Below are 93,135 nucleotides of genomic sequence, written 5' to 3' on the forward strand. Positions count from 1 at the left end.
CGAGTGTTCGGGCCATGGCCCGAACACTCGAACCCTGCTGCTTCATGCTTGCAATCGTCATGCGTTCTTCAGGCTGCAGTTGTTGGTAACTTCTTTTTTGCATTGGCACACCTTACACGAGCAAGGTGTTGCACTTCAAATTTGATCGCGCCCAGGTTCCGTGTTGCGGGATTATATAAAAAGCATACGTAATTAAACTGCCAAGGTGAAACGCATGACCAGCAAATTAACCAGCCGTCAGCCTTATGCCAGCCCGTTGGAGCGAATACAGAAGCGCGTGAGGAACAAGCGCGCTTCTATTCCGCGGCGAAGCGCAACCTGTCTTGCGGCCCTTGCATATATCGCGGCCATTCCTTCATTGTCTTTCGCGAATTGCACGACATCGAATAACTCGACGACGTGCGACACGAGCGCCCCGTCGCCATGGTCAAGCACGATCGGAACCGGCCCGACCACCGCTTCAGGCTCTACTGTGACAGTAGGAGCAAACGCACAGATCGTGGTGGGCGATGCGACAGCGATCGCGCTTGCCGACAACGCCATCATCGTCGTTCAGTCAGGCGCGCAAGTAAAAAACAGCGCGCTGACGGGTAACGGCACGTACGGCACCGGGGCCGATACGATCGCCTTCCGGAACAACAGCACGCTGACAGTGGAACAGGGCGCGGCCGTCATCTCTGGCGGGACGGAAGGCAACGCCGAAGCCGTCAATCCGGAGGGTACAGGCAATACCATCATCAACAACGGAACGATCCAGGGCGTCCATAGCGCTGCGATCTGGTTCCAGAATACGTCCGGCTCGAATACCGTCATCAACAACGCGACCGGCGTGATCGAGGCGCCGGGAAACGTGATGGGCGCGTCCGGCAACGGCGCGGTCGACTTCACCAACCGCGGACAGGTGATCGGTAATCTGGTCTTTGCCGGTGGCAACGATACGTTGCGCCTTTACACCGGTTCGTCGGTGAGCGGAACCATCAACGGAGGCGGCGGCAACAACCTGTTGACGCTGAACGGCACCGGAACGGACACGCTGCCGACCGGCATCACGAACTTCCAGACGCTGCAGAAGCAGGACACCGGTACCTGGACAGTCGCGAGCTCGATGGGCGCGATGGGGGTCACGTCGGCCGAGGTGCAGCAGGGAACGCTCGCGCTGACCGGCAACAACACGCAGTACACTGGCGCGATGCTGGTCGATCAGGCGGGCATCCTTCAGGGATCGTCGCAGAGCCTGCCAGGCGCGATCACCGATAACGGTCTGGTGCAGTTCGCGCAGGCCGCCAACGGCACTTATGCGGGGCTCATCAGCGGTACCGGCTCGGCGGAGAAAGACGGTGCCGGCACGCTTACGCTTGCGCCCACCGCTGCGGGCGGCAATACGTATACCGGGGGTACCGTACTGAAGCAGGGCGTACTCTCGGTGTCCGCAGATAACGCACTCGGCGGCACGGCAGGCGGCGTGACGTTCGACGGGGGAACGCTGCAGCTCGGCAGCAGTTTCGACCTCGCCAGTACGCGCGCGTTATCGGTTGCCGCGGGCGGCGGCACCATCGATACACAGGGCTTCCAGTCGACGATCGCGCAAAACGTGACGGGTACGGGCTCGTTCTTCAAGACCGGCTCGGGCACGTTGACGATCGACGGCTCGCTCGTCGGCCCGATCGCCGCGGAGGTGCAAGAGGGCACGCTCGTGCTCAACGGCAGCGGCGCACAGCATACGGGCAGCGTGACGGTTGATCTGCCCGGCACGTTGCAGGCGAGCGCCCAAAGCCTGCCGTCGACCGTTACCAACAACGGTCTCGTGCAATTCGAACAGAACGTCGACGGGACATATGCCGGGTTGATCAGCGGGACCGGCGTCGTGGAGAAAGACGGACTTGGCACGTTGACGCTCGCGCCGGGCGCGGTGGGCGGCAATACGTATACCGGCGGCACGGTGCTGAAACAGGGTGCGCTGTCGGTGAGCGCCGACAGCGCGCTGGGCGGCGCGACCGGTGGCGTGGCCTTCGATGGCGGCACGCTGCAGTTCGGCAGCAGCTTCGACCCGGCCAGCACGCGTGCAATCTCGATTGCGGCAGGCGGCGGCACGATCGATACGCAGGCGTTTCAGTCGACCCTCACACAGAACATCACCGGCACCGGTGCCTTGACAAAGGTCGGTGCGGGGACGCTGGTGCTCGATGGGGCGAATACGTGGTCGGGCGGCACGACGGTAAGCGCCGGCACGCTCGCGGTCGGCGATGCGTCGACGTCCGCCGCGTCGATGACCGGCGCGACGAGCGTCGCTGCGGGAGCGACTCTCGGCGGCTACGGCACTGTCAACGGCGACGTGACCAACAACGGCACCGTCGCGGTGGCCAATGCGTTGGCGCAGTTTGCCGGCGGCGCACAGGGCAATTTCACGATCAACGGCAAGTTGACGAACGCGAATCTCGTGCAGATTGGCGGCGGCAAGAGCGCCGGCAATTCACTCGTCGTCAATAGCTACGTCGGAAACAATGGGGCCATTGCATTGAATACCGTTCTCGCGGGTGACAACGCGTCTTCGGACAAGCTCGTTGTGAACGGCGGAACGGCAACCGGTGCGACCACGCTGAAGGTGACGAACGTGGGCGGCCAGGGCGCGGCGATCACGTCGAACGGCATCCAGGTCGTCGCCGCGACGAACGGCGCCACGACTGATGCCGGTGCATTTTCGCTCGCAGGCGGAACGACGAAAGCCGGCGCATACGAGTACTACCTCGTCAAAGGCGGCGTGATGGCCGGCACGTCGCAGAGCTGGTACCTGCGCAACACCGTGCCCGCTGCGCAGAGTGCGCCGGCCGACACGAGCGGCAGCGGCACGACAGCCGTGACCAGCACCCCCGCGCCGGGCACACCCGCACTTCCCGCCGCGAGTGCTGATCCGATTACGCTTTACCGCCCTGAAGCGGCCCTTTACGCGGAGCTTCCAGCCGTTGCCCGGCAGCTCGGCATGATGCAGATCGACAACTTCCATCTGCGCCAGGGCGAGCAGTCGTTGCTGAGCGAGAACGGCAGCCTGCCAGCGGCGTGGGCACGTGTGTGGGGCGGACACAGCACGCTGTCGCAAAGCGGCGACGTCGCGCCCGGGTTTTCCGGCTCGATGACGGGAGCGCAGGTCGGTCAGGACCTGTACGCGAGTACGACGGCGAGCGGTCACCGCGACCACTACGGGCTCTTCCTCGGCTTTGGACGGGCCACGGGTGATGTCAGCGGCTTTGCAGTCGGCGTGCCGGATGCCGCGGCCGGCCATCTTGGAATTAGCGCATACAGCATCGGCGGCTACTGGACCCACATCGGACCGAGCGGGTGGTACACAGATGCGGTGGTTTCGGGCAGCTCACTGGTGATCGATTCGTCGTCGCGCGACGGGGTTAGCGCCACGACGCACGGAAATGCGGTGACCGGTTCGCTTGAAGGCGGTTTGCCGTTCGCGATCGGACACTCGCTCACGCTCGAACCGCAAGCCCAGCTGATCTGGCAACACCAGACGATCAAGGATCTGAACGACGGAATCTCGAACGTCACGTTCAGCAACGGTAATACGATGGTCGGCCGTCTTGGCGTGCGGCTCGCCGGCGTCTACGAGGCGGCACGCGTGACCTGGCAGCCTTATCTGCGGCTCAACCTGTTGCGTTCGTTCGGCAGCACGGACAAAGCGACGTTTGGCGGCGTGACGCCGATCAGCACGTCGGTTGGCCAGACCACCGGGCAGATCGACGCGGGGATGGTGGCGAAGCTGACGAAGCATGGAAGCGCGTTTGCGACTGTCAGCCTCGGCACGAACCTTGGGGGCGAACACCAACGCGTTGTCACTGGAAACGTCGGCGCGCGCTGGACCTGGTAGCACAATTTACCAGGTTCGCAGGAAGACATTGAACTGTCAAGCTTCGGACGGATCTTCCCCACGGTAAATTTGTTCTAGCCCGACACGGGCTCGGAAGGTCGGGTGGAGTTCTGCGTCATTCGCAGATAGTCGAAGACCTGTCGTGTGTTGCGGTTCAGGCTGCGCATTTTCTCTCAACTGGTTGCGGGTTTCTCAAGGCTGCTAAATTTGCCTGAAGGCCTTTGTGGGTATGACTTTCGCCGATTTCCGCCGGATCCGCTAGAATTCCCGATCTTTGGCGGTCGATAATGGCGCAAAGCCAGCAATGGCAACGGATTCCAACGGAATTAAGCCTCGAACAGTTCGAGCAATTTGTCTTGCCGCACCTTACGGCAGGAAGCCGGGGACCGGCATCCAAACTGACCGCGCACGCGATCTTCAACTACATCCTGAAACTGCTTTACCTCGGTTGCCAATGGAAGGCGCTGCCGATTGCAATGGATCGGCACGGCAAGCCGGAGATTCACTACACGAGCATCTATCGGGCCTTTCGGCGCTGGCAGGCATGCGAATGTTTCGACGCTGTCTTCCTCGCGTCAGTGGTGCGGCTTAGCCACGACCAGTTGTTGGACACCAGCGTCATCCATGGCGACGGCACCACGACGGCGGCGAAAAAAGGCGGCGACAATATTGGCTTCAGCGGCCACAAGCACATGAAGGGTGACAAGGTAGTGGCCTTCTGTGACCGGAACTGCAATGTGATCGCCCCGTTCGTGTCGGCGCCAGGCAATCGCAACGAATCGCCACTGCTGCGAGACGCGTTGCCGCAGGTGATGCGGATTGCCCGTGAAGCCAGGCTGGACCTGCGTGACACCGTGGTCAGCCTGGACGGCGTCTACGATTGTCGCGCCAACCGCAAGGCGATCTTCAACCGCGGGATGGTGCCCAACATCAATCCGAACCCGCGCGGCAGGAAACGCACAAAGGGAGGTCGCAAGGCGCTGTTCGATCTGGCCATTTTTAAAGAGCGATTCCGAACGATCGAGCGCGTGTTCGCATGGGAAGATAAGTTTCGTCGCCTGCTACTTCGCTTCGATCGTATCAGTCAGTTGCACTACGCATTCAAGATCATGGCCTACACGATGATCAATCTACGACACCATTGCGGTAGTTGATCTGACAGTTGAGGTCCATGCTTCATGTCCGGCGCAGCGCGCCGTGATCCCGTTCGTCCTCATCCTGCGGAAATACATCCATGACAACACAAAACGGCCTCGTCCCCCTCCTCGACGCGGCTGGTCTCGCCCGCTTGCCCATTCCGTTGACCGCCGCCAGATCGCTTCAACCGAAACTCGCAACCAGTTGTCGGAGACGCCAAAGTGGTTCCCACCACTTGAGTAGCGGGAGCCATTTTGGGATCAGAAGAGAAACCAGCGTCGGGAACGCGTAAAGTCAGTCCGAACCATAGCCCAGAGTTTCGGCGGTGCCTTGCTGCGGCCGCATGTGAACCGGGCGTATCTGTTTCGAAGCTCGCCCGAGAACATGGCATCAACGCGAACATGTTGTTCAGGTGGCGGCGACGGTATCGAGCGGACCAACATGCTGGGACAACCGAGCTTGTTCCGGTGACGGTCGTAAGCGAAGCGCCGGTCACCGTCACGCCGACATCGTCGGTCGAACAGGAGATCGTGAAGCCCACCGCGACCGTCGGCACAATTGAAGTTCGGATCGGCCGGGCGGTAGTGAAGGTCGATGGCGCGGTTGACGCCGAAACGCTGCGTACGGTGCTCAGGAGTGTGCGATCGTGATCGCCCTGCCAACGGGTACGCGCGTGTGGATCGCGGCGGGCGTAACCGACATGCGCAGTGGTTTCCCGGCTCTTGCCACGAAGGTGCAAACGGCACTCGAAGAGAATCCGCTCGGCGGCGACGTGTTCATTTTTCGGGGACGTCGCGGCGATCTGGTAAAGATTTTCTGGGCAACTGATGACGGACCATGGCTTCTGGCGAAGCGGATTACCCGCGGGCGTTTTGTCTGGCCCCAGGCTGATGGTGGCAAGATCTATCTCACGTCGGCACAGCTGTCGATGTTGCTGGAAGGCATCGATTGGCGACAACCCCGTCGTACGGCCGCATTGTCGATGTTGTAAACCGGATAGAAGGCTCGTAAACTGCAGCGCATGCCCGATCATGCGCCACTTTCGGACACCGTTGCCGAGCTCCAAACCCTGGTGCTCGAGCCGCAGGCGTCGATGGCAAAGATGCTGCAGCAAATCGCGGAGCGCGACCGGGAGATTGTCGAACGGGACCAGGAGATTGAGCGCCTGACGGCCCAGATTGACAAGCTCAGGCGTATGCACTTCGGTCGCAAATCCCAGCAACTTGAGCGACAGATCGATCGGCTCGAAACCCAACTCGAAGATCTGGCAGCGGGCAGCGGCGTCGCCGATGTCCGCCGTGCGCGCGCTCGTGCATCAAGTTCAGGCGTGTCTGCGGCATCCCCGCAGGAAGCCTTGCCGCACCACCTGCCACTCGAGAAGCGCGTGCTCGAGCCCGCCTCGAACTGCCCGAAGTGCGACAACGTCATGGAGTTACTCGGCGAAGACGTGTCCGAGCAGCTCGCACGCGTCATGGCGATGTTCAAGGTCATCCGCACGATCCGTCGCAAGAGGATCTGCACCGGTTGCGGCCATATCGCGCAACCTCCCATGCCGGGACTGCCGATCGAGCGCAGCATCGCGCATCCGAGCTTGCTGGCCGAGATCATCGTTTCGAAGTATGCAAACCACACGCCGCTGTATCGGCAATCCGAGATCGCGGCGCGCGACGGCGTGCGTCTCGATCGGGCCACCATGGCACGCTGGGTCGGGCAATGCGAAGAGCTCTGGCGGCTGCTGACTGAAGCACTGCGTCGCTACACGATGGCGACTGCCAGGCTCCACGCGGACGACACGCCGATCCCGGTGCTCCCGCCCGGCAACAGGAAGACCAGGAGCGGTCGGTTGTGGGTCTACGTGCGCGATGACCGCCGCTCAGGTTCGCGCGAACCCGCTGCTGTCTGGTTCGCGTACTCGTCGGACCGCAAAGGCATCCACCCTCAGACCCATCTCGCCGGATTCGAAGGCGTCCTCCAGGCGGACGGCTATGCCGGCTTCAACGAGTTGACCGAAAGCGGCAAAGTTCGTCTGGCATCTTGCTGGGATCACGCGCGCCGATATGTGTTCAACGTCCATGAGACAGCCCCGTCGGAAACCACGAAGCGATGGCTCGACATGATCGGCGATCTCTACGAAATCGAGGCTGCTAGGTAAGGTCGCACGCTTATGTCCGGCCTGTTTGCGCAGGTCGTGATGCCTGCCCGCCTCTATGGAATGCGCTGGCGGGGTCCTCATCTGATCATCGAACACGAAGGTTCATATGCCTTATCGGGTTATCCCTGCCCCGGTCCAACCTGTTAGCCAATGTGGGTCTATCGCTTGCGCACCTCGATGAAGTAGTGCCGCGCGTCAATCAAGATGAGAGGACTGGCCACGCCGCGCCGGGAAGGATTCTCCTCAGTGGGGAGCTTTATCGGTGGTCGCGGTAAATCGGGTATCAACGAGCCTTCCATGACATGGGAGGCCTCGGTGCCCGGACGACACGTCAACGACCACCAGATGAGGCTTTACATGAAGCACAGACTCCACGAAGGGGCGCCCAGGGCGGCTGCTCGCGCCGGGTTCAGCGTCGCCACTGCCTACCGCATCGAAGAGGATCCGCGTTTACCATCGCAGAAGAAGGCGCCGCGCGAGCGCCGACGCGTGGATCCGCTTGCCGAGATATCCGACGCTGAGATTGTTCCGCTGCTTAAGTCCGCTCCTGGCATTCGGCCGGTTGGGGTGCTGGAAGAGATGCTTCGGCGCCATCCTTATCTGTCGCGCGGGGTGCGCCGGACACTGGAGCGACGCATCCGCGTGTGGCGTGCACTCCATGGCGAGGAACGTGAGGTTATGTTCCGTCAGGTGCACGAGCCCGGTCGTCTTGGGCTATCCGACTTCACCGAGATGCAATCTCCCGGCGTCACCGTGGCCGGTATCGTACTGGATCACCGCCTGTACCACTTCCGCCTGGCCTGCTCGGGCTTTGAGCACGCTCACGTCATTCTCGGCGGCGAGAGCTACGTCGCACTTGCCGAAGGGCTGCAGAACGCGTTGTGGGCTCTGGGTGGCGCGCCGCACGAGCATCAGAGCGACAGCCTTTCCGCGGCATTTCGCAACCTCGATCGCGAAGCGCTGTGTGCTCACTACGGTATGCAGCCCACGCGCAACAACCGCGGCATCGCCCACGAGAACGGCGCCATCGAGAGTCCCCACGGCCACCTCAAGAGCGTGATCCGTGACGCGCTGTTGCTACGTGGCAGCGTCGACTTTACCGACCTCGCAGCCTATCGCTGCTTCATCGACGAGATCGTCAGTCGCGTCAACGCGCGCAATGCCAAGCGAATCGAGGCCGAACATCCCTTCCTGCAGTTCTTCCCCTTTTCCTTATCTCCGAGTCAACGCAGGCATTCTCTCGTTGCCCTGGCAAGGGCTTGCATAGCGACTTCCGTAGAACGTTGACGAAGTCCGTCGCTCCGCCCACGCGTAAGCGACTATCAAAGGGAACTTTGACCGGGCATTGTCAATGCCGCCCGCATTTTCCCCAAAGGGGGCGGAGACCTGCAACTGGGAAGACCGCCTTCGTGACTTTGAGCATGATTGATTAGAATTGTTCTTGAACGGCCCCCAAGCGGCCGAGCTGGTCAATCGGCGTGGGTAGAATCGAGACCCGTCAATACACGAAAAAAAGCGATCCTCCGTGATAACACGAAGGACCGAAGCAAGCCGGCCACGGACGGGGGTTGTGGCAGCAAGGGCCGTGAAGGACGTCTGGACCAAGAGAATCCGACCTTCGACGCCGGGCGCCACTCTACTGGGTATCAGCCGCGCATTGTCTACCGTCCGTCTGACAGGTCTCTCATTCTGTCGGAATCGGGCATGGATTCAGTCATCACCTGTCGCTTGAAACGTGCGGCTTAGTAAACTTCGACAGCGGGAAGGCCTGCGCCGTTTGCGGACGGTCCTGTCACGATAGGTTCGGATTTCATGCCCCACGCGATATTGATCTCGGGATCGTTCCAGCAAACAGTGCGCTCAAAGGTTGCGATCCGCTTCGACGTCGCTCTCACAAGTATCTCTGCAACGTCCGAGCGCACATGAAATCCATAGGCGAATCCCGGTGGAATCCACATCTGCCAGTTGTTTGCCGAAGAGATCCGCTCCCCAACCCAGCGCCCAAATGTGACTGACCACCGTCGGAGATCGAGCGCAACGGCGAATACCTCGCCGGTAACTACTCGCAACAACAGACCTCGAGGCTGCTGAATCTGATAGTGGAGTCCGGTCAATACGTTACGGGAAAAGACCATATGCTGATCCTGAACGAAGGTGTACCCGCGCGCCACATTCTCTTCAAACCACTCCTGGTCGAAGCTATCAAAAAACAGCCCGCGCGCATCGTTAGCGATGTGCGGTTCGACGATCTTCACATCGCGGATGTTGGTATGGCGTATACGACAAGGCATGGATTGGGCGGAAAAAAAGGGTGGATGTGCTCATTCAAGGTCTCAAGACCCAATGCGTGAATCGATAGCTTGATTCCGAATGCCTTGGCTGCTCAAGCTACGTTGCAGACAAACTATTATATGAATACGCCATCATGTGCTGCCGGAACAGATGCGCACGTTTCTTCCTGACGCGACGTCCAAAGCGAAGCCGCAATTGAGAGTACGCGCGTGACGTCGTGCGCCATGCGATACGCATACCCGTCTTCGACTTTCGACCCCCTTTACGACCCTTCAAGTCGATGGCGAGCATCCCTCCTGTTCTCCTCAATAGCATGAGCGAGTTTGGGCGGCAAGAGCAATGCTGGCCATTATCTTCAGGAGTCTTGATCGGGGTCATTCTTAACTATGAAACTCGAATATCGACATCAATTTTCGTTCTAACGATTTGCACTTCGCCGCCATTCTGTTGTTTGTTTATGCCAGGCATCTTTCGTCGAGCCGCGATCAAGATATGATGCGCCGCAACGCAAGGAAACGTAATACGGAACATAGTAGAAACAAGCGACGGATCGCGCGGTCGGGGAAAAGATGAAGCGTAGCGTTCGGGGATGTGATGACGAAGTGCAAGAGAAGAAGGGGCGATCCGTCGCTCGTCATATCGGCATTCTGTTGTTTGATGGATTCTCTCTACTAAGCACAAGCGCTATTGCTGAGATATTCCAGCTCGCCAATGAGATCTATAGAAGCCGCAATCATAATCACAGGCCGTACAACGTCAATTTTTACTCAGCGAAAGGTGCAAAAATTCGATGTTCATCGTCAATTGACATATGGACACGCGCATGCGATTTCGGCGACGTTGCCGAGTTAGACGCAGTGTTCATAGCAGATGGACCGGGTGTCGGGAATGCGCTCCTGGACAGCCGGGTCGTCAATTGGCTATCGGACCTAGTCGGGCGCGGTGTGGAGATTGCACCAATCGGTGAAGGGTGGCGACTATTGGAAGTTGCGGTGCGAAACCGGCCTACACGCCCGTTAAATGAAGGAATGGTTACGGGATTGAACGGCATAGGCGTGGGCGCCTCGCTTTACGATCTAGCTGACAGTGTTGAGCCCGCGCAAAATGCGCTGAAGATGGTTGCGAAAGACATTGGTGAGGAGGCCGCCCGCGAAATTGCGGTTCGTATCCGCCCGGTCGGAGGAGGCGGCCTCTCGTTGATCTTTCCGCCAACGCGTGAGGACACCGCAACTGAAAAGATCAGGGCTGCGGCGCAGTGGATAAGGCAGAACTGCGACCATGTCACCTCTGTTCGCGATGCAGTGGGGATTGCGGCCATGAGTGAGCGAAACTTCCTGCGCCGCTTCAAGCAGGAGATCGGCGTTACGCCTTCAGAGTATCTGACTCAAGCGCGACTCGACCTAACTTCAAGACTGCTCGTCGAAACCAGATTGCCAATCGACAGTATCGCAAAGCAGTGTGGGTGGACAAACGGAGCGCGCCTGTCTCGTGTCTTCAAACGGCGCTTTGCGGCGACTCCTACTGAGTTCCGCGCACGCTTAGGCTGTCGGCAGTCGCCGGCGTAGTAGGCAGCAGGCAATTCTCAGTTCTCCCGCGTCCTGCGTTGATGGATCGCGTAGATCGGTCGGTCATCAGGGACCGGCTTGCAGTACCGCTCCGCTAGGAGTCCAGAAAGGCTATAAATCTTTACTTGGGCGTGTCCTCTTTGGTTTTCGCATAGGTAACTTAAGAAAAGACACGATTTGGACACCTAGATGCGCAGGCCGGCCTAAATCGGTTTGACGCGACGTGACGCAAGGTTCGACGCTTATTGAAGGAGAAAGAAATGCAAAGCGCACAAGGACTCGGGGCCCGCTCATTGGACGGCATCTGCGTGGTTGCAGGCGCGCTGCTGGCAACGAACATACGCTTTGGCGAGTACCTTCAGGGGCGACCAGATGGCACTCACGTCACGCTCGCACTGGCGATCGCGCTTGTTCTCTTCCCCGCCTTCGGTTTATATGAGTCATGGAGAGGTCGTCCGGTGTGGCGCCTACTTCGGCAGGTGTTTATTGCTTGGCTGGCGGTGCAGGCGTGTGGACTGGTCGTGATGTTTTCACTGCATCGTGCAGAGTTGATATCTCGTCTTTGGTTCGCTTACTGGACGGTGATGTCTGGCGGCGCGCTCATTCTCGTGCGACTCGTTGTATATAGCACCCTGCGTAAGATTCGCCATGCCGGACTTAACTTGCGGAATGTTGCGATAGTCGGCGACGGTGAGCATTGCCGTGAACTTGTGGAGAACGTCGATGGAACTCCGGACAACGGGTTCCGGGTCGCTGTTGTCTTCAATGTGCGTGACGGCGGAAAATCTCTTGGTGTACTGGTACCGATACACAACAACTTCCCGGAGTTTGTTGCTCATGTTCGGCGCGACGGGGTCCAAGAGATCTGGCTTGCACTGCCGCTTTCGGAAGAGGAAACGATCCAGCGCGTCGTAGACGAGTTCCGCTATGACCTGGTTAATGTGCGCTTTATCCCAGATGTGCAGAGTGTTGCGCTCTTTGCCGGAGGCGTTATCGACCTGATTGGTGCACCTGCCATCAATCTGATTGCTTCACCGGTGCCGACCCGTTCGCTTGTGCCGAAAGAAGTTTTTGATCGTCTGTTCGCATTCGCCGCGCTGGTTGCACTACTGCCGGCATTCATTGCCATTTCGATTGCTGTAAAGCTTTCTTCGAAAGGGCCAGTGTTCTTCCGGCAGTATCGGAAGGGGGCAGATGGCCGCGTGTTCCGAATCTACAAGTTTCGGTCAATGCGCCAACATGGGGAACAAACCGGCGTCGTCACTCAAGCGACTCGCCGTGACCCCCGCATCACCCAAGTTGGATCGTTTCTTAGGCGAACGAGTCTCGATGAGCTTCCCCAGTTTATCAATGTATTGCGCGGTGAAATGTCGGTTGTAGGTCCGCGTCCCCATGCGATAGAACATGATGAACTCTATCGAAAGGTAATTGATAACTACATCCATCGATACCGAATCAAGCCGGGAATTACCGGTTGGGCGCAGGTCAACGGATTTCGTGGCGAGACGGACCGCGTCGAGAAAATGGAAAAGCGTGTGGAGCACGACTTGTATTACATAAAGAATTGGTCGTTTATGCTGGATTTGAGGATCGTCCTTGCGACGATCGTAAAAGGATTTGTGAGCCGCAACGCTTACTAACGTTTTCCGAGCGCCCGGCAGTGGACCCCCTCGGGCGAATCCCGGCTGATACGTGAGTGCGACGCTCGCTCGAGTGACAGGAACATTAAAACAGATGGATGTTATGGCTTCATCAAATGTGTTTATCGAAAAGGTACGTCGCCTTTTTTTCTGCGGCGTTCTAGCGGGTGGTGGTCTTGTGGGCCTTATCGCACTTCTTAGCGGGTGCTCCGTTGCGCCGGGGATGCGGATGGTGCGGCCACCCGAGTTGCCGGTTTCGGCCGACTCTTTCGGCAAGAAGACCGGGAAGCGCGTCGAAATCCAGGAAATTACTGTTGGTTTGTTGCAGATGCTCAAAGAGAAGGAGCAAGGCAATGACAGAGGAGCGGTTCGTGAGCTGACCGTCCCGTCTAGTCCCTACACCATCGGCGTAGGAGATGTTCTGCAGATTACCGTCTGGGGCCACCCCGAGCTGATTGCCGCACAGGGACCACAAACACAGACGGTTACCCGCCAGGCCGACCCGGTGCCCGGCTTTGTAGTTGATCAGCGCGGAAATGTCGAGTTTCCATACGCCGGTAGCGTACAAATGGCCGGCCTGACAACCGAGGAAGCGCAGAAAACGTTGACCGTCGTCCTCAGTAGGGTTGCGTACAAGAATCCGCAGATAACTCTGCGCGTCGCGTCATATCGAGCGCGCCAGGTGTACATCGATGGTGAGGTGCACACGCCTGGAGAACTGTCTCTCAATGACATTCCGATGTCGCTCTATGAGGCAATAAGCCGTGCAGGTGGTTTTACCGCGGCAGCAGATCAGAGCCGTATGTCGCTGTCACGGGGTAAGCAGGTATACAACTTAAACCTGCCGCATCTTAGCGCTAGCGGCAGTGACCCGCGGCTTATCCAACTTCGTAGCGGTGATGCCCTTCGCGTGCCATCGCGAGACGAAAACGGCGTGTACGTAATGGGCGAAGTGAACAAGCCGGTTACAGCACTGCCCATGAAGGATGGGTCCCTTTCGCTAAGCGATGCAATTTCGCAAGCTGGCAGTGTCAATAGCAATACGGCAGATGCAGCGCAAATGTTTGTCATACGCGGGATGGGCGGTAACTCTCCGAAGATATATCACCTTGATGCGAGATCACCAGTGTCAATGGTGCTCGCAAACCAGTTTGCATTAGAGCCGAAAGATGTTGTGTACGTAGATGGCAGCGGCCTTGTCAGGTTCAGTCGTGTCCTGAGCCTTCTGTTGCCGGGAATTACCGCCGGGCTAACCGCAGCAATTCTGACGAAATAGTCAAGGGGAAACGTAGGAGGCTTTTGGCGCTACGTTTCGCCGTTGCCCAAAAGCTCGTGACCCGTTATATCGGCAGCTAGAACTCGAAAAATACACTGATTAAAGCGCTTGGGAAGACTGGTCCAATCGATGATTCAAAGCATTCTCATTGTCTGTGTCGGGAACATATGCCGCAGTCCGATGGCTGCCGCGTTGCTCAACGAGCGTTTGCCAAGGACGAATATTGTGTCTGCGGGTCTTGGTGCCCTGGTCGGTCGGCCTGCCGAACCGGAGGCCGCGGCATTGCTCGCTGCGCGCGGGCTGGATGTGTCAACACATCGCTCACAGCAACTGACCGAGTTATTGTGCAAGCAGGCCAACCTTATTCTGGTGATGGAGCGCGGTCACAAGGATCAACTCGAGAGGCATTATCCCTTCACTCGCGGCAAGGTGTTTCGGTTGGGGGATCATGGCGGTTATGACATTTTCGACCCATTTCGACAAGGCAGAGAACGATTCGAAGCGTGCTACGAGTTGATCGATGCAAGTGTCCAAAGGTGGGCCCAGAGCGTGATGCGGTTGGCGTAGAAGATCCCCAACAAGGGCGTTTTGCACATGATGCTTTCGGTCAGGCAATTTGAAATGCGAATTCTCAATTCATGAACACAAATACTGGGCGCGGAGCGCTGAATCAAGATGAAGGTGGGGATATTGACTTCTCGTCCCTCATAGACACGCTGGTTAACGACTGGCGACGCATTGCCGTATCGGCGCTCGTCGTGTTCGTTGTCGCCTGCGCGTACATCGTGGTTGCGAAACCTGTCTTTCAATCTTCGATTCTGATCGAAGTCGAGGACAACCCAGACGCCTCCGCAAAAAACCTGCTGGGTGACATTTCGTCACTATTTAACGTTAAAGCTTCGTCAGATGCCGAGATTCAAATTCTCGGTTCGATGATGATCGTCGGTGGGACCGTCGATAACCTTGCACTCTTTGTAGATGCGAAACCTAAGTATTTTCCGTTACTTGGACGCTTTATTGCGAGACACAACTCGGGTCTCTCAACCCCCGGACTCTTGGGATGGGGTGGCTATGCCTGGGGTACGGAGTCGATCGAGGTTCCAAAGTTCGACGTGCCTCGAACATTTGAGGACGACAAATTCACGCTACTGAACCTGGGTGAGGGGCGGTATCGCATCGACGGTTCGGATCTTGACCATGCTGTGGAAGACCAAGTAGGGCGCAGCTTGGTGATCCAGACGGCCAAGGGTCCAATCACACTCGAAGTGAAGAATATTTACGCAAAGCCGGGTGCAGCGTTTTCGCTAACTCGCCACGCGCGACTTGAGACCATATCCAACCTGCAGGATGCGTTGAATATCGCGGAGCAAGGCAAGGATTCTGGCGTGATAAGTGCTGAGTTGAAGGACAACGACCCAATTCGCGTCGCCAGCATCGTCAACGAAATCGGGCGTTTGTACGTCAAGCAGAACGTGGAGCGTCGAGCTGAGGAAGCGGAAAAGTCCCTTCAGTTCCTTGAATCGCAGGTGCCGATTTTTAGAAATCAACTAGACGATGCGGAGAGGAGGTACAACGAGGCCCGTATGCAGACTGGCACGCTCGATCTCGATGCCGAGGCAAAGATCATCCTTCAGCAGGCGACAGATGTTGAGAGCCGACGTTTGCAATTGGTCCAGCAAAGAAGGGCTCTTTCTGTCGATTTCGTAAAGGGACATCCGGAAGTGGCAATGCTTGATGCACAGATTGCTGCCTTGACCGATCAAGAGAAGCAAATCCAGCAACGCATCCGAAGCCTGCCTCGGACGGAGCAGGTTGTTGTGCGTTTGATGCGCGACGTACAGGTCGATACAACCCTGTACACAGCGTTACTCGATAACGTCCAGCAGCTAAGGCTTCTTAAAGCAGGTAAGGTTGGAAATGTCCGTTTGATTGACAACGGTGTCGTGCCTGACGACCCTGTGCGCCCCAAGCCGAAGCTCATCCTCCCATTGGCGGTTGTCTTGGGCGTTCTGCTAGGCGCGATCGTCGCTTTAGTTCGTGAGGCCCTTTTCAGGGGTATTAGCGACGCACATGAAATTGAATCTCACGCCGGTCTGAGTGTCTATGCGGCGGTTCCTTACAGCGTGCACGAGGAGCGAGCAAGCGCGATCGCGCGCCGAAAGGGGACATCGGTGCCTTTGCTCGCCAAGGCTCACCCGCACGAGCCAGCGATTGAGAGTCTACGTAGTTTCCGCACCGCACTGCAATTTGCACTAGTCGAGGCGAGAAACAACGTAGTGTTGATTTCAGGGCCAGCACCAGGTGTAGGTAAGTCGTTTATCTCCGCGAATTTCGGGGCGGTGATGGCAGCGGCGGGGAAAAGCGTCGTTGTAGTGGACTGCGACTTGCGAAAAGGTCGCTTGCACGAGTATTTTGGCACTGAGCGCAAAAGGGGCGTCTCTGACCTGATCGCTGGCACAGCATCGTTGGAAGAGGCGATCCGTCCAGGCTCGAACGGGATGCCGGATTTCCTTCCGACGGGGACATTGCCGCCGAATCCAGCTGAGCTTTTGCTGAACGAGCGCTTAAGTGCTCTCATCAAAGATCTTTCCGCGAAATACGATCTCGTCGTTATCGATTCGCCTCCAGTGCTGGTGGCAACTGATACGGCGGTTGTCGCCCCACAGGCTGGCGTCGTGTTTCTGATCGCGATGGCAGGACAGTCAAAGATTGGTGAAATCGTTGAATCGCGGAAAAGACTTGCGCAAAGTGGCGTCTCAATCAATGGCGTGTTGTTGAACGCAGTGCGCCCGCGATCAGGCCGATATGGCTATGGATCAAAGTATGGTGCGTACCGCTACGTAGCGTACGCATACCGGTCCGATCGGAAGGAAGTTAGCGGTCTTTGAGTCGCGTTCGGTTGGCCGGGCGAGCACGGAATCGGGCCGCTTTGTCTGTACGCCTCATTCCGATAATAGCCAAAGTGAAAGTCATTGAAACCTACGACGGGATTTGCATGAGCAAGCGTATATTGCTGACGTTCGGAACACGCCCTGAGGCCATAAAAATGGCTCCATTGGTCAAGCGATTCCAGAGCGAGTCGGGGATTGAGTGTCTGGTATGTGTAACCGGACAGCACCGCCAAATGCTCGATCAGGTATTAGATTTGTTCGCGATTGAACCTGATTTCGACCTAAACGTCATGAAGCGAGGTCAAGACCTATACGATGTAACTACTTCGATATTGACCGGCATGCGTGACGTAATTTCGCGAAGTAAGCCTGATATGGTTTTCGTACATGGCGATACGACGACGACCATGGCATCAACCCTGGCGGCCTTTTACCAACAAGTTCCGATTGCCCACGTTGAAGCTGGCTTGCGCACCGGGAACCTGCTCGCGCCTTGGCCGGAAGAAGCGAACCGCAAGGTAACCGGTAGTCTCGCAAATCTGCATTTTGCGCCAACGGTCCGAGCGCGGGAGAACTTGCTTGCCGAAAACGTTCCGGACGATGAAATCTTTGTGACGGGCAACACGGTAATCGACGCGCTTCTAGAAGTGAGGGGCGTTCTATCCAGTGACAGCGTGCACAAGGCAAACGCGCTGCGGGCGCTCCCAAAGGTTGAGGAAGGGCGTCGATTGATCTTGGTGACCGGCCATCGGCGCGAAAGTTTCGGCGGTGGATTTGAACGTATCTGTAGTGCTCTGGCGCAAATCGCTAGCGAGCGCGGTGACGTCGAAATCGTTTATCCGGTGCACCTTAATCCGAGCGTGCGTGAGCCAGCGAGTCGCCTCCTTACAGGTATATCGAATATCAAGCTGATCGAACCGTTGGACTATCTGCCGTTTGTGAGTCTGATGGATCAAGCCTACTTGATCATCACTGACTCTGGCGGGATTCAAGAAGAGGCGCCCTCGCTGGGTAAGCCTGTATTGGTAATGAGGGAGACGACCGAGCGTCAGGAAGCCGTGGATGCCGGCGTTGTTCTCCTGGTTGGTACTGACACGGCCGCGATTGTTGAAGGCGTATCGAGATTGCTGGACGACAAAGAACTTTACACGAGGATGAGTCACGCCACGAATCCGTATGGCGACGGCCGAGCTTGCGATCGTATTGTCAATGCGACAAACGCATATTTTTCTGACTCCGCATGTGCGCTTTGAGCACTTCAGGGAACATTTGGACCAATACCATGGAAGAATTCAACACCATCTCGGTAGTCGGGCTCGGGTATATCGGCCTGCCGACGGCAGCTGCATTCGCTGCGCGAAAGAAGAGCGTTATTGGCGTGGATGTCAATGCACACGCGGTCGACACGATCAATCGGGGTGAAATTCACATTGTCGAGCCGGAACTTGACATGCTCGTACATGCCGCAGTTTCGCAGGGCAACCTTCGAGCCACGACGACACCGGAGCCCGCAGATGCCTTTCTCATTGCGGTTCCTACACCGTTTTCAGAGGGACACAAACCCGACTTGGCGTATGTCGAAGCAGCAAGTCGTGCGATAGCGCCGGTTTTAAAGAAAGGAGACCTTGTTGTACTCGAGTCCACATCTCCAGTCGGCGCAACGGCTAAGATGTCAGAGTGGATGGCGGAGATGCGTCCTGACCTGTCCTTTCCGCAGCAACTTGGTGAAGCATCGGACATCCGTGTCGCGCATTGCCCAGAGCGAGTTCTCCCAGGACACGTCATCCGCGAGCTCGTCGAGAACGACCGGGTGATCGGCGGAATGACGCAACGATGTGGGGAAACGGCAAGGGATCTCTATCGAGTGTTCGTTCAAGGGGACTGCATCCTTACGGATGCTCGGACTGCTGAGATGTGCAAGCTCACCGAGAATTCGTTTCGGGACGTGAACATCGCTTTCGCCAACGAGCTTTCGCTTATTTGTGACCGACTGGATATCAACGTATGGGAACTCATTAAACTTTCAAATCGCCATCCCCGGGTCGACATACTTCAGCCGGGCCCTGGAGTTGGGGGGCATTGTATCGCGGTTGACCCGTGGTTCATCGTCGATTCCGCTCCGGAGCAGGCGCGCCTAATCCGGACCGCGCGGACGGTGAACGATGGCAAGCCCCATTGGGTGATTGAGAGAGTCGAGCGTGCGGCGAAGCGCTTTAAGGAACCAATCATCGCCTGCCTAGGCTTGGCGTTCAAGGCAAACATCGACGATCTGCGTGAGAGCCCTGCAGTCGAGATCGCCACCAAGTTAGGAGAAAGCTTCCCCGGTCAAGTTGTTGCAGTCGAGCCGAATATACGTACATTGCCGACCGGTCAGCACTCTAGCGTCCGTCTTTGCGACTTGCAAACCGCCCTTGCAGAGGCGGACGTCGTTGTGGTCTTGGTTGATCACAAACAATTCAAGCAGATTGACCCAGTTCGCCTCCAGGCGAAGGTGGTCATCGACACCCGAGGCTTGTTCGCCCGCAGCTAAGATCATTACCAAATGGGTCGCCTCAAGTTGCGGCTAAGTTTGAGGCATTTCAACCTCAGGACAAAAATCGCCTCATGGCGAACGAGTTGACATGGATTACGCGCGGTTGATAGGAAAAGCCGAGGCAATTGTCGCGACAGGAATGCCTGGACTGTATCGCGTCGTGGCCTTCATCGGCATCCAGAGGATTTATTCGCTTAGTGACCTTGGTAAGACTGCTTCCGCGTTTTCTGTTGCTCAGATTCTCGCGTTCTTCACCGCGATCGGCTGGGCAAGTTTGATACTCGTCCGCATACCGGCAGTTGAGGATCAGACGAAACGAATCTCTTGCTTCTATGACCTGCTCGGCAAGGGTCTCGGATGGCTCTTTTTGTTTTGCATCGGAATCGGAACTTGGGCCGGGATATTCCATCCGCAGGCGTCCATCAGTGAAATCGTCATGATCATGGCGGGTTGGACACTCTATCAATTGACGCGACACTATTTTCTCGCGCTTCGAGCTTACCGAAAGGTCATTGTTTACGATCTCCTCTTGTTGGTGCTAACCGCGGTTTATGTGGTTGTTTGCCACAGACTTGGAGCGGTCGCTGGATTGGCGCTAGGTGCGGCGCTAGCAACCATTGGCCTGTTCCTGTTGTTCGATATCGGGTTTCCGCGCTCTGCTCCGAAATTTCCAACTTTCGAGTTGAAGGGGCTTGAGTTCGGATTCACGAATTTCCTGTCAGGCGGCGTTGCACTGAGCCTCGTCCCAATTGCGAATTTTACAGATGGCCCCAAGTTCGCCGGAGTTATGTCCTTAGTTGCATCGTTTAGTGCTATCAGCGCTTTGATTCCAAGGGCTATTTCAATGTACAGGCTACCGGAAATAAGCACGCTCGTTGGCCGTGGAGAATCATTAGCTCGTCTCACTGCACAAACGAGACGCGAAATCATGCTGGCCACAGGTGGTGCGTTTGTGATCAACACGTCGATCGCACTTGCAATCTCGCTTTACGCCGATAGCTCGGTTGGTTTCTGGTACGCCTTAGCGTGCGGAATCGCGCTCTGCGCACAAGGTTGCATCAGTATGTTAGGGCTGGCACATAGCAGCGTGTTGATGGTTCGGGAGGAAAGCCGGCTGTCGTTAACGATCAATTTGATCACATGCGGTCTTTTTGTTGCCTTGCTGGCGCTTGAGTACGGAATGACCAAAAGACTTACATTCGGGTTTGTATTGAGCGTGTGTGCCGCGGTAACAATCATTCGAAATGCGATCCTGACCCGGCGTAGCGCGCCGTTTCTTGCACCGTTATGTCGCTGAAATGATTCGTGTCGTCTTCGCTCTATTGGCCGCGCGCCACGACCGACGTCAATAAATTGCTGAGTAGGAGGAGTGCTGAATTGCGCGGATCTCTGTGGGGGTGCTTGGTCTATGCGGTTGGCGTCTCAGACTGCATACGACGTGGACCGGAGGGTAAAGAATGTGCGTTAAATCAATAAAGCAGCAATTGATTGTTATCGTCCTTGTTATATTTTTCTCGAGCGGAACGCTAGCTGAAGATCTCGCGGCAGGTACCATCAGTGAAATATCAGGTAAGTATAGGTTAGTATTCTTTTCTGATTGGGAAGACGGGATTCCGTTAAATATCGAGCAACAAACCGTAAGACGCGAGGACATCACTGTCGGCTGTGCGCAGGACGCCCAGTTCAGCAATCAACTGCGAATGAAGATCGACAGAAACGAAAATTTTTCTACGCTCGCGAACGGCAAGCCTCGAGCGGAGATCGTCCTTCCTGCGAACGCTACCTTTCGGTTGCGCGAAGAATATCTCGCCCGTTGGTTTACATATATTCCTGCAGATTACTCATTTATCTCTAGCGAAATCATCACGCAAATTCATCAGGGTCCTGCGTCCGGTTCGCCGCCCATTATGCTCGCGCTGACTCGTTCCGGATACGTGTTCCGTCAGCAGGGAGCAGAGCAGAGCAGTAAGCGTGAGAAAGACATATGTTGTGCCGCCACGGACAAAGCGATATGGGTCAGATGGACGCTTCGTTATCGGCCCGATGACACGGGAAATCTGGCGATTACGCAACTTTGGAAGGATGAAGCTTTAGTGTATGACTCCCGGGGGCAACCTAACGCGTACCCGAAGGATAACGCAGCATATCTAAAGCTTGGACTCTACATTCCCGGCGGTTGGAGGCAAGCTAAGTTCGATCCCGTCGTGATTTTTTACGGACCTGTTTGGATGTGGCAACGGTAGCTTTCTCTCGGAGGATGAAATGGTTCGAATCAATCTATTGGGATGCCCGATGGATGTCACAACAATGAATGAAACCGTTGCGCTAATTACCGAGCGGGTACGACGCGGCGTTTTTACTCAACACGTGGTTGTGAATGCGGCAAAGATAGTTAATGCACGGAAAGACTCGGAACTTGCCCGGTCGATTAAGGCTTGTGATTTGATTAACATCGATGGCATGGCCGTCGTCTGGGCGGCTCGGATACTCGGACACTATGTGCCAGAAAGAGTGGCCGGTGTCGATCTTTTCAGCAGACTGATCGAGGAATCGGCGCAACAGAGATTTCGCGTTTTCCTGCTCGGCGCATCCGACGCGGTGGTGTCTCGTGTCGCTGAAATCTGCACGGAACGTTACCCAGCGGTAGATATCGTCGGATACCATAACGGTTATTTTTGGGACGATGAACGAGCCGTAGTCGAGAAAATCAAAACTTCGAAGGCGCAATTGCTATTCGTCGCGATTACGTCACCAAAAAAGGAAAATTTTATACACAGGTGGGGTAGCGAACTGGGTGTCTCATTTGTAATGGGTGTCGGCGGGACATTCGATGTCGTCGCCGGGAAGGTACGACGCGCGCCGGTATGGATGCAGAAGGGCGGATTGGAGTGGTTTCATCGGGTCATGCAAGAGCCAAAGCGAATGTTTCGACGATATGCCGTTACTAATTCCAAGTTCATCTACCTTGTCTGGCACGCGTGGCTTTCGAAAATCATCCGGAGGCACGCTCATCCGTCGTCCATAGGCGGCGTGGAATAGCCTGCCCACCGGACGACAAGGACTTTTCGACATGGATTTCTTTATTTTCTTTGTTTGCACCGCAGCGCTGCTGTTTTTCTATAGGCAGTGGCGAAATCACGTGGGTTTCGTTTTTTTTTCAATTACGGCAGCGTATGTCATTTCAATTCTTTGGGTACCATATTTTGCGATCTGTAACGTCGTTCTGAATGCGGGATGGAAGGCGCCCGTTCAAGGATGGGAGTTTTCACTTGTCGGAGGTACGTTTTGTTCGGCCGTATGCCTCGCTTCTTTTGCGAAGGTGGCCTTTCCATTCAGGCCCTCTAGCAGGTCGCTCGCCAAGCTGGCACGATTTGGATCTTCCGCAAAAGGTCGCGTCTATATTTTCGTCGGGCTGGCGGTAGGGATTTTTGCCATGGTTGTGCTTGGCACATCAAAGGGCATTACCCTTTCGGTTGGAAACTACGGCTCACGATTCGAAGCCAATGCGGGAACCGGCATCTTTTCGATCTTTTCTTACGTCGTCGTTTCGGTAGCCGTGGTACGGTTGGCCTGCAGCCCGCATCGCAGCACTGTTTTGACTTCGCTAATGATTTCCGTTGCTTACGGCATGATCTTGTTTTTGACCCTAGGGGGAGAGCGTAATTACCTTGTAGCGGCTGTCGCACCTGTATTGCTACTTTCGTATATGCTCAGAATAATAGACGGTAAACGCTTGCTATTTTTCGTGTTTTTATGCGTTGTTGGCATAACGGGGCTCGCATTTGTGCGATACGGGGATCGCATTACATCCGGCGTTTGGTTGCTGGTCGCCACATACACTAGGGATACGGTTTTCCCGGTCGAGTCGCTTGAAACGATATTTCATCGAGATCATTTGAAATTCGTCGGATTTGAATTTTTCTTTGAACAATTTTACTCAATAATTCCCCGCTTTATGTGGCCCGGAAAGCCGATTTATCTTGATACGATTGCATACTACTTCACCGAACATGTTTACGATTACGGTAAAGGCTTGGTTATCGCGCCAACGGGGATCGGATCGCTTTACCTGATGGGCGGGTGGCTTTATGTGATTATCGGTGTAAATATTGTGATAGGGATTTTCTTCATACTGGACTACTTGATATTCAATTGCAATACTCTATTTTTCGTGTCGCTATGGCCAACGGTCTTTTTTTCGTTCTTTAGCTTTCGCGAATCGATAGAGCTTGGGCTCTTCAAGATCATTGTCCATTCACTGGGCACTTTATGTATCTGTTTTCTGGCAGGGCTGGTTTATGCGCTGCTCCCCAAAAAACACGGTCATGCTGGCCGTCTTGAACGGAAAGGAGCGCTGTCCGTGCAAGACGTTTGAAGCTTCGAGGCAGGGAACCGCGCGGAAGGGTGTGGCAGAAGGATCGTCCGTCGTTGACATTTTGTGGGCTGCCCCGATGTAAGGTTATGCATTCGCGAGGCGGCGGCCGTTATGGCAGCTAACATGGAGCGCGGATTGGGAGCCTTTCTAAATGGTTTAAGTGTTCACGAAAATCTGATTTGAAAATCTGAGCCGAATCCGTCGAGCAGTTTTTTGACCTCGGCATCGATGGTTTCCTTGGTCCAAGTGACGAAGCGGCGCCAGTGATACTTGGCGTGCTTCCAGAGGATTTCGATGAGATTCAGTTCGGGGCTGTAGGGCGGCAGATAGAACAGCACCATGCGATGTTCGAGAAACCATCGGTCGATTGTTTCCTGATCGATGTTGTGATGGATCGAGGCGTTGTCGAGCACCACTAGCGTCGTCAGACCGGGCGTGCTTTCCCGCGCGATCTGCTCAAGGAATTGCACGACATCGGGGCGTTTGATCGTGGTCTTGCTGGTGTGATACGTCAGCAGGTTGGCGCCGAAATCCAGTGCACCAAGGACGGAGCGTTTGCAGTGCGGTTGCGGGAACACACGATGCGGTTCGCCGATGGGCGACCAGCCGCGCTGCACCGGGGGCGAAGCACTGAACCCGGATTGATCGAAGTAGAACAGCTGGCACGCACCGTCGAGTGCGGCCTGCTGTAGCTTCGCGAGGGTGGAGGCCTTCACGGCGAACTCCTCGGGGTTACGCTTTTTTTGAGCGAATAGCGACCACGCTTGTAGGAAAACCCCGCTCGTTTGAGCGCAGTCGACAAGGTATCCAGGCGGCAGGGAAACGGCACACCATGAGCTTCTTCAACGCGCTGCGCAATCTGTCTGAGAGTCATCAATTCGGCGCTGGCCGCCTCGATGGCGGTGGCGATCATGGCTTCAGACAACGAACGGGGACGTCCGCCTTTATGACCGACCAGCAGCCCACATATGCCGGATTCCCGCCACGCGTGCGCCCAGTTGTAGACCGACTGCCCGCTCACGCTGAGCTGCGCAGCCACTTCAGTCAGTTTGATCTTGCGGCCGAGCATCATCACGCCCGCGGCCCGGGTGCGCATGTCGCGATGCTGGTGATTCAACGACATCTGTTGCAAGGTCTTTTCCTCGGCTTCGCTCAGCTCTACAACACACTTCATCTGGACTCCGGCGCAATGGGTTTGCCGAAGTTAACAAAATTCAAACGCGTTTACCAGCAACACTTAATGCATGGCGTGGAAATGCTGAGCGTGCGGGCAACTGTTAGCGCGCACCGTCGCAGCTGACGGTTGGCTGGCGGCAAGAAGGCATTGCCGTGCGCTTTTCGTCCGTTATCTTTAAGTTCGGACCGGATAACCGCCGTCGTTGCTGAGTAGGATTCGCATCCGACAATTGCAACCGAGGACATGGTACGACGTCGACTCGAAGGGTCGCGTCCGCGCCCGTCCCTGCTCTACACCGAGGCAACTTCAGTGAGGCGAAGACATGCGCGCCGGAAAGCGGCGAGTGAATTTCCCCGACGTGCGCTCTCTCAAGGTCAGTGGCAGACGGTCCTATAGAGCGTCGCGTACTTGTCGATGATGACGGCGGATCCGAACTTCTTCTGGGCGGCGCGCTTTCCTGCCTTGCCCATGCCATTGGCGCGCGCGGCGTTTGACCAAAGCTCGCCGATTCTTTCTGCAAGCAGCGGTATGTTACGCGGCGGAACCAAGTATCCGGTCTCGCCTTCTTGCACGAGATCGGAAAATCCGCCAACAACCGTGCCGATTACTGGGCGCCCCGCCCACATTGCCTCGAGCGTCGAAATCCCAAACGATTCAAAGTAGCTTGGCATACAGAAAATCGACGCGCGCGCAAAAGCGGCGATTTTTGATTCACCCACAATCCAGCCAATGAACTCCACCTGGTCTTCGATTCCAAGCGTTTCAGCTAGGCCGCGCCATCGAGCCGTATCTCCTGAACCCGCTACCTTCAATGGCACGCAGAGGCCGCGCAGCCGAAGTTCTCTGACCGCGCGAAACAACTCCTCTAAACCTTTGCTCTCCGCTAGCCGAGCAGCGAAAAGCACGTATCGGCCGTCGTCTATCGGTTGTGCACACGAAAGACAAGCACGTTCGGCCTCAACGGCACAATTTCCGATTACCGTTGGTAGCGATGTCGTGCCGAATGTCTTCAGCATATCGTCGCGATGAGCACTTGACACGACGACACGTGCATCTGAATGGCGAACCATGCATTTTGCCGCGGCGCGATAGACTGCTCCAGCGCCCTCGTAGTACTCAAAGAAGTCTCCCGAATGGACGTGAAAGATGCACCGCCGACGCATTACCTTTGCGGTTGCAAATATGACACCTTTTCGGACAAGCGAGCCGCGGGACGCAACGTGTAGATGCACGATATCTGCGTGCCATGCAGCATGTATGAAGCGAAGAATATCGGTGGAGACGAATTTCAGAATGTTCGTCGCAGACTTGAAGCTTCTTGTCGGAAAGATTGCTGTTTTAATCCCCAGCGATTGAAGGTTGTCGGCCTTGGACCGTAGGTCATTGAGCACTGTAGCGATCCCGCCTTTCTGTCCATATCCGGGCCCAACATGCAAAACGCGAATATTTCGATGTCTGGATCGTTTCATCCCTTTAGTCAAGCGTTGAATACTATTCATTAGTGTCACCACAATTTGTGGAATGATCCGTGATTCCGCGCTCGGTACCACAGGAGTACATCGGTAAGATGTTCACAACGAGGCCGATGGGGGAAGTGGTCCATCAGGCGGAAAGCGGGCCCACGCGCAGGCAAGAGGCGAGAATTGCGCAACTGCGCAATGCGGTCGCGCAGAGGCGGGATTCCGACAGATGCTTTCGCCTGCCCCGACGATGGACGATAAATAACGTACGCATACATCCAGCGGGATGTAGGAAGAAACAAATGCCACTACTCATATGGAGCCGGCGCTACTCTACGGTCACCGATTTCGCAAGGTTTCGTGGCTTGTCTACATCCGTGCCTCGACCGCATGCCGTGTGATATGCGAGCAGTTGTAGCGGCACGACGTGCGGGATCGGCGAGAGCAGTCCGTAGTGCTCTGGCATACGGATAACGTGGATGCCATCGTCGCTCTTAATGTGCGTGTCGGAGTCCGCAAAGACGTAGATGTGACCGCCACGAGCGCGCACTTCCTGCATGTTCGACTTGAGCTTGTCGAGAAGCGCGTCGTTCGGTGCGATGGTCACCACAGGCATTGCCTCCGTCACGAGTGCGAGTGGCCCGTGCTTGAGCTCACCAGCCGAGTACGCCTCAGCGTGGATGTACGAGATTTCCTTCAGCTTCAGCGCGCCCTCTAGCGCGATCGGATAATGTAACCCTCGGCCGAGGAACAGCGCGTCCTCCTTGCGCACGAAATCGTCGGACCACGCGATGATCTGAGGCTCAAGCGCCAGAACGGCGTTGAGCGCCGCGGGAAGGTGGCGCAGCTGATGGATATACTCTGCTTCCTGCGCGTCGTTGACATGGCCGCGAACCTTTCCGAGCGTCACTGCCAAAACGAACAGCGCGACGAGCTGCGTCGTGAACGCCTTCGTCGACGCGACGCCGATTTCCATTCTTGCATGGGTGAGGAACTTGAGCTCGGTGAGGCGCACCATAGCGCTTGTCGCAACGTTGCACACGGCGAGCGTATGTGTCATCCCCTGGGACTGCGCGTGCTTGAGCGCAGCAAGCGTGTCGGCAGTTTCCCCCGACTGTGAGACCGTCACCACAAGCGCGCGTGGGTTCGGCACCGACTCGCGATAGCGGTACTCGCTCGCGATTTCGACTTCCGTCCGGATCTTCGCGACCGATTCGAGCCAATACTTGGCGGTGAGGCCGGCGTAGTAGCTGGTGCCACAGGCGAGAATCAACACGCTGTCGATGCCGCGGAACACGTCGCTGGCCATCTCGCCAAACAACCTCGGACGAAACGTATCTGTGGCCGGAATTGTGTGGGAGATCGCGCGCGGCTGCTCAAAGATCTCCTTCTGCATGTAGTGGCGATACGGCCCAAGTTCGACCGCGCCACCATATGCCTGCACGCGGCGCGGATTCCGGACGACCTTGTCACCTCGAAAGTCGACGAGGCGCACGCCCTTGAGCGCGATCTCGCAGATGTCGCCCTCTTCGAGATAACTGATGTGCTCCGCGCTACCCGCGATGGCGAGCGCATCCCAAGCAATGAAATTCTCGTCATTGCCATAACCCACAACCAGCGGTGAGCCGGCTCGCGCGCCCACTAAGGTGTGTGGGTGGTCTTGATGCACTACGCCTATCGCATAGGCGCCCGTGAGTTGACGCACAGCTTCACGCACAGCCGCGAACAGGTCCCCCTTGTATAGGCTGTGAATCAGATGCGCGATGACCTCGGTGTCGGTCTGCGAGACGAACTCGTAGTGCTGCTCGCGCAGCGTTTCGCGCAGTGCCTGATAGTTCTCGATGATGCCGTTGTGCACAATTGCCAGCGAGCCGCTCGAGAAGATCGGATGTGCGTTGTTTATGGTCGCCGCCCCATGCGTCGCCCAGCGTGTATGCGCGATTCCCGTCACGCCTTCGAACCGCACTTCGCTCACTTGATCGTCAAGCTCCGCCACGCGCACGACGCTGCGCACGCGCCGTGGACCGTCGCTCGTCACGACAGCCAGGCCGCAGGAGTCATATCCTCGATATTCGAGCCGCCGCAGTCCTTCAACCAGGACGGGAACGATATTACGACGCGCTACTGCACCGACAATGCCGCACACGTAGTTTGGTCCTTTAGATACGAGAGGGTGAGCGTCTAGATGGCGGGAGGCTGAACCAACATCCAGCAATTCAGTCGCTGCTGTTCACCGGCAGGTCGCAACTGGCCTTTCAGGATTCAACGAACAACGCATCGGGGTTGAGCGAGCGTTGGCGACGTTAATCTGCGTTCGCCATCCCGCTAGCGTCTGGGTTGGAATGCGTCGCTTTGATGAAGTTGCCTGGTACGGTGCGAGACACTTCACTGCGCTTCCGGTATTCGGTCGGCGTCGTCGATAGATGCTTTCGGAACAGCTTGGCCAGATGTTCTCCGCTGCCGATACCGCAGTGGCGTGCGATCTTATCGACGGGTAGGCGTGTTTCGACAAGCATCCTGCAACACAAATTCAGCCGAGCGTAGAGCAGATAGTCGGACGGCGTCATGCCCATTTCATTCTTAAAGCGCCGCAGGAAGTTTCGCTCGCTCATCGCCGCGACCTTCGCAGCAAGTTCCATTGAGACAGACCGACCGACGTTCTCGTCCAGCCATCGGGCAGAAGCGTTGATCTTGTCGCTGACATCCGAGGCAGCGTTCGTTCGAAAGAATGCGCCGGGAGGCGTGTTGCCTTGTGGCGCCATTGATTGGGCTATGTGTTGTGCTAATTCGGCGCCCAGATCCTCTTCGACGATATCTAACGCCGCGCGCACCGGTCTCATGCTTTGATCGAATAGTCGCGGCGCGATCTCAGGTCTTCCTGCGCCGATGCGGTCCATCTGCGGGTCAAGACATTTTTTCGCTTCGGCGGCGTCGTACAACAAGCGGCCCTCAGCAATAGGGTGAACCGTAGCGCTTGCATGACATGCCCGACGCAACCAAGGGATGAGAAGTTCGTCGTGCAATGCCCGATGAGCGCTTATGCCACCTGCGATGAACAGCCTGTGCAAGTCGCTTTCGTATTGAAGCGAGCCGACGCGCTCCGTCCATACATACACAGCGGAGGAACTCGCAACCCGTCCGCCCGATGTGGACAACAGTGAGACTTCGTATCGAGAGTGTGCGCCATGATGCTGCAGTACCAGCGCGTTAGCTTTGTGAAATATTTCTATTACCGCGGCCGTGTCTGGGAGTGCAAATCCATCGAACAGCACCAAGCCGATGCGTTTGATATTTTGCATTTCCGGTGGTGCGTGGGACTTAAGCACGTCCGGTCGCGGCTTTGTGCAAGCAAACTCCATCGTACTTTCCCCGAGAATATGTATTCGGCCTCGCAGTAAAGGACTTTCCTCATGATTATGGGGTTTATCGCACGTAATTCGGCAAGAGCCGTTGTCGAATGGCCGAATGCGCCAACATCTTGACCGTTGAGGTCAAACAAACCGGTATTTCGGCCTATTGCCATCGCTCGGCTGCTCGACGTCTGATGCGCTCGGAATGTGCAGCTCGTCGCTGAACGCGTGGCAGCGTGTGAAGCACACTATCTTGCTTAAGCTGGGGCTTGAGCCTCTTGTGGCCCGTGCGATAATTCGAGAGAAGATCGGTCGCCATATGCAAGCTGCATCGCACCGCGCGCGTTGTCGATAGGACAAACAAGCGGCAGAGATGGCGATCAAGCAGGGCCTCTCACACAGGCAGTTTGTCTCGAAAGCGATGGAAGTAGGCGAGCGGTCTTGCCACGCGCCCGGTCAGGCAAGGTTCCACGAAAAAAAAGCCGCTGCTCGAGGAGCGGCGGCCGCAAAGTCAAAGGACTAGGCTGGCCCGCCTACTTGTCCTTCGCATTTCCAAGCGCGAATTCTAGCGCGAAGAGGAAGGGCACGCGCAAGGACTGCGGAATGCGACACGGTTTTGGCCAAAAGCGGGAGCTGCTATCCGTTGCCAACCCGAATCAGGACGAAGACACGCGCAGTGGAACTGCCTTCCGCGCGTCTCGGTACGCTGTCGGCGTGGTCGAAAGATATTTCCGGAACAACTTTGACAACGGTCCGCCATCACTGAAACCGCAGTGACGTGCAATCTTGTCGACGGGCAATCGCGACTCGCCCAGCATTCTGCAGCAGAGACTCAGCCGTGCGTGTAGCAGATAGTCGGACGGTGTCATGCCTATTTCTTTCTTGAACCGCCGCAGAAAGTTGCGCTCGCTCATTGCAGCGGCTTCTGCTACGGCGTCGATCGAGATCGGGCACGTCAGGTTCGCGTTCATCCAACGAACGGCGACCTTGATGTTGTCACTCGGCGGCCGGTCAACACTCGTTTCGAACAACTCGCTGAAGGACGGAGCCTGATGCGTGGACAGCGAGTCTGAAATCAGTTTCACGGTACTTGCGCCGAGATCCTGTTCGACGATGCGTAATGCGACGAGGCCAGCGCCCGACGTCGGTGTGAGCGACCCGTATATTTCATGAAGCGACCCGTCGCCGTTGGAATCGGACAGGCACTTACTTGAAAGAGCGGCCGCATCCAACAGACACCGTCCTTCTGCGATTGGCTGAACCATTTCACTCGATGAATACTGGCGACATAGCCAATCGATCATGCGCTCATCCTTGGATGCATCGCGTACCCCGACTCCGCCAGCGATAAAGAGCAATCGCTTGTCGTCCTTGCCACGGTGGCAGTCGAAGCGTTGTGTCCACACTACAACTGACGAAGAGCTGACGATGCGACCGCCTGACGCGGAGAGGAGCGCTACTTCATAGAGGGGGTGGCGATCTGGAAGGGTGGCGATTAGAGCGTTCGCTTTATGGAATATTTCAATAACTACTGCAACTTCGGGCAGCGCAAAGCCATCGGCCACCAGGATGTCGGCACGCGTTAGCGCCCGAATGGAAGATTTGCTCCACTGCAGCGGCAGGTGATTATCAGATTCCATTACGTTCTTTGCTTCCGAAAGAGTCGATGTGTTGAACTCTATGGTTGCGACGGTTGAGTTGTGCGGACCTGCGAGGGCCGCCGCTTGCCGAAATATAGCTAGGGTCGGTCGGAAAGAGACGCGCGGTGCGTTCACCGACGTGGGACCCGCGTATTCTAAATGAAAACTTGATCGGTAATGACACTGCGTCTCGTTTTCATCGGGATTTTTTTCCAAGCCAAGAGGGAGGTGCGTACGGGGAATGCAACTGACCGGAACATTTCGCCAAATTCCAGTCGGATTTACGCACTTGCGGAACCGGTTCCTTTGGTATTCTCAGACAGAATGTTCGCGGCATCCGCCGCCTGCCTGCAACGCTTTGCTACACCTGTACAATCCGCTCTCACCCCTTGTGTCATTTTTCCTTCATGAGCAACGTCGGAGTCCGGTAGACGAACGGGTGTGTACCGGGCTAAAGAAACAAAGACGCGCGACCGATAAAGATTTATGCGTAAAGAAGACATCCGAACCATCGTCGAAGCTGCCTTCGAAACCGCGGACTCAATTGTGGGCGCGAGAGCTTGGAAGACGGAAGAAGACGCCAGTGCTATGCACGATGTGATCTTTTGGGACATGCTTACCAAGCAACTGCCGGGCTACACGGTCGCCGAGGTCTTGGCAATTTTCGAAGAGGAGATTCAACCGAAGGCAAACCGATCAAGCTGAAGCTCGATCGACTTCGCCACGCTGTACAAGGCACGGGAAGTGTAGGTGCTAGACAACAACTTAGGCCGCGGGCGCAACGCAGGAGGCTGAGTAACCGTCGCGCAATTGGTCCACAGACTGCCCGCCCTCAAGTGGATAACGACTCGTTCGAGAGTCAGCCAATTCGCGCAGCTGCAGTGCTCGACTCGCTCGTTCAATTCAGAGTCGCCCCTTAAAGCAACGTGTTGCACGGCTATTGCACCTAGCTCATGAGCACTTGCCGACAACATCGGAGAAGAATCCGCCGCAGCCCTCGTTCGTAATGACGGAGGGCGTAGAATCCCCTCGGTCACTCGCGGGAAGGCCCTCGGGGAAGGCCCTCGGGGAAGGCCCTCGGAAAAATCCCGTCGAGCTCGTGGTACCCGCCGGTGTCCCGCGATCCGGCGGGTCTTTTTTTGCGGTGAGGACTCCGTTCAATCTTGTTGGTCGGGCTGTGACGCGGGCCCCTGTCACACAGTGCGAAAAACAAAGGCGAAGCACGAGCCGCGAAGACCTCGCCGATCCTCGCAAGCGGCGTGTTGGGGCACGAGAGTTAGAACTTCACTCGGACGCCCGAGAACGAGGCCGCTTGCCTGTTGCTGGAAGATGCCGTGCCGACTTGGCAATTGCCGCGATGTTCTGATAACTGCTGCCCACGCGGGCCGACGCATCGCCTGCCGCGACTTGAAAGACCCCCTACAGATACAGGTCCGTCCGCTTGGATCGCGCATAGTCGACGCCGAGCGTGAACTGATGCCAACGCGGCTTGAAGTTCGCGCCGTTCGTACCGGCCAGATTGGTCACGCGTCCATCCGCGTATGTGCAGTCGCCGATCAGCGTAAGCAGGCGTGAATAGAAGCGTGCGTTCAGATCGTTGTGAGCTCGTCGTCATAGGCGTCACAACATAGCGGCCTCTGATACTGCATAGTGTGGTGGCGGCTTGCTGCCACTTTGTCCGACTTCCGACATGCAAGTGCCGCTCATCGCTCGAGGAGTTAGTTTTTTCCGACGCAATTCGTGACTTCAAGGGCCGGCGAGTCCGGCTGCTCAATGATCCTGTCGAGACGATCGCTTGCGTCGAGCAGTAAATGGAAGGGTGTATCTCGCAATTGCCTGTCGTGTTCATTGAGAACCTGCGTAAGAAGTACGATGGTCTCGGGCGGATAGTTTCAGTCGCCGGCTTCGTTGCCATGCTCAAAGATGGTCGTAAGCTGCTTATCTGAGTCTTCAAGTACGCGCGAATCGAGCTGTTAGCGGCGGTGTAAAAGCGCCATTAGACGGCGGCGCAAAGTTGAGTAGAAGCGTCAACAACAGGGGCGGTTACGGGCCGCTGTTGTTGGGTGATGGCCGTCAGAACGGATCGTCGATGTCGCGAGGGTGAGGATTGTCGGGAGGCGCGCGCTGTTCGTGCAGCAGGTCATTGAGCGGAATCTGGTAGTGCGAGGCGATACGCTCGCGTAGATCGTCGATGAGTTCCACGACGGCGAGCGCCTGTTCTGCGGACCAGTTGTCCGGGATCAGGAACTCGAGCCCATGAGTGAAGCCCGAAGGCAGGTGAAGGCGCTTCATGATTTCTTCTTCTCCATGCGTGCCGCGCTGCGTTTCTTTGCGCGCTGCTCGGCCCGTTCACGTGCCTCCTTCACCCGGTAGGACTCGCCTTCGATCGCGACGACTTCGGCGCGATGCACCAGCCGGTCAACCAGCGAGACGACGCAGGCGGCGTTCGGAAATACCTCCGACCATTCTGCGAACGGCCGGTTTGTGGTGACCACGGTGCTCGCTGCGCCATACCGGCGGCTGATCAGCTCGAACAGCAGGTCGGCGTGGCGATTCGAGTAGGAAAGGTATCCGACCTCGTCAATTACGAGCACGTCAGGCGTGGCGTACCGGTGCAGCCGCCGGCGTAACGCTGAGTCACTGTCCAGCGCGGCGAGCATCTGGCCAGCCGTTGTGAACAGCGCGGTGTGCCCGTTGACGAGCGCCTGGTAGGCCAGGTTCAGCGCCAGGGTCGACTTGCCCACGCCGTTCGGGCCGATCAGTACGACGTTGGCGGTGTCCCTGACGAACTCGAGCGACATCAGTTCTTCGACGGCGGCCCGGTCGCAGCGCGTGGGCCAGGCCCAGTCGAAGTCGCACAGCGGTTTGAAGCTGCCCAGATGGGCGTCCCGGATGCGCCTCTCGAGTGAACGGCGGGCGCGTTCGTCCTCCTCCCACTGCAGTAACGGCTCGACCCACGCCGCCTCCGAGATGTCTGTCCAGTGCGCCAGCAGCCCGTACAGGCGCAAGGCGTTCGCGCGCTCCTGCAGGTTCTCAGGCGAGCTCATCAGTACCTCCCGTTATCTGGTCGTAGATGTCGAGCCGGTGAGGGGTCACCAGCGTGTCCTTGCTGCGCACGTGCTCGGGCAGGTTCACCGTCACCGGCGGCGGTATCTGGCGCGACTCGCGCCTACGCTCCAGCGCCAGACGCACCGGATTCTGGTGAGGCGCGGCATCGCTGGCGAGCGTTTCCTCGATGGCCGCCTGCAGTTCGGCTGCACCATAACGGTCGAGCAGCCGCAGCAGGTGGGCGGTGATATTGCCCAGATTGGCGCCGCGTTCCGCCGCGCGCAGCATGAGCGTGTGACTGGCCGGCGCCGCGCGGGCGAGATGGTCGAGGCCGCGATGGTGACGGGCTTCGCGTTTGCGTGCAACGAGGGCGTCGATGTGCGCGACAATCTCGATCTGCGCGCCGCGATCGTAACTGCGCACATGAGTTGCAAGCAGATCGGCGCCGTCGAGAATGCGCACCTGCCGGGGATCGGCCCGGACCGTGAGTACGCGCCGCACGTGGGTATGCGGGATCGTGTAATCGTTCAGATCGAAGCGCACATACGGCTGCTTGCCGACCTTCACGGCCAGTTGCAGCTCGCACGGGTACGGATTCGCCGGCAACGCAAGCAGGCTGGGCTGTTCGCGGGCGAAGGCTTCGCGCACCGTGATCGTGGGCTCTTCCCGGCAGGGACGATCGGCGGCGGGACCGGCGCACCAGAGCGCGGCCTGGGCATTCAGGTCGTCGAGGTCAACGAACTTGCGCGCGGCAAAGAAATTCTCACGTACATACCTGATAGCTCTTTCGACGCGTCCCTTCTCGTTGCCTCTGGCCACTGCCACTGGACGGGGCTCGAAGCGATGATGAGCGGCGAACGCAAGAAGCGTCGGGTTGAAGCGGATCGCATCACCCTGACGCTCGAGCACAGCGCTCCTGAGATTGTCGTAGAGGAGGATCCTTGGCAATCCGGACCACGCCGCGAACGCGCCGGCGTGGCCCGCCAGGAAGCTGTCCATGCGGGCATCGAGGAAGAAGCGCAGATAGATCTGCCGCGACCACGACAGCACCATGACGAAGGCCATCAGCGGCCGACGCGCGCGCCCGATCTGCAGGTGATCGAAATGGCCCCACTACGCCGGGTATCAGACTATGCCGAGAGACTCCCACCCCTTTGTAAGACGACGGCGTTCGAACGGGACGAGACTGGAGCCCGTACTAGGCATAGTCTGTTGTGCTACAAGCTTTGGAGGAATGCCAGCAATGTGTCGCCGGGCTTGTATTTTGCCGCCGTAGTACCTGAGGGCGTGGTCTTTTCGAGCATCTTTCGTTTCAGTTCGAGATCTGCCTCCAGGTAGATGCGGGTAGTCTCGACGGATTCGTGACCCAGCCACATCGCGATGACGGTCGTGTCATACCCGGCATGCAGAAGGTTCATGGCTGCGGAATGCCTCAACACGTGGGGGCTTATGTGCTTGCTCCTTAGCGACGCGCACGCCTTCCGGGCCGTGTCGGCGTGACGCGCGAGCAGGTATTGGATGCCGTCGTTGCTCATGCGAGTGCCGCGGCGGTTCGGAAACACAACCTGAGCTTCGCCGAGGGGAAGCTCATTCAGCCATGCCTGTAATACCGGCGCGGTTTGCTTCGTTAGCGGCGTGCAACGCTCTCTCCGACCCTTGCCCGTTACATGGACGTAGGCGCCTGTGCCCAGGTGGACATCTTCGCGAGTGAGTCCGGTCAGTTCTGACAGTCGTAGTCCGGTTTGTGCCGCGAGCAGCAGCCAGGCGTAGTCACGTCGCCCCGACCACGTACTCTGATCCGTCGCATCGAGCAGTGCGTCCAGTTCCCGCCGGGTCAGATAGCCAATTTGCCGACGGGTCGCGCGTTTTGACGGGATTGCCAGCACCCGCTGAATCTGGCTGGAATATTCCGGAAGCTCGAACGAAGCGTACCGGAAGAGCGAACGTATTGCAGTCAGACGCAGATTCCGGCTACGCGCGGCAATACCACGCCGGTCCTGCAAATCATCGAGAAACGCACTGATCAACGGGGCATCGATATCGGCCCACAGAAGTTTGGACGGTTGCTTGCCGGTTCGTGCGTGGACGAACTTGAGCAACAGGCGAAACGTATCCCGATAGGATCCGATGGTGTGCTCGCTCACATGTCGCTGCTTCATCAGGCGCTGGGTAATGAATCGCGTTAGAACGCTTCCGAAGTTGACAGTCGTGCTCATGACGTTTGCTCCCAGTACCGTTCAAGCCTTTGCCTGGCGAGCTGCAGCAGTTCAGGTCGCGCAGAGAGATACCAGTATGTGTCGCGGACTTCGACATGCCCAAGGTACGCTGACAGCGCTGGCAGCCGGCGCTCGATCTCCTCGTCGTCGCGATACCACCGCAACAGTGCCTGCATGGCAAAGTGATGCCGAAGATCATGCAGATGTGGTTTGCGTCCTGCCTCGTTTGCCGTTACGCCAATACGCTTCATCAGGCGCTGGAATGTATCGAGCATTTGCTCGCTACTCAAAGGCGAACCGCAGTCGTTCACAAACACATGACTTATGAGGTGCGAGCGCGATCCGAAGAAGTGTTGGCGCCGCTCCAGATAGCCCGTAAGAACCGCCACCACACTCGGGTGCAGAACCACGAGACGCGACTTACCGAATTTGGACGAGCGGATCGTCAGAACTCCATCCACAAGGTTGACATCGTCCACGAACAGATTGCGAGCTTCACAGGACCGTAGTCCCGACACGCTGAGCAGTCCATACAAGCAGCGGAATGTCCAGCGTCGCAAGCCGTTCTCGGGGCGGAGCTTCAAGGTGGCCTGCAACAGACGTTCGATATCGTGGTCAGTAAAGAAGTATGGCTCAGGGCGGACGTATTTGAACGGAAGCAGATCCGTTGGAGGCACCTGAGTCCTTGCGTCAAACGCGCTGCAATACCGGGCGAAGCTTCGCACGAAGCCCAAACGCCGGTTCCATTGGGCAGGTTGGACTAAACGCGGTTTCTGTGCCCAGGCGAGCGCGAGCTTCGTCGTGATGTACACGGCCTGTTGCCGTTCCATGAACGAGACGAACGTCCTCAGACCCGTGCCTTCGCAGGTGAGCTTGAAACCCAATGATCGCCGGGTCGTCAGGTAGTCGTCCAGGAGCTTTGATAATGTGCTCATCTTGGTTCTCCTGGCCACGGTTGGGCAAGTGGGCGCAGGGCTCCGAAATCCACTTTCGCGTAGATGCCCGTTGTCTTTGAATGTTGATGCCGCAACAAGCTACCGATCTCAGGAAGAGAAGCTCCATGCCTGAGCATCTCGCAGGCTAACGCGTGCCGGAATTGATGTGTGCCTCTATGCTGGGCATTAATCCCTGCGCGCGTCACGGCAGCGTAGACAATTGAAGCAATGCTGGTCGGCGAACCAAAGCCGCGGACCGGTGCGTTCGCACACAGGAATAGTGCACGGAAATTACAACGCGGACGTCCATGTTGAAGATAGTCTGCGATGGCCTCGCCAACATTTGTCGGAATCGGTAATATCGATTGGCTTCCGCCTTTACCGAGTACCGTAAGACTACCGCGCTCCCAGTCAATACAATCGAGCGTCAGTTGAACGATCTCGCTCGATCGCAAACCCAGCCGTGCCAGCAGCAGCAATATTGCGTAGTCCCTGCGACCCGTCGACGTATCTCGCCTGCAACTGGCCAATACGGCGCTTACGTGCTCTGCTGGCATGGCTCGTGGAATTGCCGTCATTGACCAGTTGGGAACTGCGGGAACGGCGGCGGCCAGATCGAGCGTAATATCGCCACGATAGTTTAGATACCGCATGAATGAGCGTAGCGCAATGGTTGCGCATCGGGCACGAGCCGGACTCAATCGACCGGATTGCTGACGGATGAAACTGATCACGTCGGCGGCATGCAAGGCGGACAACCTGATCGTTCCCGTACCAAATCTGTTGGCGAGAAACTGCTCGGCGAACGGAACATATTGAACGCAGGTTGCGGTCGACAGCCCTTGATCGTCGCGAAGATATCGGGAATATGCGGTGGTGATCCGCTGCACATTCGTCGACTCAATCACAACCGGAGAATCAAGGATGGCACCACGTTGACGCAGATAGGCGATAAGCCTGAATATGGTCGCTGGAAATCCTCGCTGAATCGCGTTTTCTTCTGCATACCGTGCCACAAACTGTTTTGCATGCGCCTCTGCCACGCCGTCGATATGAATATGGTTCGCCTTCAGCCAGCAACTGAACCTTGCAACGAACCGGAGCTGCTCACCAATATAAAACCGGTTGTAACCCTGCTCGCTCAGATGCTCGGCGAACGGATCGATATGTGCGGCAAGCGGTCCAACGGGAGCGTGCAACAGCCTCCACACCTTGACATCAGTCTTGTCCATCTCATCCTCCTTCAAGGACATGACATGGCCTTGAGGGAAGAAATACTATGCCGATTTGATTCGACGATATGGGCGCTTTCCGAAGGTCGGGAGCCCGTTACTCGGCATAGTCTGATACCCGGCGTAGTGGGGCCTATGCCGAGCTCGGTATAGGGCCCAGTCAACCTGGCCCTGCTCTCCGGGCAAGGTGCGTAGCCGCAGATAGGCCTCTGGTGTAGGACGCGGACGGTGTATCGCGATCAGGTGCCGGAAATGATGGAGGTTGCCACGGTAGCCGCGCTCGGTGACCATCGCATACAGCCTCTTTGCGCCTGGAACAGTTCGAGCAGTTGTTCGAGATCCGCCTTGCTTGCAATCGACGCGGCTTCTGGCTCGAATTAACTGCAACTGACGGATCGCGCGTGCTCGGATTATCTGCAACTGTGCTTGCATGCAGTCGGACGTGCTTTCATTCCATCGCCGTCTGCTCACATTATCTGCAACTGACAGAACTCACCTCTGCCCGGTGGCCAGCATCCGGTCGCACAGGGTTGCGACGGCAGCGGATCAAGAGTGCTGGGCTGACCTCTCTTCCAACAGTCGTCAGAATGGCTTCTGCGCGATAACAGTGGGAAACATCCGGGCGCGATCATCGATGAACCGAATATCGGCAAAACCGGCATCCTCAAGTTGTGCCAAGGTTTGTGCATGGGTGCGAAATGCGCTCCATTTCACCTCAATGACGCGCACAAATAAGAGATGCTGAAGCGACAACGATTCCTGGTCGATTTCCGTCAGCTTCCATGGCGATTCTGCTGACAGAGTTGGCGGTGGCGTAAGGAAACTAGTAACTAGCGAGCCACCCGGCTTTAGCATGTCGAAGAACGCACGATATAGGGCGGTAACGCGGCCATTGTCTGGTTCATAGATATTGAGACCATTGCTGGTCAGTACGTCAATGGTGGCTTTCAGATTCGGCGTCCATGCGTCCTCGAGACGGAGCGACAGGCGCCCGGCTAGCCCCCGTTCCTGTGCGAGGTCGGATGCGTCGTTCAATGCCAGTTGATCCAGATCTATGCCCGTCAGAGTGACGTCCGGGTGCAGCTCATAGTCGAGCAACAGCAATTCATCCATCAACCCGCAAGGAACCGATGCCAGAGCAAGGCCCGATCTGAGCAAGGCTTGCAATTGCTGCCGGAAAATTCCAAAACGTTCCCGGGTTGCGAGTACAACGGGTAATTTCTCAAAAATTCGGTACTCGAGATCGGAAATCGATCCTGCTGACACCGTTCCCGGGCGGTAGGTCACCAGTTGATGTGTCCAGTACGCATTCAGGCCACGATTCTCAATTAGGAACCGACCGAGTTCGAAGGCCGATAATTTGTCAACCAAGCGAATTTGTTGGTCAACCGTGGCACCAGGAAGGTCGCCCGCCAGACGCAGACGTGACTTGATGGACTGTATGGACTGTAGCAGATCGCCGTAGTTGTCTGGGGAACCGGCGCCATGAGAAATCAGTTGATCATGACGAGTGGCTTGGGCCACGGGTCCATTTGCATTCTTCATTTGTCTCCCTACAAGAAAACGTAGTTGGAATCCGCGACGCTCCGACAAAAGTGCAGACGCCGCAAATGCTGTGCGAAGGCAAGAATCGCTGGTGGCTCGCTCCACCAGGAACGATAACCCGCAATTCCATAGTCCAAAAAACGATCGTTTGTTGGATGCCGACCAGTGGTGACCGGGAGATCCCCGGAAGCGACATGAAGGCATCCAGTATTAGCTTCCATTTTTCAATGTCCTACTATACTGAATTTCCGGTGGACAAACTGGAAATCGTATGTGATCGGATACGCTCGCGTCTCAACGGATGACCAGCATCTCGACCTGCAACGCGATGCGTTGGCCAAAGCCGGGTGTGGACGCGTCTTCGAGGAAACCGCAAGCGGGGCGAAAGCTGAACGCACCAGGTCGACCGCGTTGCGTTCCGGCGACACGGTCGTGATCTGGCGGCTGGACCGGCTGGGGCGGTCGTTGAAGGACCTGATCTACCTGGTCGAGCGGTTGGATGCCGCCGGCGTCGGATTACATAGCTTGCAGGAAAACATCGACACCGCGACGATCGGCGGTCGGCTGGTGTTTCACCTGTTCGGCGCCCCGGCCGAGTTCGAGCGCAACCTGGTCCGCGAGCGCACCCGCGCCGGCCTGTCGGCCGCCCATGCACGCGGCCATAAAGGCGGCCGCAAGAAGCGACTCGATCCGGCGCGACAAGAGCTGGCGATGCAGCTCTACCATGAGCGCCGCCACACCGTCGAAGAAATCTGCCGGCTGATGGGCATTGGCCGCTCGACGTTGTATGACTATCTGACCGAGGCGGAACGCAATGCCCAGCGGGCGGCGGCGTAACTCGATTCCGCCCGACTCGCTGATGCAGCTGCGGCAGCGGCTCTTGCCTATACGATGATCAACCTGCGCCACTACTGCTGAACCAGCGCGGGGCTCGCACTTCACTGACGGCGCCATGCGCCATGATCGCTCACACCTGTTGCGCTCGCATTCCTGATCATAATGTACAGCTCGATATCGAGATACCTGTCGCTTTTCACAACGATGTGCCTAGCTTCGCACGATCACCAACGGCCATCGTAGTTCTTCCGTTCGCAATGGACGGAAACCCGCAAGCAGTTGATTGAGTGCCATGTCGTCGATCCGGCCAGCATTCCGGTCGAACGCCATCGGTCGACCTCGATTCCGCGTTCGGCCATCATCTCCTCCAGATGACGCAGACTCAGTGGATACGCGACGTACCAGCGCACACACGTCAGAATCACTTCCAGTGGATAATGCAGGCGCTTCAGCACCTTGGCCAACCCCGGGTTCGGCATCTTCATCGATTCACTCATCAGCGACTTTGTGTCAGCCGGATCCAGTCCAACAATCGCTATCTTCATGATGAACGCTCCTTTGCCGTGGATATCACGACCTCTCCACTCTGGCATAAATCTCTCACTGCGTAGCGGGAGTCGTCCATCACATCAGAACGCACGGCGAAACGGCCGACGGACAGCGCAAAGCGTTCGCGTTCGCGGAAAACTATCTCGCGGTTGACACGGGTCAACCAGCTTCTGACTGCCTCGTGTACATTGGACGCACTGCTGCCGCGCACGCATTTTCCGCAGCCTCTCGTTGCATGCATGCGGACCGCTTCATCACGTCAGGATGATCCATCATGGCAGGCAAATCCGTCACACCCTTCGATCTGTACCGCGCGAATCTCTCGTTTGCGCTGCAAATGGGGAGTTTCAGCCACGAAGCCCGGCAGCAGGTTTCCGAGTTCGACATGCAGCGCATCCGGCGCGATCTGGCGGCGGCGCATGCCATTCGCAATGCGGTGTCGACCGCTCATGACTGGAGCGAACTCTCGCGTCTTACCAGTCCACGGTGCGCGATTACATGGCGACCACCACAAACCTCTGGCAGCAAGGGCTGGACTCTGCCGTGCGACTGCAAAGCCGATTCAGCGAAGGCCTGCGCGAAGCGTTGGCGACCTGGCAAACGGTCTGGAGCGAGCAATGGCCGACGCATGCCCCCATGAATCCGGTCATGCTGCCGTGGCAGGAATGGCTGCGACGTATGGCAAGCACGGCGGCGGGCATGGCCTACGGACAGCGGGCCGAGGCGACGTCTCCAGTCAGGTTACGCCGGTGACTTCGGCTAAATCGCCGGCCTCCAGCAACCGTCCGGAGCAGGGAGAGCATCATGCCGGCTAAGCGCGTAGCTTTCATTACCGGTGGCATGGGTGGCTTGGGCGCCGCGATCAGTCGGCGTCTTCACGATGCGGGCATGGTGGTCGCCATGTCGCACTCCGAGCGCAACGATCACGTTGCCACCTGGCTCATCCATGAACGCGATGCCGGTCGCCATTTCGTCGCCTATGAGGCCGACGTCTCCAGCTTCGATTCGTGCGCCCATTGCGCCGAGCGCGTGCTCGCCGAATTTGGTACGGTGGACATTCTGGTGAACAACGCGGGCATCACCCGCGACTCCACTTTTGTCAGGATGAACAAGGAAGATTGGGACAAGGTGCTGCGCACCGATCTCGATTCCATGTTCAACATGACCAAACCACTGCTCGGCGGGATGCTCAAGCAGCGGTTCGGGCGGATCGTCAATGTCAGTTCGGTGAACGGCGCGCGCGGCGCGTTCGGGCAGACCAATTACGCGGCGGCCAAGGCAGGCATTCACGGCTTCACGATGTCGCTCGCGCTGGAGGTGGCCAGACACGGCGTGACCGTCAACACGGTATCACCTGGCTACCTTGCCACGGCGATGACTGCGGCGGTCCCCAAGGACGTGATGGAAACGAAGATCCTCCCGCAGATTCCGGTGGGCCCATCCCACATTAAACTTTTGTTTGGAATGAATATGGCAACCGGAACAGTAAAGTGGTTTAACGACGCCAAGGGCTTCGGCTTTGTCACGCCGGATGACGGCGGAGAAGACCTGTTCGCTCACTTCTCTGATGTTCAGGGCAGCGGCTTCAAAGCATTGCAAGAGAACCAGAAGGTCAGCTTCGAAGTGAAGCAGGGGCCAAAGGGCAAGCAGGCTGCCAACATCAAACCATTGTAACAAGCCCGGACGCTCCCCTCCTCGCGATGAATGGGCTGTTATACGGTCTATTGATATTTCCGTAAATCATGACAACCGTTAAGCGCCTCAAGCGTTATATTTCCAGGACGGTCCTGGAGACAGGTTGGCATGGCGCAAAGTCGATTGAGCGAAGCAGTAAAGAAGGTTCTGGTGCAAATGGCTGGTCAGGCCGATATTTTTCCTATCGGTATGGATACCTTATCGATTGAACAGGACGGCATTCCAGACAGCGGGAGCAGCGGTATCTTTAAGCCCGAGCATGGAGAAGTTGAACTGAACCGTCTGCCGGCGGCTGCTCGAGATCAACGTATTCCTCTCCAGTGGCACGCTGCCCGCCGCCTTCACGTTGAATCCGGAAAGCGGACACGTGCTGTTCAGCTATCGCACGCCGCTTGCGCAAGCTGACCTCGAGACGCTCGCCAACAGCCTGCAGCTTTGCGTCGAGCAGGCGGAGAGTTGGCGCGTCGGCTATTTCTTCGACAGTCCCGTCGACAACTGGAATCTGTCCGGCGAGCCCGGTTCGCGGATTACGGTCTGAGCAAAAAGACAGCATGGTGCGTTGGCTAGGACTCGCACTCCCCATTCAACTGAACGAGGTATCGAGCGTGGCATACGAAAACTACATGAAGCTCTTGCATGACGTCTGTGATCTGGTGGGACTGGATGACGTCGCGCGCCTGATCGACGGCGGCCAGTTGGATATCTCCGGCCATACGGTGTCGATCCGCTACGACGAGTCCGTCGATCCGTTGGGTGCTGTGGCTGACATCGACCTCGGCCCGGTGCCCGAAGAGGACCGCGAAACCATCTACCGTCATGCGCTCGAAGTGAACTTCCATTCGGCGCCGGCTGGCAACGGCACGCTGAGCCTCGATCCGCAAGCGGAGCGGCTGCAGTACTCGTTCCGCTTCCCGCTCGACGGCACGCGCACGGCCACGGACCTGTTCGATACCGTGACCGATCTGCTGGACAGCCTGAATGACGTCGACACATTTCCTTGCCTTGGTCGTAGGTGAAGCTCTGTCGTAATGGCTCGGCAATCAAATTGAGTTTGGTAGAGAAGCCTGCCAGCGCGGAAGCAGCCGTGGCATCTTCCATCTTCGCCAGCAGCACCAGGCGTCCGGTCCGTTCGACCAGTACTCCGACTGAAGACGCATTGTTCGCACCCTTGACTGAAGACGCATTGTTCGCACCCTTGTCGGGTAAGAACGTGCCGTTACCGGCACGTTCTCCCCTAAGAACCGGACGGGCGAGTCACCCCGCATCCGGCTCAAGCCATTCTTCAGCACCATGGGGTGGCACCGGACAGACCGACCGGATGTTTCGCGGCGCGACGACGGGCAAAGTAGGGCGTCCATGCCGGATCAAACGGATGGGCCGGCCCACGAACCTTAACGTGACGCGTAATCGCGACCGTCGTTGCGCGGAAGAGTCGCAGGCTACCGATACTGCCGTCAGCCTGACCTTCCTCCGTCGCAAAGTCCCACGACCTTTGTCCGCCGGACCGGAAGTATCGCCTCCTGACCCATCGTGCCCCTTTGGTGGGATGCCTGCGCAATGCCCACCTCCAGAGCAGTTGCCAGATGTGTGAGTCTATCAATGAGAAGGTGGCCTTCGCCACGATGTGGCGGTGATACATGGCCCATCCCCGGATGACCGGGTTGAGTTGCTGTATCAGCGCGTGCTGCGTGGCGCTTGCGTTACCCTTGATGATTCCCCTGACCTTCTCGAGCAGCGAGCTGATACTTTTTCTCGCTGGCTTGATCAGCAGTTTGCCGCCGTACTTGCGTACGTTCTGGCCCAGGAAATCGAAACCCTCCGTTATGCGTGTAATCCGGGTTTTTTCCTCCGACAGTTCCAGACCACGAACCGCCATGAAGCGACGGATCGCAGGAAGAACCACGGATTCCAGTACTTCTTTCGAAGCACTGGTCACCACGAAATCATCGGCATACCGGATAACGTTGAGTTTGGCCGCGCGACGTGCGAGTTTCGAAACACCGATGCTCGCGTGTACTGCCGCCTCAAGTCCATCCAGCGCCATATTCGCGATCACGGGCGAGGCAATACCCCCTTGGGGTGTGCCTGCCCGCGACTCGAACCGGGTTCCCTCATCAATATATCCAGCCTCCAGCCACTTGCGCAGGATCGCCTTATCCATCGGTATGTGCTCCAGAAGGGGTGGCTTCAGAATTCGGAAAAAATCGTACGCTAAGGCGAATTACCTCTTGGCACGCGGGGCTGCGCGGGCGGTCGGCGTCTTTTTCAGCCCGTCGACGAGTCGCCGTGTGACCTCCACTTCGGCTTCGGCACGCTCGGCCCGCCGCAGCGCATCCTGCAGGCTTGCCCGGGATTCGGCCAGCTCGTTCGCCATGGCCTGCTGCTGACTGGCGATGGCTTCGGCGCGTTGCAACGCGAGATCCAGTTCCGTGCGCAGCGCGGAGATCACGCCGGCGTGCTGGACCGCAGCGTCCTTGAGCTCGCTCTTCGCCGTAGCCAACTGTCCCCGCAGGCTGTCGAGCTGCTGCTCGCTTTTCTGACGCGCCGTGCGCTCCTGGTCGATTTCGCGTAGCGCGCGCTTTTCGTGCGCCTGGGCCCGCGTGTCGGCAGCGTCAGCCCGCTCTCTCGCACGCTCGATTTCCACACCGAGCTCGGTTTTGACGGAGGCGAGCTGGTTTGACGCCTCGTCCAACTGCCGGCGCACTTCCTGCAGGCGCGCTTCGGTTGCGGCGTGAGCCTGACGCTCGGCGGCCAGTGCGTCGCCGCTTTCCGCAAGCTGGGCGCGAACCGCCTCGAGTTGGACCTGCGTGGACGCGACCGCCTGCCGCGCGGCCTCGGCTTCGGCCACCGCCTGGTCCCGTGCGATTTCCGCTTCGTGCGCCTGATGACGCGCCTCGGCGCGTAGGGCCGCCAGTTCGGTAGCGGATGCCTCGGAAGCGGAATGCCAGATGGTGAGGACAGCTTCGGCCGCGACTTGCTTGACGACGTCCGGCAGGTCCGGGTGGTCGATCTTCACGCGCGTGCGCTCGCGCAGGTCTTGCCAGAAGCGGTTGAGCACGTCGGCCGGTGTGCTCATGCTGCCCTTGCGCACGAGGCTGTAGAGCTTGTTCGCGGTCGGCGTTACGCCGTAGCGGAAGAAGAGCAGTGCGCAGACCTCGCGGTACAGCTCCCGCGTGTCGGCGCAGCGGCCGCGGAGCGCGGCGATGTCGGCCAGCAGGGCTTGCTCGTCGAGGGTGGAACTGGAGTCGGGGGTCATGAGTGGCGGTTCCGTCGCGTGGACATATGCTAATAATACAACGTAACATGCTAATTATCTTGATAATATAGGCAGACTTTAGACATAATTGCGCTTCTGTCTAGGCTATACTGCGCACTGACCCTGCACAACGCGTCCCACCCATGACCCGCCCCGTTGCCCTCATTCAATCCGACAGTCCTGCCCGGCCCATCGAGCAGCTGCGCATTCCGGCCGACCTGTCCGGTGCCGCAGGCACGAACCGCGCGCGCAGTTCCATCCGGCACGTCAGCGCCGACGACGACCTGGCCGCAGTCACGGCGTGGCTCGCACGCTATACCGATGCGCCCGGCACCCTGACCGCCTATCGCAAGGAAGCCGAGCGACTGCTGCTGTGGGCGGTCATCCAGCATGGCAAGCCGTTGTCCTCGCTCACCCACGAGGATCTGCTTGTCTATCAGCACTTCCTGGCCGATCCGCAACCGGCCTGGCGCTGGGTCATGACGGCCCGCAAAAAGCCCGGCCGCGCGTCCCCGGATTGGCGACCGTTTGCCGGCCCTTTGTCGCCAACCAGCGGACGGCACGCGATGACGATTCTCAACGCGATGTTCGCCTGGCTCGTCGAGGCCGGTTACCTCGCTGGCAATCCCTTGTCGCTTGCGCGTCGCCGCGGCGTCGCCAGGAAACCGGCCGTGACGCGCTATCTGACCCACGAGTGGTGGGAGGTCGTCAAAACGACGATCGAGACGCTGCCCGTGGGCACCGAGCGCGAGCGACTGCACGCCGCACGCTGCCGCTGGCTCTTCACGGTCCTGTATCTGGCCGGCGTGCGCGCGACGGAGATCGCGAGCACGCCGATGGGCGCCGTGTTCTGTCGACGTGATGCCGCCGGCGTCGAACGCTGGTGGATCGAGGTGCTTGGCAAAGGTAACAAAACGCGCCTGGTGCCGGCCACCGACGAACTCATCGCCGAACTCGCCCGGTACCGGCGCGCGCACGGCCTGCCGCCATCCCCTTACCAGGGCGAGCGCCGCCCACTGCTGCTGCCGCTCATCGGTCACGAGAAGCCGCTCTCGCGCGGCTCGATCCACCAGATCGTCAAGGAAGTCTTCGCGTTGGCTGCGGCCCGGCTGCGCGCAAGGGGCCCCGAGTGGCAGGCCCAGGCCGATCAGCTCGCCCGCGCATCGGCGCATTGGGTCCGGCATACGGCCGGATCGCACATGACCGACCAGCAGGTCGACCTGCGTTTCGTGCGCGACAACCTCGGCCACGCGTCGCTCGCGACCACCAGCGTCTATCTGCATGCCGAGGACGATGCGCGGCACGAAGCCACGCAGACACGTCACCGGCTCGGCTGGAACTGACCGCTTGCCTGTCTTCTTCAAGGAGCCTCATGCCACGCCGCTCGATCTTGTCGGCATCGGAGCGCGACAGTCTCCTGGCCATTCCCGAGGAGCGGGACGATCTGATTCGTCACTACACGTTCAGCGAATCCGATCTGTCCTTGATCCGTCAGCGGCGTGGTGACGCGAACCGTCTCGGCTATGCCGTGCAGCTCTGTCTGCTTCGATATCCGGGCCAGGGATGGTCGACGACGACGGAGGTGCCGCCCGCCATGCTGCAATGGATCAGCCAGCAGTTGGGCGTCGATCCGGCGTGCTGGCCCCAGTACGCGAAGCGCGAGGAAACCCGTCGCGAACACCTGCTCGAGTTGCGTGCTCAGCTCGGCCTGTCGCCGTTCAATCTGTCCCACTATCGCACCGCGGTGCACGCGCTGGTCAGCCTGGCGATGCAAACGGACAAGGGCGTCGTGCTCGCCCAGGCGCTGGTTGAGCACCTGCGCCGGCAAGCCATCCTGCTGCCCAAGGACGCGGTCATCGAGCGCATCTGTGCCGAGGCGATCACGCGCGCGACGCGCCAGATCTATCGGGTGCTGACGGAGCCGCTCTCGGAGGAGCACGGCCATCGGCTCGACCGGTTGCTGCAGCGCCGCGCCGACGGACGCATGACGTGGCTCGCCTGGCTACGGCAGCCACCGGGCAAGGCGAGCTCGAGGCAAATGCTGCAACACATCGATCGCCTGAAACTGCTGCAGGCCGTCGATTTGCCAGCCGGCCTCGACCGGCTGGTCCACCGTAACCGGCTGCTCAAGATTGCCCGTGAAGGCGGGCAGATGACGCCACACGACCTCGCGAAGTTCGAACCGCAGCGCCGGCACGCGACGCTCGCGGCGAGTGTGATGGAAGCGACGGCGACGGTGACGGACGAGATCGTCGAGCTGCACGACCGCATCGTCGGGCGGCTCTTTAACACCGCGAAGAAAAAACACCAGGAGCGGTTCCACCGCGCGGGCAAGGCCATCAACGACAAGGTGAGACTATTCGGGAAACTGGGCCGGGCCCTGCTCAAGGCGAAGGAGGACGGCGTCGATGCGTTCAAGGCGATCGAATCCGTCATCTCATGGGACGCCTTCACCCAAAGTGTCACCGAGGCCGAGCAACTGGCGCAGCCCGAGGCGTTCGATTTCCTGCACGAGATCGGTGACCACTACGCAACCTTGCGCCGCTATGTGCCGGCCTTCCTCGAGGTTCTGAAGCTGCGCGCGGCGCCGGCGGCCGTCGACGTGCTCGACGCCATTAACACGATTCGCACCATGGATAGCGACGGCACACGCAAGTTGCCCGCCGACGCGCCGACCAGGTTCATCAAGCCGCGCTGGAGGCCGCTGGTATTCACGAATGCCGGGCTCGAGCGCCGGTACTACGAGTTGTGCGCGCTCTACGAGCTGAAGAACGCTCTGCGCTCGGGCGACGTCTGGGTGCAAGGTTCCCGCCAGTTTAAGGATTTCGACGACTATCTGTTGCCGGCCGAAAAATTCCAAGCCATCCGGCGGGAGAACCTGCTGCCACTGCCTATCACGACCGACTGCGAGCAGTATCTCCTGGAGCGGCGGCAGTTGCTCGAGCAGCGGCTGGAAACGGTCAACCGGCTCGCGGCGGCCAACGATCTGCCCGATGCCATCATCACGGACTCGGGCCTGAAGATCACGCCGCTCGATGCGGTGGTACCGGACGACGCGGAAGCGCTGATCGGCCAGACCGCGCTGATGCTGCCGCGCGTGAAGATCACCGAGCTGTTGATGGAGGTGGACGCGTGGACCGGCTTCACCTCTCACTTCACGCACCTGAAGACCGGCGAGACGACTCAGGACAAGACGCTGCTGCTCACAACGATCCTCGCGGATGCGATCAACCTCGGCCTCACGAAGATGGCCGAGGCCTGCCCAGGCACGACCTACGCAAAACTGGCGTGGCTTCAGGCATGGCACATCCGCGACGAGACGTATTCCCAGGCGCTGGCCGAACTCGTCAACGCCCAGCACGTCCATCCGTTCGCCGCTCACTGGGGAGATGGCACGACCTCATCATCCGATGGCCAGCGCTTCCGCGCCGGCGGCCGCGCGCAGAGCACCGGGCACGTCAATCCCAAGTACGGCGCCGAGCCGGGCCGGATGTTCTACACGCACATCTCGGATCAGTATGCGCCGTTCTATCCGAATCTCGTCAACGTTGGTGTTCGCGACTCGACCTACGTGCTCGACGGGCTGCTCTACCACGAGTCGGATCTGCGCATTCAGGAGCACTACACCGACACCAACGGCTTTACCGATCATGTCTTCGCGCTGATGCACCTGCTCGGATTCCGCTTCGCGCCGCGCATCCGCGATCTGGACGACATGAAGCTCTACGTGCCCGGCAGCGTGAAGGACTATCCCGCGCTTGCAGCGATGATCGGTGATACGTACAACGAGAAGCACATCCAGCGAAGCTGGGAGGAGGTCTTGCGGCTGGCAACGTCGATCCGGCAGGGCACTGTCACGGCCTCGCTGATGCTGCGCAAGCTCGGCAGCTATCCGCGCCAGAACGGCCTCGCGCTCGCGCTGCGCGAGATCGGCCGCATCGAGCGCACGCTCTTCATCCTCGAGTGGCTACAGAACGTCGAGCTGCGCCGCCGCGTGCACGCCGGCCTGAACAAGGGCGAGGCGCGCAACGCGCTCGCCCGGGCGGTGTTTTTCTGCCGTCTCGGCGAAATCCGGGACCGCAGTTTCGAGGCCCAGCGCTATCGCGCCAGTGGCCTGAATCTGGTCACCGCCGCAATCGTACAGTGGAACACTGTCTATCTTGAGCGCGCCGTGCAGGCGATGCATACGAGGGGGCTACCCGTCGATGTCGCCTTGCTGCCTTATCTTTCGCCGCTGGGATGGGAACACGTCAACCTGACCGGCGACTACGTGTGGCGGCAAAGTCAGAAGCTGCCGGCCGGCAAGTTCAGGCCGTTGCGACCCGTACCGGAGACTCAACTGTCCACTCCGCGTGCGAGACAATCCGCATCAGGGCACATCGAGCCAGAGGCGATACCAGACGAGACCGACGGCTTATAATCGATCGACAAAGCGAATCCGGTTGGCGCCGGTCGATTCGCGATCATCCCGCTTCGCCAGGAAGCGGGGTGCCGCCCCTCCCTTGAACGCCCACGAACACACAGGCCTGTTGTGAACCAGACCACCGATCAGTCGCTTACCGATGACGAGTTCGCTCGCCTTTCTGGATTTCTCGATGCTATTGGTCCGAGCGCGATGAACATCGAAATGCTCGATGGTTACTTTGCGGCGCTGATCTGCGGGCCCGACATGGTGCCACCGAGCGAGTATCTGCCCCAGATATGGGGCGAGGATTTCGCTTTCGAGAGTGATGAGCAGACTGCCGAGATCATGGGCCTGCTCATGCGTCACTGGAACACGATCGCGACCGAGTTGCTCCATACCCTGGACGAGCCGGACGTGTATCTACCCGTGCTTCTCGAAGGAGACGATGGCATCGCGCCCGGTAACGATTGGGCTCACGGCTTCATGCGCGGCGTCGAGACACGTCCGGCAAGCTGGGGTGAACTCATCCACGAGGATCACGGCGGCCCCGTGCTGCCGATCATGATGTTGCATCATGAACACGACCCCGACCCGCAGATGCGACCCCCGCCGATTCCTCCGGAAAAGCGCGAGGAACTGTTGCAGGCGATGATCGCGGGGCTGACCCACATCTACCGTTACTTCGCGCCCCACCGGCGAGCGCTCGCAAGCCTTCCGGCTCATCTTCCCGTGCGCCGGGACGGCCGGAAGGTCGGGCGCAATGAACCGTGCCCGTGTGGTAGCGGCCGCAAGTACAAGCATTGCTGTCTCGCAAACGAGCCGACTCTGCATTGATCAACCACGCAACCAAGGGAGAAGGGAGATGCCACAGGGAGCCGACGATTTGCCATTGAATGCCAATGGCCCAGCGTACACGTCGCAGCAGGACCGTCACGGCGTGCCGCTATCGTACGTCGGCGAGAAACTCGGTCGCGCGATCGGGGATTTGCATCGGCACGCGCAATGCTGCCAGGGGGACGCGATGATTTGCGAGGCGCCATGTACCACCTTCTGGTCGCGTACCTGGGACTTCATAATATGCTGGGCAAGGCGAACGACCATACCCTGACGGATCGGCTACTTAACGGCAGCAGCCAAAACCTGGAAACGTGGCTGCGTCTGGTTGACCGGGAAGGCGATGTCCACGGACTTGCGGGCCTAGACAATCGCGACTAAGCAATCTTCATCGGCGGGGGCTGAGTCGGGGGCAATTGATCGCCTATGGGCGACGAACTTTCGGGTGCTGCCAACAAAACCTGTAGGCCGTACGCCGACGCTCGAACGTTACTCACTATGGGAGCGGAGCCATGGTTGCAGTCAAACACGACGATCTTTCTATGGCCTTCGACTTCGTTAGCTACGCGGCGCCGATGGAGCATAACGCGTATGTCTCGCTCGATACAGGCAAAGTCTATTGGACTTCTGATTCCAACGACGCATTCGACGAGGATATTCCTGACGATCTTGAAACTTCGGACCGCTACCTTGCGATACCGCATAAGAACGATCTCGATCTTGGACGAAGTCTCGCCTTGCGCTTTGTTGCACAAACGTTGCCCGCGTGTTACGAGCAGGTCGAAGGATTTTTCCGACGGCAAGGGGCTTATGCCCGCTTCAAGGATTTGCTGGAGCGCGAAGGCGTTCTCGAACTCTGGTATTCGTTTGAAGCCGACGCTGTCGAAAAAGCGATGAGGCAATGGGGCACTGAAAACGGGCTCGAGATTCTTGAGACGTGACGGGCCGGTTACACACGCCCAAATGTCTGGCCGCACAGGTTTTGTCAGCCGCGCTATGTCCCAGTGAAGTGCATAACCAGGAACGGGCCCAAACATGCCTACAACCGTTTCTGAAGCGTTCGCTGCCGCAGGGCTCAGTCCAGGTGGGAGCGTCCCCTGGGGCACGAAACCAGCGTTGCCTGAGCGTGGCGTTTACATCGTTTCGCTTACGGACTCTCTAGATTCGCTCCAGGGGGCCCTGCCGCGCGCCCCGTTGTCACCGACTGCCTTCGAGCAATGGCTGAGCGTGTGCCCTGAACTCACCGTAGACGGTGCCAGACCACCCCTTGAGCAATTGATTCAGAGGGTGGCGGCCTTCTGGTTACCAGACGAAGTCGTTCTATACGTCGGGCTCGCGGAATCCCAATCGCTGTCGGACCGATTGGGCCAGTACTACCAAACGCCGCTTGGAAAACGTACTCCCCATGCCGGGGGCTACTTTCTGAAGCTGCTATCGAATCTCCATGGCCTTTGGGTCCATTATGCGGCCAGCGCCAACCCCACCCACGCAGAATCAGTGATAATTGGTCTGTTCTCCTCAAATGTTTCCGACACGGCCAAGCGCGACCTCAAGGACCCTGTGCATCCGTTTCCGTTCGCCAATCTCGAGTGGCCTCGTGGCGTTCGAAAAGTACACGGACTACGGGGTGCCACCGAACGCCGAGCGAATCAGCCGAAGTCTACAACTCGCACTAAAAACCACGCGTCGCGATCCGGGCACACCTCCCCGTCGCGAAGTCTCTTTGACCGGGCCGTCACTGCAATCGCGCCTCAAGGCAACTACGCCTCATGCAAGGCGCAACGGGTGACAGCGAAGAACCTATCCCGTGGCCAGATTCGTATTCCGTCGACGGGAGTGTCCTCAGCCAAGTCGTTGTTCCCGGCCTCAAGGTCGGCTGTTCGCGTTGTCCTGCGCGGATCGCTGCTGCGGGCCTCTTGGGATCCGCGGATTGGGCCTGATCGCGAGCGCTCCGGAGTGTTACGCGTCGGAGCGATCCTACGGGATCTAGTGGGTGAAAACGAAGTTCTTATTGTCACTGAGCGCATTGACGGCGCCATCTCCATCGACTGACGCACGAGAGCGATAACGACCTATGTCGCCGTCAGGAACCGACTGGGCTTATGCGTTAGCGGCAGACGCTGTGAATGGCTGGTTGCTGAAAGGGCGCCGTTTGTGCTGCGCAGGCGATCCGCGAGGCGGCGCCGGTACGGTGGCGAACTCCTCGGCCGGCGCCAGCGTGCCGCAACCGCCGCCAGTCTAGTCCGCATCAGGACTGACTGACGAATCGCCAAAGCCCGATCGCACGTGCAGGACGCGCTGCGGCGTACCGAGACCGAGGCGGGCGTCACGCGGCTTCCCGACGGGCTAAAACAGAACCTCATCCATCCGCAGCGCGACGCGCCAAGGGCTGCGTCGGCTTAGCGTACGATTTTTTCCGAATTCTGAAGCCACCTCCATTTGCCTTTCTGCCGGCAATTATGAAGGGTCGGATAGTTTTGGGTATCCGACCTTCGTTCGCGGAAATCGGGGCGAAGGATGACCGGCTGAACCGCGCGCCCGACAGCGCTCTCTCGCCTGCCTGCGGATCGATAGGGAAGTGACGGGCGTCCAGCCAATCATTCAAGCGGCGAGTGCCGAACCGCGACCGCGAGATAGGGACGGTCTGCGATTGAACCAACGCCCGGGAGCCAGCCAGTATGACTGAGCGCATGCAATTTGACATAATTAAGATTATCAACCATTAACGTTGTCAGAGCTTTTTAGAAATGTCCGGTTCTGGCTCATTAGAAATGTCCGGTTTCCTGCTCCGGGCTGGCTGCTGTGGCGCATGCTGCGGCATCACCGTCAGCCCGGAGCCAGACCATGAACGGACGTGGATTCATCACGATCAGCATGCACGAGCTCGAGCGCGTGAAGATCATCGAGGCGGTCGTCCAGCATCGCCTGACGGGCGTACTGGCGGCTGAACGGCTGCAGCTGTGTGAGCGTCAGGTCAGCCGGCTCGTGCGGCGTTACGAGGCGGCGGGACCGGCCGGGCTGGTTTCAGCGCGGCGTGGACAGCCCAGCAACCGCGAACTGCCGGTGGATGTCCGCGCGCGGGCCATGGCGCTGGTGCGCGAACGCTATGCCGATTTTGGGCCGACGCTGGCCTGCGAGAAGCTGCGTGAATGTCACGGCGTGATGCTTGCGAAGGAAACCGTGCGGCGCTGGATGCGTGAGGCCGGGCTGTGGATTCCCCGCAAACAGCGGCCGCCGAAGCTGCATCAGCCGAGAAACCGTCGTGCCTGCCTGGGTGAACTGGTGCAGATCGATGGCAGCGATCACCGGTGGTTTGAGGACCGGGCGCCGGCCTGCACGCTGCTGGTGTTCATCGACGATGCAACGGGCCGGCTGATGGCGCTGCACTTCACGGCGACCGAGTCGACCTTCAGCTACTTCGAGGCGATGCGCGCGTACCTGGAACAGCATGGCAAGCCGGTGGCGCTGTACAGCGACAAGGCCAGCGTCTTCCATTGCAACAGCCATTCGGCGACGCCTGGCAAGGGTGTGACGCAGTTTGGCCGCGCGCTGTACGAGCTCAATGTGGATACGTTCTGCGCCAACAGCAGTCAGGCGAAGGGGCGCGTCGAGCGCGCGAACCTGACGTTGCAGGATCGTCTCGTGAAGGAACTGCGGCTACGCGGCATCACCACGAAGGAGGCCGCCAATGCGTACGCGCCCCACTTCATCGCTGACTTTAACGGCCGGTTTGGCAAGATGCCGCGGAGCACCTTCGATGCACACCGGCCGCTGCGTGCCGACGACGATCTTGATCTGATCCTGACGGTTCGTGTGCCGCGGCGCGTGTCGAAGGTGCTGACGGTCCAGTACGACCGGGTGATCTATCTGCTGGAAGACACGGTCGCCAACCGCAGGCTGATTCACCGTTATCTGGATGTGTTCGAGTATCCGGATGGGCGCATCGAGATCCGGGTGAATGGCGCTGCCCTGCCCTGTGTGCCGTATGACCGGCTCTCGGAGATCGATCAGGCGGCGGTGGTCGATAACAAGCGGCTGGGACACACGTTGCAGCTGGCGCAGGTGATTCAGGCGCAGCGCGATGACCGGCGCGCGTCAGGCTCGCCATCGAGGACCAATCAGGGCGAGGCACCACGCTCGAAGGAGCGCAAGGTGGGCACCCGCAAGCAGCGCGAGCTGACCCGGGCGCAGTTGAATGAAGCGATTCTGGGAACTGCCGGAATGCGGGTTGGCTCGGTGCTCAAAAGCCCCCTAACATAGAGATTTCTGAACCTCAAAACCGGACATTTCTAAAAAGTCGCAACCCGGACATTTCTATCTGGCCTCGACAAACGTGTTAGTCCAAAGTTCAGATGTCGCGTTTCCGCTAAATTGAAATGTCGTGTTTGCGGGTTCAGGCTGGTGGCCAGTATCTCTTCAGGAGCGCTGGCCATGAACGCATCCGGGACGATCACCATGTCGATGACCGAGCTGGACCGGTTGAAAGTGGTACAGGCTGTCTGCGAGCGGCGTCTGAAGCCGGGCCAGGCAGCGGACCGCCTTGCGTTGAGCGTCCGTCAGGTTGAACGTCTGGTGCTGCGCTACGAGGCTGCCGGTGTGGCCGGTCTGGTATCAGGCAGGCGCGGCCGACCGGGCAATCCTCAGTTGCCCGAGGGCATGGCGCCACGCGCGCTGGCTGTCATTCGCGAGCGCTATGCCGATTTCGGGCCGACGCTCGCGTGCGAGAAACTGTGGGAATGTCACGGTATCGGTCTGTCGGTCGAGACGGTACGCGCGCTGATGATTGCCGCCGGTCTGTGGATTCCCCGCAAGGATCGGCCGCCCAGGGTGTACCAGCCGCGCAACCGCCGCGCGTGCCTCGGTGAACTGATCCAGATTGACGGCAGCGATCACCGCTGGTTCGAGGAGCGTGCGCCGGCCTGCACGCTGCTGGTGTTCATCGACGATGCGACTGGCCGGCTGATGGCGTTGCATTTCACGGCGACCGAATCAACCTTCGGCTATTTTGAGGCCCTTTCGAAGTATCTGGCGGCACACGGCAAGCCCGTCGCATTCTATAGCGACAAGTTCAGCGTCTTCTACGTCAAGGATCGGGCGAGCACGGCTGGCAAGGGGGTCACACAGTTCGGCCGCGCCCTGTACCAGCTCAATATCGAGGCGTTCTGTGCGAACTCGAGCCAGGCCAAGGGTCGTGTCGAGCGCGCCAACCTGACGTTGCAGGACCGGCTCGTCAAGGAACTGAGGTTGCGTAACATCAGTACGCGGGAAGCGGCCAATGCGTATGCGCCCTCCTTCATCGCCGATTTCAACCGGCGCTTTGGCAAGCCACCGAAGAGCGACCACAACGCGCACCGGCCGCTGCGTGGTGACGAGGACCTGAAGCAGATCCTGGCCTATCGCGTTGCGCGCAAGGTCTCCAATGCGCTGACCGTGCAGTACGACAGAGTGATGTACCTGTTGCAGGACACCGAGGCAAACCGGCGCCTGATGCATGAATACATTGAGGTCGTTGAATATCGGGACGGGACGATAGAGATCCAGGCGGCGGGCCGCGTGTTGCCCTGTCGCGAATATGACCGGATCACGCGAATCGATCAGGGGGCGGAGGTCGAGAACAAGCGGCTGTCCGCGGCATTGGCAGTTGCCCGGCTGGTGCAGGCGCAGCGTGATGACAGGCGTGTTTCCGGCTCGCCTTCACGCACCCATCTTGGCGAAGACGTCCGGGCGAAAAAAGCGCTGGTGGGCCTGAAGAAACAGCGGGCAATCACGCTAGCGGATGTCACTCAGGCCGTTCATGAGGTGAGCATCAAAAAACATGAAGAACGGGGGCTGGGCGGCTGCGCCGCCCAGCCCAAAAACATAAGAAAAAACACGATAAAACCCGACATTTCAATCTAGCGCAGACCCCGACATTTGAACTTGGCGGGGACAACCCTAATTTCTGCGGATCGGCGCCTCTACTGTCGCTAAGATATCCAACGCCAAAAGGGTCGGATAGTTGTGGCTATCCGACCCTTCGTTTCTGGACAAGCTGGGGTTGGAGAGGAGGGCGCGGAAAGTAAGGCCCTTCCACCGCTTTATTTCAGGTCAGCGGTCGCGGGCTTTCTTATCCAGTCGGTGGCTTTGGAGGCCCCGCACATGAACGACATCGAGGTCGTCAGCATCCGCAGCGACTTCCCGTCCGGTTTCACCGCCGAGCTAGGTTGGCTCTTCATCGCGTTTGGCCGTCTCGAATACCTGCTGAAGTTGTGCTTCAAGGACCTCGAAGACTCCCGCTTCCATGCGGGCATGGGAGAAGCCGAGTATCAAGGCGCGCAGTTCAAAACGCTTTGCAAGGTTGTCCGGGCAAAAGCCGGTGAAAAGCTCGGGGCTGCCGCAGGAAGCTTTTGCAGCCTCGTAGACGAGGCCTCTTTGCTTAGCGCGGAGCGCGACCATTGTGTGCACGCATGCTGGACAGTCGAAGCGTCGGGGCAAGCGGTCAGAATACGGCCAAAAAGAAAGAAGAGCGGACGCGGACCGATTGACTGGAGCGAGAGCAGAGTGGTGACAGTCGGCGAACTGAATGGCATCAGGCGGCAGGCCGAGCGGATTTTTGTTGAACTCGACCGAGTCAGGAAAGCATGGCGCGCCGACGCTTGACGGCTCTTGCGTGGTGAGCGGTGTCTAGCAGCCAGCTCGTCTCGATCGCCAGGTGGTCTTGGCTTTCGCTATTTTTCCGCCGGCATATGCACCGCGCTTGAATGCTGCCTCAAGGAAAGCGTTTGCTTTAGTTCGCAATTCGACACCTTGCACGGCATCCGGCCCTAATAAAGTAGTTTGCCCACTTCCTTCGGCCGCGTCGGGAACGATCACATCCGTACCGTTGTCCTTGACCGTTTCCCCGGGGAAACGCGTTCCTTCCCCGCCCTGCCAAGTTAGCTCGTTTCCCCGGGGAAACGCGGTTGGCACCCACCCCCGCGCGTGCAATAGCACGGTCGTGCGAAAGCGCTGAGTCCCCGGTCCCAAGTAGCCCTGTCGATGTGGATGCCACCTCGAGTCAATGTCGTTTTTCTTTTCCCTTCCGACATTTTCCGAAAACGTCTTGGTACACTGCCGCCCGACGACCGGAGGTAATTGCGTGACGACATCAGGCGAACTGTTCGAGCAGGAATTTGAGACGTGGACACCGGCTCAGGCCAAAGCGTTTTTCCGTGCTGGAATGGTGGACGATTTTTTCGTCAGCCATGTCGGTAGCGAGCTCTGGGTGATCACGCTGCTGGTCGTCGGCCGCCAAGGCCGGCAGATGCAGGTGCAACTGCGCACGGCTCGCGAGATCGGCACTCATAAAGTGCGTCAGTTCAAGACGCTCGATGCGGCTGTGAGAGCCGCCGGAGAAATCGGCTTCGATGTCAGGACTATTGGCATCGCGAGAGTCGCGCAGCGCGCATCCCCTCACCGCGGCTCGAAGGCCCCCAGCGGGGCGCCTGAAAACCGTAGCATGCTGCCCGACGTGGACTGATCGTGGCGCGCGGTCTTGTCAAACCCATCTTTGGAAAACAGAACAAATGAAACCGTCGAAAATCGCGCGGGTCTGCGCCGCCATGCTGCTGACCATCACTCTCGGCGCGTGTGACAGCAAGTCGGCTACGACAAAAGAAAACTATGCGAAGGCTGAGCAGCAGTACTTCGATGCCACGGACGCAGTCTGCGTCTGGAGCACACGGCCTGCGCCGTTCGAGTATGCGAACGTTCGCGCCTGGGAGCAGCAGCAGGCAGACCAGCTTGTGAAGGTGGGACTGCTGGCGAAGGAGCCTGCGACGGTGCGCGACTTCGGTCAAAGCCTGCCTGGCGCCCGGTACACGCTGACGGACGCCGGAAAGAAGGCGTCCAGAGGTGTGGCGTCGGGCCTCGGCAACCGGTTCTGCGGCGGAAAAGCGAAACTGATGGACATTGACGCGCCTTCAGCGGGCGCAAAGGCGCAGGCAGGGGATAAGGTGTATGTGCACTACGTGGCACAGCTCGTTGACCGGCCTGCCTGGGATGACGAATCGGTTCTGGTGGGTCACATCGAACTCGCGGCGACAACGAACAACCAGTTCAAAGGCGAGACGTTTCTAATCCTGACCGACGACGGATGGAAGGTCGCTCCGAAAAAAGCTTGATTGCGATCACACAGCCGTTGGAAATGGCGGGAGCCTGAATGAAAAGAAGTGCCGACAACAAGCTGAAAGTGGTGGCGGTCCGCATCGATCCGCAGGTAGAGCACCGACTGCGGCTGCTCGCGGAGACAACCGGACGGAAACAGTCGTTCTTTCTGCAGCAGATCATCGAGCAAGGCATCGGTGCGATGGAAGAAGCGTGGCTACCAGGGGCGACGGTCGCGAAGATCCGTCAGGGCAACGTGCCGGAGTTGCAGCAGCCCGGCTCGACCCCCGACCTCTTTGGCAACTGACGCCTTCGCCGTGTTTCGACGGGTCAGTATCCGCGCCCGCTGATACGCGAGATGACCGAGTTGGCCTGTGCCGCAGCAAGGTCTGCGCGCAGGTTTGCCCATCTGGCTATCAACGTCGGATCAGGCGTCAGGAAGAGCGGCCTTGTCGTCCACCCGATAACACGGGCGCCGTTCCACTGTGTCTCGAATATGCGCGCGTCCTCGTCACTGCTGACGCCAGCGTTCACCAGATCGTCGAACGACTCGAGGTTGAACAGTTCGAGCTCGTCCTCGTGAATGCCCGACAGGAGCGAAATCGCGGAATAGAACAGCCGCCTCGCCTCCTCGCGCGTCGCGCAAAGTGCAAACGCGTCAACGACGCCCTCGGGCGTCTGCCACATCATCCGGTAGAGCAGCTCTCGACACTGTTGTGATAGCTCGGACATGCTGCCGTCCTCTTTCTCGGTTCATCCGTCGCATGCGGGGCGAAAAGCTTCATCGAAGCGTGCCACGGCCTTTATGTCAGGTCTGGTTCATGCGCCGTGCCAACGAACCGGGAGCGCCGCATGAAAACCCACACTTTTACATATGTTGCCTGCACTTGTGGCCATAGGGGGGCGATAGTCCAAACCTACGATCCGACGCCGCCCGCGGGCTGGTATCACGCATGGTTGCGCGATCTGTCGAGTGGCGGCGGTTACGAGGGGATTGACGAGCTTTTCGCGGAGACCAAACCTTCCTGTCCAGAATGCGGGCGCAGTCTCACGCCTCAGGATGTTGTTGGGCGCAGCGAACTGAACGAAGACGCACTATTGAAGCTTGCCCGTCGTTGAGGTGTTGCCGCCACCCCGCGGCCCTCGGAAAAACCTTGACTGACCGCCTCAGGGCGTGAAGCGGAAGTGAGCAGTTTGACCAAGCAGACTTTTCAGGAATGTTGAAGCACAGACGCGAGCGGCATCCTATCGACGCGAGTCGGCTCGAACGACTGGTTGGACCTCTGCATTTGCGACATTGGGCTGCTTGTACAGGTTAAGGCGCTCTGGTTCGGCTTGTGCCACGGCAAAGAGGGCTTTGCCGATTCCGGCTATGAGCTTGTGGAGGAGCGTTTGCAGCGGTCTGCATTGCGCCGCCTCAATGTAGAGGGATTCAGTGAACTGAAGCAGGGGCAAGGAAATGGGCGAATCTTCAAGTGGTTGATGCGTTGAAGCCCTGAAGTGCATAAGTTGCTCATCCGAATGCGCAATGACCTTTCGGCGAAGGCTGAGCATCGCCTCCTTCAGACTTGTCTCTTCCGGATTGAGCTGTAATCCGATTGCTCTTAGGCCAACGGTGGTCTGCCCCCTCGAGGGTTCAAATGGTCTTGCAAACGAGGTGATGAGACTAGCCTCGTAGCAGCGGAATTTGCGAAGCTCCACACGATTGTATCTGGCCTCAAAATCGCACTCTTCCATGAGGAACGTTAGGGCCGAAAGAGCCTGCTGAAAGTCCCAGGTCGAATAGATTAGCCGTTGGAGTTGACCATCGGTGAGATTGGACAGTGGTTCAAGCATGGGTAGCTTCCAGGGGCATAACTGTGGCCACACGGGTTCTTAGGTCCGCATATCAACTCAAGTATGCCATTTTGATGACTAGGGTTGCCGGAGTGAGAAATCTCTCAACCAACGACTGGTTTGGACGTGCATTACTGACAGGCGCTATTGGCCGAGAGGCGTCTCATTTCATCTGAGTCCAGCCGCGAGACGGCGCCTTGACATTGGTCGGTGATAGGTACGATAGCCAAACAGATTGTCTTTTACCTGCTGCCCTACTGATGAACCGACCGCCCGCCCTTCTCTTAGCCTTCGGACTGCCCCTACTCCTTGACGGCGGGGTTTTAGCGAAGCGGGAGCTTCGCTATCATGCGAGAAAGCGCAACTTCAGTATATACATTTATGGATTCCGAACTCTGGCTGTCGGACCCTGAAACGGCTTATGCCGAATGGCAGCGCGCCGAGGCAACCGGTGCGGATAGGCGCGCGTTTGCCGAGCGCTCCATCGTTCAGCATCGCTCGATGTTTGCCCGCTTCCATCGCTATCTCGGCGGCCGTGGCATTACCGTGATGGACTTTGGCACTGACCACATCGACGGCTTCTTTGCTGACCTCGACCGCGACTGCGAGCCGGGTACGTCGACACGCCTTCGTTATCTGAAACTGATGGACCGGCTCTCACGCCATCTATCCCTGCTGGGTCTGCGCACCGACAACCCTGCTGCAAGCCTCCTGCCGCGAGAGCATTGGCCCGACGATGAGCCGATGCCGGTCTTTCTGTGGCCGGACGAAGATGCCCGTCTTCAGGACGTCTGCCGCGCAGCGACCTTCGAGTCATTCAAGGAACTGCGTAACCGGGCGATCGTGGCGCTGCTGCTCGGGACCGGTATTACGGCGGCCGAACTCAGCGCGCTGACAGTGGACGATCTCGACGCGCGAGGGGCACGGGTCAGCGTGTTCGTCAGAAAGCGCGGGCCGCGAATCGCGCGCCGCGTGCCCGTCGACGCGTTCGCGCTTGAGATTGTGAGTGAGTACGCAAAGGCGCGCGCTGCGCTATCCCCGGCGGACGGTCTGCTTTTTATGGCGACGGCAGGCGGCAAGCCAATGAAGCCCGCAACGCTCGGGCAGTGCGTGCGGAGTGCGCTACGCGCTGCCGGCGCTGCGGCTGCCGACGAAAGTCCGCGGTTGTTGCGCAACACGTATGGTCGCAGGCACCTTCTGGAAGGCAAGACCAACGAACAGGTGAGCAGCCTGATGGGCCTGTCCAGCCATAGGACGGCTACCCGGTTGCGCGAGACTATTTTTAACGCTGGTGAGATGGACGAGCAGCAAGGAGAGGATGACGCCGGAAACGCCGCATAAGTCTCATGCGTGCCGGGTGCTCCCTTGACTTTGGCCACCGCCGCGTAGCCTGGTGTGTGAACCGTACACGGGGTACGGCCATATCTCCGGGCTACAGTCATGATCTATAAAAGCGCGTTCAAGGACATCATCTACCCGGCGCAGAATCGGGAGCCACGCGTCACCCGATACCGCATCGTGCTCATGAAAAATTCCAGGCTGGTTCGAGCGATCGTTCATCTCGTAGCCGACGAGCCGACGCAACCACAATCAACGGAGATCGACACCGCACTCGACGTCGTTCTCAACCGGATCATTGAGGCAGAACTGGTCGGCGTGCGCCATGACTGCGTAAGGCTGGTCGTTCAAGCGGACGCGCAGATGACCGAGTACCCGATCACCTTTAACGCGCTGGATGTGGCGCGGCCCGGCGATTCAGAGAGGCGGCCGCCGCCCACCGCCGATCAGGCAATCCATATCCGCTCGCTCGACGTCGTCGGAGGTTCGGTTGCGTTCTACGTCGATCGCGAGAGCGGCAAGCCTGTCATCGCCCGCGTTGCGGAAATGCTGCGATGAGTGTGCCGTTTCGTCGCTACGCCGTCGGTCGGTGGGAGTCCCTGTGGGCGAGCCACCCGTACATGTCGCACCGGATACTGATCGACCTCCCAGCCCGGAAAGTCATCGCCGGTGAACACCGCTACTTCAAGGAATGGCACTACATGAGCCTGCCCGACCTTGAGTACATGCAGCAAATACTGAACGAGACCTTCGACGACATCTTCGACGAGCCGCAGGACTACGACTTCAAATTGATCGACGAGCCGCCGTACTGGGCGGTCTGTCCGTGGCCGTGGCCACGCGTTCCGGCGCTGACCGACGACGAAGAAGATGCTCAGGATGCGGGCGACGAATAATCCAGCACGGTAACTCGAGCGGGCGGATCAGCCTGAGTTGCGCGAGAATTAGCCGCCGCGCGAAGGGCGCGGCGCACGTTTGATGAGGCATGAATTGACAACCAGCGATACCCCACTGCAGTTTGTAGTGACGCGAGACGACGTGTTCACCTTCGATCACGGCGACATCCTCGGCACCATGTACCCGTCGCACGACAAGATCGGGCTTGATGAATGGGTCTGGCGGCTCTCGAAGACCGTCATCAACCGTGTGCGCGATGACGCCGGCGAGCTGCTGGAGGTAAAGGCCGAGACGGTGGTTATCAGCGAGGGCTACGCCAGCACGGCCGCAGAGGCGGCGTACGACATGCGCGCCTGTCTGCATCGCCAGATCGAGAAAGCCGGGCAGGACGCGTAGCGGGCCTTGTGCTCGCCCGCAACCCGATCGGCGTTGCAACGTCCTAGTAACACGAGGGCCCCGGCATGCAGTTGACTCGCGAAGCCGACGACGCTGACGTCGGTCGCGTACATGTAGTTGTTTCAATGCGCGACAGGATGTCTTTCAGCCGCTCAACGCGGGAGCGATAGGTCCGATTTGTATCAACCCGGGGGAGCGCGGCTATCCGCTCCTCCAGTAGGAGTGCGGGAAAGGCCCTCTACCGGCATGCGGCAAAACCATTTCGAGATGCTTCAGTTCGTTTTCCAGCTTGTGGTGATGCATTTTTCAGGCCACGGGTTGCAATATGCTATTTGGAAAAGTGCGGGACACAGCATTCGGCGTGCCCGACTTTACGCGGCCATCAAGTGGGAGCGGCGTCTCCGGGCCGCCCGATTCCCGGCGCTTCCAGGCTATACTGTGTTTTTATACAGTATTTCTGGAGGGAGTCATGAGCGCGGTTATGCTGCCCGAAACGATCCATCCGGACTTATGGCGAGGCAACCAGTTGGCGCGCGCCCGGTCACGTGTCGTTGAGTGCGGCGACGAGGGGCTCGCCGAGGAACTCCCAGGCGGCGGCTGGCCACGCGGCGCGCTGACCGATCTGCTTGTCCAGCAGACCGGTTGCGGCGAACTACGCCTTCTTCGTCCTGCGTTCCAGCAACTGGCATCGAAACCCGTTGTCATGCTCCAGCCGCCTCACGACCTTCAGCCGACCGCTTTCGCCTGGTGGGGGCTAGATGCGGCGAACCTGATGACGGTGAAAGCGCCGAGAACGGCGGACGCGCTATGGGCTGCGGAGCAGATTCTGCGGGCCGGCACTTGTGGCGCCCTGCTTTTCTGGCAGAACCATGTACGTCCGGAGTCGTTGCGCCGACTGCATCTGGCCGCTCAGGCGTCCGAGTCACTCTTTTTCATGATGCGGCCGCTCGCGACAACGCGCGATGCATCGCCCGCACCACTGAGGCTTGCCATTCGCGCAGCGAAGGATGGGGTCGACATCCAGTTCCTTAAGCGTCGTGGCCCCGCGCGGGACGAGCCGCTGTTCGTCGCGTTGACGCCCTCCCCGATCCTGAACGTAAAACGCAATGCAACTGTGGATAGGCGTCCATCTCCCGTTGTTGTGCCTCGAAGTGTTCCGACCGAAGTGGTCGCATAAAGCGCTCGATGCAGCCGAAGGCCTTGCCGTGCTCGAAAAGGAGCGCGTCATTGCCGCGGATGCGTCTGCGCGCGCTGCAGGCGTGTGCATCGGCATGCGCCGGGGCGGTGTACTGACGCTCGCGCCGGCTACCCAGATGCAGGAGCGCGACGGCGCGGCGGAAGTCAACGCTGTGCGCGAGGTCGCAACAGGTCTGCTGAACCTGTCGCCGCAGGTCGTCATCGCGGAGGAAAGCACGGTGCTGGTCGACGTGTCGGCAAGCCTGCGTCTTTTCGGTGGCATCCGGTCGCTACGCCGCATGGCACGTCGCGTCGCAGAGGCCATCGGCGTGACCGCCACCATCAGCGTGGCGCCAACGGGACAGGCGGCATGGCTGCTCGCGCGCTATCGCGGCGGCGCAAGCCTCTCTCACGACTCGCTTGGGCGCGCACTCGCCAGCCTGCCGGTGAGCCTGCCTGCGCCCGCCCGGCGCCATCTGGACTGGCTCACTGGCATTGGATGCGAGACGGTAGGGCAGCTTATGCGCCTGCCGCGCGCAGGACTCAAAAAGCGCTGCGGAACAGCATTGCTCGATCTGCTCGACCGCGCCAGTGGAGACGCACCCGAAGTGTATGAATGGTTTGAAACACCGCCGACCTTCCAGGCGCGCTTGGAATTGCCGGATCGCATCGAGCACGCGGAAGCCTGTCTCTTTGCGGCGCGCCGGCTCGTTGTGCAGTTGACCGGCTGGCTGTCGCAGAAACAGCTTGCCGTGACCCGCATTGTCCTGCTGCTCGAGCATGAACGCGGCCGGGACGCGATTGAGCCGACCGCGATCGAAGTGTCGCTCGCCGAGCCAACGTGGCGGGAGGATCACCTCGTGCGTCTGCTGAAAGAACGGCTCACCCGCGTTGAACTGGCGGCCGCCGTCATTGCGCTGCAACTGGTTGTGCAGGAGGTCAGGGAGGCCGAGGCCGCATCGGACTCGCTGTTTCCCGATCCCGGGGGCACAGCGTCCGACCACGCGCGGCTGCTTGAACTGCTGGTCGCGCGTCTGGGCGCAGAGAACGTGCTACGGCCCGCGCCGGTCGCCGACCATCGGCCCGAGGTTGCCGCGCGCTGGGTGTCCGTGACGGACAAGACGAAGTACGTCGCGCCGGCGACGGACACGCCGCGCCCCACGTGGCTGCTCGATGCTCCGATCAAGCTGCTGATGCGCGGCGAGCGGCCGTTTTATGGCAGTCCCCTGCGCACGGTCTCGTCCGGCGAGCGCGTCGAGGCGGGCTGGTTCCAGGGCGAACCGGTGACGCGCGACTACTTCGTTGCGGAAGCCGACGATCACATCTGCTACTGGATCTTCCGGGAGCGGATCGGCGCCGTCGACGACGACGAGCCGCGCTGGTATCTGCACGGATTTTTCGGATAGGCCATGGCACCGGGTTCCTTCGGCCTGCCCGGCTATGCCGAGTTGCAGTGCTGCTCCAACTTTACGTTCCTTCAGGGCGCATCGCACGCCGAGGAAATCGCCGCCCGTGCAGCGCAACTCGGCTACGAGGCGATCGCCATTACCGACGAATGCTCGCTCGCCGGAATCGTGCGCGCACACGTCGCGGCGAAGGAAGCAGGCATCAAGCTGCTGGTCGGCGCGCACTTCCGTTTGACCAACGCGGACGGCTCGCCTGCCCTTGCCTTCACGGCGATCGCGCAGAACCGCGACGGATACGGCAACCTTTCCGAACTCATCACGCTCGCGCGCACCCGTACGGCCAAGGGCAGTTACCTGCTTTATCCGCATGACCTCGATCATCCCGATCCGCCTTACGCGCATCTGAGTGCCCTGCCCGACTGCCTGATCATCCTGACGCCGGACTTCCCGGCGAAAGAGGCGCGTCTCAACGCTCAGGCCGAATGGGTAGCGCGCACGTTTGGAGAGAACCGCTGCTGGATGGGGCTGACCTTGCACGCCCGCGCGCTTGACGACGTGCATCGCAATGTTGTTCTTGATGTCGCGGAACGGCACGGTCTGAACGTCGTTGCAACCGGGCAGGTGCTCATGCATGTGCGATCGCGCAAACCGTTGCAGGACTCACTCACCGCGATACGACTTAACCGGCCCGTCACGGAATGCGGGTTTGAACTCGCGCCGAACGCGGAGCAGCATCTGCGCTCGCGCCTGCGTCTTGCCAACGTCTATCCGGTGGAAGCGTTGGCGCAAACGCTGAACGTCGCTTCGCGCTGTTCGTTTGTGCTGGACGAACTGCGCTACGTGAGATTGACCCGCAAAAACGGACACCTATCCTTTTGATCAGGAGGTGTCGAAATGGGCAGGCATCGTACCCCATACCCTGTGGAATTCCGGGCCCACATGGTTGAGCTGGTGAAGGCCGGAAGAACGCCTGAGGAACTGGCTCGTGAGTTCGAACCGACCGAGCAGACGATCAACAACTGGGTCGCGCAGGCCGATCGCGATGCGGGTGTGCGTCACGACGGGCTGACCACGGCCGAGAGGCAGGAACTCACACGGTTGCGTCGTGAGAACCGGCAACTGAAGATGGAGCGGGACATTCTCTCGCAGGCTGCGGCCTGGTTCGCGAGGGAGACGGGAGCCGTTCCGCCGAAGGGCGGTACGGATTCATGAGAGCGAACCGGGCCAGGTGGCCCATTGCCACAATGGCACGGCTGCTCAGGGTCTCCACGAGCGGCTACTACGCATGGCTGGTGCGAGAGCCATCGAAACGCTCATGCAGCGATGCGCAACTGCTCGAGCGTATCCGCACGCTGCATGCGAGTTCGCGCGGCACGTATGGGGCGCCACGTATCCATGCGCAGCTTGCGCGTGAAGGCGTGCACGTCGGACGCAAGCGGGTCGCACGCCTGATGCGCATGGCCGGCCTGCATGGTGCGAGCCGGCGGCGCTGGCCACACACCACGCGGCAACGCGCGGGGGCACGGCGCGCTCCGGATCTGGTGCGTCGGCACTTCTGTGCCGAGGCGGCGAACGTGCTGTGGGTGGCGGACGCCACCTACATCCCGACTGGCGAGGGGTTTCTGTACCTGGCGGTGGTCCTCGACGTGTTCAGTCGTCGCATTGTGGGCTGGGCGATGTCCAGCCATCTGTACACCGAACTGATGTTGCGCGCACTCGATATGGCGTTGCTGCAGCGACGCCATGAAGGCATCATCCTGCACTCAGACCAAGGGTGCCAGTACACGTCCATTGCATTCGGGCGGCGCTGCCGCGAAGCGGGCTGGTACAACGTACGCCGCCTGCACAGCAGCATTGGCTACTGCTCGCCGCTTGAATTCGAGAACATCAACGTTAAAAGGCAAACCGTGTCGCCTTGCGGGTTGCCCACCGGCGGGCAGCGTCATGGTCGTGAGAGGCGACCCGCCGCCCGCCCGTGGACAACCCGCGACTCAACGCTTAATGGAGGCTAGATCACATCAAATTGCTGGCTGCAAATCCGTCCGTCGAACCGGGTCAATCTCAACGAGTACCCCGACGAACTCGTGCCACCGGGCACCCCCCCCCGACTGCCTATCTGCGCGGGGAAACGTATCTGGGCGCGCAACGACGCTATCCGCGCGGCATACCGCACAGCGTTCAGGTGCAGATCGAGCACGAACTCTCGCTGATCGCAGACCTGAAATACGAGCCGTACTTCCTGACCGTGTACGACATCGTTCGCTTCGCACGCAACGAAGGCATCCTCTGTCAGGGTCGCGGCTCCGCCGCGAATTCGGCCGTCTGTTATTGCCTCGGCATCACCGAAGTGGACCCCGCCCGCGGCAATCTCTTGTTCGAACGGTTCATTTCAAGGGAACGAGCTGCGGCGGGGGACGTGCCTGATATAGACACCGATTTTGAACACCAGCGCAGGGAAGAGGTCATCCAGTACATCTATCGCAAGTACTCGCGTACGCGAGCCGCGCTCGCGGCCGCGGTGACAACCTACCGCCCTCGCTCAGCGATCCGCGATTCCGGCAAGGCGCTCGGCATCGACCCTGTCATCGTTGATCGGGTCGCGAAAGAACATCACTGGTTCGATTCGAGCGCGGACCTGATCCGGCGATTCGTTGCTAGCGGCCTCGACCCCGAGACGCCGATGATCCAGCAATGGGCGACCCTCGCCACGCAGCTACTCGGTTTTCCGCGCCATCTGTCGCAGCACACAGGCGGCTTCGTGATCGCACGCGGCAAGCTGTCCCGGCTCGTGCCGGTGGAAAACGCGTCGATGCCGGATCGCACCGTCATCCAGTGGGACAAGGACGATCTGGAAGCGCTCGGCCTGCTGAAAATCGACGTGCTTGCGCTCGGCATGCTGTCGGCGATTCGCCGCACCCTTGACCTGGTATCGCAGCAGCGCGGCGAGCCGTTCGAAATGCAGGACATTCCGCCCGAGGACGAGGCGACGTACGACATGATCTGTGCGGCCGACACGGTCGGCGTGTTCCAGATCGAGTCGCGGGCCCAGATGAGCATGCTGCCGCGCCTGAAGCCACGCGAGTTCTATGACCTCGTAATCGAGGTCGCTATTGTCAGACCAGGGCCTGTGCAGGGCGGCATGGTTCATCCTTACCTTCGTCGCCGACAGGGCATCGAGCCCGTTTCCTATCCGAGTCCCGACGTCGAGCAGGCGCTCAAGCGCACGCTCGGCGTGCCCATCTTCCAGGAGCAGGTCATGCAGGTCGCCATGCTTGCCGCAGGCTTCAGCGCCGGCGAGGCCGACCAGTTGCGCCGTGCGATGGCCGCGTGGAAACGCAAGGGCGGACTGCAGCACTATCACGACCGCATCGTGGAAGGCATGCTGCAACGCGGCTACGACCGGGAATTCGCTGAATCGATCTTTTCGCAGATCCAGGGCTTCGGCGAATACGGTTTTCCTGAGAGCCATGCGGCGAGCTTCGCGCTGCTCGTCTACGCAAGCTGCTGGCTTAAACGCCACGAACCAGCCGCGTTCCTCTGCGCGATGCTCAACAGCCAGCCGATGGGCTTCTATTCGCCCTCGCAGCTTGTGCAGGACGCGAAGCGTCACGGCGTGGCGGTGCTGCCCGTTGATGTGACGATAAGTGGCTGGGACTCAACGATGGAAGGCGATGGCAGTATGGCGCCGGTGCGTCTGGGCATGTCTGTGGCGCGCGGCATGCGCGAGGAAACGGCGCGGCGCATTGAAGCGGCTCGCGCGGTCAGGCCGTTCCGGGATGTTGCCGATCTCGCGAATCGCGCGCAGCTCGACCGTCATGACCTGCAGGTGCTGGCGGCCGCCAATGCGCTGAAGCCGCTCGCCGGCGACCGGCGGCAGGCGCTATGGGCAGCGGTCGCCGCGGTGCCGGACAAGGATCTGTTGCGAGCCACTTCGCGCGAGGAAGAAGCGCCAGCGCTTGCCGCGCCAACGGAAGGCGAGGATCTGATCGCGGACTACCGCTCGACCGGCCTGACGCTCGGCCGACACCCGCTCGCGCTGCTTCGTGAAAAGCTGCTTGCCATGCGCCTGATGCCAGCCGAGGCGCTGATGCGCTATCGCAATGGGCAGCTCGCGCGTGGCTGCGGAATCGTAACGGTGCGGCAGCGCCCCGGCACAGCTAACGGCGTGATGTTCATGACGCTGGAAGACGAGACCGGGTCGGTCAATGTGATCGTATGGGAGTCCGTGCTCAAGCGGCAGCGGCGCGAGGCGTTGGGATCATCGCTTCTCGCTGTCTATGGCGTTTGGCAATGCGAAGGCGAGGTCAGGCATCTGGTCGCCCAGCGGCTCGTCGACGTGTCGCATCTGCTTGGCGAACTACCGACGGCAAGCCGGAATTTTCACTGAATTCAACGAGGAGTACTGTCGATGCCAAACTACAACGTTCTGTTTGATGCTCAGGCGGCCGCTGAGGAAATCGTGCCGCGCGTCGTTGCGCGACACCGCTCAAAGGGTGTGCTGACCTGGAAACTGCTTCATCAGATGGAGGAGGAAGTGCTGTCCGAAGTCTCGTCCAGCGGACAAGTTCAGCGACCGGCTGCTACAGATGATCTGCGCGCCCGCCGTCCTGTCCTACCCCAACGACGACCGACCTGTGTTGTTCGAGGGCCATGACTTCCTGCCGATCGTCTTCGCCGCCATTGACCGCGCGTGGCGACAGGTTCACTGATTGCGAGCCGCCAACCTGGCCGGTTGAACGTTCTTGACGCGCGCGGGAGAGGCCCCTCCTTGACATCAGGTCGGTCTGCCGTAAAAAGCATCTGACCAATCCGCACGGGAACGAGGACGGCAGTGATGCACCGCAGACAACCAAAGATTTACGCGACCCTTCGCCGTCGCTTCTGCAAGGACGCGCTAAAACGCATGGGTTTCCAGTACACAAGCACGAGTGGCTCGACACTCGTCAAACTCGGAGCAATGCGGACCCCGTACGCCACGGCACGCCCGGACGGCGAATTCTGGCGCGTAACGCCGCTCGTCTCACCGCGGGTCTGGCGCCCGCGCTGATATACCGCCCCCACCCGGCGGTATATCGGGTCTTCGACGGCCCCGCTTTTCCGCAAACCGGCAGTCACGGGTGCGCTGTGCAGCATGCCCAACAGCGCCGACATCGACGCGGGCTGGAACCCCTTTTTGCTCGACAGTTCATGTGGTTAACGGGAGAGAGTCATGTGCTACGGAGACCCCGACAGATTACTGGAGCTTGTCATCGGCAAACGTGCCCTTCCGAAAAATGACCTGGGTCACACGCCGTTGGACGATTTTGAGCATTTCTGCGCGTACACAGGCTGCAGGGAACAGGACCTTGGTCCGCGAGCGTTCGCCTTCGTGCGGCTGGCGTACGTGACGGCGGGCCTGAACCGGCGCAGGTACAGGAGCGCCGGACTCGACGCGCAGCTGGAGAAATACTGCGCGGACATCAGCATGCTCCTTCGCGACCGCCCGCCCGGGACCACCGCCGACATCACAGGCGACGCCGTGCTGTACTGGGACGGCGGACGGTTGAACGGCGCGACGCTGTCTGAGGATGATGTCCGAGATGTTGCGCTGCCGCTTGAGCTGGAGGACATATTGCCCGGCGCTCGCGACGCTGTCGCGGAATGGCTGGCGCGACCGACATTCAGCTTTCGTCCGTCCCTCCTCGAATGGCTCGACCCCTTGCCACCCGGCGCGCTGTAGGCGTGACCAGCCGTCACACGCGTGAGGGCGATAGCATGAACCGGATGTGGACGTCCGGAGGCACGAGTTTTGGGTACGGCGATAACCTTCCGCCGCATAGATGGCCGCCACCTTGGGCGCTTCGTGGCAATGAGTACGCCGCCGATGGCAGCTATCCAATGGATATCGGCTTGCGGGTAGGCTCTCCTTTCGAAACGTGTGCAGCGACGTTTCCGCCTCAGCCTCGGAAAAGGCCCTCCAAGCTCCACTCGACGAACTAATATGACCCTGTGGATATGCCCAGCAGGAGTGCGTGATGGGGTCCGAAGCGATTTTTCTGGAGTCCCGCGTTCCATGGACCAAGGGCGTCTTTTTCCTCGGCTGCTTTGAACGACGTGTAACCCTGTATTCGCAACAGGTCCGCGCCCTGAATTTGGTCGACGCGATTCTTGAAACGCGGGAGATTCTGCCCCCTCACGGTGGACGTGTCGCTGTAATCGGGGGTGGCGCCAGCGGATTGACGACGGCGGCGGCATTCGCAAGGTCGGGCCTCGATTTGGCCCACATCGACCTCTATGAACGAACGCACGATCTGATGCATCTTCAGAGGGAATGCCGTGATCGATACCTGCACCCGCGGCTGTACGATTGGCCTCGAGACGGGTCGACAGAGCGAGATGCAAAGCTTCCGATTATGACGTGGACGGCGGGCTCGGCGAAGGAGGTTGCCGCTCAACTGTGGGCTGGTTTTGAGGAATACGCTGGCGCCTCCTCCAAAAAAGTCCAGGTCCACACCGGTCAATATGTCAGCGGACTGAAAGTCCAAGGCGCCTCAAGGAACTTCTTCAAGATCGAAGGCATTGGTGACGCAAACAATCCTTATGACGTTGTCGTGCTCTGCATCGGTTTTGGCTACGAGATCGGTATTGATAAACCAGGCGCGCCGTCATATTGGGACCGATTCCCGATTGCCGGAGCCATCTTGGCGCCCCCATCTGGCACGGATAATCATAAAATCTTTATATCTGGAAACGGAGACGGCGGGCTCGCCGACCTTGTGCTTTCCGCTTTTGTTCATATGTCGCATCAGGATCTGCATGAGTTTGTACTGAAATATCTTGACACTTCAGCGATGGATGACGTTCGGCGGTTGCTTTTGGAGGTGGAGGAATTCGCGTGGAAAGACAAAGCGTTCGACGTCTTCGAAGAGTACAAACAGAGAGTCGAGCCGTTACTTCTCGGAAACTCTGCTCTAATGGAGGCGACTCGCAAGAAGCTGCGAGCCGACGCCGAGATATGGTTCCACGTTGCAGGTCAACATTTGTTCAAACGTGAGAGCTCGATATTAAACAGGCTTCTCGCCTATCTAGCCATTCTTGCCGACAAGACGTCAACCCGCGAGGCTATGATACATCTGTGCAGGAATGCGTTAGAGGTGCCACGAGACGACGGCAAAATAGAGATCGAGGGAAACGAACCTTTTGTGGCCCGTTACACGTTTCGTCGTTATGGTCCAGACAAAGAGAAAAATCTCCGACCGTTCATAGACCTTGCCGATAGGATGCGGAAGCGCGATCCAGCTAAAGCCGATTGTTACCCGCAGACGCCCGAGCTTAGTGAGTCCGCATGGAGAAGGTTCAAGCATAGGTTCTACGAAAACCGACGCTTTTATGTGCCTCATGGCAAATACGACCACAAACGCGTCGCTGAGCTTGCAGCGAAACTCGCATTTTCTTTCGATAAGGTTGATACCTATGAAAAAACAAAAAAGTTATGTGAGGAATACAGCGCAATACAGATGTCCAACGATGCCGCTCTGATCAAAGTGGATGATGATCCGTTTTTAATGGACATGAGATATAAAGTCGGGGAGTATTTAGCGTGCACTGGTAACTTGATTGAGGGAAACGAACTGTATGAGCAAGCGTTCGAGATTTTTAAAACGGGCCGGACGAAGCTCGAAGAAAAAGATGCCGGAGAGTTGCATGTCGGTTTAATACACCAGCTCAGGGGTCATATCGACGAGCATCAAGAAGAGGTTGTCGAAGCCTCTTTCTATTTCGGTGTTGATTCCCCAAGGGCATTGCAAGCCCAAGTTTGTAGCGCATGTCGAATGATCGCTAAAAGGGACGATCAGCACCTCCGCAAAGCGGAGGGAGTTCTCAAGGCGATAGGCACAAGGGTAGGGGCTGAATCCGCCGGAAACCCGTTTCTCAGGATTTGCTATGAACTTCAATGCGCCAAGCTCTATCGGCGGCGGGCACAGATCGCGGCTTCGGACAGTGAGCGCAAAGGCCTTGCCAACGAGGCGCTCAAGGTGGTTAATGTAGCAAAGCGCTGGATAGAAAAGAATTCCGCGATAATGACAAGCAATCAAAGCGTCTATGTAAGCTACCTATGGGTATGCGAACTGATGGCGAAGGGGCTACTGCCAGAAACGGATCAACAAGCGATTTCAGAACTGCGGCACATTGTTCGGCAGCTAGTCGGGGCCCTTCCGCGAGATCTGGCATTTTGCCATTTCACCGAGAAGGAAATGACCATTGCAACAGGGGTCGCGCGAGGCCCTCAGCGTTTACTAAGCCGGACTGGAGGATAAGCCTCGCCAGTCGCCGTAGCCCGATACACCGAATTCCAGGAAGTACTGTCGACGCTCATTCCGTTGAACGGCTGCTAACAGTTTGAATTGCATGGCCGCTTTACCGATGAGAGCGACCTCTGAATGTCCGAACCTCGTTGTCGGCGAACGTCGCATCATGGGCGACCACGGAACAGCGCGGTTTCCCGTAACCGCCGACCGCACGGAGATTCGCGCCAGCGGAGCCAAGTCGGCCGCAGGGGCAGCAGCAACGCCTCACTCGCGGACCTGCTCCAGGTCCAGCGGATCGTCAGGATCTTCGCGTGGCAGGGCCACCAGGGGATTGCGACGATGGCAAACCGGGCAGATGAAGTAAATCCCTTCGTCGTCAATATTCGGCTCGGCCACCTGCAGAGTCGTTAGCATTCGACATCCGTTACATATCCACATGGTGACCTCCGACGAGACACCTCCCGTTATAGTTCACGCCGGCTACCCCCGCACGTGCCGCCGTGGCTATGGCTGCTGACACTCCGACTCATACCAATGATCGACCACCCGCTGCGCAGCCTGTAGATCGTCTGGATAGTACGGGTCGTACCACGGCGAAGGGTTATATCCCGCTTTCCTTAATGCACCCAGTTCGCTTTGGTGTTCCCGCATGGTCGGGACCGCATTGGTTCTGAGCGCCGTGAGGTCGTTGCACTCTGTTGCGCTGAGGTGCCGCCCGGCCTCCGGCATACCGCCGGTCCCGCAGCCAGCAACCGTAAGCGCAAGCGCAAGCGCAAGCATGAAGAGTGTCGCCGAGGCTTTCAGGGGCTTGGTCACGAGAGACCTCTTACTGAAAGCAGGGTCCGTTGCATGCCGCCGCTGCCAGCGTTACTGGTCGCCGCTGCCAAGCTCAGCATGCTTGTGCGAATGCGTGGCACCGTGAACAAGTTCGTAGTGCGCGCCCTTCCCCGAACGGGTTGGCGGAAAGTGCTCGCCTTCCACGCACGTGACTTCGAATTCGGCGGCGCCGCCGCCCTCCTTCACGACCTTGTAAATACCAGATGTTTTCACGGTTTCGCCGGGCTTATGCTGGTCTGCCATATGACCTCCTTTTCTTAGGTGAGAACCGTACCCAAGCAATGTCTGCACCCGATACATCCGCGGGTACGTGAACTGCTCGGCATAGCCACTCGCCGGGTGCGCCGAGAACGGACGTTGCAGTGCTAATCTGGGCGTATGGTTCAAAAACGCGCCCGCCGGCCGAAGCGCCCGGCTTTCTTCTGTTAAATCGGGAGACGCAGATGGCTGCCCGTTCGATTGCATCCCTTTCACTTTCATTTGGACTGGTGTCCATTCCTGTGCGGCTCTACTCCGCGACCTCGGCGTCCGAGACTATCAGCTTCAATCTGCTCGCCCCGGACGGCTCGCGTGTACAGCAGCAGTACGTGTCGAAGGCCACGGGAAAGGTGGTAGAGCGCACCGATATGCAGAAAGGCTACGAGTTCGAGAAGGAGAAGTTTGTCGTTTTCACGAAGGACGAACTGAAGGCGCTCGAGGAAAGCCCGAGTCACATCGTTGAGATTCTGGCCTTTCTGCCCGACCGGTCAATCGATCCCGTCTACTACGACAAGGCGTATTTCATCGCGCCCGACAAGCGCGGAGGTAAGCCGTACAGCCTGCTGAAGAAGGCTCTTCTCGCGAGTGAGCGTTGCGCACTTGCCAGTTGGAACTGGAAGGGCAAAACCCATATGGTTCAGGTACGGGCAACCGACGACGGGCTCGGTTTCCAGCAACTGCTCTGGGGCGACGCCGTTCGTTCGCTTAAAGACCTGGACATTGAGGACGCGCATGTCACCGAAAACGAATTGCAGCTTGCGCTGAAGATCAATGAGCAGGGCGAAGCCGACAGCTACGAGCCGGGCCAGTACGAGGACATCGAAAAGAAACGAGTGCTCGAAGCCATCGACGCGAAGATCGCGGGCAAGCAGATCGTCACGCCGCAGGAAGAGACGGCGACGGACAGCGGCCAGGTGATCGACCTGATGGAAGCATTGCGCGCCAGTCTGGCAAGAAACGCGAAACGCACCCCCGCGCCTTCGCGTGCGCGGCCAGCGGCGCCCGTCGCGGAACTCCCCGCCAAGCCGCGCAAGACCGTCAAGCGGGCTGAGAAGGCGGAGGCGCCGGCTGCAGCGCCCGCCAAGGCACGGGGCCGACGGTGACGCGCGGGTCTGCCGTGCATACTTTCTCGCTCCGGGAGGTGCAGTCGCTTCTGGGCGTCTCCCGCCGCGCCCTGCAGATTCTCATCGATGCCGGGTTCGTGCAGCCGTCACGTGGCGCGCGTAACGATCTGCGTTTCACTTTCAGGGAGGTCGTCCTGCTTCGCACGGCGCTGAAGCTTCGCGGATCGCGGATACCTCCTCGTCGCGTCCTGCAGGCGCTTTCACGAATCAAGGACCAACTACCCGACGTGGCGCCCCTGTCCGGCGTGCGCATTACAGCAGTCGGTGACGCGGTGGCCGTCACAGCGGGCGCGGCACAGTGGGATGCTGTATCGGGACAACTCCTGCTCGACTTCGAGGTTGCGGACGTCAAAGGCGACGTGACCTTTCTGGACAGGGCGCCAACCAGCCAGAGCGCACGGAGAAAGCAGGCGCAAGACTGGTATTCGCTTGCGGAGCAACTACAGGCTACGGATGCGGTCGGGGCCGAGGCCGCGTACCGCAAGGCGATCGAACTGTCACCGGAGCCGGACTTTCACGCGTACAACAATCTGGGCGCTTTGCTCGCCGGCGATAGTAGCCGCTGCGGACACGCGCTGAAGGTGTTCGATGAGGCTCTCAAACACTTCGCGGATGCCGAACTGTTGCACGCCAACCGCGCAGTGGTGCTTGAAGAAATGGGCCGGCTCGAAGATGCGGCCACCAGCTATCTGCGCTGCGTAGAAATCAACGAGAAAAACGACCAGGCAGCCTTCGAGCATGCTTTGCTTCTTGAAAAGCTCAGGCGCTACGAGGAGGCCATGCAGGCATACGCCCGCTGCCTCGACATCAACCCGGGAAACGAGGAAGCGTTGCGCCACCTCACCGAGTTGCACGAGCAGAGAGGGGACACGCGAGCCGTTATCCGTCACCTGAGCGCATGGCGGCGCTCCAATGGGTGAGACTCCCCTGCCGATATGCCACCCCGGCGAATGAGTCAATTCCCACGGCGCCCCCGCTTTCTCATCATGTCGTTTCCTACCCGACTCAATCGACCTTGATAACTTCGAGATCGTACTCAGTCATCCAGTCGGCTCCAGCGCCGCCGTCGCTTGTCACAACGCCGTTATCGAGTTGATTGCGAATCTGTTCCTCGAATTCATCGAGCGAGTCACATTCCATCGCTTGAAGGTCCGCGTCCGAAACCTCAATCCTGATAATCATTCTTCGTCCTTTTCTATCGTTGTGCCGCGTTCGCGGTTTTTCCTACTCGAAGTCCGGGTCGACGATGTGGCCACCTCGCGGGCCGGATTCCGGAGCCTCGGGCCGTATCCGTTTTCGCTCGCGCGCCAAATGTTTTCCTACAGTTCGTGACTCGCGAGCCACATCAGCGCGCCGTTCCTTTCGCTGCCCGCGATAGCGGTCCAGGTGTGACCTTGCTCATCTACCGCAATGCATCCAGGTTGCCAGTGTTCGGGATTGCGGAGCTTGTTCACCCAGTTCTGAACCTCGCCGTCGAACAGCACTACCACACCGCCGCGACCGACGTATCCATTCTCTTGCCGCCAACGGTGTGCTATGTCGATGGGCGTTGCCATGCTTTCCATTATGAAAACGTCAATACGACTTCGGTGCGCTCGGCGTGAACTTGCCGGTTTTCCATTATTCAGGATGAAACTCTTGCGAGAGCACTTCATCGACGGTCCACGGCAACACTTCCGGGAACACGTCAAGGTCGAGCCCCGTTTCATTGCTTGCAATGCTGCGCGCCTTTGACCAAACGATATCCAGCCACGCCGCGTCGTTGAACTTGCCGCGAAGGCTCGGCGCTTCGTCCAGAACGTAGGCCACGTCCTTACGCTGCGTGCGGATTGTGAACTGCCAGCTCTTGCTACGACGTGACGGCTGAAACTTCCACTTCAGCAGATGAGCCAACAGGACCGACATACGGCTTGCCAACTCGCGCTGTTCGCTCTTGCCCACGTCTTCGATCTCCTCTGCGATGTGCTGAACGTCGATGGCAGTCAGCTTGCCAGCGCGCAGAAGTGCCGCTTGCTCGTTTGCCCATGCCACCACGTCCTGTTCGTATCTCGTTCCCATGACCGTTCCATATCGAGACAATGGTTAGATTATCGGTGCACACGTGCACCATGTAAACGTCCTTTCGAAGCCTTCGCTAGCGTCTTCCGCGCATGCTCCAGAACGTTGTTCGGGCATGCTCGACGCCTGGCGCTATCGGGCGCCGCGAGATACGCCTTCCACGTCGATAGCGCAATGGGAAACGCTTGCCCCCGGTTCAGCGCCGCGAGCGCATCGGCTTGCGTAAGGCCTGCCTGTTCAATGAGGGTGCGCAACGCAACGCCGTTATCAGAAACCTCGTTCATAGCCGTTGATAAGTGGTGTACAAGTGCACCAAGAATATCATGGGAAACACCGCCTAATAATGCATCTAGCGGGACTTGCGGTTTCACTGCATCCCGACGGCGCGTCGCATGGCGGCGGTGATGCCTTGTCGCGTCTGCCAGTAGCCCAGCCACGGGTCCACTTCCAGCGACCGCTGGCGCGCGACCGCTTTTTTCATCGTCCACTCGTCGCCGCGGCTCACCTCTTTCAGTTCGTCCCACGAGACAGGCATGGATACGCCCATCCCTGACCTGGCGCGGACCGAGAAGGCCGCAACAGTGCTTGCTCCGCGACTGTTGCGCAGGTAGTCGATGAATATCTTGCCAACGCGGTTCCTGGGCCCGAGCACTGCGGAAAAACGCTGCGGCACGACCCGCGCCATGTGCCGAGCGACCGCGTGAGCGAAGGCCTTTGTTTCGCTCCACCCCTGACGGCGGGTCAACGGCACAACGACGTGAAAGCCTTTGCCCCCGCTCGTCTTTGGAAACGAGCGTCGGGCGCGACGGCGTTCCACGTGTGGAACTCAATGACATTCATTTGTGCCAATCCGATCAAGGCCACTTCGCTGCCGGCGACCAGTAACGGAGGGTGCCGCGGGTGTAGTTCGGGAGGTAGTTCGATCACGCCGGGAATCCGCGTTTTCTCGCTGTGCTTCTGGAAGAAAAGCTCGCCCTTAATCCCGTCTGGCGCACGCACGAGCGCGAGCGGACGGTTATGCAGATGAGGCATTGCCCATTCTCCGATCGCTGCGTAATACTCCACGAGTTCCTTCTTGGTGTGGCCAGTGACCTCGTCCAGCACGCGCTGCGGATTGGTAATCCGGATGCCGCCGATCTTCACCGCGCCCTTGGCGCCCGGCACTTCCCGTGTAGAGCCGGCGGCGGCTTCCCTTGGCTCGTCGTACTCCACGGCAACCATAGGTTCTTCCGTAACCGATGACGCCGCCTTGTCGTCACGGACCGCATGAAAGACGGGGTGACGCACTTCGCCGCCCGGCGTCCATTCGAGAAACGAGCACTCAGCGACGATCGACGGGCTAAGCCATAGATGATCCCGTTCTTTTTCTGGCTGCGGTGGATTGTAAAAAGCTGTCTGTTCGCAGCGCAGGGATTCTGCTCGCGCAAGAAACGCGGACGCAGCGCGGGAGGAAAAGTAAGGTCTTACTCTGCCCGCGTAGCGCAACGAGCCGTCCTTTTCATGCACGCCCAGTAGCAGCGAATGCACGCCCGCCCGCGCCCCTTTCGTACGGGTGAAGCCGCCGACCACGAACTCCTGTTTGGCGTGGCACTTTAGTTTGATCCAGTCCGTCGAGCGGCCTGAACGATAAGGCGCGTCCGCGCGCTTGCCGATGATCCCTTCGAGCTTCATCTTGCATGCGGAGGCGACAAGAGACACAGGGTCCTGCGGAAAGTCTTCCGAAAAGCGGATCGCGTCGGACGTGGCTCCTTCCATCAGGTCGCGCAGGAGCGCCCTGCGCGATCGCAACGGCTGCTCGCGAAGGTCCGTCCCGTTCAGCCAGAGGATGTCGAACACGAACATGACGATTTCAGCGGTGCTGCGCCGGTCAAACGCGTTTTGCAACGCGTTGAAGTCGGGGCGCCCGCTGGAATCAAGCACGACGGCTTCGCCGTCGAACCACGCATCGTCGACTTGCAGTTCGTTGCACGCCTCGGCCAGCCGTGGCATGCGCGATGTCCAGTCGTGGCCATTACGCGTAAAGATCTGCGTTGCCCCGCGCGCAATGCGCGTCATCACCCGGTAGCCGTCGAATTTTATTTCGTAGGACCAGTCGCCGCCCTTTGGCGGACGGTCTGCGAGCGTCGCCAGCTGAGGCTCGATCAGGGACGGCATCCCCGCTTCCGCCCGGGCCGACGATGGCCGAACACGTGCGGAGGGCGCGCGGCTCCAGCGCCCCATGTAACACGCCCGCCTCGCGCGGTGGCGCGTCTCTGAGCCACTCGATAAGTTCGGGACGGCTGCTGAACGCGGGAGCAGAAAGCCAGTTTTCAAACGTTGGCTTCCATTCCTCCCACACGTAGTCGTCTATGTCGAACTCTTCGTCGATAGCCCCAGTCCCGCGCTCACACAGGAAGGCAAACACGACCGCGTCCCCGCCCCAGTACGCGACCATACAGTCGCTAAGGTCCGCTGCGGTGCCAACCGGCACATCGCGGAGCATCATTCCAAGCTGGCTGACAAATCGTTCGCGCGTCATCGTGTCTCCTGAGACCCGGGCGGTTGATTGGAAAGCGCAGGTGCGCTGGCCGACGTCCGGCAATAGTCGCACAGCACGTTCTGTACCGAAGCCCACCACCCGCTAACGGGCGGCCGGACTAAAAGATACCTGGCGCGCTTTCAAGTTTCTCGACGTCGCGCCGTTAAAGAGAAAGCTGCAATCCTTTCGGCCGACCGATGTATTTCAAATCTCGAAGCCGTATTGACCCACCGCCCATTATGCGCCGGGTCTTTATGCCTGACTCGCGTAACGCGCCAGCACTTGACACTGCTCTGTGATCCATAAAATCAACTGGACTCACTGAGGACTTTATGGCACCACACTCTGAAAAATCGGAATTTCCGCTGAGCGCAACCTTACGTGGGAAGGTCGCCGCTCTCAAGGCGCTCATGCCCGCGCTCGCCATTGCCGTTACCGGCCTTGCAGCATCCGCACCCGGCGTTGCAACCGAACGAGGCGCACACATCGGCTGGACAGTTCATCAGCCGACGCGCTTCATCGTCTCCGGTGTATTGCGGCAGGACGGCACATCGGACGTGATCAAGCCGGTTCACGGCATCGTCACGGCGGACGATAGCGAAGCAGCGGTGTCGGCTTTCTCGCAAACCACGCGTCGGCAGTACCCGGGCTATACGCTTATCGCAACGCTTGCCTCGCCGGTTCCGGCAGCGGGCACATGCGAAAACAGCATCTAGCAATTCCACGCAAGACATCAATGCCTGTATCAAAGAAACGCAGAAAGCTGGCCAATGCAAGCGCGGAGCAGGCCACAAAGAAACGGCTACTAACGTCACCGCTCGCACGCGCCGAGGCAGACCGGATCGTCCTGCATATCCGCGTTGGCCTTGAAGCGATCCGCTCTGGTCACAACGACGAGACAGCGCTGCTTAACCTGCAGTCGGTGGTGCTGCTCACGGAAATGCTGACGGCCGAAGGGCGCGGCGCCTTGCCGTTGGACATGATCCGCGAAACAGGCCGGCAGGTCGTACATCTGATCGAAGGAGGCAAGGACCGGGAGCAATGGACCGTACCCGCCGTATTGAGCGACGACCTGATAGCGATCGTCAACGAGTACGACCGGATAATGCATCAGGTGCCATTGCAGGCCGTGCTTGCGGCCACAGGGAAACTGGAACGTCTTGAAAAAAATGACCCCCGTTATTTCCGTTGCATGCGCGATGACGAAGGCGCGATGCCCTGAGTTGACGCGCGAACTTTTCATAACCAGATTGCGGCGAAAACCCGCCCCAATCGCCAGCCAGTCGCTGGCGCCTTTCTTGACGACTCTCAACCACAAAGGATCATTATGCGTTTGTTGCTTGCCATCGTTTTCCCATGGCTTCAGTTTTTCACGATCGGACGTCCCTTTGCAGGAATCATCTGCCTGCTGCTGCAGTTCACGCTGATCGGCTGGATTCCGGCCGCGATCTGGTCGGTCTATGCGTTGAGCCAGTACAAGACTGACAAGAAGATCGAGCGCGCTCTCGCGACTCGCGGATAAATTAGCCAGTCAACGCGCTCAGTCCACGAGACACCCCATGTCTGATGTAGCCTCACAGACCGAATGGAAGCAGGATTCGCCCTATGGCTGGTCGCACCCTAGCGGCTGGACCATCGGGCGATACGTCGTCGCTGGCGTACCGCGCTTCATGCTGTGGGAGGGTCGCGACCACCGGGGCAACTTCGATAGCCTCGACGCGGCTCAGGCCCAGCACCGCCTGCACACGAAAGCATAGGAGAATTACATGTCGACTTACCTTAAGCTCAAGACAGAGCTCGCGACGCTAGACCGCGAAATCGACATTGCGCTCGCCAAGGAAAAGGCCGGAGCCATTCGCGAGATCCAGGCCAGGATGGAGGAGTGGCATATCCCGCTGCACGACCTTCAGGAGGCGCCGGGCCGTCGTCGACCCAGGGTCAGGCAGACCGGCGCTCAGGAGCCGAAGTACAGAGACCCGTCCAGCGGAGCCACCTGGAGTGGACGTGGACGCGCGCCCGGCTGGATGGCGGGCAAAGCCCGTGCGGCCTTTGCGATTGCGCCGCCCGCGAATGCAGTAGCGGATAGCCGGTAGTCCGCCGGGGCACCATGCCCCATGCTGTTACCATTTCGTGAAGCCCGTTCAATGATGGCGGGCGATCCAACGGAGCGATGGACAAGATGGCGTCAAGCCGGAAGCGCGCAGGCGAGAAAAAGATGGCGCGCAGGCCACTTACCAAAACGAAGCTGTTGCCGATGAGCGCCGCACTGGCGCGCGAGCGGTCACTGTCCTATCACGTCGCGCTGGACTGCTGGCGTCGCGGCCACGGCAATGGTCGCATCGTCAACGAACTTACCCGGGCGACTTACATGGCGTGGTTTCTTCAGTGCGCCGGGTATGGCGGCGAACCCGTCGAACTGTTCAAGGCCGCTGAGTGTGTCGGAGAAATCACGTTGATGAAAGCGCACGAGAGCGGTAGGCAGGACGGCTGGTTACTCGACGAAGACTGCGTTTCCACGTTCACCGCGCTTCTCGCCCTGCACGACGCCCAGCTACGCACCGCCCCGCTGCATCAGTACGAGGGTGCCGAGCGGCGCCTGCTCGCCTTCCTGCAAGGACCCGAGCGCTCCCCCATTCCTGCTCCCATCGACTGACGGAGGAAAAGGTCATGTGTACCAGCTACGAAGCGCCCGGACAGATGGAATTCGAAGCGTTCAGCCTGTTCCCCAAACCCTCATTTGAATACCGCCGCGAGATCTACAAGGATTACGCTGCCCCGATTTTCCGCCACATCGACGATCAGCTATCGACCGACGCTGCAACCTTTGGAATGGTCCCACGCGAGCGGATTCCGCCCGGGGTGAAGGTCTTTGACACGATGAACGCGCGGGCCGAGACTGTTGGTCAGAAGCGCAGCTTCAGCGGAGCGTGGAACCGGCTGCAACTCGCCCTTATCCCGTGTCACAGGTTCTATGAGCCATCGTATGAGACTGGGAAGGCTGTACGTTGGCGCATCGGGCTGGCTGACGGCAGCGCATGTGCCATAGCGGGCCTATGGCGCGCGTGGGACAACCTGGACGGCTCGCAGCGCTTGTCCATGACCATGTTGACTGTCAATGCCGACGAGCATCCGTTGATGAAGCGATTTCACAAGCCCGGCGTCGAGAAGCGCGGCGTCGTCGTGCTTCCGCAATCCGAGCACGTCGACTGGCTTTCGTGCCGAAGCACTGACGAAGCCAGATCTTTCCTGCGGTTGCTGACAGCCGATGCCTTGAAGGCGGAGCCATACCCGCTTCCGCCACGCGCACGGACCGCGCCTGCCCCGGACCAGAGCGATCAACCGTCCCTTATCTAGCTGACAGGGCCGACTCCAATCCGTGCATCTCTCGCACCGTCGGGCCAAAAAAGATCGTTCTCTACGGGTTTTCTCGGGTGCCAACTTGCCGACAGGCAGTAGTCGGCCATGAAACGTCATTCGCCCGCACCGTCGCTCGGACATTCAGGCGTCGGTTCCACTCAGGAACCGGCCATTCAATTCGCAATGGTAAAGTGTTGCGTATCGCCTTAGCTGACCTTAGGCAACCTATGGCCGCGGGGCCGCTGCGGGTCGCTTTGCTGACGTTCGCAAACAGACGTCGACGAGTGGCAATTCTGACTAGCGGTGAATAAGTTCCACGCATCCAAGCAGACGCTCATACCGACAGAGAGCTAACGGCAGGTCTCGGCATGCGGACAGCGAGCAATCTATGTCGTAGGCGAAGGCCAGACGTTGGCCGATCGCCATCTTCTCGACTGATCGCTCGTGATTGCAGTGAACCTCCGACCTATGTTTTCTTCTTCAACGATAAGATTGGACGATCTTGCCCGCTCGACGACGACGGTTTGACACCGTCCGTAACTTTGCCACTATCAGCCAGGAATGCAAATTCCCTTTGCGCGCTAAATGGCTCTACTGTGTGACTGCCGTGTAACAGCTTCACATTGCTCTTAAAGACAAGTCGTTGAAGTACTTCAGTAGCAGACGCAACATGTAATGGATGAGAGGAAATGAGCCCAACAGGCACTGTTATCGGGTGATGTGCCAGATGGAAGTGATAAAGCACACAAACAAAGCGGTCTGGTATCAAGAAAATCTCAACGTCACCATCCATGACAGTCTGGCTTGAACAGAAAAGCCGTGGAAAGATATCCCGATACACATTGGATAACGCCTGCTGGTCCGCTCGCTCTTGCACCACAGTTCTAATACCGACCTCGTGTCGACGCGATTGGTCATAGCCTGTCGGAATCATCAATCTGTGCAAATCCTGTATCAAATCCTTTGCCGCCCTTGATCGCGACCACATTGACGAACGAGGCCCCAGCCACACGCCCGACACTGCATCGTGGCCCCCTTCACCGTCCGCCTGCTCCTCTTTAGTCCACGCCCGAACCCATTCTCTGAGTATTTTCGCATTCTTCTTTAAGTGCAACGCGCCCAGAATGGGTGTAACCCTCGGATCCTCGTAAGCTACCGTCTTTCCCACGTGCAAATCGTGTACATACTTTCTCAGATCGAAGCTCCCTTCAACAAGGTATTTCCCAAGAACTTCGTAATCGAACCGTCGAACGAAAACTTCGAAATCGCGATTTGAGCGACGGTCCTGGTTCGCCATAGCGTCTGAAATTGCTTCCGCTATTTCAAGTCGGTCTCCAAAACTCGCGTCATCTATATCGCGCCGAATATCGATCTGACCATCGAAATTAAGACGGAATACGCAAGGCAGAGGTATGCTAAATCGCTCTGCAGCTTCTACTTCGCTGATCTTGTAAATGTCAGCTCGCTCTTTCTTGCAGATCTGATTGAAGTACTTCTGAAAAGATTTTTCCGCCCACTGGAGCGTCTTCGCCTGCTTATCGGCATCCTTGATCTCCAGTTCAATGAGCGAGCGGGTTCGGTGGATTCGCGCAGGTCGCTCAGCCGGGCTGAAGCTGATCAGGTCGAACACAACTTCTGAACTCCAGTCTTGAATCTTAAAGAAACGTGGGAGATTGTCAGAGCTGTCCTGAAACCTTGCCTTCGCGTAATTGGTAAGCTCAAGTTCCTCCTCGTGCCACTGAATGAGTCGCTCGTCCAGAAGTGCTTTCACAACAGCGGCAGTTTCCTTCTCTGAAAATCCGAAGAATTCCTGCAGTTGTGCTGGCGTTATCGAACCGCATACAAATGTAATGCGTAGCGCAAACTCCGTCACAACGGGCAACGACTCTTCTGCACTTATTGAGCAAGACACGTTAAATTTTTGTGCAGGGATTGCAAACGTAATTTCCCCGACCGCAAGGACCTCATTGATATTAGCTTCTTCAAGAGCAATCATGCTTGATCCCGCCCGATGTTGACCGCATCCACGATATCAAAGTTAATACCGTCTCGGTTTGCTTCGATGTATGCCAGAACTTTGCCCATTGGGGAATCCCGATGTGCATCTCTCCACATTCTCGTAGCGCCGAGGATGATGAGCCGATCCATGGCACGTGATATTGCGACGTTGATACGCTCCGGGCTCTTCAGAAATCCTTGGTCCGTTAGTCCGTTGTTTCTGGTCGTAGCAACAATAATTATGCGATTCTCTTTCCCCTGATAGCTGTCGACGGTGTCGATCTTTATCAGGTGTCTATAGCCGGTTGCCCAGTCCTGTTCGCTCAACATCTTGATCAACAATCGCTTCTGCTCCGCGTACATGCATATGACGCCAATAGGCTTCTCATCCTCTGAGATATCGTCCAAGAGTTCGTTGATGAACTTCTCTGATATGCAGATAGATCGCAGAAGCTCCAGAACCTCGCGAGCTTCGAACAGGTTGTCGATCCGAAAAGAATCCCGTTTGCGCTCCCAAGACTGTCGGCCAGCGGCAGATGTATCAACCCATGTGACGATCGACTTGACAAGTTCCGGCAACTCGGCAAACCACGATTTTGGATAACCTCGACCAGGTGCAAGAGCTACAGGATAAAAGCAGGCTGATACGAGCTCTCCAATCGGCGGAGCCATCCGGTATTGTGTTTGCAATGTTGCACCGACAGCTCGACCATAATCAGACTCGAAAGCCCGCTCAAAGTCACTTCGAGTAAGGACTGATCTATCGTCCCAAGCCAAATCTGACGCAATTTTGTGTTCCAGCGCTCGGCCATATAAAGGGGGCAATTGACGATGGTCGCCCACGAGAAGCACGCGTCTCCCCGCTTGTATTGCCACGGCAAGCTCTCCAGGGGTTGCACGCGCAGCTTCGTCGACGATAACCCAATCGTACCGGTTTGCGGCGACCCCAAACTGCGATCGCCCGAGGCCGACACAAGTGCCGCATACCAGCGAACGGGTCTTTGCGAGAAACTCTTCGAAATTTCCGCGCAATGTCCCAAGCCGTTCAACCCATTCTCGCGCTATTGCAATCACTTGATCGACGCGCGCGATCGCGTCCGAGGAGGTGATTGAGTGGCGCCGCAACATGTCTGCTCGCAATGAGTCAAGGACTTCGTCCGCTTGGTCATCTACGGTCGCACCGAACTTCTCGTGCGCAATTATCTTAAAGCGGCTAACCCGCTGGGCTAGTCTCGCAGTCAGGGAAGAACGTTCCGGACTGCCGTCTGGCATCGTTGAACGTCTAGCATCAAGCTTAATTATCTCGCGCGACAGACGCCCCAAATCGAAATCAAGATCGAACCAGTCGTTGACGAATGCGCTCGGCAAACCCAAATTCCGACTGAGCGAACCTACTCGCAGCCTCATCTCTGAACGGAATAGATCTCGATAAGCTTGCAAAATGGATGAAGCGTGATGCGGAATCAACTGTTCGGATACCATCCCTTCTGCGCCGAAACGGACTAGATCCAATGGCAGGTTTGTATGCTGGCAAAGCTCGATCACCTTTTCGGCGGCATTGTTTACCGCTTCATGAGACTGACTCGCCAACAGTATGCTTTGCGCACCTTCAGATAGCGCATAGTGGATGAACGATGCGATGAACGAAGTCTTTCCGGTCCCGGGTGGCCCCTGTAGCAAACTTAGTGGGCCGTTGGACCACAGCGACCGGAACGCTTCACGCTGTTGGTCATTAAGAGTAAAGACCACCCTTCCGTCTTCATCGTATCTATCGTAGGCGTCCAAGTCTGCGTCGGTCGGAGGGGGCGCAAGATTCAAGGGCGCAGGACAGCATAGAGGATCGAAGTAGTCGATAAGATCGGGAACTACCGATTCACGATTCAAGATTCGATTTACAGCCAAGCGTCGACGGCGGAACGAAGAGAAGTCCTGCTGACTCCGCAGTTTGATTTTCTCACCGAGCGCCTGCTGTAGGCGAAACGATGGATTGTTCAAAACAAGGACAGACATCGTGGTTTCTTTTATATCCAGTTCGCCAACCCGTATCAGCTCCCCGTTTATTTCCTGCAACGCCTCTACCTTGGTATCCGGATCGTAGTCGAGCGCCTCGCCTTCGTTGGTGTAGGGAATCCGGACGGATCCACTTCGTCCGAATTCCTTTGCGACGGGGCCGGCGATCTCCACTTCGGGAAGTGTTGCCTCTTCCGCGACCAGGATTGCGTGCCAAATGTCTGTGGTTGCTGGAGCGGGGCGCGGAACTGCATCTGCATGGTCAGTTTTCCGCTCTTCCTCGATGGCGTCCTCAGAGAGGTCGAGAATGCGTGCCCGAGACTGTCGCATCGCATCTTGAACTGCCGTCATCGATCCCAACATATCGAGCAAGTAGGAGACGTCATCTGCTGGACCGGGTGCAATTTCGATTGCGGCGCGTAGAGTCGACACAGCCTTATTCGCGGCCTGTACAAACTGGCTATGTTGAACATCCTGCAGTAACACGCGCGACGGCTCCATGCTTTCCGTATTTAGGCTGATCAGAAGCCTTTTTCGCACCCCCGAGACTGATACCATGATGCTGGGCGTGCGCTGACTGGTTTTGACATCTTCGACATAGACCCCAATGTGAAAATGATCGTTGTCACCAATCATTGGAATTGCAGAGGTATGTCGGGTGACCTTGACTGTCACCTTTTCGATTAACGCCGTTGCAACCGGCGCGAAGATCGCCTGCAAAGCATCCTCGATGCGGTCTAGCGCGTACACTTTCAGTTCGCGCTTCAAGCATGTGGCGACCTCCGCTCGCACAGGCTCTATTTTAATTTCCCCCCAGTCTTCTACCCTATCAATAAGCTCCCCGCAAATCTTGGCGACAGCAAAGGCATCGCGCTGATCTAAAGGAGTATCTTCATAGTCTACAGGGACATATGCCGGAGTATGTCCGGCCTGGACAGCGCCAGGGAACAGATCGATCGCGTCGATGAACCGTATCGACTCTGTGTCAATCAGAACATTGGAAGGGTGAATGTCTCCATGATCGAAGCCAAGCCCATGGATATGTCGCGTCGCTTTTACAAGTCTGAGACAAAGCGAGACAATGTCCGTTGCGTTCAACGCATCAACGTCCACTTCCGAAAGCGGCGTTCCTTCCAGCCAACGCTGAACTAAGTAAGGTCCTGGGGCGGACAATCCGAAGTCGACGACGTCAGGCAATACGCTACACGGCTGGCTCTTGAGCAAGCGGGCCTTTTCGAGGAAACGCTGAAGCTCATGGGCTTCTTCGGGCCGTTTTGCGTCCGGTCCTTTGCCGTACCAGATTTTGACCGATACGGGTTGCCCAAAGAGACTAGACTTATACAGATGACCGCGTGCTTGCTTTAGATTCTCCTCAATCGGGTATTGAACCATGGGAACGACCTCGGTTCTGAACGCCTCAAAAAACCGCATATCAATGCCCACAGGCTTTTCACCGTGAACCTGGATCCTGTTGAGTTCGTTCAGCATCGATCGCGCATTTGCAAAACGATCGGCCGGAATCAGGTCAAGGGCGACAGAGAACCAGTCTGCAAGCCGTCCTTCGAAAGGGTCGTCCGGTTTCGGAGCCCAAACATAGATCTCGCTTTCCTTGGACGGTGCCGCGAGATAAAGCAGTTGATGCGCCACGACACCGAGTAGGTAGACGTCGCGTCGGAAAGGATCACTGGCTTCACCTGCTCCAAGATCCGAATCCTCGGGCAAGACCGCCTTTCCAGCTCGCAACGCGTCGCGTAGGCCGCCCACCGTCCCGAACTCAGGAAAGTAGGCTGTGACGAACCCAGAAAGCGAGACCTTTGAGGGTTTCTCTAGCCAGATGCTATGATCACTGACGTCGCGGTGTGCAACGCCGATGTCGTGAATGTCAGCTAGGTGAGACAGCAACACCTTCACCAGAATGAGGCGCTCATCAAGCGATAGGTCCACACCGTATCGATTCATGAACTCTCCGAGCCTCGCCTGTCGAGCGGGAAGTCGATATAACTCGCAGAAGTCCGCGTCGATGTCGTCGCGCGTTGGGTGAGACAGTGGCGGAAGAACTACCGTATCGAGACTCTCATTTTGTTCGTGAATGAATCCGAGGACCTTGTGCTCGCGAAGTGCGACTTGCGCGCGTTCATCCACTGTGTCTGTAATTCCGGCAAGAACAGTGAAATCCCATCTCCGAAGCAACGCCTCATGACGCTGATCATCTTTTTTCGCCGACTTATATTCCTTGTAAAGTCCGTCTGGGTGAGCAAATGTGGCCTCACCTACGATCTGGAAATTGTTGAACGAAAATCCCGACGGCTTGAAATCTCGGCCTCGAAAAAAAGGGGTAAAAACCGGTATGTGTTGACAGGGGGTCACGACACCAGCTTTATCCCCAAGTATCTGCCGGTACCCGTTTGGCTTTGCAATCTTTAGAAACTGATCAAGCGTGAGTACATACGCTTTCTCGTCGCTCGAAATTTCCGAAAAATCGGCGCCACCGCTAATAACAACTCGATAGTCGATCCATACAGCCGCAGCCGGCCCCTTCAGACGATTTTTAATTTTTGTCGAAAGAATTTTCCACTTATCGGCCATCACCAGCACCGGTGAGCGCCCCATGTCATCGCCGTTTTGCAGCCAATGGTCTTGCATCGGCTCAATCTTGCCCCGCCACTTCTTGAGCTCGACAATGAGAAGGCGATCGTGCGTAAGTAGCACTAGGTCAATCTCGCGGTCCCGGTAGGTCGTGTCCATCATCATAAAGCCAGCGTAGCCTTGCCATGGCTGACTGTATTCAGACGCGTTGAAGGCCTGGCGCATCTTCTCCATCGCTTCCTTCTCGGAAGGATGGATCCCGTCACTGCTTATATAGTCGATTTTCATGTTGTTCTACTGATTCAAGTCGGTCGGCGCTCTCATCGCCGAAAGGAGATCCCGGAAGCGTTCTGCCCTATGCGGCTCGAGTTTGGCTCCGTTCGCCCGAACTCTTTTTTGCGAGTGACATAATACGACGATTTTCCCGGCGCAGGGCTCCGTTCGCGAGCTTGGCGAGGCCATCGAGTGATCTGCGTAACCAACCCAAGTATCAGGCTTATTTCGCAGCCGTCGTATTGAAAAGGCGACAGGCGAGAAATGGTAATTCAAGAGGGTTTGATACAAATGTTGATTAACAGGTGCGTGCTGCAATGTCATGCGCACGCATTCATTACTCGATGGAGGGTACTAGCATACTTTCCGCGCAAGTGGCAAGAGTACAGCCGATCAAAGGCTGCTGAGCGGCGATCATCAAACAGGCTGCCACTTCGTCGGCTCTGCATCCGACACCAGCCCCAGAACTCGAATCCGGTGAACGGCAGCAAAGGCCGGCAACTTGCCGACCAACTCGGCGAGACGAGCGTCCGTTACAGAGACGAGCGGCCGTTACACCCCGACGGACTAAACCGCTCGCGCGGTAATGGGCTACGGCTTTGGGTAGTGGTAACGGAAGGGAAACCGACTCTGTTTTCATGTTGATCGGCGAGGCAATCCGCCTCGTCATTCAACGGGAGCAGAGCCATGAGTCAGACCCTCCAGCCTATCAGCCCGCGGCGCCAGCGCATGATCGACGACATG

81 protein-coding genes and 8 pseudogenes are annotated in these 93,135 nt (G+C 58.6%); 57 read left to right on the plus strand and 32 right to left on the minus strand.

Features of this window, described 5'->3' with window-relative positions; all coding sequences use genetic code 11:
* Positions 1-103, minus strand: a 103-nt coding sequence (locus tag HWY30_RS42515; protein ID WP_176078942.1) for a helix-turn-helix domain-containing protein, incomplete at its 3' end; no start/stop codon positions are given.
* Positions 104-472: 369 nt separating this feature from the next.
* On the opposite strand from HWY30_RS42515, the gene HWY30_RS25480 reads away from it, so the two are divergent.
* The 6 genes and pseudogenes from HWY30_RS25480 to istA all read left to right on the plus strand — a co-directional run.
* A complete protein-coding gene (locus tag HWY30_RS25480; protein WP_244144991.1) occupies positions 473-3,871 on the plus strand; it encodes an autotransporter outer membrane beta-barrel domain-containing protein in 3,399 nt (1,132 codons plus the stop codon).
* A gap of 287 nt (positions 3,872-4,158) precedes the next feature.
* Positions 4,159-5,025: a transposase gene (locus HWY30_RS41825; protein ID WP_132459988.1), complete on the plus strand. Its 867-nt coding sequence runs from the start codon at positions 4,159-4,161 to the stop codon at positions 5,023-5,025.
* Between the two features lie 237 nt (positions 5,026-5,262).
* Entirely contained in the window at positions 5,263-5,658 is a 396-nt protein-coding gene (gene tnpA, locus HWY30_RS43030; protein WP_090812654.1) for an IS66-like element accessory protein TnpA, read from the plus strand.
* A complete protein-coding gene (gene tnpB, locus HWY30_RS25495) occupies positions 5,655-5,999 on the plus strand; it encodes an IS66 family insertion sequence element accessory protein TnpB (protein WP_090812653.1) in 345 nt (114 codons plus the stop codon). Before tnpA ends, tnpB begins: the two co-directional genes overlap by 4 nt.
* 30 nt (positions 6,000-6,029) lie before the next feature.
* Positions 6,030-7,151 (plus strand): annotated as a pseudogene (gene tnpC / locus HWY30_RS25500) (IS66 family transposase); the annotation flags it as partial.
* Between the two features lie 324 nt (positions 7,152-7,475).
* A pseudogene (gene istA, locus HWY30_RS25505) lies at positions 7,476-8,381 on the plus strand (IS21 family transposase); the annotation flags it as partial.
* A gap of 521 nt (positions 8,382-8,902) precedes the next feature.
* On the opposite strand, the gene rfbC reads toward istA, so the two are convergent.
* Positions 8,903-9,451 (minus strand): dTDP-4-dehydrorhamnose 3,5-epimerase, encoded by a 549-nt coding sequence (gene rfbC, locus HWY30_RS25510; RefSeq protein ID WP_176078943.1) that lies wholly within the window; start codon positions 9,449-9,451, stop codon positions 8,903-8,905.
* A gap of 570 nt (positions 9,452-10,021) precedes the next feature.
* Here rfbC and HWY30_RS25515 point away from each other — a divergent pair.
* The 11 genes from HWY30_RS25515 to HWY30_RS25565 all read left to right on the plus strand — a co-directional run bounded on the left by HWY30_RS25515 (position 10,022) and on the right by HWY30_RS25565 (position 23,732).
* Positions 10,022-11,017: a GlxA family transcriptional regulator gene (locus HWY30_RS25515; RefSeq protein WP_090812932.1), complete on the plus strand. Its 996-nt coding sequence runs from the start codon at positions 10,022-10,024 to the stop codon at positions 11,015-11,017.
* Between the two features lie 260 nt (positions 11,018-11,277).
* Positions 11,278-12,657: an undecaprenyl-phosphate glucose phosphotransferase gene (locus tag HWY30_RS25520; protein WP_090812931.1), complete on the plus strand. Its 1,380-nt coding sequence runs from the start codon at positions 11,278-11,280 to the stop codon at positions 12,655-12,657.
* Between the two features lie 52 nt (positions 12,658-12,709).
* A complete protein-coding gene (locus HWY30_RS25525; protein ID WP_244144993.1) occupies positions 12,710-13,933 on the plus strand; it encodes a polysaccharide biosynthesis/export family protein in 1,224 nt (407 codons plus the stop codon).
* 129 nt (positions 13,934-14,062) lie between these two features.
* On the plus strand, positions 14,063-14,500 hold the full coding sequence (locus HWY30_RS25530; RefSeq protein WP_090812929.1) for a low molecular weight protein-tyrosine-phosphatase: 438 nt from the start codon (positions 14,063-14,065) through the stop codon (positions 14,498-14,500).
* A 71-nt stretch (positions 14,501-14,571) separates the two neighbouring features.
* Positions 14,572-16,821, plus strand: coding sequence for a polysaccharide biosynthesis tyrosine autokinase (locus tag HWY30_RS25535; protein ID WP_090812928.1), 2,250 nt, complete (start codon positions 14,572-14,574; stop codon positions 16,819-16,821).
* A gap of 107 nt (positions 16,822-16,928) precedes the next feature.
* Positions 16,929-18,077, plus strand: coding sequence for a non-hydrolyzing UDP-N-acetylglucosamine 2-epimerase (gene wecB, locus HWY30_RS25540; RefSeq protein ID WP_090812959.1), 1,149 nt, complete (start codon positions 16,929-16,931; stop codon positions 18,075-18,077).
* A 29-nt stretch (positions 18,078-18,106) separates the two neighbouring features.
* Positions 18,107-19,354: a UDP-N-acetyl-D-mannosamine dehydrogenase gene (gene wecC, locus HWY30_RS25545; protein ID WP_090812927.1), complete on the plus strand. Its 1,248-nt coding sequence runs from the start codon at positions 18,107-18,109 to the stop codon at positions 19,352-19,354.
* Positions 19,355-19,445: 91 nt separating this feature from the next.
* Positions 19,446-20,654: a hypothetical protein gene (locus HWY30_RS25550; RefSeq protein ID WP_090812926.1), complete on the plus strand. Its 1,209-nt coding sequence runs from the start codon at positions 19,446-19,448 to the stop codon at positions 20,652-20,654.
* Between the two features lie 160 nt (positions 20,655-20,814).
* On the plus strand, positions 20,815-21,600 hold the full coding sequence (locus HWY30_RS25555; RefSeq protein ID WP_090812925.1) for a heparin lyase I family protein: 786 nt from the start codon (positions 20,815-20,817) through the stop codon (positions 21,598-21,600).
* 19 nt (positions 21,601-21,619) lie between these two features.
* Positions 21,620-22,396, plus strand: a complete 777-nt coding sequence (locus HWY30_RS25560) for a WecB/TagA/CpsF family glycosyltransferase (RefSeq protein ID WP_090812924.1) — start codon at positions 21,620-21,622, stop codon at positions 22,394-22,396.
* A 31-nt stretch (positions 22,397-22,427) separates the two neighbouring features.
* On the plus strand, positions 22,428-23,732 hold the full coding sequence (locus HWY30_RS25565) for a WzyE family oligosaccharide polymerase (protein ID WP_176078944.1): 1,305 nt from the start codon (positions 22,428-22,430) through the stop codon (positions 23,730-23,732).
* A 164-nt stretch (positions 23,733-23,896) separates the two neighbouring features.
* Here the strand turns inward: HWY30_RS25565 and HWY30_RS25570 are convergent, their stop codons facing one another.
* The 6 genes from HWY30_RS25570 to HWY30_RS25595 all read right to left on the minus strand — a co-directional run bounded on the left by HWY30_RS25570 (position 23,897) and on the right by HWY30_RS25595 (position 31,359).
* On the minus strand, positions 23,897-24,448 hold the full coding sequence (locus HWY30_RS25570; protein WP_143037392.1) for an IS630 family transposase: 552 nt from the start codon (positions 24,446-24,448) through the stop codon (positions 23,897-23,899).
* Positions 24,445-24,906 (minus strand): helix-turn-helix domain-containing protein, encoded by a 462-nt coding sequence (locus HWY30_RS25575; protein ID WP_167368898.1) that lies wholly within the window; start codon positions 24,904-24,906, stop codon positions 24,445-24,447. The genes HWY30_RS25570 and HWY30_RS25575 overlap by 4 nt, the downstream gene beginning before the upstream one ends.
* 377 nt (positions 24,907-25,283) lie before the next feature.
* A complete protein-coding gene (locus HWY30_RS25580) occupies positions 25,284-26,408 on the minus strand; it encodes a glycosyltransferase family 4 protein (protein WP_090812922.1) in 1,125 nt (374 codons plus the stop codon).
* Between the two features lie 289 nt (positions 26,409-26,697).
* The gene (gene glmS, locus HWY30_RS25585; RefSeq protein ID WP_090812921.1) at positions 26,698-28,515 is read right to left on the minus strand and encodes a glutamine--fructose-6-phosphate transaminase (isomerizing); all 1,818 of its coding nucleotides are present in this window, start codon (positions 28,513-28,515) and stop codon (positions 26,698-26,700) included.
* A gap of 157 nt (positions 28,516-28,672) precedes the next feature.
* A complete protein-coding gene (locus HWY30_RS25590; protein WP_244144994.1) occupies positions 28,673-29,668 on the minus strand; it encodes a GlxA family transcriptional regulator in 996 nt (331 codons plus the stop codon).
* 707 nt (positions 29,669-30,375) lie between these two features.
* Complete coding sequence (locus tag HWY30_RS25595; RefSeq protein WP_090812919.1) at positions 30,376-31,359, minus strand: GlxA family transcriptional regulator; 984 nt, start codon at positions 31,357-31,359, stop codon at positions 30,376-30,378.
* A gap of 486 nt (positions 31,360-31,845) precedes the next feature.
* Here HWY30_RS25595 and HWY30_RS25600 point away from each other — a divergent pair, with 486 nt between their 5' ends.
* Positions 31,846-32,064, plus strand: coding sequence for a hypothetical protein (locus HWY30_RS25600; protein ID WP_090812918.1), 219 nt, complete (start codon positions 31,846-31,848; stop codon positions 32,062-32,064).
* 1,368 nt (positions 32,065-33,432) lie between these two features.
* Here the strand turns inward: HWY30_RS25600 and HWY30_RS25610 are convergent.
* The 7 genes from HWY30_RS25610 to HWY30_RS25640 all read right to left on the minus strand — a co-directional run bounded on the left by HWY30_RS25610 (position 33,433) and on the right by HWY30_RS25640 (position 40,335).
* Complete coding sequence (locus HWY30_RS25610; RefSeq protein ID WP_090812917.1) at positions 33,433-33,651, minus strand: hypothetical protein; 219 nt, start codon at positions 33,649-33,651, stop codon at positions 33,433-33,435.
* A complete protein-coding gene (istB, locus tag HWY30_RS25615) occupies positions 33,648-34,406 on the minus strand; it encodes an IS21-like element helper ATPase IstB (RefSeq protein ID WP_090812916.1) in 759 nt (252 codons plus the stop codon). Before istB ends, HWY30_RS25610 begins: the two co-directional genes overlap by 4 nt.
* Complete coding sequence (locus HWY30_RS25620; protein ID WP_090812915.1) at positions 34,393-35,472, minus strand: Mu transposase domain-containing protein; 1,080 nt, start codon at positions 35,470-35,472, stop codon at positions 34,393-34,395. The genes istB and HWY30_RS25620 overlap by 14 nt, the downstream gene beginning before the upstream one ends.
* A gap of 152 nt (positions 35,473-35,624) precedes the next feature.
* Entirely contained in the window at positions 35,625-36,623 is a 999-nt protein-coding gene (locus HWY30_RS25625; protein ID WP_090812914.1) for a site-specific integrase, read from the minus strand.
* Entirely contained in the window at positions 36,620-37,558 is a 939-nt protein-coding gene (locus tag HWY30_RS25630) for a tyrosine-type recombinase/integrase (RefSeq protein WP_090812913.1), read from the minus strand. Before HWY30_RS25630 ends, HWY30_RS25625 begins: the two co-directional genes overlap by 4 nt.
* Positions 37,555-38,790 (minus strand): site-specific integrase, encoded by a 1,236-nt coding sequence (locus HWY30_RS25635; RefSeq protein ID WP_090812956.1) that lies wholly within the window; start codon positions 38,788-38,790, stop codon positions 37,555-37,557. The genes HWY30_RS25630 and HWY30_RS25635 overlap by 4 nt, the downstream gene beginning before the upstream one ends.
* Positions 38,791-39,372: 582 nt before the next feature.
* Positions 39,373-40,335 carry an SAM-dependent methyltransferase gene (locus HWY30_RS25640; RefSeq protein ID WP_090812911.1) on the minus strand — a complete coding sequence of 321 codons (963 nt, stop codon included), beginning with the start codon at positions 40,333-40,335 and terminating at the stop codon, positions 39,373-39,375.
* A gap of 273 nt (positions 40,336-40,608) precedes the next feature.
* Here HWY30_RS25640 and HWY30_RS25645 point away from each other — a divergent pair, with 273 nt between their 5' ends.
* Entirely contained in the window at positions 40,609-41,172 is a 564-nt protein-coding gene (locus tag HWY30_RS25645; protein WP_090812910.1) for a recombinase family protein, read from the plus strand.
* Between the two features lie 332 nt (positions 41,173-41,504).
* On the opposite strand, the pseudogene HWY30_RS25650 reads toward HWY30_RS25645, so the two are convergent.
* Positions 41,505-41,657: pseudogene (locus tag HWY30_RS25650) on the minus strand (IS6 family transposase); the annotation flags it as partial.
* Between the two features lie 323 nt (positions 41,658-41,980).
* Positions 41,981-42,172 (minus strand): hypothetical protein, encoded by a 192-nt coding sequence (locus HWY30_RS25655; RefSeq protein ID WP_090812909.1) that lies wholly within the window; start codon positions 42,170-42,172, stop codon positions 41,981-41,983.
* 47 nt (positions 42,173-42,219) lie between these two features.
* On the opposite strand from HWY30_RS25655, the gene HWY30_RS25660 reads away from it, so the two are divergent.
* Together HWY30_RS25660 and HWY30_RS42520 are read left to right on the plus strand one after the other, a co-directional pair.
* Entirely contained in the window at positions 42,220-42,474 is a 255-nt protein-coding gene (locus HWY30_RS25660; RefSeq protein ID WP_090812908.1) for a hypothetical protein, read from the plus strand.
* A 51-nt stretch (positions 42,475-42,525) separates the two neighbouring features.
* Entirely contained in the window at positions 42,526-43,395 is an 870-nt protein-coding gene (locus HWY30_RS42520; RefSeq protein ID WP_090812907.1) for an SDR family NAD(P)-dependent oxidoreductase, read from the plus strand.
* Positions 43,396-43,614: 219 nt separating this feature from the next.
* On the opposite strand, the pseudogene HWY30_RS43035 reads toward HWY30_RS42520, so the two are convergent.
* Positions 43,615-43,692: pseudogene (locus HWY30_RS43035) on the minus strand (IS6 family transposase); the annotation flags it as partial.
* Between the two features lie 16 nt (positions 43,693-43,708).
* On the opposite strand from HWY30_RS43035, the gene HWY30_RS25675 reads away from it, so the two are divergent.
* Together HWY30_RS25675 and HWY30_RS25680 are read left to right on the plus strand one after the other, a co-directional pair.
* Positions 43,709-43,954, plus strand: a complete 246-nt coding sequence (locus tag HWY30_RS25675) for a CesT family type III secretion system chaperone (protein WP_090812906.1) — start codon at positions 43,709-43,711, stop codon at positions 43,952-43,954.
* Between the two features lie 85 nt (positions 43,955-44,039).
* On the plus strand, positions 44,040-44,432 hold the full coding sequence (locus HWY30_RS25680; RefSeq protein ID WP_167368896.1) for a CesT family type III secretion system chaperone: 393 nt from the start codon (positions 44,040-44,042) through the stop codon (positions 44,430-44,432).
* Here HWY30_RS25680 and HWY30_RS41845 read toward each other — a convergent pair.
* The 3 genes and pseudogenes from HWY30_RS41845 to HWY30_RS25690 form a co-directional block, all read right to left on the minus strand.
* Positions 44,401-44,589: pseudogene (locus HWY30_RS41845) on the minus strand (IS30 family transposase); the annotation flags it as partial. The gene HWY30_RS25680 and the pseudogene HWY30_RS41845 overlap by 32 nt on opposite strands.
* A gap of 109 nt (positions 44,590-44,698) precedes the next feature.
* A complete protein-coding gene (locus tag HWY30_RS25685; protein ID WP_090812904.1) occupies positions 44,699-45,577 on the minus strand; it encodes a group II intron maturase-specific domain-containing protein in 879 nt (292 codons plus the stop codon).
* A 60-nt stretch (positions 45,578-45,637) separates the two neighbouring features.
* On the minus strand, positions 45,638-46,672 hold the full coding sequence (locus HWY30_RS25690) for a DNA-binding protein (protein WP_090812903.1): 1,035 nt from the start codon (positions 46,670-46,672) through the stop codon (positions 45,638-45,640).
* Positions 46,673-46,815: 143 nt separating this feature from the next.
* Here HWY30_RS25690 and HWY30_RS25695 point away from each other — a divergent pair, with 143 nt between their 5' ends.
* The 11 genes from HWY30_RS25695 (at position 46,816) to HWY30_RS25745 (ending at position 60,342) form a co-directional block, all read left to right on the plus strand.
* The gene (locus HWY30_RS25695; protein WP_090812902.1) at positions 46,816-48,015 is read left to right on the plus strand and encodes a tyrosine-type recombinase/integrase; all 1,200 of its coding nucleotides are present in this window, start codon (positions 46,816-46,818) and stop codon (positions 48,013-48,015) included.
* 29 nt (positions 48,016-48,044) lie between these two features.
* The gene (locus HWY30_RS25700; RefSeq protein ID WP_090812901.1) at positions 48,045-51,092 is read left to right on the plus strand and encodes a Tn3 family transposase; all 3,048 of its coding nucleotides are present in this window, start codon (positions 48,045-48,047) and stop codon (positions 51,090-51,092) included.
* 111 nt (positions 51,093-51,203) lie between these two features.
* Complete coding sequence (locus tag HWY30_RS25705; RefSeq protein ID WP_090812900.1) at positions 51,204-51,911, plus strand: YecA/YgfB family protein; 708 nt, start codon at positions 51,204-51,206, stop codon at positions 51,909-51,911.
* A 204-nt stretch (positions 51,912-52,115) separates the two neighbouring features.
* A complete protein-coding gene (locus tag HWY30_RS41850; protein ID WP_244144995.1) occupies positions 52,116-52,292 on the plus strand; it encodes a hypothetical protein in 177 nt (58 codons plus the stop codon).
* A 131-nt stretch (positions 52,293-52,423) separates the two neighbouring features.
* Positions 52,424-52,852, plus strand: a complete 429-nt coding sequence (locus HWY30_RS25715; protein ID WP_090812899.1) for a hypothetical protein — start codon at positions 52,424-52,426, stop codon at positions 52,850-52,852.
* Positions 52,853-54,755: 1,903 nt separating this feature from the next.
* The gene (locus HWY30_RS25720) at positions 54,756-56,171 is read left to right on the plus strand and encodes an ISNCY family transposase (protein WP_090812898.1); all 1,416 of its coding nucleotides are present in this window, start codon (positions 54,756-54,758) and stop codon (positions 56,169-56,171) included.
* Between the two features lie 195 nt (positions 56,172-56,366).
* A complete protein-coding gene (locus HWY30_RS25725; RefSeq protein WP_244145001.1) occupies positions 56,367-57,809 on the plus strand; it encodes an ISNCY family transposase in 1,443 nt (480 codons plus the stop codon).
* Between the two features lie 240 nt (positions 57,810-58,049).
* Positions 58,050-58,550: a hypothetical protein gene (locus HWY30_RS25730; RefSeq protein WP_143037391.1), complete on the plus strand. Its 501-nt coding sequence runs from the start codon at positions 58,050-58,052 to the stop codon at positions 58,548-58,550.
* Between the two features lie 478 nt (positions 58,551-59,028).
* The gene (locus HWY30_RS25735; RefSeq protein ID WP_176078945.1) at positions 59,029-59,409 is read left to right on the plus strand and encodes a hypothetical protein; all 381 of its coding nucleotides are present in this window, start codon (positions 59,029-59,031) and stop codon (positions 59,407-59,409) included.
* A 46-nt stretch (positions 59,410-59,455) separates the two neighbouring features.
* Positions 59,456-60,052 carry a hypothetical protein gene (locus HWY30_RS25740; protein WP_090812894.1) on the plus strand — a complete coding sequence of 199 codons (597 nt, stop codon included), beginning with the start codon at positions 59,456-59,458 and terminating at the stop codon, positions 60,050-60,052.
* A 38-nt stretch (positions 60,053-60,090) separates the two neighbouring features.
* Positions 60,091-60,342, plus strand: coding sequence for a hypothetical protein (locus HWY30_RS25745; protein ID WP_090812893.1), 252 nt, complete (start codon positions 60,091-60,093; stop codon positions 60,340-60,342).
* 23 nt (positions 60,343-60,365) lie between these two features.
* Here the strand turns inward: HWY30_RS25745 and HWY30_RS25750 are convergent, their stop codons facing one another.
* Positions 60,366-60,725, minus strand: a complete 360-nt coding sequence (locus HWY30_RS25750) for a hypothetical protein (protein WP_176078946.1) — start codon at positions 60,723-60,725, stop codon at positions 60,366-60,368.
* Between the two features lie 162 nt (positions 60,726-60,887).
* Here HWY30_RS25750 and HWY30_RS25755 point away from each other — a divergent pair, with 162 nt between their 5' ends.
* The gene (locus HWY30_RS25755) at positions 60,888-61,154 is read left to right on the plus strand and encodes a hypothetical protein (protein ID WP_143037390.1); all 267 of its coding nucleotides are present in this window, start codon (positions 60,888-60,890) and stop codon (positions 61,152-61,154) included.
* 126 nt (positions 61,155-61,280) lie between these two features.
* Here the strand turns inward: HWY30_RS25755 and HWY30_RS25760 are convergent, their stop codons facing one another.
* Positions 61,281-61,871, minus strand: a complete 591-nt coding sequence (locus HWY30_RS25760) for a hypothetical protein (protein ID WP_090812892.1) — start codon at positions 61,869-61,871, stop codon at positions 61,281-61,283.
* Between the two features lie 381 nt (positions 61,872-62,252).
* On the opposite strand from HWY30_RS25760, the gene HWY30_RS25765 reads away from it, so the two are divergent.
* From HWY30_RS25765 to HWY30_RS25820, 13 genes and pseudogenes are all read left to right on the plus strand, one after another.
* The gene (locus tag HWY30_RS25765; protein ID WP_090812891.1) at positions 62,253-63,212 is read left to right on the plus strand and encodes a tyrosine-type recombinase/integrase; all 960 of its coding nucleotides are present in this window, start codon (positions 62,253-62,255) and stop codon (positions 63,210-63,212) included.
* A 99-nt stretch (positions 63,213-63,311) separates the two neighbouring features.
* Positions 63,312-63,767 carry a hypothetical protein gene (locus tag HWY30_RS25770; protein ID WP_090812890.1) on the plus strand — a complete coding sequence of 152 codons (456 nt, stop codon included), beginning with the start codon at positions 63,312-63,314 and terminating at the stop codon, positions 63,765-63,767.
* Positions 63,764-64,105, plus strand: a complete 342-nt coding sequence (locus HWY30_RS25775) for a hypothetical protein (protein WP_090812889.1) — start codon at positions 63,764-63,766, stop codon at positions 64,103-64,105. Before HWY30_RS25770 ends, HWY30_RS25775 begins: the two co-directional genes overlap by 4 nt.
* A gap of 142 nt (positions 64,106-64,247) precedes the next feature.
* Complete coding sequence (locus HWY30_RS25780) at positions 64,248-64,502, plus strand: hypothetical protein (RefSeq protein WP_143037389.1); 255 nt, start codon at positions 64,248-64,250, stop codon at positions 64,500-64,502.
* Between the two features lie 469 nt (positions 64,503-64,971).
* Complete coding sequence (gene imuA / locus HWY30_RS25785) at positions 64,972-65,679, plus strand: translesion DNA synthesis-associated protein ImuA (protein ID WP_090812887.1); 708 nt, start codon at positions 64,972-64,974, stop codon at positions 65,677-65,679.
* The gene (locus tag HWY30_RS25790) at positions 65,609-67,084 is read left to right on the plus strand and encodes a Y-family DNA polymerase (protein WP_090812886.1); all 1,476 of its coding nucleotides are present in this window, start codon (positions 65,609-65,611) and stop codon (positions 67,082-67,084) included. The genes imuA and HWY30_RS25790 overlap by 71 nt, the downstream gene beginning before the upstream one ends.
* 3 nt (positions 67,085-67,087) lie before the next feature.
* A pseudogene (locus HWY30_RS25795) lies at positions 67,088-67,924 on the plus strand (PHP domain-containing protein); the annotation flags it as partial.
* Positions 67,925-67,978: 54 nt separating this feature from the next.
* Positions 67,979-68,296 carry a transposase gene (locus HWY30_RS43040; RefSeq protein ID WP_425199399.1) on the plus strand — a complete coding sequence of 106 codons (318 nt, stop codon included), beginning with the start codon at positions 67,979-67,981 and terminating at the stop codon, positions 68,294-68,296.
* A 32-nt stretch (positions 68,297-68,328) separates the two neighbouring features.
* A complete protein-coding gene (locus tag HWY30_RS43045) occupies positions 68,329-69,096 on the plus strand; it encodes an IS3 family transposase (RefSeq protein ID WP_425199400.1) in 768 nt (255 codons plus the stop codon).
* A 54-nt stretch (positions 69,097-69,150) separates the two neighbouring features.
* Positions 69,151-71,471: pseudogene (locus HWY30_RS25805) on the plus strand (error-prone DNA polymerase); the annotation flags it as partial.
* A 21-nt stretch (positions 71,472-71,492) separates the two neighbouring features.
* Positions 71,493-71,738, plus strand: coding sequence for a hypothetical protein (locus HWY30_RS25810; RefSeq protein ID WP_244144996.1), 246 nt, complete (start codon positions 71,493-71,495; stop codon positions 71,736-71,738).
* A 555-nt stretch (positions 71,739-72,293) separates the two neighbouring features.
* Positions 72,294-72,803 carry a hypothetical protein gene (locus HWY30_RS25815; protein WP_090812884.1) on the plus strand — a complete coding sequence of 170 codons (510 nt, stop codon included), beginning with the start codon at positions 72,294-72,296 and terminating at the stop codon, positions 72,801-72,803.
* A gap of 295 nt (positions 72,804-73,098) precedes the next feature.
* The gene (locus HWY30_RS25820) at positions 73,099-75,381 is read left to right on the plus strand and encodes a hypothetical protein (RefSeq protein WP_090812883.1); all 2,283 of its coding nucleotides are present in this window, start codon (positions 73,099-73,101) and stop codon (positions 75,379-75,381) included.
* A gap of 255 nt (positions 75,382-75,636) precedes the next feature.
* On the opposite strand, the gene HWY30_RS25825 is transcribed toward HWY30_RS25820, so the two are convergent.
* The 3 genes from HWY30_RS25825 to HWY30_RS25835 all read right to left on the minus strand — a co-directional run bounded on the left by HWY30_RS25825 (position 75,637) and on the right by HWY30_RS25835 (position 76,452).
* Positions 75,637-75,786, minus strand: coding sequence for a hypothetical protein (locus HWY30_RS25825; RefSeq protein WP_167368895.1), 150 nt, complete (start codon positions 75,784-75,786; stop codon positions 75,637-75,639).
* 90 nt (positions 75,787-75,876) lie between these two features.
* Complete coding sequence (locus HWY30_RS25830) at positions 75,877-76,188, minus strand: DUF4148 domain-containing protein (RefSeq protein ID WP_090812882.1); 312 nt, start codon at positions 76,186-76,188, stop codon at positions 75,877-75,879.
* 51 nt (positions 76,189-76,239) lie between these two features.
* Positions 76,240-76,452, minus strand: coding sequence for a hypothetical protein (locus tag HWY30_RS25835; protein ID WP_090812881.1), 213 nt, complete (start codon positions 76,450-76,452; stop codon positions 76,240-76,242).
* Between the two features lie 200 nt (positions 76,453-76,652).
* On the opposite strand from HWY30_RS25835, the gene ku reads away from it, so the two are divergent.
* Positions 76,653-77,570 carry a non-homologous end joining protein Ku gene (gene ku, locus HWY30_RS25840; RefSeq protein ID WP_090812880.1) on the plus strand — a complete coding sequence of 306 codons (918 nt, stop codon included), beginning with the start codon at positions 76,653-76,655 and terminating at the stop codon, positions 77,568-77,570.
* Between the two features lie 14 nt (positions 77,571-77,584).
* Positions 77,585-78,511: a MerR family transcriptional regulator gene (locus HWY30_RS25845; RefSeq protein WP_167368894.1), complete on the plus strand. Its 927-nt coding sequence runs from the start codon at positions 77,585-77,587 to the stop codon at positions 78,509-78,511.
* 85 nt (positions 78,512-78,596) lie between these two features.
* Here HWY30_RS25845 and HWY30_RS25850 read toward each other — a convergent pair whose 3' ends face one another.
* From HWY30_RS25850 to ligD, 4 genes and pseudogenes are all read right to left on the minus strand, one after another.
* Entirely contained in the window at positions 78,597-78,773 is a 177-nt protein-coding gene (locus HWY30_RS25850) for a hypothetical protein (RefSeq protein ID WP_167368874.1), read from the minus strand.
* 137 nt (positions 78,774-78,910) lie between these two features.
* The gene (locus HWY30_RS25855; RefSeq protein ID WP_425199401.1) at positions 78,911-79,147 is read right to left on the minus strand and encodes a hypothetical protein; all 237 of its coding nucleotides are present in this window, start codon (positions 79,145-79,147) and stop codon (positions 78,911-78,913) included.
* Positions 79,148-79,211: 64 nt separating this feature from the next.
* Positions 79,212-79,649: a DUF29 domain-containing protein gene (locus HWY30_RS25860; protein WP_090812877.1), complete on the minus strand. Its 438-nt coding sequence runs from the start codon at positions 79,647-79,649 to the stop codon at positions 79,212-79,214.
* A gap of 367 nt (positions 79,650-80,016) precedes the next feature.
* A pseudogene (ligD, locus tag HWY30_RS25865) lies at positions 80,017-81,869 on the minus strand (non-homologous end-joining DNA ligase LigD); the annotation flags it as partial.
* A gap of 630 nt (positions 81,870-82,499) precedes the next feature.
* On the opposite strand from ligD, the gene HWY30_RS25870 reads away from it, so the two are divergent.
* From HWY30_RS25870 to HWY30_RS25900, 7 genes are all read left to right on the plus strand, one after another.
* Positions 82,500-82,883: a hypothetical protein gene (locus tag HWY30_RS25870; protein WP_244144997.1), complete on the plus strand. Its 384-nt coding sequence runs from the start codon at positions 82,500-82,502 to the stop codon at positions 82,881-82,883.
* Complete coding sequence (locus HWY30_RS25875; RefSeq protein ID WP_167368893.1) at positions 82,865-83,389, plus strand: hypothetical protein; 525 nt, start codon at positions 82,865-82,867, stop codon at positions 83,387-83,389. Before HWY30_RS25870 ends, HWY30_RS25875 begins: the two co-directional genes overlap by 19 nt.
* A gap of 105 nt (positions 83,390-83,494) precedes the next feature.
* Entirely contained in the window at positions 83,495-83,689 is a 195-nt protein-coding gene (locus HWY30_RS25880; protein ID WP_090812874.1) for a YqaE/Pmp3 family membrane protein, read from the plus strand.
* Between the two features lie 37 nt (positions 83,690-83,726).
* On the plus strand, positions 83,727-83,924 hold the full coding sequence (locus HWY30_RS25885) for a hypothetical protein (protein ID WP_090812873.1): 198 nt from the start codon (positions 83,727-83,729) through the stop codon (positions 83,922-83,924).
* 9 nt (positions 83,925-83,933) lie between these two features.
* Positions 83,934-84,260: an H-NS histone family protein gene (locus HWY30_RS25890; protein WP_090812872.1), complete on the plus strand. Its 327-nt coding sequence runs from the start codon at positions 83,934-83,936 to the stop codon at positions 84,258-84,260.
* 77 nt (positions 84,261-84,337) lie between these two features.
* Positions 84,338-84,820 carry a hypothetical protein gene (locus HWY30_RS25895; RefSeq protein WP_244144998.1) on the plus strand — a complete coding sequence of 161 codons (483 nt, stop codon included), beginning with the start codon at positions 84,338-84,340 and terminating at the stop codon, positions 84,818-84,820.
* Positions 84,821-84,834: 14 nt separating this feature from the next.
* The gene (locus HWY30_RS25900; RefSeq protein WP_090812871.1) at positions 84,835-85,521 is read left to right on the plus strand and encodes an SOS response-associated peptidase family protein; all 687 of its coding nucleotides are present in this window, start codon (positions 84,835-84,837) and stop codon (positions 85,519-85,521) included.
* A 469-nt stretch (positions 85,522-85,990) separates the two neighbouring features.
* Here the strand turns inward: HWY30_RS25900 and HWY30_RS25905 are convergent, their stop codons facing one another.
* Entirely contained in the window at positions 85,991-87,520 is a 1,530-nt protein-coding gene (locus tag HWY30_RS25905; protein ID WP_090812870.1) for a hypothetical protein, read from the minus strand.
* Complete coding sequence (locus HWY30_RS25910) at positions 87,517-92,406, minus strand: AAA domain-containing protein (protein ID WP_090812869.1); 4,890 nt, start codon at positions 92,404-92,406, stop codon at positions 87,517-87,519. Before HWY30_RS25910 ends, HWY30_RS25905 begins: the two co-directional genes overlap by 4 nt.
* Positions 92,407-93,135: the final 729 nt, after the last annotated feature.

Source organism: Paraburkholderia tuberum STM678, from assembly GCF_902833905.1.
GTDB classification, from domain to species: domain Bacteria; phylum Pseudomonadota; class Gammaproteobacteria; order Burkholderiales; family Burkholderiaceae; genus Paraburkholderia; species Paraburkholderia tuberum.

Excerpts from the sequence above, each read along its gene's own strand:
- HWY30_RS25810 (WP_244144996.1), top strand. The coding sequence starts at position 71,493 with ATGCCAAACTACAACGTTCTGTTTGATGCTCAGGCGGCCGCTGAGGAA.
- HWY30_RS25695 (WP_090812902.1), top strand. The coding sequence starts at position 46,816 with ATGACCCGCCCCGTTGCCCTCATTCAATCCGACAGTCCTGCCCGGCCC.
- HWY30_RS25790 (WP_090812886.1), top strand. The coding sequence starts at position 65,609 with ATGCAACTGTGGATAGGCGTCCATCTCCCGTTGTTGTGCCTCGAAGTG.
- HWY30_RS43045 (WP_425199400.1), top strand. The coding sequence starts at position 68,329 with ATGGCACGGCTGCTCAGGGTCTCCACGAGCGGCTACTACGCATGGCTG.
- HWY30_RS25530 (WP_090812929.1), top strand. The coding sequence starts at position 14,063 with ATGATTCAAAGCATTCTCATTGTCTGTGTCGGGAACATATGCCGCAGT.
- HWY30_RS25900 (WP_090812871.1), top strand. The coding sequence starts at position 84,835 with ATGTGTACCAGCTACGAAGCGCCCGGACAGATGGAATTCGAAGCGTTC.
- HWY30_RS25515 (WP_090812932.1), top strand. The coding sequence starts at position 10,022 with ATGAAGCGTAGCGTTCGGGGATGTGATGACGAAGTGCAAGAGAAGAAG.
- HWY30_RS42520 (WP_090812907.1), top strand. The coding sequence starts at position 42,526 with ATGCCGGCTAAGCGCGTAGCTTTCATTACCGGTGGCATGGGTGGCTTG.
- HWY30_RS25640 (WP_090812911.1), bottom strand. The coding sequence starts at position 40,335 with ATGAAGAATGCAAATGGACCCGTGGCCCAAGCCACTCGTCATGATCAA.
- rfbC (WP_176078943.1), bottom strand. The coding sequence starts at position 9,451 with ATGCCTTGTCGTATACGCCATACCAACATCCGCGATGTGAAGATCGTC.
- HWY30_RS25835 (WP_090812881.1), bottom strand. The coding sequence starts at position 76,452 with ATGGCAGACCAGCATAAGCCCGGCGAAACCGTGAAAACATCTGGTATT.
- HWY30_RS25855 (WP_425199401.1), bottom strand. The coding sequence starts at position 79,147 with ATGGCAACGCCCATCGACATAGCACACCGTTGGCGGCAAGAGAATGGA.
- HWY30_RS25555 (WP_090812925.1), top strand. The coding sequence starts at position 20,815 with ATGTGCGTTAAATCAATAAAGCAGCAATTGATTGTTATCGTCCTTGTT.
- HWY30_RS41850 (WP_244144995.1), top strand. The coding sequence starts at position 52,116 with ATGTACCACCTTCTGGTCGCGTACCTGGGACTTCATAATATGCTGGGC.
- HWY30_RS25910 (WP_090812869.1), bottom strand. The coding sequence starts at position 92,406 with ATGAAAATCGACTATATAAGCAGTGACGGGATCCATCCTTCCGAGAAG.
- HWY30_RS25760 (WP_090812892.1), bottom strand. The coding sequence starts at position 61,871 with ATGCTTGAACCACTGTCCAATCTCACCGATGGTCAACTCCAACGGCTA.
- HWY30_RS25660 (WP_090812908.1), top strand. The coding sequence starts at position 42,220 with ATGGCGACCACCACAAACCTCTGGCAGCAAGGGCTGGACTCTGCCGTG.
- HWY30_RS25600 (WP_090812918.1), top strand. The coding sequence starts at position 31,846 with ATGCGTAAAGAAGACATCCGAACCATCGTCGAAGCTGCCTTCGAAACC.
- HWY30_RS25745 (WP_090812893.1), top strand. The coding sequence starts at position 60,091 with ATGAAAAGAAGTGCCGACAACAAGCTGAAAGTGGTGGCGGTCCGCATC.
- HWY30_RS25770 (WP_090812890.1), top strand. The coding sequence starts at position 63,312 with ATGATCTATAAAAGCGCGTTCAAGGACATCATCTACCCGGCGCAGAAT.
- wecC (WP_090812927.1), top strand. The coding sequence starts at position 18,107 with ATGGAAGAATTCAACACCATCTCGGTAGTCGGGCTCGGGTATATCGGC.
- HWY30_RS25580 (WP_090812922.1), bottom strand. The coding sequence starts at position 26,408 with ATGAATAGTATTCAACGCTTGACTAAAGGGATGAAACGATCCAGACAT.
- HWY30_RS25590 (WP_244144994.1), bottom strand. The coding sequence starts at position 29,668 with ATGCAAAATATCAAACGCATCGGCTTGGTGCTGTTCGATGGATTTGCA.
- HWY30_RS25535 (WP_090812928.1), top strand. The coding sequence starts at position 14,572 with ATGAACACAAATACTGGGCGCGGAGCGCTGAATCAAGATGAAGGTGGG.
- HWY30_RS25655 (WP_090812909.1), bottom strand. The coding sequence starts at position 42,172 with ATGAGCGGTCGACACCGCATTGCGAATGGCATGCGCCGCCGCCAGATC.
- HWY30_RS25565 (WP_176078944.1), top strand. The coding sequence starts at position 22,428 with ATGGATTTCTTTATTTTCTTTGTTTGCACCGCAGCGCTGCTGTTTTTC.
- HWY30_RS25630 (WP_090812913.1), bottom strand. The coding sequence starts at position 37,558 with ATGAGCACATTATCAAAGCTCCTGGACGACTACCTGACGACCCGGCGA.
- HWY30_RS25890 (WP_090812872.1), top strand. The coding sequence starts at position 83,934 with ATGTCGACTTACCTTAAGCTCAAGACAGAGCTCGCGACGCTAGACCGC.
- HWY30_RS25825 (WP_167368895.1), bottom strand. The coding sequence starts at position 75,786 with ATGCTAACGACTCTGCAGGTGGCCGAGCCGAATATTGACGACGAAGGG.
- ku (WP_090812880.1), top strand. The coding sequence starts at position 76,653 with ATGGCTGCCCGTTCGATTGCATCCCTTTCACTTTCATTTGGACTGGTG.
- HWY30_RS25635 (WP_090812956.1), bottom strand. The coding sequence starts at position 38,790 with ATGGACAAGACTGATGTCAAGGTGTGGAGGCTGTTGCACGCTCCCGTT.
- HWY30_RS25740 (WP_090812894.1), top strand. The coding sequence starts at position 59,456 with ATGAAACCGTCGAAAATCGCGCGGGTCTGCGCCGCCATGCTGCTGACC.
- HWY30_RS25750 (WP_176078946.1), bottom strand. The coding sequence starts at position 60,725 with ATGATGTGGCAGACGCCCGAGGGCGTCGTTGACGCGTTTGCACTTTGC.
- HWY30_RS25610 (WP_090812917.1), bottom strand. The coding sequence starts at position 33,651 with ATGAAGCGCCTTCACCTGCCTTCGGGCTTCACTCATGGGCTCGAGTTC.
- HWY30_RS25690 (WP_090812903.1), bottom strand. The coding sequence starts at position 46,672 with ATGACCCCCGACTCCAGTTCCACCCTCGACGAGCAAGCCCTGCTGGCC.
- istB (WP_090812916.1), bottom strand. The coding sequence starts at position 34,406 with ATGAGCTCGCCTGAGAACCTGCAGGAGCGCGCGAACGCCTTGCGCCTG.
- HWY30_RS25885 (WP_090812873.1), top strand. The coding sequence starts at position 83,727 with ATGTCTGATGTAGCCTCACAGACCGAATGGAAGCAGGATTCGCCCTAT.
- wecB (WP_090812959.1), top strand. The coding sequence starts at position 16,929 with ATGAGCAAGCGTATATTGCTGACGTTCGGAACACGCCCTGAGGCCATA.
- HWY30_RS25715 (WP_090812899.1), top strand. The coding sequence starts at position 52,424 with ATGGTTGCAGTCAAACACGACGATCTTTCTATGGCCTTCGACTTCGTT.
- HWY30_RS25895 (WP_244144998.1), top strand. The coding sequence starts at position 84,338 with ATGGACAAGATGGCGTCAAGCCGGAAGCGCGCAGGCGAGAAAAAGATG.
- HWY30_RS25685 (WP_090812904.1), bottom strand. The coding sequence starts at position 45,577 with ATGGATAAGGCGATCCTGCGCAAGTGGCTGGAGGCTGGATATATTGAT.
- HWY30_RS25625 (WP_090812914.1), bottom strand. The coding sequence starts at position 36,623 with ATGAGCACGACTGTCAACTTCGGAAGCGTTCTAACGCGATTCATTACC.
- HWY30_RS25765 (WP_090812891.1), top strand. The coding sequence starts at position 62,253 with ATGGATTCCGAACTCTGGCTGTCGGACCCTGAAACGGCTTATGCCGAA.
- HWY30_RS25860 (WP_090812877.1), bottom strand. The coding sequence starts at position 79,649 with ATGGGAACGAGATACGAACAGGACGTGGTGGCATGGGCAAACGAGCAA.
- HWY30_RS25815 (WP_090812884.1), top strand. The coding sequence starts at position 72,294 with ATGTGCTACGGAGACCCCGACAGATTACTGGAGCTTGTCATCGGCAAA.
- HWY30_RS25595 (WP_090812919.1), bottom strand. The coding sequence starts at position 31,359 with ATGGAATCTGATAATCACCTGCCGCTGCAGTGGAGCAAATCTTCCATT.
- HWY30_RS25820 (WP_090812883.1), top strand. The coding sequence starts at position 73,099 with ATGGGGTCCGAAGCGATTTTTCTGGAGTCCCGCGTTCCATGGACCAAG.
- HWY30_RS41825 (WP_132459988.1), top strand. The coding sequence starts at position 4,159 with ATGGCGCAAAGCCAGCAATGGCAACGGATTCCAACGGAATTAAGCCTC.
- HWY30_RS25730 (WP_143037391.1), top strand. The coding sequence starts at position 58,050 with ATGAACGACATCGAGGTCGTCAGCATCCGCAGCGACTTCCCGTCCGGT.
- HWY30_RS25725 (WP_244145001.1), top strand. The coding sequence starts at position 56,367 with ATGTCGATGACCGAGCTGGACCGGTTGAAAGTGGTACAGGCTGTCTGC.
- HWY30_RS25680 (WP_167368896.1), top strand. The coding sequence starts at position 44,040 with ATGAAGCTCTTGCATGACGTCTGTGATCTGGTGGGACTGGATGACGTC.
- HWY30_RS25560 (WP_090812924.1), top strand. The coding sequence starts at position 21,620 with ATGGTTCGAATCAATCTATTGGGATGCCCGATGGATGTCACAACAATG.
- HWY30_RS25550 (WP_090812926.1), top strand. The coding sequence starts at position 19,446 with ATGGATTACGCGCGGTTGATAGGAAAAGCCGAGGCAATTGTCGCGACA.
- HWY30_RS25905 (WP_090812870.1), bottom strand. The coding sequence starts at position 87,520 with ATGATTGCTCTTGAAGAAGCTAATATCAATGAGGTCCTTGCGGTCGGG.
- HWY30_RS25720 (WP_090812898.1), top strand. The coding sequence starts at position 54,756 with ATGAACGGACGTGGATTCATCACGATCAGCATGCACGAGCTCGAGCGC.
- HWY30_RS25870 (WP_244144997.1), top strand. The coding sequence starts at position 82,500 with ATGGCACCACACTCTGAAAAATCGGAATTTCCGCTGAGCGCAACCTTA.
- HWY30_RS25875 (WP_167368893.1), top strand. The coding sequence starts at position 82,865 with ATGCGAAAACAGCATCTAGCAATTCCACGCAAGACATCAATGCCTGTA.
- HWY30_RS25575 (WP_167368898.1), bottom strand. The coding sequence starts at position 24,906 with ATGAAGTGTGTTGTAGAGCTGAGCGAAGCCGAGGAAAAGACCTTGCAA.
- HWY30_RS25850 (WP_167368874.1), bottom strand. The coding sequence starts at position 78,773 with ATGATTATCAGGATTGAGGTTTCGGACGCGGACCTTCAAGCGATGGAA.
- HWY30_RS25620 (WP_090812915.1), bottom strand. The coding sequence starts at position 35,472 with ATGGCCTTCGTCATGGTGCTGTCGTGGTCGCGGCAGATCTATCTGCGC.
- HWY30_RS25520 (WP_090812931.1), top strand. The coding sequence starts at position 11,278 with ATGCAAAGCGCACAAGGACTCGGGGCCCGCTCATTGGACGGCATCTGC.
- HWY30_RS25755 (WP_143037390.1), top strand. The coding sequence starts at position 60,888 with ATGAAAACCCACACTTTTACATATGTTGCCTGCACTTGTGGCCATAGG.
- HWY30_RS43040 (WP_425199399.1), top strand. The coding sequence starts at position 67,979 with ATGGGCAGGCATCGTACCCCATACCCTGTGGAATTCCGGGCCCACATG.
- imuA (WP_090812887.1), top strand. The coding sequence starts at position 64,972 with ATGAGCGCGGTTATGCTGCCCGAAACGATCCATCCGGACTTATGGCGA.
- HWY30_RS25700 (WP_090812901.1), top strand. The coding sequence starts at position 48,045 with ATGCCACGCCGCTCGATCTTGTCGGCATCGGAGCGCGACAGTCTCCTG.
- HWY30_RS25880 (WP_090812874.1), top strand. The coding sequence starts at position 83,495 with ATGCGTTTGTTGCTTGCCATCGTTTTCCCATGGCTTCAGTTTTTCACG.
- HWY30_RS25775 (WP_090812889.1), top strand. The coding sequence starts at position 63,764 with ATGAGTGTGCCGTTTCGTCGCTACGCCGTCGGTCGGTGGGAGTCCCTG.